The sequence below is a fragment of the Pseudoalteromonas sp. SWYJ118 genome, from assembly GCF_015864505.1.
Taxonomy (GTDB): Bacteria; Pseudomonadota; Gammaproteobacteria; order Enterobacterales; family Alteromonadaceae; genus Pseudoalteromonas; species Pseudoalteromonas arctica.
This window is the reverse complement of the sequence record NZ_JADYXC010000001.1, coordinates 403,701-519,043: the sequence shown is the minus strand read 5'-3', so window position 1 is coordinate 519,043 and position 115,343 is coordinate 403,701. Positions and strand designations below refer to the sequence as shown.

Annotated in this window: 97 protein-coding genes and 1 tRNA gene (1 of these 98 only partly in view); 23 read left to right on the top strand and 75 right to left on the bottom strand. The window is 40.4% G+C overall.

All coding sequences use genetic code 11. The features are described 5' to 3' along the window. The first annotated feature begins 212 nt into the window (after positions 1-212). A complete protein-coding gene (locus I6F48_RS02430) occupies positions 213-2,804 on the top strand; it encodes a TonB-dependent receptor (RefSeq protein WP_024608153.1) in 2,592 nt (863 codons plus the stop codon). Between the two features lie 59 nt (positions 2,805-2,863). Here the strand turns inward: I6F48_RS02430 and I6F48_RS02425 are convergent, their stop codons facing one another. Together I6F48_RS02425 and fadR are read right to left on the bottom strand one after the other, a co-directional pair. Next, positions 2,864-3,469, bottom strand: a complete 606-nt coding sequence (locus I6F48_RS02425; protein ID WP_007378637.1) for a peroxiredoxin — start codon at positions 3,467-3,469, stop codon at positions 2,864-2,866. A 364-nt stretch (positions 3,470-3,833) separates the two neighbouring features. After that, on the bottom strand, positions 3,834-4,547 hold the full coding sequence (fadR, locus tag I6F48_RS02420) for a fatty acid metabolism transcriptional regulator FadR (RefSeq protein WP_004335692.1): 714 nt from the start codon (positions 4,545-4,547) through the stop codon (positions 3,834-3,836). 543 nt (positions 4,548-5,090) lie between these two features. Between fadR and dsbB the strand changes: the two genes are divergently transcribed. Together dsbB and I6F48_RS02410 are read left to right on the top strand one after the other, a co-directional pair. Continuing rightward, positions 5,091-5,609: a disulfide bond formation protein DsbB gene (gene dsbB, locus I6F48_RS02415; RefSeq protein WP_165728713.1), complete on the top strand. Its 519-nt coding sequence runs from the start codon at positions 5,091-5,093 to the stop codon at positions 5,607-5,609. A gap of 1 nt (position 5,610) precedes the next feature. Then, positions 5,611-5,913, top strand: a complete 303-nt coding sequence (locus I6F48_RS02410; protein WP_165728712.1) for a DUF6170 family protein — start codon at positions 5,611-5,613, stop codon at positions 5,911-5,913. 24 nt (positions 5,914-5,937) lie between these two features. Here I6F48_RS02410 and I6F48_RS02405 read toward each other — a convergent pair whose 3' ends face one another. Then, a complete protein-coding gene (locus tag I6F48_RS02405; RefSeq protein WP_165728711.1) occupies positions 5,938-6,234 on the bottom strand; it encodes a ComEA family DNA-binding protein in 297 nt (98 codons plus the stop codon). 312 nt (positions 6,235-6,546) lie between these two features. Here I6F48_RS02405 and I6F48_RS02400 point away from each other — a divergent pair, with 312 nt between their 5' ends. Next, the gene (locus I6F48_RS02400; RefSeq protein ID WP_165728710.1) at positions 6,547-6,864 is read left to right on the top strand and encodes a YebG family protein; all 318 of its coding nucleotides are present in this window, start codon (positions 6,547-6,549) and stop codon (positions 6,862-6,864) included. Positions 6,865-7,138: 274 nt separating this feature from the next. On the opposite strand, the gene putP is transcribed toward I6F48_RS02400, so the two are convergent. Further along, positions 7,139-8,617 carry a sodium/proline symporter PutP gene (gene putP, locus I6F48_RS02395; protein ID WP_165728709.1) on the bottom strand — a complete coding sequence of 493 codons (1,479 nt, stop codon included), beginning with the start codon at positions 8,615-8,617 and terminating at the stop codon, positions 7,139-7,141. Positions 8,618-8,949: 332 nt separating this feature from the next. On the opposite strand from putP, the gene I6F48_RS02390 reads away from it, so the two are divergent. Beyond that, the gene (locus tag I6F48_RS02390) at positions 8,950-10,176 is read left to right on the top strand and encodes an EAL and HDOD domain-containing protein (RefSeq protein WP_007584100.1); all 1,227 of its coding nucleotides are present in this window, start codon (positions 8,950-8,952) and stop codon (positions 10,174-10,176) included. A gap of 262 nt (positions 10,177-10,438) precedes the next feature. Here the strand turns inward: I6F48_RS02390 and I6F48_RS02385 are convergent, their stop codons facing one another. From I6F48_RS02385 to ccmA, 10 genes are read right to left on the bottom strand one after another with little or no spacing between them, the layout of a single operon-like run. Continuing rightward, a complete protein-coding gene (locus tag I6F48_RS02385; protein ID WP_197118706.1) occupies positions 10,439-11,170 on the bottom strand; it encodes an MlaA family lipoprotein in 732 nt (243 codons plus the stop codon). A 9-nt stretch (positions 11,171-11,179) separates the two neighbouring features. Continuing rightward, on the bottom strand, positions 11,180-12,430 hold the full coding sequence (gene ccmI / locus I6F48_RS02380; protein ID WP_197118705.1) for a c-type cytochrome biogenesis protein CcmI: 1,251 nt from the start codon (positions 12,428-12,430) through the stop codon (positions 11,180-11,182). Beyond that, positions 12,431-12,892 (bottom strand): cytochrome c-type biogenesis protein, encoded by a 462-nt coding sequence (locus I6F48_RS02375; RefSeq protein WP_165739534.1) that lies wholly within the window; start codon positions 12,890-12,892, stop codon positions 12,431-12,433. It abuts the gene before it with no gap. Beyond that, positions 12,892-13,461 carry a redoxin family protein gene (locus tag I6F48_RS02370; RefSeq protein ID WP_165728706.1) on the bottom strand — a complete coding sequence of 190 codons (570 nt, stop codon included), beginning with the start codon at positions 13,459-13,461 and terminating at the stop codon, positions 12,892-12,894. The genes I6F48_RS02375 and I6F48_RS02370 overlap by 1 nt, the downstream gene beginning before the upstream one ends. Then, positions 13,458-15,428 (bottom strand): heme lyase CcmF/NrfE family subunit, encoded by a 1,971-nt coding sequence (locus I6F48_RS02365; protein ID WP_024592754.1) that lies wholly within the window; start codon positions 15,426-15,428, stop codon positions 13,458-13,460. The genes I6F48_RS02370 and I6F48_RS02365 overlap by 4 nt, the downstream gene beginning before the upstream one ends. A gap of 2 nt (positions 15,429-15,430) precedes the next feature. Further along, entirely contained in the window at positions 15,431-15,910 is a 480-nt protein-coding gene (gene ccmE, locus I6F48_RS02360) for a cytochrome c maturation protein CcmE (RefSeq protein WP_007585848.1), read from the bottom strand. Further along, complete coding sequence (gene ccmD, locus I6F48_RS02355) at positions 15,907-16,110, bottom strand: heme exporter protein CcmD (RefSeq protein ID WP_007585846.1); 204 nt, start codon at positions 16,108-16,110, stop codon at positions 15,907-15,909. Before ccmD ends, ccmE begins: the two co-directional genes overlap by 4 nt. 2 nt (positions 16,111-16,112) lie before the next feature. Continuing rightward, positions 16,113-16,850 (bottom strand): heme ABC transporter permease, encoded by a 738-nt coding sequence (locus tag I6F48_RS02350; RefSeq protein WP_007585844.1) that lies wholly within the window; start codon positions 16,848-16,850, stop codon positions 16,113-16,115. Continuing rightward, complete coding sequence (gene ccmB, locus I6F48_RS02345) at positions 16,850-17,536, bottom strand: heme exporter protein CcmB (RefSeq protein ID WP_024608159.1); 687 nt, start codon at positions 17,534-17,536, stop codon at positions 16,850-16,852. The genes I6F48_RS02350 and ccmB overlap by 1 nt, the downstream gene beginning before the upstream one ends. Continuing rightward, entirely contained in the window at positions 17,536-18,156 is a 621-nt protein-coding gene (gene ccmA / locus I6F48_RS02340; protein WP_165728705.1) for a cytochrome c biogenesis heme-transporting ATPase CcmA, read from the bottom strand. Before ccmA ends, ccmB begins: the two co-directional genes overlap by 1 nt. Before the next feature lie 113 nt (positions 18,157-18,269). Here ccmA and fliK point away from each other — a divergent pair, with 113 nt between their 5' ends. Further along, positions 18,270-20,723, top strand: a complete 2,454-nt coding sequence (gene fliK, locus I6F48_RS02335; RefSeq protein ID WP_197118704.1) for a flagellar hook-length control protein FliK — start codon at positions 18,270-18,272, stop codon at positions 20,721-20,723. 2 nt (positions 20,724-20,725) lie between these two features. Continuing rightward, positions 20,726-21,034, top strand: a complete 309-nt coding sequence (locus I6F48_RS02330; protein ID WP_024589934.1) for an EscU/YscU/HrcU family type III secretion system export apparatus switch protein — start codon at positions 20,726-20,728, stop codon at positions 21,032-21,034. Positions 21,035-21,065: 31 nt separating this feature from the next. Here I6F48_RS02330 and I6F48_RS02325 read toward each other — a convergent pair whose 3' ends face one another. From I6F48_RS02325 to I6F48_RS02175, 31 genes are all read right to left on the bottom strand, one after another. Further along, the gene (locus tag I6F48_RS02325; protein ID WP_024589935.1) at positions 21,066-21,467 is read right to left on the bottom strand and encodes a DUF2802 domain-containing protein; all 402 of its coding nucleotides are present in this window, start codon (positions 21,465-21,467) and stop codon (positions 21,066-21,068) included. A gap of 17 nt (positions 21,468-21,484) precedes the next feature. Continuing rightward, complete coding sequence (locus I6F48_RS02320; protein ID WP_002959294.1) at positions 21,485-21,982, bottom strand: chemotaxis protein CheW; 498 nt, start codon at positions 21,980-21,982, stop codon at positions 21,485-21,487. 24 nt (positions 21,983-22,006) lie between these two features. After that, positions 22,007-22,801, bottom strand: a complete 795-nt coding sequence (locus tag I6F48_RS02315; protein ID WP_007585828.1) for a chemotaxis protein CheW — start codon at positions 22,799-22,801, stop codon at positions 22,007-22,009. Positions 22,802-22,804: 3 nt separating this feature from the next. After that, a complete protein-coding gene (locus I6F48_RS02310; protein WP_007585827.1) occupies positions 22,805-23,575 on the bottom strand; it encodes a ParA family protein in 771 nt (256 codons plus the stop codon). 12 nt (positions 23,576-23,587) lie between these two features. Beyond that, positions 23,588-24,547, bottom strand: a complete 960-nt coding sequence (locus I6F48_RS02305; protein WP_007585826.1) for a flagellar motor protein MotB — start codon at positions 24,545-24,547, stop codon at positions 23,588-23,590. Between the two features lies 1 nt (position 24,548). Then, on the bottom strand, positions 24,549-25,313 hold the full coding sequence (locus tag I6F48_RS02300) for a flagellar motor protein (protein WP_165739544.1): 765 nt from the start codon (positions 25,311-25,313) through the stop codon (positions 24,549-24,551). Next, positions 25,306-26,472, bottom strand: a complete 1,167-nt coding sequence (locus tag I6F48_RS02295) for a protein-glutamate methylesterase/protein-glutamine glutaminase (protein WP_165721592.1) — start codon at positions 26,470-26,472, stop codon at positions 25,306-25,308. The genes I6F48_RS02300 and I6F48_RS02295 overlap by 8 nt, the downstream gene beginning before the upstream one ends. A 58-nt stretch (positions 26,473-26,530) precedes the next feature. After that, the gene (locus tag I6F48_RS02290; RefSeq protein WP_197118703.1) at positions 26,531-28,738 is read right to left on the bottom strand and encodes a chemotaxis protein CheA; all 2,208 of its coding nucleotides are present in this window, start codon (positions 28,736-28,738) and stop codon (positions 26,531-26,533) included. A gap of 15 nt (positions 28,739-28,753) precedes the next feature. After that, positions 28,754-29,527, bottom strand: coding sequence for a protein phosphatase CheZ (locus I6F48_RS02285; protein ID WP_007585814.1), 774 nt, complete (start codon positions 29,525-29,527; stop codon positions 28,754-28,756). 17 nt (positions 29,528-29,544) lie between these two features. Next, the gene (cheY, locus tag I6F48_RS02280) at positions 29,545-29,928 is read right to left on the bottom strand and encodes a chemotaxis response regulator CheY (RefSeq protein WP_008132609.1); all 384 of its coding nucleotides are present in this window, start codon (positions 29,926-29,928) and stop codon (positions 29,545-29,547) included. Between the two features lie 40 nt (positions 29,929-29,968). After that, complete coding sequence (locus I6F48_RS02275; protein WP_165728742.1) at positions 29,969-30,679, bottom strand: RNA polymerase sigma factor FliA; 711 nt, start codon at positions 30,677-30,679, stop codon at positions 29,969-29,971. Between the two features lie 26 nt (positions 30,680-30,705). Beyond that, positions 30,706-31,566 (bottom strand): MinD/ParA family ATP-binding protein, encoded by an 861-nt coding sequence (locus I6F48_RS02270; RefSeq protein ID WP_007585809.1) that lies wholly within the window; start codon positions 31,564-31,566, stop codon positions 30,706-30,708. Beyond that, on the bottom strand, positions 31,559-33,040 hold the full coding sequence (gene flhF / locus I6F48_RS02265; protein ID WP_007585808.1) for a flagellar biosynthesis protein FlhF: 1,482 nt from the start codon (positions 33,038-33,040) through the stop codon (positions 31,559-31,561). Before flhF ends, I6F48_RS02270 begins: the two co-directional genes overlap by 8 nt. A 21-nt stretch (positions 33,041-33,061) precedes the next feature. Continuing rightward, positions 33,062-35,173 carry a flagellar biosynthesis protein FlhA gene (gene flhA / locus I6F48_RS02260; RefSeq protein ID WP_010553901.1) on the bottom strand — a complete coding sequence of 704 codons (2,112 nt, stop codon included), beginning with the start codon at positions 35,171-35,173 and terminating at the stop codon, positions 33,062-33,064. A 72-nt stretch (positions 35,174-35,245) separates the two neighbouring features. Continuing rightward, the gene (gene flhB, locus I6F48_RS02255; protein ID WP_007585806.1) at positions 35,246-36,376 is read right to left on the bottom strand and encodes a flagellar biosynthesis protein FlhB; all 1,131 of its coding nucleotides are present in this window, start codon (positions 36,374-36,376) and stop codon (positions 35,246-35,248) included. Between the two features lie 9 nt (positions 36,377-36,385). After that, on the bottom strand, positions 36,386-37,165 hold the full coding sequence (gene fliR, locus I6F48_RS02250; RefSeq protein WP_007585805.1) for a flagellar biosynthetic protein FliR: 780 nt from the start codon (positions 37,163-37,165) through the stop codon (positions 36,386-36,388). Between the two features lie 2 nt (positions 37,166-37,167). After that, positions 37,168-37,437, bottom strand: coding sequence for a flagellar biosynthesis protein FliQ (gene fliQ / locus I6F48_RS02245; protein ID WP_002959325.1), 270 nt, complete (start codon positions 37,435-37,437; stop codon positions 37,168-37,170). Between the two features lie 40 nt (positions 37,438-37,477). Further along, positions 37,478-38,218: a flagellar type III secretion system pore protein FliP gene (fliP, locus tag I6F48_RS02240; protein ID WP_165725378.1), complete on the bottom strand. Its 741-nt coding sequence runs from the start codon at positions 38,216-38,218 to the stop codon at positions 37,478-37,480. Between the two features lie 4 nt (positions 38,219-38,222). Continuing rightward, positions 38,223-38,606 carry a flagellar biosynthetic protein FliO gene (gene fliO / locus I6F48_RS02235; protein ID WP_007377952.1) on the bottom strand — a complete coding sequence of 128 codons (384 nt, stop codon included), beginning with the start codon at positions 38,604-38,606 and terminating at the stop codon, positions 38,223-38,225. After that, positions 38,603-39,001 carry a flagellar motor switch protein FliN gene (gene fliN, locus I6F48_RS02230; protein WP_007585803.1) on the bottom strand — a complete coding sequence of 133 codons (399 nt, stop codon included), beginning with the start codon at positions 38,999-39,001 and terminating at the stop codon, positions 38,603-38,605. The genes fliO and fliN overlap by 4 nt, the downstream gene beginning before the upstream one ends. A gap of 20 nt (positions 39,002-39,021) precedes the next feature. Further along, positions 39,022-40,113: a flagellar motor switch protein FliM gene (gene fliM / locus I6F48_RS02225; RefSeq protein WP_007585802.1), complete on the bottom strand. Its 1,092-nt coding sequence runs from the start codon at positions 40,111-40,113 to the stop codon at positions 39,022-39,024. Positions 40,114-40,122: 9 nt separating this feature from the next. Then, entirely contained in the window at positions 40,123-40,653 is a 531-nt protein-coding gene (gene fliL, locus I6F48_RS02220) for a flagellar basal body-associated protein FliL (protein ID WP_007585800.1), read from the bottom strand. Between the two features lie 57 nt (positions 40,654-40,710). Beyond that, on the bottom strand, positions 40,711-42,783 hold the full coding sequence (locus I6F48_RS02215; protein WP_197118702.1) for a flagellar hook-length control protein FliK: 2,073 nt from the start codon (positions 42,781-42,783) through the stop codon (positions 40,711-40,713). Between the two features lie 89 nt (positions 42,784-42,872). Continuing rightward, a complete protein-coding gene (gene fliJ / locus I6F48_RS02210; protein ID WP_197118701.1) occupies positions 42,873-43,319 on the bottom strand; it encodes a flagellar export protein FliJ in 447 nt (148 codons plus the stop codon). Then, the gene (fliI, locus tag I6F48_RS02205; RefSeq protein WP_002959338.1) at positions 43,319-44,653 is read right to left on the bottom strand and encodes a flagellar protein export ATPase FliI; all 1,335 of its coding nucleotides are present in this window, start codon (positions 44,651-44,653) and stop codon (positions 43,319-43,321) included. Before fliI ends, fliJ begins: the two co-directional genes overlap by 1 nt. A gap of 18 nt (positions 44,654-44,671) precedes the next feature. Continuing rightward, positions 44,672-45,478 (bottom strand): flagellar assembly protein FliH, encoded by an 807-nt coding sequence (gene fliH, locus I6F48_RS02200; RefSeq protein ID WP_197118700.1) that lies wholly within the window; start codon positions 45,476-45,478, stop codon positions 44,672-44,674. A 3-nt stretch (positions 45,479-45,481) separates the two neighbouring features. Beyond that, positions 45,482-46,522 (bottom strand): flagellar motor switch protein FliG, encoded by a 1,041-nt coding sequence (fliG, locus tag I6F48_RS02195; protein WP_007581881.1) that lies wholly within the window; start codon positions 46,520-46,522, stop codon positions 45,482-45,484. Next, complete coding sequence (fliF, locus tag I6F48_RS02190; protein WP_007581880.1) at positions 46,515-48,230, bottom strand: flagellar basal-body MS-ring/collar protein FliF; 1,716 nt, start codon at positions 48,228-48,230, stop codon at positions 46,515-46,517. Before fliF ends, fliG begins: the two co-directional genes overlap by 8 nt. Before the next feature lie 20 nt (positions 48,231-48,250). Further along, the gene (fliE, locus tag I6F48_RS02185) at positions 48,251-48,583 is read right to left on the bottom strand and encodes a flagellar hook-basal body complex protein FliE (protein WP_007581879.1); all 333 of its coding nucleotides are present in this window, start codon (positions 48,581-48,583) and stop codon (positions 48,251-48,253) included. Between the two features lie 156 nt (positions 48,584-48,739). Further along, entirely contained in the window at positions 48,740-50,206 is a 1,467-nt protein-coding gene (locus I6F48_RS02180) for a sigma-54-dependent transcriptional regulator (protein ID WP_165740418.1), read from the bottom strand. Further along, positions 50,203-51,315, bottom strand: a complete 1,113-nt coding sequence (locus I6F48_RS02175) for a sensor histidine kinase (RefSeq protein ID WP_007581877.1) — start codon at positions 51,313-51,315, stop codon at positions 50,203-50,205. The genes I6F48_RS02180 and I6F48_RS02175 overlap by 4 nt, the downstream gene beginning before the upstream one ends. A 132-nt stretch (positions 51,316-51,447) precedes the next feature. On the opposite strand from I6F48_RS02175, the gene I6F48_RS02170 reads away from it, so the two are divergent. Further along, positions 51,448-52,044, top strand: a complete 597-nt coding sequence (locus I6F48_RS02170) for a DNA-3-methyladenine glycosylase I (RefSeq protein ID WP_165740417.1) — start codon at positions 51,448-51,450, stop codon at positions 52,042-52,044. A 285-nt stretch (positions 52,045-52,329) separates the two neighbouring features. On the opposite strand, the gene I6F48_RS02165 is transcribed toward I6F48_RS02170, so the two are convergent. Then, a complete protein-coding gene (locus I6F48_RS02165) occupies positions 52,330-53,766 on the bottom strand; it encodes a sigma-54 dependent transcriptional regulator (protein ID WP_165728693.1) in 1,437 nt (478 codons plus the stop codon). Positions 53,767-54,210: 444 nt separating this feature from the next. Between I6F48_RS02165 and fliS the strand changes: the two genes are divergently transcribed. Together fliS and I6F48_RS02155 are read left to right on the top strand one after the other, a co-directional pair. Continuing rightward, complete coding sequence (gene fliS / locus I6F48_RS02160) at positions 54,211-54,612, top strand: flagellar export chaperone FliS (RefSeq protein ID WP_101162758.1); 402 nt, start codon at positions 54,211-54,213, stop codon at positions 54,610-54,612. An 8-nt stretch (positions 54,613-54,620) separates the two neighbouring features. Beyond that, positions 54,621-54,920 (top strand): hypothetical protein, encoded by a 300-nt coding sequence (locus I6F48_RS02155; RefSeq protein WP_165742327.1) that lies wholly within the window; start codon positions 54,621-54,623, stop codon positions 54,918-54,920. Positions 54,921-55,064: 144 nt separating this feature from the next. Here the strand turns inward: I6F48_RS02155 and fliD are convergent, their stop codons facing one another. The 3 genes from fliD to I6F48_RS02140 form a co-directional block, all read right to left on the bottom strand. Beyond that, positions 55,065-56,495 (bottom strand): flagellar filament capping protein FliD, encoded by a 1,431-nt coding sequence (fliD, locus tag I6F48_RS02150; protein WP_197118699.1) that lies wholly within the window; start codon positions 56,493-56,495, stop codon positions 55,065-55,067. 60 nt (positions 56,496-56,555) lie between these two features. Further along, on the bottom strand, positions 56,556-56,975 hold the full coding sequence (locus I6F48_RS02145; protein WP_165741901.1) for a flagellar protein FlaG: 420 nt from the start codon (positions 56,973-56,975) through the stop codon (positions 56,556-56,558). 150 nt (positions 56,976-57,125) lie between these two features. Next, positions 57,126-57,521 (bottom strand): flagellin, encoded by a 396-nt coding sequence (locus I6F48_RS02140; RefSeq protein WP_197118698.1) that lies wholly within the window; start codon positions 57,519-57,521, stop codon positions 57,126-57,128. Between the two features lie 157 nt (positions 57,522-57,678). Here I6F48_RS02140 and I6F48_RS02135 point away from each other — a divergent pair, with 157 nt between their 5' ends. Continuing rightward, positions 57,679-57,891, top strand: a complete 213-nt coding sequence (locus I6F48_RS02135) for a hypothetical protein (RefSeq protein WP_197118697.1) — start codon at positions 57,679-57,681, stop codon at positions 57,889-57,891. Between the two features lie 136 nt (positions 57,892-58,027). Here the strand turns inward: I6F48_RS02135 and I6F48_RS02125 are convergent, their stop codons facing one another. The 16 genes from I6F48_RS02125 to I6F48_RS02050 form a co-directional block, all read right to left on the bottom strand. Then, entirely contained in the window at positions 58,028-58,615 is a 588-nt protein-coding gene (locus I6F48_RS02125) for a flagellin (protein WP_197118696.1), read from the bottom strand. A gap of 343 nt (positions 58,616-58,958) precedes the next feature. After that, positions 58,959-60,362: a flagellin N-terminal helical domain-containing protein gene (locus I6F48_RS21450; protein ID WP_197118695.1), complete on the bottom strand. Its 1,404-nt coding sequence runs from the start codon at positions 60,360-60,362 to the stop codon at positions 58,959-58,961. Positions 60,363-60,615: 253 nt separating this feature from the next. After that, positions 60,616-62,103, bottom strand: a complete 1,488-nt coding sequence (locus I6F48_RS02115; RefSeq protein ID WP_165740352.1) for a flagellin — start codon at positions 62,101-62,103, stop codon at positions 60,616-60,618. Between the two features lie 285 nt (positions 62,104-62,388). After that, positions 62,389-63,642 carry a flagellar hook-associated protein FlgL gene (flgL, locus tag I6F48_RS02110; protein ID WP_165740349.1) on the bottom strand — a complete coding sequence of 418 codons (1,254 nt, stop codon included), beginning with the start codon at positions 63,640-63,642 and terminating at the stop codon, positions 62,389-62,391. A 2-nt stretch (positions 63,643-63,644) separates the two neighbouring features. Beyond that, positions 63,645-65,648 carry a flagellar hook-associated protein FlgK gene (flgK, locus tag I6F48_RS02105; protein WP_165740347.1) on the bottom strand — a complete coding sequence of 668 codons (2,004 nt, stop codon included), beginning with the start codon at positions 65,646-65,648 and terminating at the stop codon, positions 63,645-63,647. A 1-nt stretch (position 65,649) separates the two neighbouring features. After that, positions 65,650-66,666: a flagellar assembly peptidoglycan hydrolase FlgJ gene (flgJ, locus tag I6F48_RS02100; protein WP_165740345.1), complete on the bottom strand. Its 1,017-nt coding sequence runs from the start codon at positions 66,664-66,666 to the stop codon at positions 65,650-65,652. A 158-nt stretch (positions 66,667-66,824) separates the two neighbouring features. After that, positions 66,825-67,919: a flagellar basal body P-ring protein FlgI gene (locus tag I6F48_RS02095; protein ID WP_024592771.1), complete on the bottom strand. Its 1,095-nt coding sequence runs from the start codon at positions 67,917-67,919 to the stop codon at positions 66,825-66,827. Between the two features lie 11 nt (positions 67,920-67,930). Continuing rightward, positions 67,931-68,614 carry a flagellar basal body L-ring protein FlgH gene (flgH, locus tag I6F48_RS02090; protein ID WP_010553251.1) on the bottom strand — a complete coding sequence of 228 codons (684 nt, stop codon included), beginning with the start codon at positions 68,612-68,614 and terminating at the stop codon, positions 67,931-67,933. Positions 68,615-68,630: 16 nt separating this feature from the next. Continuing rightward, on the bottom strand, positions 68,631-69,419 hold the full coding sequence (flgG, locus tag I6F48_RS02085) for a flagellar basal-body rod protein FlgG (protein WP_002959420.1): 789 nt from the start codon (positions 69,417-69,419) through the stop codon (positions 68,631-68,633). A gap of 21 nt (positions 69,420-69,440) precedes the next feature. Further along, complete coding sequence (locus I6F48_RS02080; protein ID WP_007581863.1) at positions 69,441-70,184, bottom strand: flagellar basal body rod protein FlgF; 744 nt, start codon at positions 70,182-70,184, stop codon at positions 69,441-69,443. Positions 70,185-70,341: 157 nt separating this feature from the next. Then, positions 70,342-71,709 carry a flagellar hook protein FlgE gene (flgE, locus tag I6F48_RS02075; protein ID WP_165740344.1) on the bottom strand — a complete coding sequence of 456 codons (1,368 nt, stop codon included), beginning with the start codon at positions 71,707-71,709 and terminating at the stop codon, positions 70,342-70,344. Between the two features lie 59 nt (positions 71,710-71,768). Further along, positions 71,769-72,449 carry a flagellar hook assembly protein FlgD gene (locus tag I6F48_RS02070; RefSeq protein WP_007581861.1) on the bottom strand — a complete coding sequence of 227 codons (681 nt, stop codon included), beginning with the start codon at positions 72,447-72,449 and terminating at the stop codon, positions 71,769-71,771. 13 nt (positions 72,450-72,462) lie between these two features. Next, positions 72,463-72,894 (bottom strand): flagellar basal body rod protein FlgC, encoded by a 432-nt coding sequence (flgC, locus tag I6F48_RS02065; protein ID WP_007581860.1) that lies wholly within the window; start codon positions 72,892-72,894, stop codon positions 72,463-72,465. Between the two features lie 5 nt (positions 72,895-72,899). Next, entirely contained in the window at positions 72,900-73,307 is a 408-nt protein-coding gene (gene flgB / locus I6F48_RS02060; RefSeq protein WP_002959431.1) for a flagellar basal body rod protein FlgB, read from the bottom strand. A 145-nt stretch (positions 73,308-73,452) separates the two neighbouring features. Then, entirely contained in the window at positions 73,453-74,283 is an 831-nt protein-coding gene (locus I6F48_RS02055) for a CheR family methyltransferase (RefSeq protein ID WP_007581859.1), read from the bottom strand. 20 nt (positions 74,284-74,303) lie between these two features. Next, positions 74,304-75,236, bottom strand: a complete 933-nt coding sequence (locus tag I6F48_RS02050; RefSeq protein ID WP_007581858.1) for a chemotaxis protein CheV — start codon at positions 75,234-75,236, stop codon at positions 74,304-74,306. Between the two features lie 140 nt (positions 75,237-75,376). Between I6F48_RS02050 and flgA the strand changes: the two genes are divergently transcribed. From flgA to flgN, 3 genes are all read left to right on the top strand, one after another. Then, positions 75,377-76,084, top strand: a complete 708-nt coding sequence (gene flgA, locus I6F48_RS02045) for a flagellar basal body P-ring formation chaperone FlgA (RefSeq protein WP_165729499.1) — start codon at positions 75,377-75,379, stop codon at positions 76,082-76,084. A gap of 76 nt (positions 76,085-76,160) precedes the next feature. Continuing rightward, the gene (gene flgM / locus I6F48_RS02040) at positions 76,161-76,481 is read left to right on the top strand and encodes a flagellar biosynthesis anti-sigma factor FlgM (RefSeq protein WP_007581856.1); all 321 of its coding nucleotides are present in this window, start codon (positions 76,161-76,163) and stop codon (positions 76,479-76,481) included. Beyond that, the gene (flgN, locus tag I6F48_RS02035; protein ID WP_024589967.1) at positions 76,474-76,905 is read left to right on the top strand and encodes a flagellar protein FlgN; all 432 of its coding nucleotides are present in this window, start codon (positions 76,474-76,476) and stop codon (positions 76,903-76,905) included. The genes flgM and flgN overlap by 8 nt, the downstream gene beginning before the upstream one ends. Before the next feature lie 147 nt (positions 76,906-77,052). On the opposite strand, the gene I6F48_RS02030 is transcribed toward flgN, so the two are convergent. Further along, the gene (locus I6F48_RS02030; RefSeq protein WP_197118694.1) at positions 77,053-96,144 is read right to left on the bottom strand and encodes an Ig-like domain-containing protein; all 19,092 of its coding nucleotides are present in this window, start codon (positions 96,142-96,144) and stop codon (positions 77,053-77,055) included. Between the two features lie 239 nt (positions 96,145-96,383). Here I6F48_RS02030 and I6F48_RS02025 point away from each other — a divergent pair, with 239 nt between their 5' ends. The 4 genes from I6F48_RS02025 to I6F48_RS02010 all read left to right on the top strand — a co-directional run bounded on the left by I6F48_RS02025 (position 96,384) and on the right by I6F48_RS02010 (position 102,912). Further along, complete coding sequence (locus tag I6F48_RS02025) at positions 96,384-98,360, top strand: TolC family outer membrane protein (RefSeq protein ID WP_165727530.1); 1,977 nt, start codon at positions 96,384-96,386, stop codon at positions 98,358-98,360. A gap of 384 nt (positions 98,361-98,744) precedes the next feature. Continuing rightward, positions 98,745-100,883, top strand: a complete 2,139-nt coding sequence (locus tag I6F48_RS02020) for a type I secretion system permease/ATPase (RefSeq protein WP_024593177.1) — start codon at positions 98,745-98,747, stop codon at positions 100,881-100,883. Then, entirely contained in the window at positions 100,880-102,301 is a 1,422-nt protein-coding gene (locus I6F48_RS02015) for an HlyD family type I secretion periplasmic adaptor subunit (RefSeq protein ID WP_165740753.1), read from the top strand. The genes I6F48_RS02020 and I6F48_RS02015 overlap by 4 nt, the downstream gene beginning before the upstream one ends. A 23-nt stretch (positions 102,302-102,324) precedes the next feature. Then, the gene (locus I6F48_RS02010) at positions 102,325-102,912 is read left to right on the top strand and encodes a response regulator transcription factor (protein ID WP_010553236.1); all 588 of its coding nucleotides are present in this window, start codon (positions 102,325-102,327) and stop codon (positions 102,910-102,912) included. Between the two features lie 22 nt (positions 102,913-102,934). Here I6F48_RS02010 and I6F48_RS02005 read toward each other — a convergent pair whose 3' ends face one another. The 3 genes from I6F48_RS02005 to I6F48_RS01995 form a co-directional block, all read right to left on the bottom strand. After that, on the bottom strand, positions 102,935-104,890 hold the full coding sequence (locus tag I6F48_RS02005; protein ID WP_197118693.1) for a bifunctional diguanylate cyclase/phosphodiesterase: 1,956 nt from the start codon (positions 104,888-104,890) through the stop codon (positions 102,935-102,937). Beyond that, the gene (locus tag I6F48_RS02000) at positions 104,890-105,597 is read right to left on the bottom strand and encodes a transglutaminase-like cysteine peptidase (RefSeq protein ID WP_197118692.1); all 708 of its coding nucleotides are present in this window, start codon (positions 105,595-105,597) and stop codon (positions 104,890-104,892) included. The genes I6F48_RS02005 and I6F48_RS02000 overlap by 1 nt, the downstream gene beginning before the upstream one ends. Before the next feature lie 147 nt (positions 105,598-105,744). After that, a complete protein-coding gene (locus I6F48_RS01995; protein ID WP_024593173.1) occupies positions 105,745-106,203 on the bottom strand; it encodes an LPP20 family lipoprotein in 459 nt (152 codons plus the stop codon). 140 nt (positions 106,204-106,343) lie between these two features. On the opposite strand from I6F48_RS01995, the gene I6F48_RS01990 reads away from it, so the two are divergent. Further along, a complete protein-coding gene (locus I6F48_RS01990; protein ID WP_165727535.1) occupies positions 106,344-107,537 on the top strand; it encodes a flagellar assembly protein FlgT in 1,194 nt (397 codons plus the stop codon). On the opposite strand, the gene I6F48_RS01985 is transcribed toward I6F48_RS01990, so the two are convergent. Next, a complete protein-coding gene (locus I6F48_RS01985) occupies positions 107,534-108,436 on the bottom strand; it encodes a LysR substrate-binding domain-containing protein (protein WP_197118691.1) in 903 nt (300 codons plus the stop codon). The two genes, I6F48_RS01990 and I6F48_RS01985, sit on opposite strands and share 4 nt — an antisense overlap. A 112-nt stretch (positions 108,437-108,548) precedes the next feature. Between I6F48_RS01985 and I6F48_RS01980 the strand changes: the two genes are divergently transcribed. The 4 genes from I6F48_RS01980 (at position 108,549) to I6F48_RS01965 (ending at position 112,596) form a co-directional block, all read left to right on the top strand. Further along, positions 108,549-109,277 (top strand): glutathione peroxidase, encoded by a 729-nt coding sequence (locus I6F48_RS01980; RefSeq protein ID WP_010553231.1) that lies wholly within the window; start codon positions 108,549-108,551, stop codon positions 109,275-109,277. A gap of 82 nt (positions 109,278-109,359) precedes the next feature. After that, complete coding sequence (locus I6F48_RS01975) at positions 109,360-110,808, top strand: dihydrolipoyl dehydrogenase (RefSeq protein WP_007583146.1); 1,449 nt, start codon at positions 109,360-109,362, stop codon at positions 110,806-110,808. 145 nt (positions 110,809-110,953) lie between these two features. Continuing rightward, entirely contained in the window at positions 110,954-111,886 is a 933-nt protein-coding gene (locus I6F48_RS01970; protein ID WP_165740789.1) for an exopolyphosphatase, read from the top strand. A 116-nt stretch (positions 111,887-112,002) separates the two neighbouring features. Continuing rightward, positions 112,003-112,596: a DUF4303 domain-containing protein gene (locus tag I6F48_RS01965; RefSeq protein WP_165727538.1), complete on the top strand. Its 594-nt coding sequence runs from the start codon at positions 112,003-112,005 to the stop codon at positions 112,594-112,596. A gap of 77 nt (positions 112,597-112,673) precedes the next feature. On the opposite strand, the gene I6F48_RS01960 is transcribed toward I6F48_RS01965, so the two are convergent. From I6F48_RS01960 to I6F48_RS01940, 5 genes are all read right to left on the bottom strand, one after another. Continuing rightward, a tRNA-Arg gene (locus I6F48_RS01960) sits at positions 112,674-112,748 on the bottom strand. Positions 112,749-112,820: 72 nt separating this feature from the next. Then, complete coding sequence (locus I6F48_RS01955) at positions 112,821-113,489, bottom strand: FlgO family outer membrane protein (RefSeq protein ID WP_197118690.1); 669 nt, start codon at positions 113,487-113,489, stop codon at positions 112,821-112,823. A 7-nt stretch (positions 113,490-113,496) separates the two neighbouring features. Further along, complete coding sequence (locus I6F48_RS01950; RefSeq protein WP_197118689.1) at positions 113,497-114,189, bottom strand: FlgO family outer membrane protein; 693 nt, start codon at positions 114,187-114,189, stop codon at positions 113,497-113,499. 13 nt (positions 114,190-114,202) lie between these two features. Beyond that, the gene (locus tag I6F48_RS01945) at positions 114,203-114,796 is read right to left on the bottom strand and encodes a FlgO family outer membrane protein (protein ID WP_197118688.1); all 594 of its coding nucleotides are present in this window, start codon (positions 114,794-114,796) and stop codon (positions 114,203-114,205) included. Between the two features lie 56 nt (positions 114,797-114,852). Continuing rightward, positions 114,853-115,343, bottom strand: the 3' portion of a protein-coding gene (locus tag I6F48_RS01940; RefSeq protein ID WP_197118687.1) for an SPOR domain-containing protein. It continues 139 nt past the right edge of the window; only the last 491 of its 630 coding nucleotides appear in the window; its start codon lies off the right edge, out of view; its stop codon occupies positions 114,853-114,855.

The following is a 115,343-nucleotide window of genomic DNA, read 5'->3' as shown; positions in this document are numbered from 1 at the left end:
TAGCTATATGACAATTATTAACCCTATGTCCTATTCACGCTTAGTTTCACCTAGAAAACAAAGTATAAATAAGGTCATAAAACCCACAAAAAAGCATTGAAACTAATACTTAAATCACAAATTAAGCCAATTGCTAACACTTAAGTTACATGATATTAATACCCGCGCTTGTTAAGCAAATAATTTTATAATATATCAACAAGGACTTAAGGATGAAGCAATCAACTGCATTTACACCAAGCATTATTGTGGGCGCAACACTCGCATTATCAGCAGGTTTTACAACAACAGCCTACGCAGCAGAAGAAGCTAAAAAAGTAGAGCGAATTCAGGTTACTGGTTCTCGTATTAAGCGAACTGATATTGAAGGGCCTTCTCCGGTACAATCAATCGGTAGAGCTGAAATCGAAAACATGGGTTACGATAATTTACAGCAACTTCTAGAAAGAATGCCTGTAGCAGGTAGCGGTACTTTCTCTACTCGTGGTAACAACCAAGATTCAACCGCTAACGGTTCAGCTGCAGTAAGCTTACGTGGCTTAGGAGCCGATGCAACACTGGTATTAATTAATGGTCGCCGTGTATCAATTAGTGCCTTTGCTGAAGGTATCACCAACTCATTTGTAGATATTAACAGTATTCCTGTTTCTGCTATTGAGCGTATCGACATACTAAAAGATGGCGCTTCAGCTATCTATGGCTCAGATGCAGTAGCGGGTGTAGTTAACGTTATCTTAAAGAAAGATATTGATGGTGTTGAGATTAACCTAGGCTATGGCGGTACGGATGGTCCAAATTATGAAGAAACAACAGCAAGCCTAGTTTGGGGTACAACAAGCGAAAAAAGTAGTGCATCTGTTATTATCGATTACTTTAAAAACACATCTCTTTCTTCTGATGAAATGGGCAGCCTTGGCACTGCAAACCAAGCACCTTATGGTGGTGAAGATTTCCGTTCATCTCGTGGTTTCCCAGGCTACTTTTATGTGGATGGCGTTAAAACAATCGACCCTGCCTGTCCTGCTGAAAATGCAACTTCAAGTGGTAGCTGTTTATTTGATTACGGCCCATATGGATATGTTGCCCCAGCATCTGAGCGTGTAGGCGCTATTTCACAATTTGAATACCGCTTTGATAACGGCATTACTGGCTTTTTAGAAATGGCTGTTCAGCATAACAGCTCTGTCGCTGCAGGTGCACCAACACCACTTGATGAAGATGCAGGCCTTACGGTACCCGCTAATCACCCAAACAATCCATTTGGTGAAGACATTCAAATTGGTCGTTACCGTACAGTAGATGCAGGCGCTCGCCAATGGGACATTGAGTCAGACACCTTACGCTTTGTTGCAGGGTTAAAAGGCGAAATAAACGATTGGAGCTGGGAGACAGCGGTACAAAAAGGTCGCAGTAAATCACTACAAACAGGCGATCGTACACAAGGCTGGGTACGCACCGATTTCTTACAACAAGAAATTGATGCCGGTAACTATAATCCATTCGGTGGCACATATAACGACCCAGCTGTAATTGACAGAATCACAACTAGCTTAGTGCGTCGCGGTGAGTCTCATATGACCTCTTTTGACGCTAACATTACAGGTGAAGCGTTTAGTTTTGGTGGCGAAGCTGTAATGATGGCCGCCGGTATTGAGTACCGTGAAGAAGATGTAAATGATATCCCTGATGATCAATTTCAACGTGGCTTAATATTTGGTACTGAATCAGTATCAGCTTCTGCTGATCGTGAACAATACGCTGCATATGTTGAGTTCTCAATCCCACTTGCTGAAAACCTCGAACTACAATTAGCCGGTCGTTACGATGATTATAGCGACTTTGGTACAACAACAAATCCAAAAATAGCTCTGCGCTGGGCACCGACTGATGAAGTAACGGTTCGTGGTTCTTGGGCGCAAGGCTTTAGAGCGCCTTCGTTAGCGCAAATAGGCTTAGGTCCATCACAAAAAAGCCAATTTTTTGTTGATACACAGCGCTGTGAACAAACAGGATTAGATTGCCAAGCACTTGATTACAACATTGAGTTCTCTGGTAACCCTGATTTACAAGCAGAAGAGTCAGAATCATGGAACGTGGGCGTTATCTGGGCACCAACAGCTGAGTTTGGTTTAAGTGTTGATGTATGGAGCATTACTCAAGATAATAAAATCGATGAAGAAGAATTTGGTCCTATTTATGCTGCAGAATGTGGTAACCAAAATAGTACCGTATGTGTTCGTTTAGCTCCTACAGGCGGAGCAAGCTTAGGCACAATACAAAAAATACACAGCACATTTAAAAATTTATCATCGCAAGAAGTGTCTGGTGTTGATGTTTCAGCAAACTATAACCACTCTCTTGATGACTTAGGTTTACTTAAATTTAATTTAGAGTGGGCATATCAAGATAAGTTTGAAAAAGATGGTCGTGATTACACGGGTGAATATGGCTACCCAGAGCATCGCTTTATTTTCTCAACCAACTGGGAAATTGGTGAGTTTAACACCAATGTAAATATCAGTTATGTAGGCGAATTTGAAGATACGCCTGATATCGACTTTGATGGCAATTTAGACTTTGATAGCAATACTTCACGTATGATTGACTCGCAAACGCTTGTTGATTTACAAACGTCGTACCGTATTACTGAATCAGCTAAAATATCTTTAGGTGTTAATAACTTATTTGATGAAGAGCCACCATTTGCAATTGGTGATGGCGATGGCGATTTATACGGTTATGCATCAGCTGTGCATAATCCTCGTGGCCGCTACTTGTACACTAAAGTAAGCTTTTCTTTCTAAATAAAAGACACAAAAAAACCGCCAATTGGCGGTTTTTTTATTTAAAACTAAGGGCTAAATTATAGCTCGCCTTCGTTTTCAGATAAGAACTTAGCAACGCCTTCAGGGCTTGCGTCCATACCTTTTTTACCTTCAGTCCAACCAGCAGGACATACTTCACCGTGTTCAGTGTGGAACGCTAGCGCGTCAACCATGCGAAGCATTTCGTCGATGTTACGACCTAGTGGTAAATCGTTCACTACTTGGTGACGTACATTGCCTTCTTCGTCGATTAAGAATGAACCACGAAATGCAACACCTGCTTCTGGATGCTCAACGTCATACGCTTTACAAATTTCGTGTTTAACATCTGCAACTAGTGCGTATTGAACTTTACCAATACCGCCGTCTGCAACAGCAGTGTTACGCCATGCGTTATGTGAGAATTGTGAATCGATAGAAACACCAATTACTTCTACGCCACGCTTTTGAAACTCTTCAAAACGCTTATCAAATGCAATAAGTTCAGAAGGACATACAAACGTGAAATCTAGTGGGTAAAAGAAGATAACTGCTTTTTTACCTTTAATTGTTTCATGAAGGTTATAGCTATCTACAATTTCACCGTTACCAAGAACAGCTGCAGCGGTAAAGTCTGGTGCCTGGCGGCCTACTAATACACCCATTTTATTCTCCAAATATTTTGAGTTTGTTTTCAATTGCTTTCGCAATGCTGGTACTTATATGGGCGCTAAAAATTAAAAACCAATAGCGAACACATATAATTAATTGGCATTCTAAAGTTATTCACTACAAAAGAACAATCGCATTTAACGATGTGAGCAATCGAAAATAACGAACACTTACAACTTGCACTAATCTGCTTGAATAATAGGTCTATTTTGAAGTGTAAATTGCGTTGTAATTAGATAGAACTTTTGACGTTACTGAAGAAAGCTTAATACATTAAATTGTTTAAAAATTCATATAATGCGGTATTAATTTTTACAGCTACAAAAAAACCTGCAAATGCAGGTTTCTCGTTTAAATTTAATCCATTATATCTGAGGGCATATCGCCTCGAATTTTTTGCCAAATCTCACCTGTTTGATGACCGTATTTACGCATCATCGAAATAGCACCATCGTGCTCTTTATTTTCTGCCAAGATTGTTAAATCTTTATAAAACTGACGAGCAAGTTCACGAGTTCCGGCATCAGAGAAGTAATGACAACCAATCTTTGAATAAAAGCCTCTAAAACCGTTGAGTATTAATACATAAATACGGTTATTACCCGCAACGGCTAATTCGTGATGAACTTTATAATCGTAGTCAGCAAATGCCTGCGCAGTGTCTTCTAGCTCATGACTTTGTGATAAAATTTCAATTACACGTTCAGGATTTAACTTAATTGCAGCACGTGTATAAATAGCACTGATATTAGTACGTGCAGATAAAAGCTGATCTGTCAGCTCTGGCATCTTGTCTTCATCTAAGCGCGCTAGTGTTTCAAGAATATTTAAGCCAGACGTCTCCCAAAAGTTATTTACTTTTGTTGGTTTACCATGCTGAATTGTTAACCAACCATCACGTGCTAAACGCTGTAATACTTCTCTCAAGGTCGTTCTTGTTACACCAATTAACTCTGAAAGTTCTCGCTCGGCAGGTAGAATTGAACCTGGAGGGAAATCGCCGTTCCAAATAGATTCAACTATATATTCTTCAGCAAATCCTGCTGGGCTTTTCGCTTTAAAAATTCTCATCCAGTTCCCACTCGAATTAATCAACACTCATCGTTTTACACGAATAACTGACTGATTGTACCAGACGAAGCATAACTAACAAGTAAAGTCAGATATATTAATAAGCAAATGAGTAGAAATTAAAGATTAATAAATAATAAAATTTAGGTTTTTCTAATATCGCTACAATGTATAAATATACAGAGCAATATTCATTGTAGGTACATTGTAATTATTGGTATTTTTATTTACACCATACTTAGCTGAATCAACTTAATACACATAAGTACATTAAAAAGGAACACCTATGCAACAGAGCGTTCTAACAGCAACTTTAAAGAAGTGATTAGGCAATGCACCAATGTTGTATAAGTAAGCGATATAACTTAGCTTATGTATCAATGGGAACTAAGTAGAGCGCCATGTAACCTCTGCTGAGGCTGTATTGAGTAGTCAATAATTTCATCTTATAAAAAGCGACTTCGGTAGCTTTTTTTTCCTTTTTGTTGCCGCATACATTATCCTAGGTCATAATCTAACATCTTATTTAAACGCGGAATTTTTATGAACTGGCTTGCGCAATTACCCACCCAACGTACCCCGTGGCTTTTATTTACAGCTATCGTTTTTTTACTTGAAGTGACCGCCCTTTTCTTTCAATACCAAATGGGATTGGCGCCTTGCATAATGTGCATATATCAACGTACCGCTGTACTGGGTTTATTAGGTGCAGGCATTGTAGGTTCGACTAAACCACAGAGCAAAGCAGTTCGTATATTAGCGTATGTAATTTGGGGTGTATCGAGTGTTTGGGGATACCTTATAGCTCGCGAGCATATTGATATGCAAACCACCACAGACCCTTTTGCATTTAGCTGTGAGTTTGAACCAAACTTCCCATCGTTTATGCCGTTACACGAATGGATACCTAGCTTTTTTCAGGCGACCGGGGATTGTGGAAATATAGATTGGCAGTTTATTGGTTTGAGCATGCCTGCTTGGATGGAAATTATATTTGCGCTATTCTCAATCACTTTGTTTGCTTTAGTGATTAGCCGCTTAATAACAAAAAAATCGATTTAATATGTTTACCTTTTTTTCAAGCCAATTAGATGATCTTAAACACTTAAAAGTGCGCAAGCGCCAGGACGTAATAGCACTTTCGTTAAGTATGTTATCGCCAACTGATAAAGTGTTACTACGTATTATTAAATTAATATTACTAAGTCCACTATTTTTAATATTCACGGTATTTAAAGGTTGGATATTAATCCCGTTTTTGATACTTGGTGGGCTTTGCTATCCGCTATTAACAACACCTATTGAAATTAACTTTGCTAAAAAGCACTTAAGCGATGCATTAAAACAATTTAATCAGGGCGCATAGCGCCCTGATTATTACTTAATAGCTTTAAAGTGAAATTTTCCCCTCTAATTTAGCTAATAGTTTTTTACCAATTCCTTTAACTTGCGATAAATCACTGACGCTTTTAAATTCACCGTTTTCTTCACGATAATCCACAATTGCCTGCGCTTTTTTCTTACCTATACCCGGTAGCTTAGCAAGCATATCTGCATCAGCATTATTTATACTAATTGTCTCAACTTGAGGCATTTGCTTGGTTACTTCCGATAGTTGTGCATATACGGTAGTTGCAGGTAGTAAGCATAATAAGCTTATGATGAGTAAATTTTTTAACGTTTTCATTAAACTTGCCCTTATTCTTCTTTTCTTAATTTTGAGTATTGCTCAGGAAATCAATAAATAAGGAACTGTAAAGTTCATCACTTAAAGTGTACCTAAGCGCATTATCACTATGATCCGAAATCCTGAAAATGCAGCTGGTACAACAAGTGATTGCTTAACTAAAGTAAAGTTACCGTTTTTTGTCAAATTTAAGACACCTAAAAATTAATACTTCGCGCTTGCAAATTTACGCCCAAACCATTACTGTACATAAAAACAGTAATCTAATGGTTTTTACAAACCACGGTGCCAAGCAATTTTGCAGGAGAAATCATGGCTGTTGTTGTTAAATATGTTGTAGAACGAAACGGAGTCGAGCGTATGACGTTTACTACCAAAAAAGAAGCTGATGCTTATGACAAGATGCTCGATATAGCAGAATCACTTGAGCTAATGCTAGAAAAGGTAGACGTACCGCTTAGTGAGCAACAAATTGAATCACTTGCTTTAGAAATAGCGAAAAGCAAAGATGACTTTATGACCATATTAAAGGGCGGCAAAGATCCAGTTGTTACCAAAGCGCCAGCAAAAAGTAAAAAGTCAGATAATGTTGCATCAATTGAAGATAGCAACGATAAAAAAGCAAGTTAATTCGTAGATTGCCCTTTCCTCGGACGGGACAAACTAAATAAAAAAGGGAGCAACTAAGTTGCTCCCTTTTTTATTATACCAATTCACTTAATTAAGTGATCTATTTTGAGGGTAAAAAAACGTGTTGATAGCTAGGCAAAAAATTCGATATTTAGTTGTTCTAAATGATAATTTTTTAACGCCAGTAGCGACACATTAGCCCCGCAAAATGATTAAGTATTATTGCGGATTGGTATTAATTACTACTCATTCAAAAATGAGTAGTAATTGCTATTTAAAGCTCTTTTTCTACTTCATCAAATAAAGCGGTAATGTTTTGCTCTGGCTCTTTTGTAGCTAAGCTAACAACAACAATTGCGATACTAGATAAAATAAAGCCAGGTACTATTTCGTACATAAAGCTACTTAAGCTTTCACCATTAATAGTAAACGGACCATAAACCCAAACAAGCACTGTAAACGCACCTACTAACATACCCGATAACGCACCGGCAAAATTCATACGTTTCCAGTAAAGGCTGAACAGTACCAATGGACCGAAAGCAGCACCAAAGCCTGCCCATGCATTACTTACTAGGTCTAAAATAGAGCTATCTCTGTCGTAAGCTAAGTAAATAGCAAACATAGCCACTACGGCAACGCTAATTCGACCAACAGTAACTAATTCAAAGTCGCTAGCATCTTTACGTAAAAATGTTTTATATAAATCTTCAGTCAATGAACTTGAGCTTACTAGCAATTGCGATGAGATAGTACTCATGATAGCAGCCAAAATTGCAGCGAGTAAAAAGCCAGCAATAAGTGGGTGGAACAATAACTCAGAAAGAATTAGGAAAATCGTTTCAGGATCTTCAACTACAATATTATTTTCATAAGTATAAGCAGCACCAAATATACCAGTACCAACAGCACCAAGGGCAGCAACAATCATCCATGTCATACCAATACGGCGAGCTTTAGGCATATCCTTAACACTACGTACCGACATAAAACGAACGATGATATGTGGTTGACCAAAATAACCTAAACCCCATGCCATTGCAGAAATAATACCCAATGCAGAGCCTGCTCCAATCCAGTTAAGCATATCTGGATTTACACTATGTAAAGTAGATTCTAGAGGTTGTTCAAGTAAAGAGTATGCAACAGTAGGCACTAGAATCAGTGCGATGAACATAATACAACCTTGCACGAAATCAGTTAAGCTAACCGCTAAAAAACCACCAAACAAAGTGTATAAAACAACGACACCCGTTGTAATGTATAAACCCACTTCATAACTTAAACCAAATGAGCTTTCAAACAATTTTCCGCCGGCTACAACACCAGATGACGTGTAAAGAGTAAAGAAGACTATAATCACAACAGCTGATACAACACGTAATAAGTTTGACTTATCATTGAAGCGATTTGAGAAGTAATCTGGGATTGTTATAGAGTCATTTGCTTTTTCAGTGTACACACGTAATCTAGGTGCAACTAACAGATAATTTAACCAAGCACCAATCACCAAACCAATTGCTATCCATGTACTACTAAAACCAGTAACAAACATCGCACCAGGTAGGCCCATTAAAATCCAGCCACTCATGTCAGATGCACCTGCAGATAGTGCAGCAACACTTGGTGATAGATTTCGTCCACCTAACATGTAACCTGATACATCGCCAGTAGATTGCTTATATGCATATAGTCCGATACCTAACATTACAACAAAATATAATGCTAGTGAAATAATCATTCCTGTTTCCAAATTAGCCTCCGCATAATTATTAATAACAGGCTCTTGATCCGAATATTGACTCTTAAAATATTATAATAAAGACACTATTAGGATAAAAACCATTCTCGCTGACTATATCATGCCTAACAATAAAATCTCCAACTTGTTGCTTCCAGCTGATACAAAAATACTCATGTTGAATAATTTTAAAGCGAATTGGTAAAATATAATGAATTAAATAGAAGAAACACCTTAATTTATAATGATAATTTATTAATCATGCAAATATACGTAATGCTATTTTGAATCTTTTGCCATATATTATTACAATACCCAATTACATCACTCTTACGGAACTGTTTATGTATTTTTACGCTGCACGTCAACCGATTTTAGATAGAGATAAAAAACTTATCGGTTATGAGCTTTTATTTCGTGATGGCGTTGATAACGTATTTCCCGATATAGATGGTGACGAAGCAACAACACGACTTATAGAGGGTAGTCAGTTTAATTTTGGTTTAGAAGATTTAACTGACAATAAACCTGCCTATATAAACTTCACCCTAGAAACACTATCAAAGGGTTACCCTACACTACTAGGTAAAGACACTATAGTTGTAGAAATACTTGAAACTATCCAGCCTGGTAAGCGTTTATTAGCTATCGTTAAAGATTTAAAAGATAAAGGTTACACTATTGCTCTTGATGACTATATTCATCAACCTGTATGGCGTCATTTTTACCCATTTATTGATATTATTAAAATAGACTTTTTAGCATCCGATATAGATACAATAAAAACGGTTCTAAACGATTTAAAACCGCACTCACATATTAAGTTACTTGCCGAAAAAGTAGAAACCTATGAAATTTACCAACAAGCTTTAGAGCTTGGGTTTGATTATTTCCAAGGATTTTTCTTCTCAAAACCTGAAATGGTACAAAGTAAGGCTCTACCACCTTCAGAAATGGCATTAGCTGAATTACTTTACGAAACATCAAGTGTTGATATGGATCTTAAGAAAATCACTGATGTGTTTGAACGTGATGTAAACCTATCTTATAAATTACTTAGGTATTCAAATTCTGCCGCATTTGCAAGACGCGCAGAAATAAGTACCATTAAGCAAGCTCTTATAGTGCTTGGCGCCAATGAAATTAAAAAGCTATTGTCACTACTGTTTGCAGCACAAGTATCAGCAGACAAACCTGTAGAGCTAATTAGGCTATCGCTTACGCGCGCTCGATTTGCTGAATTGCTCGCTATATCCCATGGGCAGTTTAAAGATACCGGCATGGCATTTTTAACCGGTATGATGTCGCTAATGGATGCTATTTTAGATGAGAGTATGGAAAGCGTAATGAAAAAGCTTCCACTTTCTAATGATATAAAAGCAGCGCTATTAAACGATGAAGGCTTGCTAGCAAAATATTTAAACTTAGTTAAATACTACGAACAAGCAAACTGGTCAGCTGCAAACGAGCTAACGAAAGAGCTAAATCTAGGTGAAAAAGTTCCCGATGCTTATCATGAAGCGCTAGCTTGGGTTAATGAACAAATGCAGTTAGTAGTGAACGAAAAATAAACTACCTGAACTCTGGTTAAGATATTTACTAATATATTAAATCATAATGATATTTAAATTTATTTTTCTCTAGCCAGAGATTTTCAGTGAAAACAAGGCGAACTTACGCGTCAATAGTTAGCCTATTGCAAGTAAATTCAACGTAGTTAGCGCTGAAAATAACTGCTCGAGATAGATTTATTATCCAGAGTTCAGGTTAAATATATAAACAGCAAATAAAAACGCCAGCATTTAGCTGGCGTTTTTATGAGTGGCTTTTCAATTATAAACTTTCTAAAAAGTCTTCATCAAAATCAGCTGGCTCTTCTTTTATTGGTGGGTTGCCATCGTACAGCTCATAAATCTGACGCTGGAAGTAAATATCTTTTACAAATAAGTACGGATCAAGTGAATCATTTAATAACCCTTCTTGTGGGATTAATGATGCACGCGCCTCAACTGCTTTTAAAACAAACACTAGAATAGTTTGTGGAGTCGTTAGCGCAACTTCAGGTAATACAAAGTTGTCGACTACATCACCGGTCAGGTTACGTGCTGTTGTAGGACCCATGCCAGGTAGCATTAAATAAGCACCATCACCCACGCCCCATACACCTAACGTTTGTCCAAAGTCTTCATCTACAATTTCAAGACCAAGTGAACTGGCTACATCAAAAATACCAAAAATACCAACCGTAGAGTTAACTAAAAAACGCGCTAAGCTCACACTTGCATTACCCGGTTTACCTTGCAAACCCGCATTAATTATATCGACAGGTGCTGTAATATTACCTGTAAAATTAACAATACCGTTTCTTACCGGTACAGGCGTTACTTCAACATAACCTACAGCAACTGGGCGCAATAAATAAGCATCCAGTACATCCATATTAAAGTCGTATAACGGACGATTAATACTTTGCAGCGGATCTCTGTCATCTACTTTGCTTTGTGGTACTTGAGCACACCCGGCTAGTATCAATAAACATAAAAAAGTAAAACTGTGTTTTAACATCTAACGTCCTTAAGGTATTAATGTATCAATTTGAAGTTGGTAGTCACTTACACTTTCACGCTTTAACGACTCTGAATGACCTTCTAGCTCACCAGAACTTGGCATAACCGAGTCATCTATAGAAATACGCGCCGAAATAATAATATTTTCTGCACTAGATAAGTTAAGCCCTGCAACCATTGCACTACTATCACTCAACTCAACTGTAATTGGAAATGAATAATTAGCGAGTTTAACAGCAGCTAATGGCATTGGCGAACCACTTGCTGCTTTTGCAAATATAAACAAGATACCGTCTTTTGGCTGTTTATCTATAAGCTCTTTTGCAATGTCGACTGTAACTGCAATAGCACCCGTTGTAGTAACTGGCATAACAGAGCCTTCCGTTTGCATTTGCTTCTCTATATCAGCGATACGCTCAGAGATCATGCTATAACGAGAATCATTTTTTTCCATACTCGCAAGTAAAACTTCAAATGCAGCTTTGGCTTGAGGCCAATCTTTACGTTCATAAGCAATGAGTGCTAATAACGAAATTGCATCTAAATTGGTAGGCTCAACTTTTAGTACTTTTGAGAGCATACCTGCCGCACGAGTCATATTAGCTTCGCTACCTTCTAGTAATAAAACTTGGCTATAACTAATAAGTACCTGCATATTATCAGGATTCATACGAAGTGCTTTATCAAATGACTGCTGCGCCATGTCAAATTCATTAAGCGACATAGCAACTCGTCCAAGTAGCATCCAAGCAACTTCATCATCACCTGAGCGGCTAAGCTTTGTACGAAGTGCCAATGCAAAAGCCTGCAGCTCATTTTGGCTAAGCGGCTCACCTTTTTGCATTACAGCACGCTCGCCGTAATCAGCTAAATTATCCATTGCATCATGCCAAGCCGAAATTTGCTGCTGACTACCCGTTAAACCATAAAAAACACCTGTTAGAGCAAGAACAAATGCGCCACCAGTTAAAGCAAAAATACGATTATTACCTTTGCTGTTTAGTGATTTTTCTGGTGATAACTCATTCAATAAACGGCGTTTTAATTCAATAATTGATTCTGCATGATTTACGGTATCAATACGCTGATTGTCTAAATCGGTTTGTAAATCAACTAAACGCTGCTCATAAATGTTAATTAACTCAGCATTGGCGTTATGAGTAATTGTTTGAACGCGCTCTTTTTTTAAAAAAGGCAACATCACAAACCCAAGAGCAACCAGTGTGAGTAAAGCAAAACACGCCCACATTAAAATCATTTAACTTTGCTCCTGACGTTTATTTTGTTCAATTAGCTTAGCTAACAACATTTCGTCGTCACTGCTCCACGTTTGTTTTACTGATGCTTTTCGCTGGCGAATAACAATAAAACCAAAGCCGACTATGACAATTAATACAGGTAATACCCAAAGTACTAAAGTCGCTGGTGTAACTGGTGGGTCGTAATGAACAAAATAGCCAAAGCGGTCAATCATGTAATCAATCACTTCGTCTTTGCTCTTACCTTCTTTAACCAATACGAGTACTTTATCGCGCAAGTCTTTAGCAACCACAGCGTCAGAGTCCGCAATGTTTTGATTTTGACACTTAGGACAGCGCAGCTCTTTAGTTAGCTCTTCAAACAATATTGCTTGTTTGTTGTTATCAAATTGATAGCGATCTTGCTCTGCAAACGCACAGATGCTTACAAAAAGGCTAAGCGTAAGTAGTAACCATTTCATTATTTAAGCTCCTGCATAATTGGCGCAAATTTAGCACGCCATACTCGCGGGTTTATATCGCCCGTGTGATGCAATAAAATAGTGCCGTTTTTATCGACTAAAAATGTTTCAGGCGCACCTGAAACACCTAAATCCAACGACAAAGTACGATGTAAATCTAAGATATTAAATTGATATGGGTCACCCGCACGTTGCAGCATATCGCTCACTTCACTGCGAAGTGATTGCATATCAAAAGGGCCATCAAAGTCAGCATCGTAACCTTGTACGTAATAAAGCCCAATAATTTTAACGCCTTGCTCACGTAACTTAGTTAAATAACCAAGTTCAACTAAACATGTTGGGCACCAAGTACCCCATACATTTAGTAAGTAAACTTCGCCTTTTAAAGACTCGTTGGTCCACGGCTTAATATCTTGCATTAAATCAGGTAGATTAAATGCTGGCATTTCTTGACCTAACCGACCCGTTTGAATTTCACGAGGATTAGCAAAAAGGCCTTGGTATAAAAATACACATACAAAAGCAAATACTAAAAGCGGCGCAATAGCTAAAATTTTACGGTTCATAAAACATTCTCCGATGCAGCTCTACGCGCTGTTTTAGCTGATGTGCGGTAGCGTTTATCAAATAAAATCATAAATCCAGCTAGGGAAATAAGCACACCACCAATCCACATCCAACGAACAAACGGTTTATGATAAATGCGAAGTGACCATGCACCTTGGCTCAACTGCTCACCTAACGCTAAGTATAAATCACGTGTAAAGCCTGCATCTATGGCCGCCTCGGTCATAAACTGCATACCAATATCATACTTACGTTTTTCGGCATGTAAGCGTGTTACTAGCTCATTGTTTTTAAGCACCGATACAACACCCGCATGACCACTGTAGTTCGGCCCGCGAATAGTTTTAACACCATCAAAACGGTATTCATACTCGTTAAGCTGAACTGTATCGCCTTGCTTCATCGATACGTCACGCTCAACTGAATACGCCGATGTAAGCGTTACACCTGCAATAACAAACGAAATACCAATATGCCCAAGCACCATAGCCCAGTAACTTACACCTAAGCGTTTTAAACCTTCTTTTAAGGTGCCATGCACTGCGGCTTTAGTGTAAATGTCGATCCCAGTTGATATTGCAATCCAAACCGCAAGCGTAGTGGCCAGTAGCGTAAGTGGTTTTACTAAATCGTAACTTGAAAACAACCAAGCACAGGTAATCACTACACTGGCTAATACGCCCATTAATATTTTGTTTTGTAAGAAAGCCCATTTATTTTGCTTCCAGCGTAAAAATGGTCCTATACCCATCAAAATAGCAAATGGTACTAAAATTATTGCAAACATCTTATTAAAAAATGGTTCGCCAATAGAAATACTGCCCAAGCCCATTTCTTTATGAACCATAGGTAATAACGTACCCAGCAATACGATTAATGTAGCAACTACTAAAAATATATTATTGAGCCATAACGCCACTTCGCGTGATACAAACTTGTATCGGCCTTCACTATGTACTTGCGATACACGCAGTGCATATAACGCTAAGCCACCACCTACAACGATGCCTAAAAAGGCGAGTATAAATAAGCCTCTATCAGGGTCTGTTGCAAAAGCATGCACCGATACAATAATACCCGAGCGCACAATAAAGGTGCCTAACAAGCTTAATGAAAATGCTGCGATAGCAAGTAGTACGGTCCACGATTTAAATACACCACGTTTTTCGGTTACGCTTAATGAGTGTAGTAATGCTGTAGCTACAAGCCATGGCATTAATGATGCGTTTTCGACTGGATCCCAAAACCACCAGCCGCCCCAGCCAAGCTCTGAATATGCCCACCAGCTACCAATTGTGATTCCTAGAGTTAAAAAGCCCCATGCAGTCATTGTCCACGGACGTGACCACTTAGCCCATGTGTTATCAAGCTTACCGGTTAACAACGCAGCAATAGCAAAAGAGAAAGCAACTGATAGCCCTACATAACCCATGTACAGTAATGGCGGGTGAATAATCATGCCCGGATCTTGAAGTAACGGATTTAAATCACGCCCTTCAACAGGGAAATAAGGGAGTAGGCGCTCAAACGGGCTTGAAAGTAGTAAGGTGTACATCATAAAACCTACACCTAAAAAACCAAGTACGCCCAATACGCGAGCACGTAGCACCCAAGGTAATGATTTAGAACGCGCAGCGACAACGGCAGTCCAACCAGCTTGCATTACTAACCACAGTAAAATAGCGCCTTCATGGCCGCCCCATGTAGAGGTGATTTTGTAATACCAAGGCAGTGTACTACTTGAATGATATGCCACATATGATACGGTAAAATCATCCGTTACACTGGCGTAAATAAGTGCTGCAAAAGAGATTAAAACAAAAGCGAATTGCCCAATTGCTAAAGAGGGAGCTGCACGCATTAATCGAAGATTACCGGTATGCGCGCCCCAAAGAGGAAAAATACACAGTAAAACGCTTAGCACCATGGCAAGCGTTAAAGAAAAATAACCAATTTCTGGGATCATAGCTAATTACCACTATCTAAGTTGTATTTTGGTTTTTCGTGCTTAATACCTTTAACTGCCTCTGCAACTTCTGCTGGCATATATTCTTCGTCATGCTTTGCAAGTACTTCAAATGCTTCAATAACATTAGGTTCGATTAATACGCCCTGCGCTACAATGCCTTGCCCCTCACGAAACAAGTCTGGCAATATGCCTTGATAACGCACGGTCACTAATGGACCTGTATCAATTAGCTTAAAGCTTACTTGTAAGCTCTGTTCATTACGCTCAACCGTGCCTGGTACAACCATGCCACCAATACGTAGCTTTTGGCCAATGAATGGTTTTTCTTTATTAGGCCCTTTGCCATCAATAAGTTCGCTTGGCGTATAAAAAAGATTAATATTTTCTTGAAGTGCATAAAGCACTAAACCAATTGATCCACCAATACCAAACAGTACGGCAATAATTACCAATAGGCGCTTTTTACGTCTTGGATTCATGAGGCTTGTTCCTGTTTAGCTTTTTTAATTCGCGCTTCACGTATTATTTGTTGCTCAACTGAAGCCATAATACGTTTAGTATCTCTTAAAGAGTTCACTAAAATACCAAGTAAAATAAGAGCGCATGTACCAAAAGAAAGCCAGATATAGAACCCATAGCCTCCCATTGCAATAAAATCAGAAAAAGAGTCAAACTGCATAATTACCCCTTATTTAACAACAAACGCACCCACGGTCGGTGCTTTTCGCGTTGCAAAATTTCATTTTTAAGACGAATTAAAGTTACTGTTCCTACAAAAGCAGCAAAGGCTAAAATATTAACCATAAGTGGCCAAAACATACTTGGGTCTATTGCTTTGGTGTCTAGTTTTGTAATGCTTGCGCCTTGGTGTAGCGTATTCCACCACTCAACTGAGTAATGAATAATAGGTAAGTTGATTACGCCCACAATAGCTAAAATAGAAGCCGCACGCCCTGCTGACTTCTTATCTTCAAATGCATGATAAAGCGAAAGCACGCCAAGATATAAAAATAATAAAATAAGTTCCGACGTTAAACGCGCATCCCATACCCACCAAGCACCCCACATAGGTTTACCCCATGCAGCGCCAGTAATAAGCGCTATAGCTGTAATACAAGCACCAACAGGCGCTATAGCAATAACGGCAAGTTCGGCATTTCGTAGTTGCCATACAAGTGCAACAACAGCTGCAATAGCCATTGATGAGTAAGCGCCCATAGATAAAATGGCGGAAGGAACATGAATAAAAATGATACGGTAGCTGTCTTTTTGTTGGTAATCGGCAGGTGCAAAACCAAGCCCCCATACCCATCCAACAATCATACTAACTACAGTAACTACGGCAAAATAAGGCAGTAACGTATTGCATAACTGGTATGCACGCTCTGCTTTAGCATAGGGATGTAACCACTTCCACATTAACTTACACTCACTTTTAAAGCTGACGATATGGCAATTGGTGCGCTAATAATAGCAATAAGTAACATTGCACCAAGGATGGCAAGCTGCCCACTATAATCCAGCGACATAGAGCTGGTATCGATAGCCGACGTTGCAAAAATCAAAACAGGAATATACAAAGGCAGTACGAGTAAACTCATCAAAATACCCCCTTTTTGTAATCCTACAGTAAGCCCTGCGCCTATTGCGCCAATAAAGCTCAATAGTGGAGTGCCTAATAATAATGTTAAAACAGTCGCTGTTAACGCCGTACTTTCTAGGTTTAACAACAATGCAAATAGCGGCGTCATTAATACAAGCGGTAAACCTGTTACCACCCAGTGAGCAGCCACTTTAGCAAGTACGGTTAACGATAACGGGTAAGACGATGCAATTAACTGCTCCAATGAGCCATCATTAAAATCATCTCTAAACAGTTTATCCAAGCCCAGCATGGTAGAAAGTAATGCGGCAACCCAAATAATTCCCGGTGCCATTCTCGCTAGTAAACCAGGCTCAGGCCCGATTGCTAACGGAAATAATGAAATTACAATTAAGAAGAACAAAATAGGATTTACAATTTCAGCGCGCTGGCGAAACGCAAGTTTTACATCTTTGGTAAATACCGCACTAAATAGCAACCAATAAGAATGTTGACGAGTCATTAGTGACGATACTCCAGTGTAACCGTTTGCAAGTTACTAAAATGGGTCGTTAAGTCTTGGTGAGTCGTTAATAAAATAGCACCACCGCTTTGTAAGTGTTCAGTAAATCGGTGCTGCAAAAAAGCAACACCGCTTTTATCAAGCGCGGTAAATGGCTCATCAAGTACCCATAATTTAGAATCACTTAACCAAAGCCTAACCAAAGCTACACGTCTTTGTTGTCCAGCAGATAACATTCTAACCGGTACATCTTCAAGTCCAACAAGGCCAAGTTGCGCTAAAATGGGATACAAGTCAGGCTGGTTTATGTAGCCATTAATTTGTAACCAATGACGAACATTTTCAACGGCACTAAGCTGAGTATTTACACCTGTTTTGTGGCCTATAAAGAGTAGTTCTCTGGCATACTCTTCGTAATACTTAGATATAGGCTGTTCTTGAAATAAAACAGCTCCTTCATCAGGCACAGAAAAGCCTGCGATAATACGCAATAGCGATGTTTTACCAGCCCCATTAGGGCCCGCTAATTGCATGATTTGACCGCTATTAAGGCTAAAATTAAGATCCGCAAACAAACAACGATCTTGCTTGATGCAGGTGACGGACTTAATGTGTAACAAGATGACGATTCTCTCTGCCAAAAATTAGGCGTTAGTCTACCATAATGATAGGGTAATACGAATATTGCTTTAAAATCGATTCACTTAAAATAGAGAAAACTTGATTTAAAATAATGAATACGCCAACGCAAATAACATTATCTAATTCATTGGTTATCAATCAATCGACGAACCCTCAAACCAATGAGTTATCGCAATTACCTAATGAGGTACTTGCGGCTAAAAACATTCAATTTTCGAAAGACTCGATTACGCTTGATGTATTTATTGATAAACATTGGCAGACATTAAGACTTGGCACTACAAGCGCACCTCAAAATTTACAAAAAATAGCCAGTGCTAACATACAACTTAATCCCGATGGCAAACAGCTCAACATCACGCCAAACACTACAACCCTTACTTTAAATCAACCAGTACAATTACAGCGTTTATTAAATTATGTAAGCACGGGCACTGAGGTACAAAGCCAACCAATGGATTTACAAGTGGTTATGTCCCCTACCCCAAAATTAGTAATTGATAAACTTAACGCCAGTATTGCCATAAATAAAGACGTAGCGCAGTTACTTTTAACCGAGCAGCCTTTAAAAGTAGTTGTTAGTACTACTAACAAAGGCGCACAGCTTAATGTTATTAATCGCTTTGCAGATACAATTCATACGCAACCACTTAGCCAAACTAAACTTACTAAATTACTCGTGGCCTTATTACCTAGTGCGCAACTTCAAGCAACACCTAAACTAGCTATTTTGACCCATCCTCAAAAGTCAGGTTCGTTTACAACGCCTATTACTAATCAACAAGTTAGTGAACTACCCAATACCCCCATTAAGGTAAATTTAATAAATCAGGCTGATAAATTACTTATTAAAACCGATACTAATAATATAAAAGTGACGCTTAATAACTCATTTTCTAAACCGTTTAACGAGTTACTTTTAGCTCAAAAAAGCAGTGTCCCTGAAATACCTTTTTCTGCGTCCACTATTAAAGCAAGCCCACTGCTTACACCTAATAGCCCAATAAAATCGTGGCTACAAAATAGCTTTAGTGATTTAAAAACGCGAATTAATGATGCAGTTAAATATTTTGAAAGTAAGCCCTTTGCAGCAGCAAATAAATCTGAGTTAATGCCGCCGTCTGCATCATCTGCGATACAAAGGCCGAGCTTAGTTATGCAATTAACAGTATCACCGTTGAATAGAGTGAATATTACCCAAAATGTAAGTACTGCGTTAAATAGTAATACGAGCAATACTTTACCAGAGCACTTTTCAAGACTTCCGCCACTTGTACAATTAACTCAGCAAATAAAAGGAAGTGTTAGTGTTTGGCAATCATCTACAAATATAACAACAGCTAACACGCCAACGCCAAATAATATTACTCAAAATGGAGTGGCGAGCGCTAAGCCAAGTAATTTAAACGCGAGTCAATTGAGTGCTCTGAATATTAGTACTAACAGTAAAGTTGATACGTTAATTAAGCCTACAAGTGAAATTGTTACTAAAGGGCAAATAACCTCTTCAGTGCAACCAGTAATAAACGGCAACAATCAAAACAGTGCAAACTCAGCCACGATTAAAAACATTCTCCCATTAGCAGAGCCGTTATCTAATATTGCCTCTCGTAGTCAAATGCTACAACCAATAGAAGCAAAGCTATTAAGCACATTATTAAAGCTTCCTGATACCACAATCCCTACGGATAGATTAGCTGGTAACAAACAGCTTTTAAGTAGTCAAATTACTGACATTACAAATAGAGCAACAAAAGACACGCCCGATTTAACTCGCTTAATTAACCAAGCATTTAATCGCATGGTCTCAAGTAATAATGTTAACCCTGCGACCATACAGCGTGAAGTATTAGCCACCTTACAACCATCTCAATTAACGGGTGATACACTACAAAGTAGCTTCACTAAAGGACTTGAACACGTTGCAGTGAGTATTTTAGCAGCCCCTATAATTAGCCAATCAGTAACACCGATAAGCTTTAATAACCAAACTGGCTTAGATGCACTTTTACAAGTACTCATACCTACTTTTAAAACAGGAAACGCGGGAGCAAAAATACTTGAGCAACTGCAGCAAGCTCAAGTTCAAGCATTGGCTAGCGAAATCGTACAAGTTAAAAACACACTTACCCAAGTAAGTGTTTCAACACCAAGTCAACAACCAGACACAAACCCGCTTGCACAATTTTTATTACCAATGAAATTGCCGCCTGAGGCCGCCCAAACAGAAATAACATTGGGGCAATATAAAAAGCCAAGCGCAGATAAATTAGAAGATAAAAATGTATGGTTTGTCAGGCTAAACTTTGATTATGCACAGATTGGGCAATTACAGATTACCGCTGAGTTAATGGATAAAGCACTCGATTGCCAGCTATTAGCCTCAAGCCAAGAAGTAAGCGCAATTGCTCACCCTCACTTAGATAATTTAAGATCCAAACTAGCTAAGCATGGTTTACAGGTTGGAGAGCTCAACTTAAAGCGAGGCGATGCAAATAATCAGGCATTTTATAAATCTCATGCAATTATTAATATTAAGGTTTAGTAATGAGTGATACACCTATTAATAAGTCAGCCATTGGGCTTTTATACGAAGCTGGCAACACCCCCACTGTAAGCGTAAAAGGGTTTGGTGAGTTAGCTGACGAAATAATTGCAGCGGCAAAATTAAAAGGAATTATGATCCACGAAGATGCAGCGCTTGCTAAAACGTTGTCGCATTTAAGCTTAGGGGAAGAAATCCCTAAAGAGCTTTATTATGTAATTGCAGAGCTTATTGCGTTTTCGTATGTATTAAGAGGTCAATTTCCGCCAGGCTGGCAAGACTTTCAAGGTAAGTTAAATATTAAAGCGTGAGATTATTTACACGCTTATAACTAAAAAGGCGCTAAGCGCCTTTTTGTTTATGTAGTGAAAATAGTAATTCGGCTTCTGCTCGCGGTAATTCGCATTCGCGTATCACCTCATCGAGGTCCGCACCTAACTCAACCATTTTTACTGCACGAGAGTAAATTTTAGCATCAGGGTCATCGTATTTTTGCGCAGCTTGTTGTTGTATTAAATCTTGATTTTGTTGCTCAACCTCAAGCACTCGCTTACCAATACTTAAAAGCCCTGTTCTAAGCTCTGAAATTTCACTTCGCAAAATATGAGTTTGCTCTGAGCTATCTTTAAGCTGCTGTAATACAGCATTAACTTCATTCACTTGTTTGTTTTTTAATGCAATTATTAGCGCAAGCGATATAAGTCCTACCGCTAACGCTGATATAGCTATACTAAGTAACAGCATAATTTATTTGGTAAAGCTTATATATCGCTTAACTCATCCCATTCATCATCGCTGAGTAACTTGTTTAAATCGACTAAAATCAGTAGCTCATTATCACGATTACAAACGCCTTGAATAAACTTAGCACTTTCTTCAGTACCAACATTTGGTGCACTATCGATCTCAGAGCTGCGTAAATAAACGACTTCAGATACGCTGTCGGCTAAAATGCCGATAACTTGCTCTTCAGCTTCAATAATTAATATACGAGAATTATCGGTTGCATCAGCAGCTAACAAACCAAAACGTGCACGAGTATCAATAACAGTTACAACGTTACCGCGTAAGTTAATAATACCAATAACGTAAGAAGGTGCACCTGGTACAGGGGCTATCTCTGTATAACGAAGTATTTCTTGTACTTGCATTACATTTACGCCGTAGGTTTCTTCCTCTAGCTTAAACGTAACCCACTGTAAAATTTCATCATTATTATCTGCGTTTTTATTTGCTGACAGTAATTTATCTTGATTCATGCTATTACCCCGTAATGGTCATTACTACTGACGGCTATCTAAGCCTTTCTCTAATAATATATTTAAATTATCTACATCTATTAAAGCACACATTTTTTCTTTTATAACACCAGCAAGCCATGGGCGCTTACTTTTATTTGTACGCCATTTTACATCTTCTTTACTCAATGTAATGTTATTTATCAACTTTTCAGCTAATAAGCCCCACTGGCTATCACCTAAGGTAATTAAATACTGATAATCTAAAGACGCCTCTAATTTATCATCATACTTTTCTGGCATTACCCAACGAGCAGTATCAACAACATTAAGCTTTTCTTCTCTGTTGAGCATAACGCCTTTAAACCACTTTGGCTTACCAAATAAATGATTTACTTCACCTAGTTGATGTATACCGCCTAATGCTTTTAATGGCACAGCCAATGTTAAACCAGCAACTTCAAAAAATAATGCCTGAAATTCACCATCAAAATAGTCAGATTGGCTAGTGGTTATAATCTGTGGTTCTGGTTCTTCTGTAATCGTACTTATCGGCTCTATTACTTCATCGTCAATGGCTTTATTAACTTTTTCGGCTTCAAAAATAGGTTCAACTATTGGCTTAATTTCAGAATTAAGTAAGTCTTGATCAAATATTTTTTCTGCCGCTTTTATCTGTTCTTTTGGTTTTAAATGAATATGTTCTTGCTGCGAGTCGTGTGGCATTTGCTCAAGTAATTTTGCGACTGGCTCAAGGTTATCTACAGGCTCGTCTTCACATAACAAAGCCCCTAGGTATTGTTTCATTACTTTTTCATTAGCAAATAATTGCTTACTCATTCATTAACCTTGTTCAATTAAATATTCTAGCAGTGCTTTATATGCGTATACACCACGCGAACGAGGACAATACTCTACAGGCACTTTTTGCGCAAAGCTTGCATCTCTAAATTTAGTATCTACCGGTATCACACCTGGCCAGACTTTATCACCATACGTACTTTGCAGTGTTTTATATGCTTCTAACGATGCTTTAGTACGTTTATCATACATAGTAGGGATTATAGTATATTGATAATCTTTCGCTTGAGAGGTTTGCATTAATTCCATAGTGCGCATCATTCTATCAAGCCCTTTCAGTGCTAAAAATTCCGTTTGCACTGGCACTAAAATTCGCTCACTTGCTGCAAGCGCATTAACCATTAACACTCCTAAAACTGGGGGGCAATCTAAAATGGCATAATCGTAATGTTCACTGATTTTTGCAAGCGCTTTTTTTAGTATTAATCCCATACCTGTTTTATTACCCATGCTTCTATCAAGCGTGGCTATCGCCATTGTTGCGGGTAAAATATCTAGGTTTTCAAGCGTTGATGGGCATAAAGCTTGAAGTATCTCTTCACTTTGCATGCTCGTGCCACGCGCAAAAATATCATATACGCTGACTTCCAAATCTTCTGAGTCAATGCCAAAGTAATAAGTGAGTGATGCATGAGGGTCTGTATCAATAAGCAACACACGCTTACCCTGCAAAGCTAAAATACCAGCAAGGCTCACTGCTGTTGTTGTTTTACCAACACCACCTTTTTGATTTGCGACAGTCCAAATCTTCACATTACATCCTAATTACTGTTCATTGCGCGTTGTTATGCGAATACCACCATGAGGCAAACGAATTATTTTTATTGTATCGTCATCTGAAGGGAGCTCAATTTCAGGCTCTTCCGCTACTGGCTTAACGGCTTGTTCATCACCTTTAATGTCTTGTATCGGTGGTAAACCATACTTAGAAAGTGCAATAACAACTTTACGATTTTCTGCTCGCCCTTGTTCTGTATCGTTACTTACAAAAGGTGAATATTGACCATAACCTTCTATCGCCATTCTGGCAGAATTAATACCTAATGCTTCCAGCTCTACTAAAATAGATGTTGCTCTAGCAACCGAGAGTTCCCAATTTGAGCGAAATATTTCATTGCGAATACTTTCATCATCAGTATAGCCACGCACCCTAATATAGTTATCTACTGGAGCAATAATATCTTTAACAATTTTGACGACTTGCTTTGCCCTAGAGTGTGCAACTGAGCTACCACTTGAAAATAACATACCTGAGCTTAGCTCTATAATCAGCCAATCTTGATTAAGCTCTAAACTGGCTTCTCCATCACGAATTTCATCAATAAGCGCTGACTGCAGCTTAGCAAGTAAGCTATCGAGTGGTTTTCCTAAATATTTTTGTTGTATGTTACTTGTATCACTTTGACCGTCGAGTAACTCTGGACCTTGTTCTTCTTTTAAAATACTTTCACCATAAAGAACTTCTTGTTCAGGTGTCACTCTATCAGTCAATATTCCATTACCATTGACGCCCTCACCTTGCTGGGAGTGCTGGCGGGCAGATTTATCAAAAACGTGTTCAAGGGAGTCTGACAATATTTGAAATTGTTCTTCTTTGTTAATCGCTATCGCATACAGCACCACAAAAAAAGCAAACATAATGGTCATGTAATCGGCATACGATACAAGCCAACGCTCTGTATGTTGACTTTTAGGAGCAGAGTGACGAAGTCGTCGGCGTAGCATGTTATTCGTCCACTAAATTAGGACGCTCTACACGGTAGGCTTCAAGCTTTAATTCTATATTTACTGGGCTTTCGCCAACGCTTATCGCAATCACACCTTCGGCAAGCATTTCATGGTAAAGCATTTTTTGCTCTACACGCTGTTTTAACTTATTTGCCATAGGTAAAAACAATAAATTAGCTAAACCAACACCATAAATGGTCGCGATAAATGCCGTTGCAACGCCTGCACCAAGCATTTGTGGATCGGTAATAAACGACATTGCCTGTATTAAACCAAGCACAGCACCTAAAATACCAATGGTAGGACTGTAGCCCCCCATCGCTTCATAAACACGTGCGGCTTCAAGCAAGCGATCGCGTTCTAGCAGTAAATCAATTTCAAGCGTGTCACGTATTTTTTGCTCTGAGCAGCCATCTACAAGCAAGCTTAAACCTTTTGCTGCATATGCATCTGGGTGAGCTAGCGCTTCGTTTTCAAGCGCTAAGTAACCTTCTTGACGTGCCTTATGAGACCATCGCTTAACTTGCTCTATTGCATCTTCAATATCATATTGTGGCGCAACAAAAACCCAAGAGCTCATATTTAGCATTTTTTTAAAGGTACTTGCTGATGTTTGTAACATAACAGCGCCAAGCGTGCCGCCTAATACAATAATAAGGGCAGGACCATTAAATAAAGCAGAAACAACGCCGCCTTCTAAAGAGTAACCTAGACCTATTGCACCCAGTGCTACAAATAGTCCAAATATTGAGAGTTTATCCACAACCTACCTCTCTCTTGATACGTGCTGCAACATCGCTTAATGCTAAGCTTTCACTCGAAAGCCCCGCATTAGCAATGGCTTGAGGCATTCCATAAACAACACAGCTTTTCTCATCCTGTGCCCAAATAGTTGCACCCGTTTGCTTTAACATTCTTGCACCGTCACGTCCATCAGCGCCCATGCCTGTTAAAACAATAGCAAGCACATCGCCTTGATACGTTTTTGCTGCACTGGCAAACGTTACATCTACACTCGGTTTATAACTTATTCTCTCGCTATGATCTTCAAATACGCGCAGTGTTCTATTTGCACCACGCCCTTCTACCATCATCTGCTGTCCGCCAGGCGCTAGATAAGCCGTTCCTGGTTGTAAGCGGTCACCTTGTTGCGCTTCTTTCACTTTTATTTGGCACAGACCATTTAAGCGTGCTGCGAAAGCAGGTGTAAAAGCCGCAGGCATATGCTGAATAAGTAAAATAGGGTGAGGGAAATTAGCTGGCAATTGAGTCAGTATAGTTTGTAGTGCAACAGGGCCACCTGTAGAAGTGCCAATAGCCACAAGCTGGTATTGCTTTCCACTTGCTCGCATTGAGGCAATATTTGAACCTGACGATGTTGTAGGGGCTGCTCTTTGAAAGCTTCTATCGGGTTGTTTTATCGAAGGTGTTAGTGTGTTTGTTCTTTGCGAAAGTGAGCTTGTTATCGGTTTAGTTGATATTACTGGCTTAGGTGGTGTTGCAGCTTTAAACGTTCGCGGTAAACGTCTTCGCCCTATATCTTTCACTTTATTTTGTAAAAGCTTTATAGCGTCTTCATTATTGCGAGCGATGTCTTCAAATTTTTTCGGTAAAAAATCCATTGCTCCAGCATCTAGCGCATCAAACGTTGCTGTTGCGCCATCACGTGTTAGTGATGAAAACATTAAGATCGGGGTTGGATTACTCGCCATTATCTCTTTAACTGCACTAATACCATCAAGCACAGGCATTTCGACATCCATAGTGATCATATCTGGACGTAGCTGAGCTGCTTTTTCAACAGCTTCTCTGCCATTCACAGCAAAGCCTATAACTTGTATGTCGCTATCTTGCTCAAGAATTTCGCTTACCCTGCGGCGAAAAAAGCTTGAATCATCAACAACTAAAACTTTAACGGCCATTTAGCTCTCTTATTAAATTTATGCGTAGGTATATATTAAATATATACCTACTTTATTATTAGCCTGCGTAATGTTTTAACATGTTTGGAACGTCTAAAATCAGTGCAATGCCACCATCCGAAGTTATTGTAGCACCTGCCATACCTGGTGTTCCTTGAAGTAACGCATCAAGCGGCTTAATCACTACTTCTTCTTGGCCAATTAATGAGTCAACAACAAAACCAATTTGCTGCGTACCAATTTGCACAATAACTACATGGCCTTTTGCTTTTCGCTGTGAACGATCTGAGCCTTTAACTAACCAGTGCTCGAGGTAGAATAACGGTATTGCCTTTTTACGCACAATAATTGTTAATTGCCCATCAACCACATTTGTTTTCGTTAAATCTAAGTTGAATATTTCACTAACACCTGCAAGTGGTAACGCAAATGTTTGTGCGCCAACAATTACCATTAAGGTCGGTAATATGGCTAAGGTAAGTGGTACTTTTATCTCTAAAATAGTACCTACACCTAACTCAGATTGAATACTTACAGAGCCGTTTAATTGGGTGATTTTAGTTTTCACCACATCCATTCCAACACCACGACCTGAAATGTCAGATATCTCTTCTTTTGTAGAAAAGCCAGGTGCAAAAATTAGGTTGTATGCTTCAGTGTCAGAAAGTCGACTCGCTTGATCGTGATCGAGCACGCCTTTACTAATTGCTATTTTTTTCAGTTTCTCAGCATCCATACCAGCGCCATCATCTTTAATGGTCAACAAAATATGGTCGCCTTCCTGAGACGCTGATAAAGTAACATTACCTGTTCTAGGCTTACCGGCAGCCTCACGAACAGCTGGCATTTCAATACCGTGGTCAACTGAGTTTCGAACTAAATGCACAAGCGGATCGGCTAGTGCTTCCACTAAGTTTTTATCTAAATCGGTTTCTTCACCTACAAGTTGTAAGTCAATGTCTTTGTTTAAGCTGCGTGCTAAATCGCGTACTACGCGAGGGAAACGACCAAATACCTTTTTAATTGGTTGCATTCGCGTTTGCATAACCGCGCCTTGAATATCAGCAGTCACTACATCTAAGTTAGAGATTGCTTTACCCATTGCTTCACTGTCTGAATTGGTCGCTAAACTAACCAAACGATTTCGCACAAGTACTAACTCACCAACCATATTCATAATTTGGTCAAGTCGTTTTGTATCTACGCGAACTGTCGTCTCTGCTGCTGGTGGCGCTGATTTTTTAGGCGTTGCTGGCGCTGCTTTAGCAACCGGTTTTTCTACCGGTTTAGAAGCGGGTGCTTTTACAGGTTCTGGTTTTTTTACAGGCACACTCGCTTTTGCAGCTGGTTTAGCTGGGATATTGGGCTGTTTCACAGCTGGAGTGCTTTCTATTGATTTAGGTGCAGTGCCTTTACCATGAAGTTCATCAAGAAGCGCTTCAAATTCATCATCACTAATTTCATCATCTGATGAATTAGCAGTATTTGACGCTGGTTTAGCTGGTTCTACAGGTGCTTTAACTACACTACTTTGGTCAGGTGCTTTACTCTCAACCTCACCAAAACTGCCAACTCCATGTAACTCGTCTAATAAGCTGTCAAATTCATCATCAGTAATATCACCATTAAAATCACTGCTACTTGCTACTGGCTTTTCAACTGCAGGACCTTGTCCTTTACCGTGTAGTTCATCAAGTAAGTTTTCAAATTCATCTTCAGTGATTTCGTTTATTTCAGCATCACTAACCGAAGGAGTTCCGCTAAACATTTCATCAAATGCAAATGGATCTTCCTCATCAGCTATTGGCGTATCAACTACTTCATCAAGAGGTTGTTCAACGTCAGTTTCTGAAGCGACTCCGTTAAGCTCGGCTTCTGTTGGAGGTAGGCCCAAAATATGGAGGGTTTGAAGTAACTCAGGATCTGCTGGTTCTGGCTTATCCCTATTTTGGATAGTCGCGAACATTTCATTAATGGTGTCGAGCGCTTGTAAAATAACATCCATTAACTCTGAATTGACCGTTCGCACGCCTTGACGTAGTAAATCAAATACGTTTTCAGCGCCGTGGCAAGCATCAACAAGTTCTGTCATAGCTAAAAAACCTGCACCACCTTTTACAGTGTGAAAGCCTCTAAATATGGCATTTAGTAACTCGGTATCTTCTGGATTATTTTCCAGTTCAACTAACTGTTCAGATAAAAGCTCTAGGATTTCTCCTGCCTCTACAAGAAAGTCTTGTAAAATATCTTCATCGACTTCAAACATGCAGTTACTCTCCTCTTAGAAGCCCAAACTTGATAAAAGATCATCGACTTCATCTTGATCAGATACAACATCATTACGCGATTCTTTATCAATAATAGGGCCTTCAGGACCTGCTAAAGTTTGTGTGGCAACTGGTTCTTTTATTTTTTGTTGTTCTACTTTATTCGCTGTGTTGTCACTGTCATCTTGTTCAGCAAACGCTGTTAAAAGATGAAGTAAGCTTTCTTCTACTTCTCTAACAAGTTCTATAACACGGCGAATAACTTGACCTGTTAAGTCTTGATAGTCTTGAGCCATTAGTACATTTGTCATTAAGCTTTGAAGCTCATCCGTTTTATGATGAGAGTTATTCATAAACTTATCGATACTATGGCAAAGTTGTTTAAACTCACCAAGCTCAATCTCCCGGCTCATTAAACGATCCCATGTCGGTTTGATATGAGATATTTCATCTGCAAGTTGCTGAGCTATAGGTAAACTAGCCTCAACAGCATCCATTGTTTTATTAGCCGCATTTTCTGTCATTTCTATAACATAATTAAGCCGCTTTTTAGCATCTGGAATCGCATCTGTCGTTATGTTAGTTAAGCGAGTATCAAGCTCAAAGCTTTTAAGTGCTTCGTGCAGTTGACGAGTCAACTTCCCAACTTCAGCAAATAATTTAGACTGCTCTTGCGAAGCTGTCTCTAAAATCAACTGATTAGCTTTATCTTGCTCATCGTTTTCTAAATAAATGACGAGTTGACGAGCTTGTTCTAACGTTATTTGAGGCGCAGCTGGTGCTGACATAAGCCTCTCCCCCATCATTAGCCTAAGCGTTCAAATACTTTTTCTAATTTAGTTTTTAATGTTCCAGCCGTAAATGGCTTAACAATATAACCATTAACGCCAGCTTGCGCTGCAGCTATTATTTGTTCTTTTTTAGCTTCTGCCGTTACCATCAATACAGGGATATGTTTTAACTTATCATCTGCACGAATTGCTCTTAAAAGGTCAATACCTTGCATTCCCGGCATATTCCAATCTGTAACCACAAAATCAAATACTTGATTTTGTAACATAGGCAAAGCTGTAGACCCGTCATCAGCTTCTTGAACATTAGTGAAACCTAAGTCACGTAATAGGTTTTTTATAATTCGTCTCATCGTTGAAAAATCATCAACTACAAGAATTTTCATGTTTTTATCCAAAACATCCCCCAGTGAGGTATTAACCTTAGTTTACTTACTACTAGTTTATCCAGTCATTGATTTTAGCTTTAAGCTTAATCATCGCCTGACCATGTATCTGACTTACACGCGATTCGCTTACATCGAGTATATGTCCTATTTCTTTTAAATTCATTTCATCGTTATAGTATAAAGAAAGTACCATTGCATCACGCTCTGGTAATGACTTTATTGCATTTAGCAAAGACTCATTAAACCGATCATTTTTAACATTATTAAAAGGTTTGTCTAGCGCTAAATCTTGGCCTACGGGAGTAATAACATCCTCATCTACACCAAGGTCTTCTATGCCTAATACTTTACTGGTATTAACATCATTTAAAATATGATGGTACTCATTGAGTGAAATTTCAAGTTTTTCAGCAACTTCTATATCTGTTGGTTCGCGATTCAAACTGCTTTCGAGCCCAGTAATTGCTTCTGCAACTTGTCGGCTTTTACGGTGTACTGAACGAGGAGCCCAATCACCACGGCGCATTTCATCAAGCATAGCCCCGCGAATACGAATACCGGCGAAGGTTTCAAAGCTTGCGCCTTTTGTTGCATCAAAGTTTTTTGAAGCTTCTATTAAACCTATCATTCCTGATTGAATTAAATCATCAAGCTGAACGCTAGGTGGTAATCGAGCAATTAGATGACATGCCACTTTTTTAACAAGTGATGCATGTTTCTCAACAATCACATTTAAGTTTTGTGTTGATTGATATCCCATAGCTCTATTCACCAATGTTGTCATAATTAGCCGTTTACTAGTTTCTCAATGAAAAACTCTAAATGCCCAGATGGTTGATTTGGTATTGGCCATTTAACTGCTTTTGTCGCCAGCGCTTTAAACGCGAGAGCGGCTGGCGAACTTGGAAAGAGCTCAACAATCACCTTTTGGCGACGTGTTGCTTTGCGCATATTTTCGTCATAAGGAACCGTTGCTACTAGCTCCATTGAAACATCTAAAAAGCGATCGGTAACTTTAGATAGTTTTGCAAACAATTCAGTGCCTTCACGCATACTGCGGACCATATTGGCAACAATTTTGAACTTATAAACACCGTGCTCGCGGCTTAATACTTTAATAAGTGCGTAAGCATCGGTTATTGATGTTGGTTCATCGCACACTACAACCATTACATCTTGTGCTGCTCGTGAGAAGCTTAGCACCATGTCTGAAATACCAGCGGCTGTATCTACAATTAAAATATCAAATTCGGTATTCAATTCGCTAAATGCACGAATTAGCCCGGCATGCTCAGATGGCGATAATTCAACCATACTTTGCGAGCCCGATGTAGCAGGTACAATTTTAATACCAGCAGGCCCTTCAACTAAAATCTCGTCAAGCTCACATTCACCTGACAAAACGTGTGATAAATTGCGCTCTACACGTAAACCAAGCATCACATCACAGTTTGCTAAACCTAGGTCAGCATCCAGCACTAATACTCTATTACCTTGTTGCCCTAGTGCAATAGCGGTATTTAGAGAAACATTTGTTTTCCCCACCCCACCTTTACCACCGGTTACAGCGATAACTTTTACGCCGTTGTTATTGTTTTGACTCATTTTGCGCAGGCCGCTTGCTTGATCTAATACTGTGTTAATCATACATCCCTACTGTACTTGGCGCCACTGCTTGGTGCCTTGAATGTTGTGCTTTTGTTCTTTTTAAATATAACTGCTCAGCCTTTTTCACTAGTTTTTCAGCATTTGCAACACGAATATCTTCTGGCACTCGTTGACCGTTAGTAAGATACCCTATTGGAAGGCGATTTTGAATCGCAATACTAATAATCTCACCCAAACTTAATGATTCATCTAACTTAGTGAAAATACAACCACTTAACTGTACTTTTTTAAAGTGACGTACTGTTTCTTGTAATACATTAATTTGTGCCGTCGCGCTTAGTACTAAGTAGCTGCGAATATCCACACGTTGGTTACGCATTAACGTGTTTAACTGCTCAGTTAAACGTAAATCTCGCTGACTCATACCTGCTGTATCAATTAATACTAGACGTTTATTTCGTAAATGATATAAAACTTCAGCTAATTCATTAGCATCTTTAACTTGCTTTACACCACAACCAATAATACGGCCGTAAGTAGCAAGCTGTTCATAAGCACCAATTCTGTATGTATCAGTGGTTATTAAGGCCACTTTATCAGCGCCATATTTTTGTGCGCCTAACGCTGCAAGCTTAGCAACTGTTGTTGTTTTACCAACACCTGTTGGACCCACTAACGCATATACACCACCTTGGCGAAGTATTTCATTATTGGTTGTTTGCATTTGATCTTCGACCATCGTTAACAACGCTTTCCAGCCTTGCTTACGAGATACATCATCAGGTACAAAACATGCCATTTGTTGCGCTACTTCTTTATCAATACCCATACCGACTAAGCGGTCAACCATGCAAGCGCGTGTTGGATCGCGACGCGCCATATCTTGCTGCATTAAGCCCGATACTTGATGCTCAAGCAATTGACGAATTGCGTTCATTTCTTCACGCATTGTTGTCATTTCTTCGCTTTCATTATTGGGTGTTTGTTGGCGAGCAGTTACTGGACTATCTAAATCATCAAAGTCGCTGTCTAAATCATCAAAACCTAAGCTATCCGCTTGAGTTTGTGGACGAACTGGCGCTGCATTTTCAGGAGCAAACATATTTTTAGTACGCTGTTCCATAACTGGTTCTTGATAGTTATCTGTAGTATCAATACCTGATTGTGAAAACATTGATGCAAGTTCAGGGGAGCGAGGACGCGGTGATTGGCGCTCTAATAAAGCTTGTAGGCTGTCAGCCACTTTTGCCTGCGGCTCTGGTTTGGCACGCTGAGGCTCTGGTTTTACAAAATTATGCATACTTTGCTGTGGAGCTTGAGCACGCGGCTCTGCAGTACGTTGTGGTTGCGCTGCTACTTTAGGGGCTGCTTTGTCATAATCAACTGCCGCTACAATTTCTACACCGTTAGCCAGCTTCTTATTTGACATAATAACCGCATCAACACCTAACTCATCTTTAACTTCTTTAAGTGCTGTGCGCATATCTTTAGCAAAAAAACGTTTAATTTTCATGATTCAACCCCTGTTAAAATCTTATTGTTGGCCTACAGAGCTAACAATCTTGATCTGTCTTTCGTCTGGTACCTCTTGATAAGACATCACTCTCAATCCTGGAATGGTGTACTTAACAAAACGAGATAACACAGTGCGTAACATTCCTGACGTTAGCAATATAGAAGGTTCACCGGCCATTTCTTGATTTTGATGCGCTTGTGTCAATGACACTTGAAGTCGCTCTGCAAGTCCAGGCTCAATACCGGCACCTTCATCGCCTGCATTTTGTAATGACTGATGCAACATCTGTTCCAACTCAGGTGCCAAGGTTATGACAGGGATTTCTGATGACATGCCCACCGCATCTTGAACAATTAACCTACGCAGAGAAATACGCACTGCAGCCGTTAATACATCAGGGTCTTGGCTACGCGGACCATACTCAACAAGGGTTTGAACAATTGAGCGCATATCGCGAATAGCTACACCTTCATTCAATAAATTTTGCAGTACTTTTACAATTGCAGTTAATGGCAGCACATCAGGTACTAGTCCTTCTACTAAGCGAGGATGGCTTTTAGCAAGCATATCAAGCAGGTTTTGAACTTCTTCATGCCCTAGTAGCAACGCCGCACTGTTAGTTAATAACTGGCTAATATGAGTGGCGACTACCGTGGCTGAATCTACAACGGTATAACCTAGTGATTGCGCTTCATCTTTTTGATCAGGCTTGATCCATACTGCATCAAGGCCAAACGCAGGATCTTTAGTTTCAACCCCTTTAATAGGACCAAATACTTGCCCTGGGTTAATCGCTAGCTCGTCGCCATGTTTAAGTTCGCTTTCACCGGTTGAAACACCCATTAGCGTTATTCTGTAAGCATTTGGATCAAGCTCTAAATTATCGCGAATATGAACAGGTGGTACTAAAAAACCAAGTTCTTGAGAAAGCTTTTTACGTACACCTTTAATACGATTAAGTAGCTCACCACCTTGAGATTGATCTACCAACGGAATTAATCTGTAACCTACTTCTAGGCCAATTACGTCAACCTGCTGAACATCATCCCAACCAAGTTCTTTTTGCTCTTGTTTATTGGCAATACCTGTTGCAGCGCTTCCGCCACTGGCGGCTTCTTCGGCTTCTGCTGCAGCGGCTTTTAACTTAGTTTGCTGTGTGTAGTAAGCTAAATAACCCAATAACGCACCTAAACTTAAAAAAGCAAAATGCGGCATACCAGGCACTAAACCCATGATGATCAAAATACCTGAAGCAATAAAGAGTGATTTTTCGTTACCTAGTTGTTTCTTAAATTGATCACCCATATTGAGCGACTCATTTTGACGTGTTACAACAATCGCGGTACCAATTGAAAGCAGTAAAGAAGGGAGTTGAGCAACTAAGCCATCACCAATGGTAAGTAATGTATATACTTCCATTGCGTTGCCAAAACTCAAATTATGTTGAATCATACCGACAAATAAACCACCAACAATATTGATGATTAATATAACAATACCTGCAATGGCATCGCCTTTTACAAATTTACTCGCACCATCCATTGAGCCGTAAAAATCGGCTTCGCGAGTTACTTCCTCGCGGCGGTCACGCGCTTGCTCAGCACTGATAAAACCAGCGTTTAAATCGGCGTCGATTGCCATTTGTTTACCCGGCATTGCATCAAGGGTGAAACGTGCAGATACCTCAGAAATACGCCCAGCACCTTTGGTAATTACCACAAAGTTAATAATAATAAGGATTAAAAATACGACCAAACCAACTGCGTAGTTACCACCAATAACAACTGAGCCAAACGCTTCAATTACTTTACCGGCAGAATCACCACCATTATGACCTTCAAGTAATACAACTCGAGTGCTGGCAACGTTAAGCGCTAAACGCATAATCGTAGCGATTAGTAATACAGAGGGGAATATACCAAACTCAACCGGCTTCATCGTGTAAACAGTCACGAGTAAAACCACTAATGCGAGGGCAATATTAAACGAGAAAAGGATATCGAGTAAAAATGGCGGTAACGGTAAGATCACCATTCCCAAGGCTGCAAGCACAAGCAAAGGAGTACCTACCCCTTTGGCATAGTCTTTTTTGTCTCTGTTAAGTTGTTGTAATACCGCTTTAAAACTCATAATTCTACAATTTCAAAAAATTGACACTACGTAGAATTAGCAATAACTATTCCAAGTTACTAAGTTAACGGTTTAATACTTGTAGGCATCGGGGATTGGGAGCTTGTTATTGAGCTTAGTTGGACGTTTACCGCGCCCTTTATTAAAGCGCTTAAGCTGAAATACATACGCTAAAACTTGCGCTACTGCAGTAAATAGCTGATCAGGTATTTGCTCTCCTACTTCAGCCGTATGATAAAGCGCTCGGGTCAACATAGGGGATTCTAAAATAGGTACTTCATTCCCTATTGCTACTTTTCTAATTTGCATCGCCATTTCATCGATACCCTTAGCAAGCACTATTGGCGCTCCTGCGCGCTCTGTATCGTATTTTAATGCTACTGAGTAGTGAGTTGGGTTGGTAACAATAACATCAGCGTCAGGGACATCTTGCATCATACGATTTTGCGACATTTGCCTTTGTGTTTGCCTAATACGCGCTTTTATTTGTGGGTCACCTTCAGAGTTTTTATACTCATCTTTAATCTCTTGCATTGTCATTTTAAGTTGTTTGTTATGGTTATAACTTTGAAATGGTGCATCAATAGCCGCAATAATAATTAAAGTGCATGAAAGGCCTAAAAACATCCAGCCTAAAATCTCTAAGGCATGGATAATATTACCTGGTGCACTTTCTAAACTTAAATGCAGTATTTCATCAAAATAGGTATTAATTAAAAATATAGCAAAACTTGCAACCAAACCAAATTTTAAAAGTGACTTTACAAGCTCAATAGCCGCTTGCGGGCCAAACATACGTTTAAAGCCTTTCATTGGCGACATTTTACTTGCTTTAGGTGCAGCGGCTTCCCAGCTAAAATTAAAACCACCTAATAACGTATTACCAATAAATGCAGCCAAAACTATAATTAATACAAACATAGCCATAGGAAACATTAAAGCGTCTGCAACCTCTCCCCATACGGCAAACATTTTAGTGGTATCAAAGGCTTCGTTGCGATTTAAGCTAAGGGTTCGGCCCATTACATTGTATAAACCTTTGCCAATTTCTGGCCCATACATCAAAAGCGATATAGCCGAAAAAATAAGTACAAACATGGTGCCTAGCTCTTTTGAGCGCGCTATTTGGCCTTTCTTTTTAGATTCTTCAAGTTTTTTGGATGTGGGTTCTTCTGTTTTTTCTTGTCCTGAGTCTTCAGACATGACTTTCTCCTAAGGTGAGCAACCAACTAAAGTACACATTAGCTCAACCATTTTTAACCATTGAAACTCAAACTGAGTAACAAAGTTACCTAGTGTCGCCCAAATAATAATAAGTCCCGCTACCAAGGTAAACGGAAAACCAATAGAGAAAATATTTAATTGCGGTGCTGCACGCGTCATAATACCAAACGACATATTAATAACGAGCATCGCGGTAAGCGGCGCAAGTGAGAGTACAAGTGCTGTAGTAAACATCCAGCCACCCCAGGTCACTATGTCCCAGTAATGATCTACAGACCACCATGTGCCATCAATGGGTAGCACTTGAAAACTATGCACCACCATTTGAATCATCATTAAATGACCGTTAAAAGCAAAAAATAATAGGGTGGCCAAAATAAGGAAAAACTGGCCCACAGCAGGCACACTCGCGCCATTAGAAGGGTCAATAACCGAAGCAAAACCTAAACCGGTTTGCATCGCGAGTATTTGCCCTGCTAACACAAAGGTATTTAATAAAAGTATAGATGCAAAACCAATAGCAACACCAATCAGCATTTGTTGAATAACGACTAAAATCATCTCAAACGAAAATAAATTAGTGAATGTAGCTGGCGGCAGAACAGGAACTACAACAAAAGTTACAACAACCGATAAACCCATTTTTATACGTGTAGGAACATTTTTAGCCCCCAAACCAGCCATAATCATAATCATTGAGCTAATGCGTACCAGCGGCAACAAAAAATCGCTCAACCATTGAATAACGACAGCAAAGGGGTATTCCACGTTTAACCTGCAATTTCAGGAATAAGTAATACTAGGCGAGTAAAAAAGTCCATTAGCTCTTGAGTAAGCCAATGCCCACCCACAATAAGCGCACTAATGGTAATTAATAAACGAGGTAAAAAGCTCAATGTTTGTTCATTGATAGACGTTGCGGCCTGAAACACAGCAACAACTAAACCAATAATTAAGCCTGGGACTACAATTGCAGACACCAGCTTAATAACTAAAAAAAGAGCGTCACTTAGGATATCAACAAAAATTTCCGGTTCCATGTTGTACTCCTATTGTTGGGTCATGTTAATGCTTTGCATACTAAGTCCCTAAACCAAAGCTTTTGGCTAGAGTCCCCATCACTAAGCTCCAACCGTCTACAAGTACAAATAACATAATTTTAAACGGTAAGGACACAATCATGGGTGAAAGCATCATCATACCCATCGCCATTAATACCGAGGCGACCACTAAATCAACAATTAAAAATGGGATAAAAAACATAAACCCTATTATAAATGCGGTTTGCAATTCGCTGGTTACAAAGGCAGGTATAAGCACTATTAACGGTGTATCTTGTGGCGAATCTAGCTGATCATAACCGGCAATTTTAGCAAACGTTTCTAAATCCTTTAAACGCACTTGTGAAAGCATAAAGGCTTTCATTGGCTCTTTAGCCAGCTCTAAAGCTTGTACTGAAGTAACCTGCTCATTTAAGTAAGGTTCTATAGCTCGCTCGTTTACCTGCTGATAAATAGGCGACATTATAAAAATACTTAGAAAAAGCGACATCCCTAATAACACTTGGTTCGACGGTGTTTGCTGCAAACCAATCGCTTGGCGCAAAATGGCGAGTACAACAATTATTCGTGTAAAGGAGGTCATCATAATTATGGCAGCCGGTATAAAACTCAGCGCCGTCATAATTGCTAAAACTTGTAACGTTACTGAGTAATCTTGTGTGCCATCAGCGTTTGTTGTAATAGTAAGCGCATCAATTCCTTCTGCGCTTACATTTGGTACAAACACCATGGCAAAAATAATAAGCAGCCACTTTGTCATAGGTTTAATTCTTTTTATTTTGGTTTGATTGCGGGTTTAAAAGTTTACCAAATCGTTTAGCTAATTCAGGTAGTTCTTTTTCACTTAATGGAGTTTCTAACTTGTGTAAGTAATTAATACTGTGGGGAGTTACACCAAGTAAATGCTGAGCATTATCTATCTCAACAACCATTAAACGCTCGCGAGAACCCAAAGGTAGACTTCTGACTACTTTAAATTCATCGCTGTTTGCTAAATTTGGATTAAGCTTTTTAACAAAAAATGCCAGCACAATAATTAGTACTAGCACCATTACAAGCGACAGCACCATAGAGAGTATATCTCCAGTAGGTGTTGCCACATCTGCTTTTGAAAAAACGGAACTCGTTAAAGCAACTAATAAGCTCATCGTAGTTTTTTGATCCGCTCTACTTGGCTTATCACGTCAGTTAAGCGAATACCAAACTTGTCGTTTACTACAACTACTTCACCATGGGCTATCAAAGTACCATTAACTAGCACGTCTAGCGGCTCGCCCGCAACACGGTCAAGCTCAACAACAGAGCCTTGGTTAAGTTGCAATAAGTTACGAATATTAATTTTAGAGCGTCCTACTTCCATTGAAATAGTAACGGGGATATCTAAAATAGTGTCGAGTTTTCGTTTTTCATCGCCACTCATTTCGTGTTTTGAATCACTTAACTCATCAAGCTCTGCAACATGTGCTTCGCTACTATCATCTGGAGCTTCGGCTTCTGCTAATGCTGCTGCCCATTCATCCATTGTGTCTTGATCATCGCTCATACTTTTAACCTTTTAATCAATTACCAGTCTAAGTCTACACCGTCAGAGAGGTGTAAATCATCTTCTAGTTCTGCTAATTCTGCATCTGAGTCAATTTTCTTGCCGCCTTTGGTAAATACATGCAGCTCAGATTTAACTGAATCAGGTCGTTTAATTTTTTCACTAATTTGAAGCGCAACATTATCGCGAGAGCGACCCATTTTGGCTCTAAATGTAGGTAGTTCTTCAACAAACACGGTTATATGCTCAGGCATTTCAACCGGAATAATATCACCGGCTTTGAGTTCCATAATTTGTTTTAAGGTTAAATCAACTTCAAGTAACTGAGTTGATATTTCAACCTCTACATCCATTATTTCATCGCGAAGCGCTTTGCTCCAACGTAAATCAGTATCTTCAGTATCAGACTGAACACCCGCATCTAACAGCTCTCGAATTGGCTCAAGCATTGAATACGGAAGTGCAATATGAAAATCGCCACCGCCACCATCGAGCTCAATATGAAAAGAACTAATAACCACAACCTCAGTTGGGCTTACAATATTAGCCATAGCTGGGTTTACTTCAGAATCGAGATATTCAAACGATACATCCATAACCGGTGCCCAAGCTTCTTTATAATCTTCAAAGATTATTTTAAGGAGCATTTGTACAATTCGGCGCTCTGTTGGCGTAAATTCTCGGCCTTCTATTTTTGCATGATAACGCCCGTCACCACCAAAAAAGTTATCTACCAAAATAAACACAAGTCGTGCTTCCATGGTAATCAGGCCAGTGCCTTTTAAAGGTCTAAAACGCACCATATTTAAACTGGTTGGAACAAATAAAGTATGAATATACTCGCCAAACTTAATCATTTGCACGCCGTTAATAGACACCTCTGCGGTGCGGCGCATCATGTTAAATAGGCTAATTCGCATATGACGAGCAAAGCGTTCATTAACAATTTCCAGCGTCGGCATACGACCACGCACGATCCGATCTTGCGAAGAAAAATCGTACTGAAGCGTACTTCCCCCGCCATCTTCACCTTCGTGTATATCTTCCTCTTCAACGTCATCAACGCCATGTAATAGCGCATCAATTTCGTCTTGGGATAATAAATCGCTCACGCTAACCCCTTATTGCATCACAAAGCCGGTAAACAATACCCGCTCAATTACTTTGCTGCCTTCAACATCCATTAAGGCTTTTTGTACCTTTTCAAGTGCAGAAAAACGAAGTGTTTCTTTACCAGAGCTCGTACTTAACTCATCAGCAGTTGTAGTAGAAAATACGCTTAGTAGCGTCCCTTCTATTAGTGGAATGTGTTTTTTGGCTGTTTCTTCATTTACTTCGCCACGTACTAATAACTGTACTTTAATTTGCACAATTCTGTCGCGACTTGAACCGGGAACGTTAAATACAAATGGGCGTGGCATTGACACATATAAAGCACTGCCTATTTCAGCTGAATCACCAACAGCAGCAGAAGGAGCATCTGCTGACATCGCAGTCTCTTCATCTAAGGTTTCAACTGGCGCATCCGAACCCGACATAAAAAAGTAACCTGCAGCACCGCCTACGATAAGTAGTACAGCTACTATGATTATTATTAGTTTCTTTTTGCTTTTACCGGTTTCTTCAATTTCTAAACTTGTTTCTTCAGCCATCATGATTCCTTTAATCGCAAAGGTACTTGCTTGTTTTAGTTATTATAATAGCAGCACTTAGGCATAGTAATCTATTGATGATGAAGTTTGTTGTCGAGAACTTTGTGCAGTGTTATTTGCTTGCTCGTCGTTTTCATCATTAACTGACTTATTATTAGCCATATTACCTTGGGGTCCACTCTCACTTTGCTCGGCAGTTTCACCACCTGATTGCCCATAAGAAATAGTACTTTCACCAAGCTCTAACCCTTGTTGCGCTAACATTTCACGTAAGCGCGGCATTGATTGTTCAAGTGCTTCTTTGGCTTGCTGGTTTTGTACTACAAAGTTTATATGTGCTTGTTCTGCATCGCTACGAATACGTATTTGCATACTGCCCATTTCAGGAGGATCTAGGCGAATTTCTGCTTCTTTGTTATTAATGCTCAGCATTGAGCTAACGCGCTCTTGCAGTAATTTAGCTGCATCACTTTTAACAATATTAATTGCCTGCATTACACCAGGATCAATACTTACTTGCTTAACTTGCGATGTACTTTGTAATTGTTGAGTTTGTACTATTTGGGTATCAAGTAAGCTCTGCTCATAACTTAATGAGTCGTATTGGCTTAATGTGCTCACTTGCTGAGTATTTAAAGCAGCTGTAATTTGCGTAAATATTTGTGCTACGCGTGCAGGTGTTTGTTCTGCAGTTATTTTCTTAAGGCCATCTTTTTGTAATTCTTCAAGTGATTTTAATAAATCATCACGCTTAGTTGAGGTTGTTACGGCTTTATTTAAATCAGCCTCTTCGTTTGTTGATGTCTTTAAGCTTAACTTTTGTGGATTATATACTGTGTTAGGAGTCTCTGACGCTACAAACGTTTTTGAGTCGGTCTTAGCGGTATCGGCAAGTCCTATTTCAATTGAAGCTTTTAATTCATTAACTGTTTGCTTAAGCACTGCCAATTGCTCGCCTTTAGGCTGCTCTGTTTTAATATAAGCGTTTAATTGCGTTAATAAGCTTTGTTTTTCAGTTGTATTAAGTGAATTGATTTCTGCGCTAAAAGAGTGTTTAGCTACGCTACCCTGTGCTTCTTCATTATCAGTAATAAATTGCGCAAGCATTTGCTTAAGATTTGAAGTGCTACTAGTTGCGTTACTGGTTGAATCAGTATTTTCTAATACCTTAATTTGCGCGTTAAGTTGTGAGCGCTGCTCAGGCGTTAAACTAGCAATAACATCATTAGCTTTAATTAAGCTCGTATCTTTAGTCATTAACGTATCTATTGCTGCATTATTATCAGCTTCAGTTGCGGCTGAAGAAGACTGAGTAACGCCCGCTTTGTCGGTGAGTGTTGGCAAAACTATATTATTTTCATCAGCAGACTTATTTTGTCCTATTTGCTCTCTAGAACTCATTGAGGTTGAGACAACTTCAGGTTTTTCTAATATAGGGCCAATGCTGTCATCGGACTTTTTATTTATAGAATTTAATGGCCCTTCACTAGCTTCAGCAACACCACTTTTACGATGCTTGCCTTCATTTAATGGTAACGAATTCAAAGATGGTGAGCTAAAGTTATCGCTTTTTGAATCAGTTAATTTAGCCGTTTTAGAGTCTACATTAGTGGCAATTGGATTTTGCACTACACTGGCTGTATTCGCTTCTTTAGCCGATACTTCATCACTTGTATTAGTGGATGCAATTACTTGTGTGCTTTGTAATTGTGTATTCTCTATTTTGGTATTCTCTGCTTGTGTAGCTTCTAGCTCTGCATTTTCTGATTCTAAACTGTTAGTTGCATCGAACGGCTTATTAACCGAAGTGCTCATTGCTTGTGCTGAATTAATTTGATCAAGGATCTCAGCAGACACAAAAGTAACTTCGTCCGTTGTTACTTCATCTCGCTTTACGATCAGATTTTCATTTTCTTCTGGCTGTTTATGCTTAGGAATGGCAATCGAATTTTCGGCATTAGGATTTTTATTGCCTTTTAGCAAAGGCTCCATAGAGTTATGCGCTTCGTTTAGTTGGCTTAAAAATTCATCGCCTAAATTTCCTTCGCCATTAGCTAAGCTATTGTCTTTAAAAGCTAACAAAGAGTCTTTTTCAGAAGAAACTAAAAACGAAATGTTATTCATCGCCATAAATCACCTAATACCATTACGGCAATATGCCACCGCATACCGCCAAAAGTTAAATTCCACTAAGTAACAAAGCAATTAACGTGCCTGAATTACAAAGCTTTACGGCGTTGAAAAAACTGATTAGCAGAAAATTCATCTAACATTTTTTGCTCATTTTTTGCCATTAACACATTTGCTTTGATCTTTTGATTTTCGATTAATTTGGCGACTGCTTTAGCTTTAATTTGCTGCTTAAGCCACAGCGTTTTACGTTGAGTAACAACTTGTTTAGCCGTATTTACGGTACTTGCTTGTTGACGAATTGCTTCTTCAATTTTAGCTATAAAGGCATGGTACTGCCCAAACCCGGCGCTGGATAAACCCGACTTACCTTTTAGGTGTAACTGCTGAGAGTATTCAAGTCTAAAATTATTTAAACCTTGTAGCTTTTGTTGATTCGATTGCAAGTTTTGATTAGCTTGTAAGTAACTCATGCGCAAATTTTCTTCTTTATCATTTTCAATTTTGAGCAATAAATCGAGTTTGTTTTTAGCCATTATGCTTGTCCTAGTAACTGAGCAAGACCTTGCAGACCATCATCGTAACTAATGACATCTCGCATACCTTGTTGTAAAAATGCATTTACTCTTGGCATCATGTTTATGGCTTGGTCGAGCATTTGATCGGTCCCTTTTTGATAAGCGCCTAACGTAATCATATCTTTGTTTTGTTGATACATTGAATACACTTGCTTAAGCACTCGGGCTTGTTGCATATGCGGCTCAGAAACAACTTGAGGCATAACACGCGAAATCGACTTTTCTATATCTATAGCGGGATAGTGTCCGCTGTCAGCTAAATCACGCGATAGTACAATGTGGCCATCTAATATCGCTCGCGCGGCATCAGCAATCGGGTCTTGCATATCATCGCCTTCACTTAACACCGTAAAAAAAGCCGTTATTGAGCCTTGCCCTTCACCACCATTACCAGCACGCTCCACCAGCGCAGGTAATTTAGCAAACACCGAAGGCGGGTAACCTTTTGTAGCGGGCGGCTCGCCTACAGCAAGTGCAATTTCACGTTGCGCCATTGCGTAACGCGTTACCGAATCAAGTAACAATAGTACGTTTAAGCCCTGATCTCTAAAATACTCAGCAATAGTTACTGCGCTCTCACAGCCTTTTAAGCGCATAAGCGGTGATGAATCAGCTGGCGCTGCGACAACAACTGAACGTTTACGCCCTTCTACACCGAGTATTTCTTCAATAAATTCTTTTACTTCGCGGCCACGCTCACCTACTAGGCCAACAACAATCACATCGGCTTCGCTACCACGGGTCATCATACCCAGTAATACAGATTTACCCACACCAGAGCCTGCAAACAAACCCATACGCTGGCCTTGCCCTACTGTAATTACCGAGTTAATAGCACGCACACCTACGTCCATAGGCTTAGTGATTGGTCTTCTTGAAAGCGGGTTTATAGTGTTTTGCGCAAACTTTAAATGATGCTCAGCATTTATTTTACCCAAACCATCTAGCGGTCGACCTAAGCCATCCACCACGCGCCCCAATAAGCTCATGCCTACAGGCAAACCTAAATTATTAACTTGGGGAATAACACGCGCACCAGGTAATACACCAGAGATGTGGTCGTTAGGCATTAAGTACAAAGTTTGATCGTTAAAACCGACTATTTCGGCATCTACAAAGCCGTTCATGGTTTCTATTTTACATTGGCTACCAACGGGCGCACGTAAACCTCTAGCCTCAAGGGTAAGGCCAACAACACGCGTTAAAATACCTGCCACAGCAGGCGCTGGGGTTTTAATATGTTGTTGATATTGAGATAAGCGTTCGCTTAAAGGTGCACGTTGAGTTGACATAACACGCCAATAAAGTAGTTAGATACCACTATTATGCAAAAAACTATCCAACGTTTCTTTGACACGTGTTTTAAGAGTCATATCAAGTGACGATTGCGCTGTTTTAACTTCACAGCCACCGCGATCAAGTGTCGGTTCTGCCATTAATTGCCAGTTATTATCAATAATGGTTTGTTCGCCGTAGCTCTCTTTTATGAGTTCTAAGTCTTCGGGGTTTAAATGGATTCGTACTTTTTCTTGCTCCGCATTAAGTGAATCAATACTTTGCTTTAACGTGTGTAAAATCACATCAGGCGATGTTTTTACCTCTTGATAAATAACAGCCTCGGCTAACATGCTAGCAAGTTGTACTAATTGCTTTTCAGCTTGTTCGTCCACTTTATCTAGCGGTGCAGTTAGCCCCTCTAAAATGGCTTTTAAACTTGTTAACTGCTCTTCAATTAATGGTTTTACATCTTCAAGGCCTTGTGTTTTACCTTGTTCTAAGCCTTCTTTGTAGCCAGCTTCTTTACCTTCGCCAACGCCTTTTTCAAAACCGTCTATGTAGCCTTGCTCATGACCTTGCTTAAGGCCTTCTTCGTACGCGTCTTGTCTAATGCGTTCAAGCTCAACCATGGTAAGCGCAGGAAGTTCTGGTTCTTGCGGCTCATCAACCGGCATTTCTTCAGCTAATTCTTTTTTATAAAGCTCACTAAGTGGAGTGCCATAAGCTGTAGAGCGATTACCAAAGCTGCTCTCATCTGGTGCTACATCTGGAATAGCCCAGTTTTTTAATAATTCATCTGCTTCATCAGCCCGAAGTGTGCGTCCTTTGAGTTTGCTCATGGTTTACAGGAACTCCTCGCCACCGCCGCCGCCGAGCTGAATTTCACCTGAGTCAGATAAACGACGCGCTGTTGATAAAATCTCTTTTTGCGCCGCTTCTACTTCGCTTATACGTACCGGTGCCATAGCTTCTAAATCATCAGCAAGCATTTCGGCTGCACGCTTAGACATATTGCCCAGTATTTTGTCTTTAAGCGCATCGTCGGTGCCCTTAATTGCTTTCATTAATACGTCTTGTTGTACTTCTCGTAGGATTGCTTGAATACCACGGTCTTCAACATCCATTAAGTTTTCAAACACAAACATAAGATCTTGAATCTGCTGCGACATCTCTTCGTCATGTTCACGAATAGAGTCCATTAACTGCCCTTCTACGTTGGTATCTAGGTAGTTCATAATATCTGCAGCTGCTTTTAAGCCACCCATTTTAGCGGCTTGTGCACCTGCTTGGCCGGCAAATTGTTTTTCCATAATTTCGTTTAGCTCTTGCAGTGCTGCCGGCTGAACTTCTTCAAGGTTTGCAATACGCATGGTTAAATCTAAGCGCACTTTTTCAGGGAACTGAGCAATAATCTCAGCAGACTGCTCTGGCTCTAAGTACGATAATACAATGGTTTGAATTTGTGGATGCTCATTACGAATAATGTTTGCTACCTGCTTAGAGTCCATCCATTTTAATGAATCCAAGCCTTTAGCGCCTGAGCCCATAACAATTTGGTCAATAAGGCTAGCGGCTTTGTCTTCACCAAGTGCTGCAGTAAGCGCTTTTTTAATAAAGTCTTCTGACTGAAAACCAATGGTACTAAAGCTTTGAATTTGTTCTATAAACAAGTTGTGTACAGCGCTAATCTTAGCTTGTGATAAGTCCTGTAACCCAGCCATAGCCATACCCACTTTTTGTACCTGTTTAGGTTCTAAGTGTTTAAGGATTTGCGCGGCATCTTCTTCTGATAAACTCAAAAGTAATATAGCGGCTTTATCTACCCCATCTAGCTTATCAACATCAAAGGCTGGCGGGAGTTGTTTTTGTTCTTGATCAGTCATCTTCTGTTAACCACGCTTTGACTACTTGTGATGATAGTTCTGGTTCGTTAGCTACAAGGGCACGAATTGCTTTAAGTAAATCTTCGTCGCCATGTAAATCCGGTAACTGCAGTGTACCATCACTTGAGAAACCAACCGAAGCAGAATCAAAGTCTTTATTTAGCATATCAAGTGTATTGTCGCCAATATCTACGCCTGAACTTAATGCATCTTCGTCGTATTCTTCTAGTGTATCGTCTGGGTAAATTAAGCGTTTAAGCATTGGTTTTACTACTGCCATTATCAATACAATGATAACTAAGGCGCCTAATACAAGGCGGGCTATTTTCATAAACCAGTCTTGTTCCCACAGTGGCACTTCTATTGCTAAATTTGTTTCTTCACGTACAAACGGCACTGTTACGACTTCAAGTGCATCACCACGTTGCATATCAAAACCTACACCACCTTGTAGTAAGCGACGAATATTTGACAATGCCTCTACCGAACGTGGAGTCATGGTTGTTTCACCGTTTTCTCCCACTTTAGCAATGTAGTCAACAGCAACTGATACGCTTATTCTACGTATTACACCACTTTGCTGGCGCTTATGAGAAATTGTAGTGTCGAGTTCATAATTACGCGTTGCTTCTTTGTGGCTGCGTGTTGGTGATGTAGCTGTGCCTGCACCACCTTGCCCCGCAACCTCAGGAATGTTCGAGTTTAACGGTGGCTGATTTGTAAGCGCACCTGGAATACCAACAGCTAGGCCGCCAATGTTATTTTCTTCAAATGTGGTTTCGCTTCTAACCGCTGGTAGGTCTGGGTTATAACGCTTTTGAGTTTCCTCAATCGAGCTAAAGTCCATACTCAAATCAACTTGAGCGGTATAGTTTGCAAGTCCAACAACCGGTATTAAAATACTGTCTATTTTTTCAAGGTACTCTTGTTCGCGCTTACGTTCTAAATCGTATTCTTTACGAGAGCGTGCTGCTAATGAGCTTTGCGAACCTGAATTTAGTAATCGACCATTTTGATCGGTAACAGTAACTCGCATAGGCTCTAAACCCTGTACTGCCGAGGCAATCATATCAACAACAGAGTCTACTTCTTCACGGTCGAGTGAGCGACCACGCTTAAGCGTTAATACAACAGTTGCTGATGGTTTTTTCTCTCTACGCGCAAATACGTTTTCTTTAGGAATAGCTAACAATACTTTGGCGCGAGTAATGTTGTTAAGTTCTTCAATGGTGCGGGCAAGTTGTTGCTCGCGGCCATGTTTTAGGCGTTCGCGCTCTAAGCGTTGGCTTACACCAAAGCCCATATCTTGCATAATTATATCAGAGCCCGACGCTGGCCCTTGCTCTAACCCTTCGCGGGTCATTAACAATTTAATATTTTGGTATTCGCTTTCATCAACCGATACAACATTACCATCTAGTTGATATTCAATTTGTTGCGCATCTAAAAAGTCGAGCGTTTGAATAAGCTCTTCAGTTTGCATTTTGCCTAACGGGCGCATATCTGGCTGACGAGCCCAAATAATAATAAAAATCGCGATAGCTAAACAAATAGCCAATGCTATAACCAATGTTACTTGGCGCAATACATCAACACCATTTAAAGCACTTAAGTAGCCTGACTTTTGTTCTTGTTGATCATCACCACCACTTTGGTCAATACCGCCACCAGCAAGTGCTAGGTCTGTAGATTGGTTAGATTGCGCCACAATAATTCTCCACTACCTAATTAAACAGGCATGTTCATGATTTCTTTATAAGCTTCAACAAGTTTATTACGAACCTGTACTGTAGCCTCAAAAGCAACTGACGATTTTTGAGAAGCAATCATCGCCTCAGCAAGCGATACACTTCGATCACCCATCTCAACTGCTGTTACTTTTTGAGCGGCATCTTGTTGTAATCCATGCACTGAATTTAGTGCATCACTTAGCATGTCGCCAAACTGGGAAGTAGAAGTAGGTTGAACTTGAGTCGGCAATTTATTTATTTGATTATTACGGCCGGCTTCTAAAGCCATTGATTGCATTTCTTGAAATACAGCACTGTTTTGAATTTTCATAATTTATCTCTGACACGCAGTGAACTCTTACAAGTAATAAAGCACAAAGCATGCCAAATAATTAATCATTAAAATACAATAGGTTAACTTTAATTTGTGTTAGTCAGAGTTTTGACAACCCTAAGTTCGTAGCGCAAACTTAGGGTTTATAGGAGGTTATGCAGGAAGTGAAATACCTAAATCGCGCATTTGCGCTAGTTTATAACGTAAAGTTCGTGGGCTTATGCCCAACGTTTCGGCAACGTCTTTACGCTTGCCTTGGCAACGTGCAAGGGTTTCTAAAATAATGCGATGCTCTTTGTCTTTAAGCTCATCTTTATAGCTACCGGTATCTGCCGCTAGTAAACCTTGCTTAGGCTCATCCTCTGCATGCGATTTTTCATCATAATATGCAGAGCTTAGCGTGCTTTTATCAACGCCTTTATCTGCGTGAGCTAATTCTGTTGGCGATACTGTTTGCGCTGGTGCCAATGATGGCTCCATAACAAAGTTATTAGATACTAAGTTTTCGATAAAAATAGCATGCTCGTTTATTGTATCGCCACTTCGCAATATAAGTGCACGCTGTATAACGTTATCAAGTTCGCGCACATTGCCAGGCCACGCATGAGCCAATAACTTTTGCTCAGCAGCTTTATCTAAATATGCCATGGGCTCTTTGCTTTTACTTATATGGCGCTCAATTAAATGCTTAGCCAATACAATAATATCGCCAGGGCGTTGGCACAACGGTCGCCACATTAGTGGAAAAACATTAAGCCTGTAATATAAATCTTCTCTAAACTGATTTTCAGACACGGCTTCTTTTAAATCACGATTACTGGTTGCCAAAATACGTACATCGAGCTGGATTGTTTTACGACCCCCTAAACGCTCTACTTCACGTTCTTGCAGTACGCGTAACAGCTTTGCTTGTAGCCCTAAGTCCATCTCAGTAATTTCATCAAGTAAAATAGTCCCGCCCTGTGCTTGCTCAAACTTACCCGGACATGCTTGAATCGCCCCCGTAAAAGCCCCTTTTTCATAACCAAATAAAGTGGCTTCGAGCATATTTTCAGGAATAGCCGCGCAGTTAATCGCCACAAATGGCTCATTACATCGGCTCGACTTATCATGAATATAACGAGCGAGTACTTCCTTACCTGAACCACTTGGGCCAAGTACCATTACACTTGCATCAGAGCGTGCTACTTTACTTGCAAGCTCCAATAATTGAATACTAGTTGGGTCGGCAACAATGGGGCCGTCGGTTTCTTTTGCTTTTTCAGGCAAATAACGACTCACCATATTTAACAGCACTTCAGGTGCAAATGGTTTAGCCATGTAGTCAATTGCACCTAGGCGCATGGCTTCTACCGCATCGTCAATTGTGGCGTACGCCGTCATCATCAATACAGGTAAATCAGGGTGGTTTAATTTAATACTGCGTAGTAAATCAAGGCCACTCATTGCGCCCATTTGCACGTCGCTTACAACAAGCGAAAATTGATCTTTTTTAAGCAGTAACATTGCTTGCTCAGCACTGTTAGCTGCAACACATTCAATACCCGATATTTCAAGGGTATCTATTAAGGCTTCACGAAGCCCAGCGTCATCTTCGACAACTAAAATAGTGTTACTCATAATGATCCCTCTAATTTAGATGTTGCCTTAATAGGCAGTAACAAGCTAAAGCAGGCACCACCCTGCGTATTATTGGTCACATCAACACGGCCTTGGTGCGCACTAGCCACCGAACTCACTACAGCAAGTCCTAAACCTGTGCCCTGACTTTTTGTAGTAAAAAATGGTTCAAAAATTTTATCGCTTTGGCTTAAATCAACACCTGGGCCATTGTCGCTCACACTAATACGAACCATATCTAAATCTTTTAAATCTCTTTGTGCGCTAATTTTTACTTTTGCACCGCCGCCAATAACTTGAATACTATTGTGCACAAGATTTTGAATAGCACTGGCCAATGCCGTTTTATTACCGACTATTTGTATATCTGGCTCTGGTAAGCTTACATCCAGCTCACTTTCATTAAGTGCGACCATCGCATCAGCGCCCGCTTTAACTTCTGTTAAAAGCTGCTGCATTGAAACTTGCTCAACAACTTGCTGATCGCCACTTTTAGCAAATAACAGCATGTCGTTTACTTGAGTTTCTAAATCTTTTAAACGCGACATTAACTTTGTTTGAAAGTTATCGCGAGATGCTTCGGGTAAGCGCTTAGACCCTAAATTAGCAGCGTACAGCATAGCGGCTGAGAGCGGCGTACGGACTTGATGCGCCAGTGACGCAACCATTTTACCCAGCGCGCTTAATCGCTGCATATGTGCAACACGTTTTTGTAAACGGCGAGTTTCGGTTAAATCCGTCATTAAAATAAGTTGCCCAGGCTCTGGTGCTAAAGCAGTAATATCAAGTTTTATTAGGCGCCCGTCTTTTAAAGACACTTCGTGACCATCATCTTGATGTGGCCTAAAAGAGCGCTGAATAACATTAAACCAGCGTTCGCCTTCAAGTGGCTCGCCAAGCATATCAATCGCTATTTGATTCGCTTTTGCAATCAACCCTTTGCCATCAAGTACAACCACGCCTGCTGGCATGGTATCAACCAAATGCGAAAGCCAACTTGCTTGCTTGCGCAGATCGCTTAATTCACCAATGTACTCCTCTTGAAGTAAACATGGGTTATACTGATTTGCAGAAAAAAACTGTGGTTTTAGCACGCTAGCAAGGGCCATAATCAAATCTCGAATTGATGTAGATACATGTCTAAATGCACGATTTATACCAAAATTTATTTACATACTTATCATTAAGTTACATCAATAATTTGAGCGACATAAAAATGACGCACGCAAAAAGGAATAATAATGAGTGAGCAAATAAAGTGCCGTTGCCCGTGGCTCGACACCACTAAACCCGACTACGTTATTTACCATGATGAAGAATGGGGCGTCCCCCTTTATGATGATACAAAGCTGTTTGAATTTATCACTCTTGAATCCGCGCAAGCCGGCTTAAGCTGGTACACAATTTTAAAAAAGCGCAGCGGTTACAAAAAAGCATTTGCTAATTTTGATGTAAAAAAAGTAGCCCAATTCACACAGGATGACATTGAGAGACTAATGCTTAATGAGGGTATTGTGCGCAATCGCTTAAAAATTGCGGCAACTGTTAACAACGCTAAACGCTTTATAGAAATACAAAAAGAATTTGGAAGTTTTAGTAACTACCAATGGCAGTTTGTGGGTAATAAACCGATTATAAGTAATTTAAATAACGTTGAGGACTACCCAGCAATTACAGAGGCATCAACTGCATTTGCGAAAGATTTAAAAAAACGGGGTTTTAAGTTTTTAGGACCAACCACGGTTTATGCCCATATGCAGGCCTGCGGTATGGTTAACGATCACAGTAATGATTGTTTTAGAAAAGAAGAAATTATTGAGGCTTTTAGTAGTAAGTGATTAAAAGCCATAAAAGTAATTTGTTCACAAAGAGGTTAAGAGACGCTGCGCTATAGAGAAGTAACGCGTAAGTTGGCTATGGTTTCTCATTTATCCTCGTTTTTCACGCGAGCAGTCTAGCGTCTACAACAAAAGTAAAAACCGTGTAGGTGCGAATTTACTTCGCGCTCTTGCTAATATTTTTTAAGTAAAGTGCGGTATAAAACCGCACCTACAAAACGAGGGGTTATTTATCTACTGTGTTTGGCCAATTTATAACTAAACACTGACAGCTGCTTTTAAACCTTAATCTCTTGAAAGATTATACTTTTTCATTTTCTCAACGAGTGTGGTTCTGCGAACACCCAATATCTCTGCAGCGCGAGCCACAACGTAATCATAGCGCTCTAACGCTTGGGTTATTAAGCTTATTTCGAGCTCGGCTAAATAATCTTTAAGTTCAATGCCATCATCAGGCAACAGCCCACTACCCGTTTGGCTAAACTCAGCATCTGGCTCAGTTTCGTAATCGCTAAAACCGGTGCTAAATATATCGTTAAAGGCGTCTTTTTCCATTAACTCTTCAGGGTATTCAGGCTCGTAGGCTTCAACTTCAATGTAACGATATTTATTAGGTAAATCGGGAATATCAACCACTTTCTCAGGAAACATAATAACCATTCGTTCCACTAAGTTAGCAAGCTCACGAATATTACCAGGCCAAGCATGTTCTTTTAAGCTCTCAACTGCGCGCTCGGTAAACTTAGCGGTAGAACCTGTTTGGTCGTTAACTCGGCGCATTAACTCCTTTAAAAGCAGCGGTATATCATCAGCACGTTCACTCAGCGATGGGTTTTCGATAGGAAATACATTTAAGCGGTAATATAAATCTTCCCTAAAACTGCCCTCTTCAATCATTGTTTCAAGATTACGATGCGTGGCCGCAATAACGCGTACATCAGCCTGAATGGCCTTTGTACCACCAACACGCTCGTAGCTGCGTTCTTGCAATACTCGCAGCAACTTAACTTGCATTTGCAGTGGCATATCGCCTATTTCATCTAAAAATAGCGTTCCACCTTGAGCTAGTTCAAACCGCCCTTTACGAGCCGATATAGCACCAGTGAACGCGCCTTTTTCGTGGCCAAATAGTTCACTTTCGAGCAGCTCAGCCGGTATAGCACCACAGTTAACTGGTACAAACGGTCCATTAATACGCTTTGAAAGCAAGTGTACATTACGGGCAACCACTTCTTTGCCTGTGCCTGATTCGCCTAAAATTAAAACATTAGCGTCGGTTTTTGCCACTTGTTCAATTAAAAAGCGAACATCTTTTACGGCCTCTGTTTCACCAACAAGTCCATCAAAAATTTTATGTGGTTTAGTATGCTTATGCTCGTTTGGCAGCATACGCTGATACTGCTGGCAATCGTGAAGTAACTGAGTTGTCACTTCGTGATTAAATGGCTCGCAAATAAGCCCCACCACATTAGCTATACTTAATAGTGGTTTTAGCGTTTCGCCAATTAATAAAAACGGTAATGTTGGATAGCGTTTAATTAAGCTTTCGTGGTCAAGTGATTGCAACGCTCCTAAAATAATCATGCATTCTTGCTGCTGATATTTTTTGCATTCTTGTTCAAAGCAGTCTTCGCTTAATAGTTCAGCAGCTTCACCAATAAAGCCAAGTGAAGCATTTAATCCTATTGCGCGGTTGTTATTATTATCTAAAATCAAGATCATATTTAGCGAGCCGTACTTTCACTAATTTGTATAATTAGTTAAATTGTAAGCCAGTTCAGCATGGATGCAAGTGATAGCGGCAGTTTTTTGACATAAACGCCAAAAAACAGACGGGTTAGTTAAGTCAATCATACTTAATGGTTAATCATTAAGTATGGGTTATAGTTTTAACTTAGTTATTACTTAGCCATTACCTAGCTATTACTTAACTGTAACTTAGCCCTAAAAATTAATTTACTCGGCAATAAAAATGCTATTGTTAGTAAATAAACTCAATTATAAATTTAAGTTGAAGTTACAAATGCCGATATATAGATAAGTGAAAATGCTTGGCATTAATATTGCTTTGTTTTTATAAAAGTATAAAAGCTTTATTAGATTTTTATATAAGTTTTTATATTAGCTTTCACATAATTTTATCGTTTTAAATTTTAGGATTTTCCCATGGCTCATGTCTCAGTAAAAAAATACAGTCAAGTTCGTGCTAGCAGCATTGCCGAAATGGCACCTTACGAACAAATAAACCTTATATTCAGTAATATTATTGGTCGTTTAGCTGCAACAAAGGGCTTTATTGAGCGCAAAGAAATAGCAAAAAAAGGTGAAAATATTTCAGCATGTATTTTGTTATTTGGTGCACTGCAAGATGCACTTAATTTAGAAGTAGAACAAGACCCTAGTATTTCTAACAATTTATTGGCACTTTACGATTACTGCCAACGTCGCTTAACGCAAGCTAACCTACATAACGATATTGAAGCAATTACTGAAGTATCAAGTATAGTTAAAGAAATTAAAGAAGGTTGGGATAATATCCCACTAGATCAACGCAACCCTGCGGTTTAATTTTAATTATGGATTCGCAAACACCAATAAGCCATGCTGAGCAGATACAAGCATTACTTAGTAACATTGAAGTGTTGGTAAATGATAATAATGCAGACGAAGCTCAGCCTCTTTTAGACACTTTAAATACTAAACTAAAGCAATGGTGCGAAAGCAGCGGCGGCCCAAGTGCAGAGCAATTAGAATTAATTCAGCTTCGTATCAACACTATTTTAGTAACAGCGAATGGTGCAAAAAACGAATCTTCTAAAGCTATTATTAAACATAAAAAGTCAGGAAAGGCGATAAAAGCTTATAAAGCCATCTAGTGAATAGGTTTAATAAACTACCTTTATTCAAACTAAATACATGGCTATATCTTACTATTTGAATCAAAGAGCAATACACAAAAAAAACCGCTAAGTTTAAACTTAGCGGTTTTTTATTAAATCTATAATATTCTTACTCAGCTATTAATTTGATTGCCTAACTACGCCTGGCATGTTCTCTAATTGAGCTTGGACATAGCTGCTGGTGTTATTAAGGCTCGCCACCAATAAATCCATCGCATTATATTGAGAATATAAACGAGCTGATAACGACTCCATTTTACTTGTTAAACTTTCTCTTTGATCATCTAAATCATCTAACTGATTTGTTTTACTATCAATTCTGTTTTGGATAATACCGTCAGAATCTGTATAAAAACTAACTAAATCATCAAACGACTGTGCAAAGCCATCATCATTACTACCAACAAAAAATTGCTGTACTAAACTAACATCGGATTTAATTTGATCATTCAATGTGTCACTATCCAAGCTAAGCACACCATACCGGTCAGTTGTTACTCCTAATTGTGAAAGTGATAACGAACTCCCTCCTACATTTACTGAATCTGTTATTGTATCTCGCAGTTTAGACATTACACCACGTAATAATGAGTCCCCAGCCATTACGCCAACGCCATCTTCACCTGACGCACCTAAGGTGTTACTAAGCTCTAACAACTCGTTGTAACTACTGATAAAACTATTTAAACCTGTTTTAATATTATTATTGTTCTCAGTAACTGATATGTCGCTTATGTCGTCATCGATGTCATGCAGTTTCTTAACATTAATGTCAACACCATCAATAACATTGCTAAACTCATTAGTATTACTTGATACAGTCAACGCACCATCAATTGTTATCTGTGCATTTTGTGCAGCGTTTACTTCAGTTAGATTAGTAGTATGGTTAGCTGGATCTGCATCTGATACGTCATAAGCTAATCGAGATAATCCGCCAGTATCAGTATTATTACCGTCATCGTCTTGTACGGAAATTGTAATTGCGTTGTCTTCACCGGTTTCTTTACTTGTAAGTACTAAATGCTGACCTGTATCACTCGTGACTATAGTGGCCACAACTGAATCATTACTATCATTGTCAGTAAAAGGGCCGTTATTAATTTGGTCTCGTAAATCTTCTAACGTGTTTGTAGCCGATAAAACCGTAGAAAAACTATTTGTGCCAGAGCCTATCGTGATTACACCCGCACCTATAGCCTCGTCTGCAGCAAACGCAGGGGAAGATAACTTATGAGCTTGTGCTAATGCGTCTACTTTTACGTTATAGCTTCCAGGCTGCGCGTTTTCATCTGCGCTAATAGAGATAAAGTCATCAGTACCTGATGTACTACGCTGCTGGTATTTATCACTATCCCCCAAAGCTTCCATTGAGGTTTGCACTTTTTCGAGCGCTGACTTAAGTGCGCCAACAGCTGAAATATCTGTTGTTAAATTAGCTTCTTTAGTATTTAAACGAGCTTCAGCAGGTGCTTGTTCAGCATTAACTAATGCATCAACAATATCTGATACGGCTAAACCTGAGCCTAAGCCATTAAACGAAATAGACATACTTCACCTCTTAAATACTCAAAAATAAACTAACTTATTATTAGTGATTGGAACTACTCACTAAACCGTTTGATCAATCAAAATACCTGCCGATTCAGATAATTTAGACACTAAACTTAACACTTCCTCAGAAGGATATTGTTTAATGACTTCACCACTGTTTTTATCAAGAACTTTAATTACATCGCGGCCTGAATCTTCATCAACTTTAAATTGTAAACTTCGGTTCATTTCGCCCATAAAGTCCTGCAATTGTTGCGCCATCTCTTCTAACTGTTCACGCTCTAAAGGCTGCTTTTCCGTAGGGTTTATATCGTATTGGTTTTTCTGTAATTGCTGTTGATTTTGTTTATCCACTTGATTTACATCATCAACAGCTCGTTCGGTTAAAGAGTGAACAACCTGTCCTACCTGCTTGTCATTTCCAGCGGTTAGATTAGATAACGTTGTAACCTCTGCATTTGAAGTAATTGTATTCATAACAGATTCCTATGTGTATTTAATTAAACCAACAATAGCTTAATTTTAGCCCTTGAACCATAAAAGGAGGTAGCTAAAGCCACCTCCTTTTATTGTAAAACTAATACTGACTTTATGTACTAGCTAACCATTAAGCTAACGCTTGACTTATTAACCTAATAAGCTAAGTGCTGTTTGTGGCAACTGATTTGCTTGCGACAAGATTGATGTACCTGCTTGTTGCAATATCTGGTTCTTCGTCATCTCAGCGGTTTCTGTTGCGAAGTCAGTATCTTGAATTCGACTACGTGATGCAGACACGTTCTCAGAAATATTCGCTAAGTTACTTATTGTATGGTCAAAACGGTTTTGAACCGCACCTAAGCTCGCTCGTTGTGAGTCGATGTTTGCAATCGCGTTATCGATAATTGCTAACGCATCTTGTGAGCCTTTCTGGCTTGTAATATCAACGTCAGCAACATCATTTAGCTTACTTGTTACATCAGTTACACCAGCGGCTAAAGACGCATCGCTTGCTTTAGCACTAAATGTTTCTGAGGAATTCAACTGAACAGCACCTGATACTCTAGTTGCACCAGCGGCTGTATTTAATGTTACGGCTGCACCAGCAGCCCCATTATAACCTTCTGGAGTAACATCAAGTTCAACTGATGGCGTACCAGCGCTGTCGGTTAAACCCGCAAATGTAATATCTGCACCGTTGTTGTTTGATACAGAAAGAGCACCATTTTCAATTGTTGCTGTAACACCATGCTCATCAGTTGCACTGTTAATAGCCTCAGCTAGTGCTTGCTCATCACCAGCTTTAGTGCCAGTACCAACAAATGATAGCTTTTCGCCATTAAGTTCAAAACTTACAGATTCATCTGCAGTAGCTAGCGCAGAAAGAGATAAGCCAGCTTCAGTTCTTGCTTGAGCTGTAACGCCTGTAGAACTCGTTACACTGTTAATCGCAGCAGCGGCATCTTCAGCACTCGCACCAGCAGCAATAGTAACTTGAGCATCATTACGTCCAGATATATCATATGTACCACCAGCAACAGCACTATTAGCTAAAGTTGCTGTGGCAGCTGCAGCTTGTCCAAAACCATCTGCTGCTGCTGATTGTAAATTAACTTGGTTAGAACCAATTTTCNTGCAGATACGTTCTCTGATATGTTCGCTAAGTTACTTATTGTGTGGTCAAAACGATTTTGAACCGCACCTAAGCTCGCTCGTTGTGAGTCGATGTTTGCAATCGCGTTATCAATAATTGCTAGCGCATCTTGCGAGCCCTTCTGGCTTGTAATATCAACGTCAGAAACATCATTTAGCTTACTTGTTACAGATGCAACCGCGGATAAAGTTGTATTTGCACTAGCTGCAGTAAATGTTTCTGAAGAGTTTAATTGAATTCCCCCTGTAATGTTTACAGCTACAGTTGTACCACTTACCAAATCAAAATCAGTATCATCTTTACCATCGTAACCTTGGGCTTTAACAGCTACTTCGGTAGCAACATTAGCACCTGCAGAATCTAAAGCACTAAAATTAGTAAGAGCAATATCCTCCCCTTCGTTATTAGATACTGTAAATACTCCATTATCGATTGAAGCAGTTACACCATGCTCATCGGTTGATGCATTAATTGCTTCAGCCATTGCTTGCTGATCACTGGTAACATTACCTGTTGTTGCGTAAGATACTTTTTCATCATTTAAAGAGAAACTTACAGTTCCATCGGCAGCGCCAGGAACTGATATTACTAACTCAGCTTCAGTTCTTGCCTGTGCTGTAACGCCTGTAGAAGATGAAAATTCATTGATAGATGCTGCACCAGCTTTAGCGCTAGAGCCTGCTGCAATATTAACAGTTGCACTATTTCGGCCATCAATTGTATAGGCAGCTGCTCCAACCGAATTTGCTGCACTAGCAGAACCAAAGCCAGTATTAGCCGCGCCTTGTAAATTAACTTGGTTAGAACCAATTTTCTCTGCCGCTACACTAGACAGNTGCAGATACGTTCTCTGATATGTTCGCTAAGTTACTTATTGTGTGGTCAAAACGATTTTGAACCGCACCTAAGCTCGCTCGTTGTGAGTCGATGTTTGCAATCGCGTTATCAATAATTGCTAACGCATCTTGTGAGCCTTTCTGGCTTGTAATATCAACATCAGCAACATCATTTAGCTTACTTGTTGTTTCTGTAACTACACTAGCTAGTGAATCATCAGACGCTTTCACACTGAATGTTTCTGGAGAGTTTAATTGAATACCGCCCGAAATTCGCGTTGAATCAGTCGCAGTACCTGCTACTCCACTTGTTAGTACAACAGGAACAGCTGTACCCGTTGCGCCATCATCTTCAACACCTGCATAAGACAGAGCTGTCACTGATAATGTACTCGCTACAGCAGCACCAGCGGCATCTGCTGTTGCATAGCCTTCTAACGTTATATCTGCACCCGTATTATTAGATACTGATAATATACCGTTTTCAATACTCGCTGTTACGCCATGTTCATCAGTTGCACCATTAATAGCTTCAGCCATTGCTTGCTGGTCGCCATCTGCATTACCTGTAGCTACGTATGAAACCTTCTCGTCGTTAAGCTCAAAACTAACCGTCTCGCCAGAAACTGTTGCAGCACCACCAACAACTACCGTGGCCTCTGTTCTAGCTTGCGCACTAACACCTGTAGAGCTCGTTACACTGTTAATTGCAGCAGCTGTATCTTCTGCGCTAGCGCCTGCAGCAATAGTAACTTTAGCGTCATTACGTCCAGAAATATCATACGTACCGCCTGCATTTGTACTTACCGCAGCGGTAGAAGCAGCAGCTGCTGTAGCAGTACCAAAACCTTCGTTAGCAGTACCACCTTGTAAATCCACTTGGTTAGACCCAATTTTTTCTGCCGCTACACTAGACAATGATACGTTAATTGTTTCGTTTGCATTTGAACCAATTTGGAATGATTTTGAACCGAAGCTGCCGTTCAATAATTGCTGACCACCAAACGAAGTCGTATCTGAAATACGTGTTAGCTCTGTTGATAAAGCTGATACTTCTTTTTGTAGCGCTTCACGGTCTTCTGATGAGTTTGAGCCATTCGCTGATTGTAGAGCTAATTCACGCATACGTTGTAAAATACTTGTAGACTCACTCATTGCGCCTTCAGCTGTTTGCGCCATTGAAATACCATCGTTTGCATTTCTTTGAGCTACGCCTAAACCATTTACTTGTGATGTTAAACGATTTGAAATTTGTAGGCCTGCCGCATCATCTTTTGCGCTGTTAATACGCATACCCGATGATAAACGCTCCATTGATGTCGCTAAATCAGAACCTGATTGAGATAGGTTACGTTGTGCGTTTAATGAAGATACATTTGTGTTTACTGAAATCATAAGAAAACTCCTGATTACTTTCGTAAAAGTACTGTTTTGATTTAACCAAGAGCCGTAACAAATTTATGTACAAGCCCCTTACTGATTAACTTAACGGCAGGAAGTAAAATACCTTTAGTTTTTATTTAATAAATTGTACAAAAGTAAGTTAAACGCATAATTCAAAATGGTTTAATAAAAAATCAAATAATAAAAAACAAAAAAAGCGCAATAAATTGCGCTTTTCTAATACAAAAAAATGCTGTTAGTTTAATTAACCGCCTAGTAAACTAATCGCGGCTTGTGGCACTTGGTTTGCTTGCGATAAGATTGACGTGCCCGCCTGTTGCAAGATTTGATTTTTAGTCATATGCGCAGTCTCTACTGCGAAGTCGGTATCTTGAATACGGCTGCGTGATGCAGATACATTTTCAGCAATATTAGCAAGGTTACTAATTGTATGACTAAAGCGGTTTTGTACCGCACCTAAACCTGCACGTTGAGAGTCAATATTAGCTATTGCGTTATCAATTACTGATAATGCATCCTGCGACCCTTTTTGGCTGGTAATATCAATATCCGCTGCATTTTCTAAAGCACTTGTTACTTTAGTATTAACAGCATCAACAAAAGTAGTACCTGTTGTGCTAAAGGTATCTGATGAATTTAATTGGATAGCTCCAGCTATTCTGCCTGAGTCAGTTCCGCCTGTTGCAATAGTAACTGTATCACCATCTGTGCCATCATAGCCTTGGGGGATAATACCTAAGGTAGAACCCGTGCCGCCAGTAAAACCAACAATTTCAATATCTGCACCACTATTATCTGAAACAGACAGCACACCATTATCAATAGTTGCTGTAACACCATGCTCATCTGTTCTACTGTTAATAGCTTCAGCCATTGCTTGTTCGTCACCTGTTGCAGTTCCTGTTGCTACAAATGACACTTTTTCGCCGTTCAACTCAAAACTGACAGACTCACCTGCTGTCGTTTGTGTGCCCGTAATATCTAAACGCGCTTCTGTTCTGGCTTGTGCTGAAACACCTGTAGCACCTGTTACCTGATTTATTAAATCAGCAGCCTCTTCAGCACTAGCGCCAGCTGGAATAGCTACAGTAGAGTCTTCTCTTCCAGAGATTGCTAAATTACCATATGCTATTGTACTTGCAGCAAGCGTACCGGTGCCCGTTTCATTTACTTGACCAAAACCATCGACAGTAGTTGCAGATTGCAGGTTAGTTTGATTTGCACCGATTTTTTCTGCTGCCACACTTGAAAGTGATACATTTATTGTTTCGTTAGCGTTAGCGCCAACCTGAAATGTTTTGCTACCGTAGCTGCCATCTAATAATTGTTGTCCACCAAATGAGGTGGTATCGGCTATACGTGTCAATTCAACCTGTAAAGCTGATACTTCTTTTTGCAGCGCTTCACGATCTTCTGGTGAATTAGATCCGTTTGCTGATTGAAGTGCAAGTTCACGCATTCTTTGTAAAATACTTGTTGATTCACTCATTGCACCTTCAGCTGTTTGCGCCATTGAAATACCATCATTAGCATTTCGTTGAGCAACTGCTAGGCCATTTATTTGCGATGTTAATCTGTTTGAAATTTGTAGACCTGCGGCATCATCTTTTGCGCTATTGATACGCATACCTGATGATAAACGCTCCATCGAAGTTGCTAAGCCTTCACCTGATTTAGTTAAGTTACGTTGTGCGTTTAGTGACGACACATTAGTATTTACTGTTAATGCCATTTTACCATCTCCTAGGTTTAAACAGAGTGTGGTTCAACACGATTTAACAGGAACCACTGTTCGATAATTTCTTATAATAAGAAAAGCATTTACTGTGCCAACTTTAATTTATTTATAACTCATTGTTTTTAATGGCAAATATACAGCTTGTTAAATTGTAAATAAAGAGTGAAGTTGTTTCGGTGGGAGTGACATTTTTTTGCCGCAATTTTGTAGATAGTTATTGCCGCTTTAAAGTAGGTAAAGCGGCAAGGTATTTCTGCTTATAATCTGCTTATAACTTGCTTATAAGTAATCGAATAACGAGAGGTTAGTTAAACGGCCAAAAGTTGCTTGCGATGCTTGCAGTGCCGTTTCTTGTTTGGTTAGTTCGCTAATAGCTTCTGCCATGTCTACTTCGACTAAATCAGAAAGGTTACTTTTGTTTTGAATATCTTGTGCAAGGTTAGAGTCGCTAACGCTATCAACTGCGTTCATACGCCCACCTAAACTTGCTTGGGTAAACACAACTTGTTCACTGGCATTTTGTAATTGCACTAAGCCATCGGCTAACACTTCTTGAAAATCATCACCTTCAAGTGTGCCATCATTTAAACCTGTAATAAGTGATTGTAATGTATTGAGTACGTTTTCTTTGCCTGGCTTTTCAAGGCTAAAATCAAGCTGCCCAGGTGCTGAACCTTCAAATTCAATCTTCATACCTGCAAAATCGATTGGCTCATCTGTAACCTCACCCGTTACTGCGGGGGTTAGTGCTGCGCCGTCTCGGTATATTTCGTAGGTTTGTGGATCAGTTGCTGTAGCACCTGGGCTTACTAATACACTATAAGTATTTGCTGTTGCTGAAGCTGTTGGGTCTGCGTTGTAATTTGCTTGATGAAATTTATCAAACTCAGCTTGGCCGTCAACATATACACTTGCCGCTGTAATAGAGCCTGAAACACTTGCCGTGTTAGATTCTACATTTAATCGCGCGTTAGTTTTTTCAAACGTATCAAAACCGTTATCACTCGCTTTAATCGATACACCTTCAGCTATAGTTATTTGGTGCTGGCCTTGGTCGCCATTATAGGTGTACTCACCCGCTGCAGAATCAAACTGATATGGCTGCGTACTGTCTTGGTATCCTGAAAATATGAATTTTCCGTCTTCTGATCGGGTGTTCATTAAGTTAGCTAACGTTTGTTGAATGCCGCTAAGTTCTGATGCAATCGATTTTAAATCGTCTTTAGTGTACGCACCATTACCAGCTTGAATAGTGAGTTCTTGCGCTTGTTGAATATTGGTATTTATACTTTGCAATATGGTTTCCTCTGTTTCGAGGCGTCCACTTAGCTGAGCAATATTTTTTGTATATTGCTCGTTTGTTTGTATTTTATTTGAATATAGCATTCCTTGCGAAATAGCAGCTGGCGCTTCTGAGGTAGTTAAATACTTTTCACCTGTAGTTACTCGCTCTTGAGCATTTGCAACACCTTGTTGGTTGTCGAGTATTTTATTTATGTTGTTTTGGTACATTAAATTATTTGATAAACGCATAATTACCTCGCCGCATTTAATAAGGTGTCAAAAATTTCTTGAGCTGCTGCTAAAACTTGTGCTGATGCTGAATATGATTGTTGAAAACGCAGTAAATTTGCGGCCTCTTCATCAAGGTTTACTCCAGATAGTGATTCATACCATGCCTCAGATTGCTGTGCTAGAGCGTCAAATGCAGCCCCACTTGTGATTGCTTGGCCAGTTATAACACCTATATCACTCACTAATCCTGAATAAGCTTGGTTGAACGTTTTATGGTTGTCGGCCGTTGCTGTTGTTTCTACGTTTAGACGGACTAATTCACCATTTTGTAAATCAGCTAATTTTAAACCATTTCGGTTATCATCAAAGCCGCCTTCGTTAAACTCAAGTGTAAAGGTGTCGCCTGTTGCAGGTGTGCCTTCTATATCAAAATCGAATCCGTAGGTATCAAATGGAGCACCCGCTTGCGATAACATTCCTTTTGCAGGAGGCGTAATAGTAAAAGTACTCGTTCCGCTATTATCAGTAATTTGATATTCATTAGCATTACCTGTTTTAACAAGCGTTATTTCACCGTTTGTTAAGCTTGGTGTTGAAGTAAATCCACCGGAGGTAACACTTGTTACTTCTCCCGCTGAAATAGTAGCGGTACCTATATTATTTAAATCATTAGCAGTACGAATAGGCGATGCTAGTGCTAAATCTTCTGCGCGCCCTGTTGCAAGTGTAATGCTTGAAGCAGCATCTGAATTAAGCTTTATTTGAAATTGATCACCCTCAACACCTGCCCCAGACACATTTACTTGAAGGCCAAATGATTCTCCGGTAGTAATAGTCGATGAATCAATAACACCTGTCGATATATCAGCAAGTGAAGGCTGCCCTAACGGATCGCCTTTGTTATCTATAGGCTGAATACTTACTTCATTAGCATTGCCTGTATAGGTAATAATAAAGTCACTGGCAGGGAGTTCACTGCCCTTACCTGGCTCTACCGTTGCAGTCATACCGGCAGTACCTGTGTTAGCTTGATACGCATAAGCGCCAACGGTAGGAATATTAAAAATATTACCCCCTAGCTGACCTGTTGCATCCATACCCAATTTGTTTTGTTCGTTAAATGCATCAGCTATCGCTAAGCCCATTTGACCAATTTGGTTTTGCGCAGGGACTAATATGTCATCTCTAAAAGCAAGTAAGCCGCCAATTTTTCCTTTAAGCTTACTTACATCAACTTCAAGCGGCACTGCTTTGCCACCATTAACGTCAAGCGTGAATTCTTTAAAATTAGGATCGGGGTCGCCTGTCATCGAAAATAAGTTAAATGCGCCATTTTGCATAACCACCGCTTCGCCTGTGCCCATAAAAACGAGTTTTTCGCCATTTGGACCATCAAGCGTTTCTATGTCTATTAGCTCTGATAAGTCGCGTATTGCTTTATCGCGTTCGTTATAGGTAGAGCTCGCATCTGCGGCGTTATTAGTGCCATTAACTGCTGCAATATTTTGATTTAGCGTGCTAATACTTTGAATTAGTGAGTTTGCTTCATCTGAAAATATTTCGAGCTGCTCGTTCACTACACTTTTTTGATCAAGCACGATGCCCGAAAGTCTATCCATTTGATCAATTAAGCTTTGCGCATCTGTCATTACTAATGAGCGGGCAACGGTAGATGACGGCTGATTAAGCGCTTCTTGCACGTTATTAAATAAAGAGTTAATTCCGGTCGAAAGGTTGTTCGACTCTTCAGAAAAAATAGTATCAACTCGATTAGCCTCAGTAATAAACTGATCGAAAAACGATTTATTAGAGGTGTCACGATTTAGCTGTGACTGAGCAAACTCGTTTAGTAATCGGTATGTTTCGCCTCGCCCTACTTGGTTATCAACCATAGTGGTAAATTCAGTACGCTCACGTACGTAGCCTACGGTATTTACATTGGCGATATTTTTACTTGTCGTTTGCAATAGCTCCGAGCTTGCTCTAACCCCAGAACTGGCAATGTTTAATAAATTAAACGACATGTTACTCTACTCCTTGGCGGATCACGTTTGCCGCAATGTCTTTTAGCTGACTGCTATTGAGTACTTTTTTTATTTTGCTGGCATAATTTGGATCGGTTGCATAACCTGCTTTTTGTAATGAATCTAAAAAGTCATTTGGTTTTGCTGTATTTTGTAATGCTTCTTTGTAGCGTGGGTTTTGCGTTAAAAAATCAACGAAGTCGTTCACGCTATCTTTAATTGAATCGTAGGCTCTAAAGCTGGCTTGTTTTTTAACGGGTGTGCCTTGTTCAAACTCAAGCGTTACTTTACTTGCTTTGTCACCTTCCCAGCTTTTATCTGACTTAATATTAAATAAGTTATTTGAGCTGCCACCGTCACTTTTATTAATAATGTGTTTACCCCAACCGGTTTCAAGTGCCGCTTGTGCGACCATTACCGCTGGGTTTAAACCAATTTTTTGCGCTGCAGTTTTAGCGTGTTCCCATACTGAACTTACAAACTCTTCTGCATTTTTAAATGTTGGGCTATCGGTTTTAGACTCTGCAGTATTAACCTTAGGCTCAGCAATATCGGCTTTAGTACTCTTAACGATAAGATCGGGTTGCTTATTTTTTTGCTCATGAGGAAGAGCTGATCCGACTTGCGTATCGCTGAAAATATCGTTGGTTGTTCTAAGCACCGAGCCTGGCATAAAGTTTTTAGACTCAGGCGATAACTGCTGAACAATTAAATCGGCAAGGCCTAACGAGCCATTTGATGAAAGCTCTGTAGAAAGTTGCTGATCGTGCATTTCTTCAAAAAACTTTACGCCACTTGAATTAAATGGACTGTCTTTATCTTCAAATGCTTCGTTAGCTTTGCGCATTCCTTTGAGCAACATTTGCGTAAAAATAGCTTCAAATTGTGCGGCCGCTTTTTTGAGCGCAGCTTTAGAGGCATCAGTTGATGCATCGCCACTCGTTAAGGCTTCTTTACGAAGTAAATCTAAGTTGCCTAAATCAAAAAAGTTTTGTTTATCGAGGTGATTAGTTTCCATCGGCTTTTTGACACAAAATGAATAATGCAGTTAAAAATGCAAAAATTGAGCCACTACCGATAAAACGAGGAAGATAAAAATAATAAACTTAAGTTGCTGTAAATAAAAAGCCCTATATCTAGGGCTTAAGTAATACGTTATTTATTGGCTTGGGTTATTTATATAACAACTAACTGTCCGTTAATTGCGCCGGCTTCTTTTAGTGCTTCTAAAATAGCCATTAAGTCACCAGGCGCTGCGCCTACTTCGTTAATTGCGCGAACTAAATCGTCAAGGCTTACACCTGGATTAAATACAAAGGCGCGCGAGTCGTCTTGATTTACATCAATAATACTTTGCTGTGTAACAACTGTATCACCGTTTGCTAGCGGGTTTGGTTGTGACACATTTTGTTGCTCTGCAATTGTTACTGTTAAGCCACCATGAGTTATAGCCGCAGGCTGAAGCTTAACGTTTTTGCCAATGACAATTGTACCGGTGCGCGAGTTAACTATAATTTTAGCGGCCATGTCAGCGGGCTTAAATTCTAAGTTTTCGAGTGTTGATAAATACGATACACGCTGAGATGCATCGCGTGGTGCTATAACACGAATAGAAACAGAATCAATTGCTTGTGCGCTATTTGGGCCAACTAAGTCATTAATTGTTTTTTCTAGGCGTTTTGCCGTTGTAAAGTCTGGGCGGTTTAGGTTGAAGGTAATGTAATCGCCTTGCATAAATGGGCTTTCTACAGTGCGTTCAACTGTTGCGCCATTTGGTATACGACCAACTGTAGGGGTGTTAATTACAACCTTACTACCATCAAGGCCTTGTGCACCTAAGCCACCGACAATTAAGCTACCTTGTGCAATAGCGTACACGTTACCGTCTACACCCTTTAAAAAAGTTTGTAGTAAAGTACCGCCACGTAAACTGCCTGCACTACCAATAGAAGAAACCGTAATATCTATTGTTTGCCCGGGCTTTCTAAATGCGGGTAACTCTGCATGCACAGCAACAGCGGCAACATTTTTAATTTTAGGACTTTGAGTTGAAGGCAGCGTAATACCAAAGCTGTTCAACATGCCTCTAAAACTTTGTTGTGTGTATGAGTTTTGCTCGCCAGTGCCTGGTAAACCAACCACTAAGCCATAACCAACTAATTGGTTAGAGCGTACGCCTTCAACCATAGACACATCTTTTATGCGCTCAGCACTGGCAGTAAACTGCCAACCTAATAACACAACTAAACATAAAGCTTTAAGGCTATTCATGTTGTTACCCTCTAAAATGGAAACAGCGAACTGCTAAAGAAACGTGTAAGCCAACCAGGACTTTGCGCTTCTTGCGTTTGCCCTTTACCTGAGTATTGAATACGTGCATTAGCAATGCGGTTTGATTCAACCGTATTATCGGCGCTTACGTCTTGAGGGCGTACTAGCCCTTCTAAACGAATAAACTCTTCACCGGTATTAAGCGTTAGCCATTTTTCGCCGCGAATAACTAAGTTACCATTAGGTAAAACGCGCATTACATTAACCGAAATATCGCCCACTAAGCTGTTTGATTGGTTTGATTTTGAATCGCCCGTAAACGACGAATCGCTACCAATGCCAAACTGAATACTATCGCCACCTATATTTACAGGTAGACCACCTAAGCCAATCACTGGGTCTAAGCTTGCGTCGGTTTCTTTGTCTGTTTCTGTTTTAGCGGCTTTTGTTGCTTGAGTAGACTCTTGCAATTTAACCGTAATTATATCGCCAGTACGTAGCGCTTTTTTATCAGAATATAAGTCGTTTGATGTATGAGTATTAAACAATGAACCTGTGGCTACCAGCGGCTCTAAAATAGGCTCGGGGTACATAGGTGCGTAGTAAGGGTCGTCCTGCACTACTTCACTATTTTGCGTAGACATACAGCCACTTAAAAATAATGTGCCCGCTGTAAATAAAATAATATTACGCATAATTCCCCCTACTCTATTAAAGCTGTTGATTGATATAACTCATCATTTCGTCAACGGCCGAAATTACTTTTGAGTTCATTTCGTAAATACGCTGAGTTTCAATTAGGTTTACGAGCTCTTCAGTTACATTTACGTTTGAAGTTTCGAGTGAGCCTTGAATAATGCTACCTAACCCTTCAACACCAGGATTACCTTGTACCGGCGCACCACTTACAGCGGTTTCGGTATAAAGGTTTTGACCAATTGGCTCAAGGCCCGACGGATTAATAAAATCACTAATAGTAAGCTGACCAATGACCACGTTATCGGCTTGGCCTGCAACACGTACAGATACTTCGCCGTCTTGCGAAACCGTAATTGATTGCGCGTCATCAGGTACATTCATTTCTGGCTGAATAACGTAACCTGCGCCCGATGTTACAATTCGTCCATCGCCATCGGTAGTAAACTGACCATTGCGCGAGTAAGCAATATTGCCATCTGGTTGCAGTACTTCAAAAAAACCTTCACCAGAAATCATCCAATCTAGTGAATTTTCGGTGGTCAACATGTTGCCTTGCGTAAACTCTTTTTGGTTAGCTACAACTTTAGCACCCGCACCTAACATTAAGCCCGATGGCATTTCGGTATCTTGCGATGAACGACCACCTGGTTGATTAATATTTTGATAAAGTAAATCTTCAAATATAGCGCGGCTTTTTTTGTAACCTACGGTACTCGCATTCGCTAAATTATTTGAGATAACCGATATATCGGTTTGTTGAGCGTCTAGCCCAGTTTTACTGATCCACAATGCTGGATTCATAATCGTGTCCTCATTTTAAAGTTAAACTATGCGTAATAACTGATCTTGACGCTCGTCAATTTCTTCAGCTGTTTTCATTAATTTCACTTGTAATTCAAATTGGCGCTGGTGGCTTATCATGTCGACCATTTCGTGAACTGGGTTCACATTCGACATTTCAAGCGAACCACTTAAAACTTTTACATTGGCAGAGGTATCTACTGTTACATTTGCTTTTGGTCTAAATAAACCATCGTTACCTTTTTCGAGCTGTGAGCTATTTGCTTCTACCACTCTAAGCGTGTCTATTTCTTCTAAAAAGTTAGCGGGGGCGCCTTGTGGTCGAACTTGAATAGCGCCATCTTGGCTAAACCCTATTTTTTCGACTGGGACGGGTAAAATAACAGGCCCCCCTTCGCCAATAACTTGACGACCATGGCTGGTTACGAGCATGCCTTGAGCAGTAACGTTTAACGTACCCACTTTTGTGTAAGCTTCATTGCCTGAGGCATCTTGCACAGCAAGCCATGCGTTATCGCTCATTGCGATATCTAAGTCTCGCCCGGTTTGAACAATGCCACCCGATACCATGTTTGAACCCGGACGCTCTTGCATTGAAAATACACGTGTAGGCAAACCTTCGCCAAACGCTTGCATAGAACGTGCTTGCGCAAAGTCGGCTTTAAAACCCGTTGTATTTGCATTTGCCAAATTATTGGCTTTTAAAGCAAGCCCTTGTAGGCTTTGCTTAGCGCCAGAGGCCGCAATGTAGACCATTTTGTCCATAGTATCGACTCACATAAAAAATCTCTGAACTTATAAATGCAAAATAGGTGCCAGATTAAATTTGACGCAACATTGAGAGGTATTTAGAAGGGTTTACAAAGAGGACTTATAAAAAAGGCTGCAAAAATGCAGCCTAATATATTTAATGGGGTTTAGCTTATCGAATCTGCAAAATACTTTGCTGAATAGTTGAGTTAACCTCAAGCGCACGTGAGTTTGCTTGGTAATTACGCTGTGCAGTAATTAAGTCTACGAGTTCATTAGTAAGGTTTGTATTTGATTGCTCAAGCGCTGATGAGTTAATTCCACCAAATGTACCCGAACCAGCTTCACCCGCTACAGGTTCACCTGAATCAATACTTTGCTTCCAGCTTGTATCACCCACTTGTGATAACCCTTGTGAATTTGGAAAACGTACCATAGCCACTTGGCCTAGGAATGTTGAGTCACCATTACTGTAAGAAGCGACAATTTTACCGTCTGTTCCTATATCAATTCCGGCTAAACGACCAACCGTTGAGCCATCTTGATCGAGTGCTTTTACTTCAAAACCACTTGAATACTGAGTTGGGATACGTCCTGCCGTGTTATTTTCATCGCGCCAGTTAAGCTCAATACCAGTACCTGGGAAAGTTGCACCATTGTCTAGTAATGTTGATAAACCAGCACCAGAACCCGCTGGTAGTAGTATTTCATCAAAAGTAGTTGTATTTGTATTTGCCACACCACCTGTTGTTGATGGTAAACCACTTGAGTTAAAACCAAGGGTGGTAAGTGGTGTATAAGGCGCGGTTTGTTCTCCACCAGTTGTGCCATCAACTACTTTGCCATCGAGTGTTGCGTATACTTCCCAACTGTTATCTGTACCACCTGCTGCGGCATCATCTTCTTTAGCAAAAAAGTATTGTAAAATATGTGGTTCACCTAATGAATCATATACCGTTGTTGACGTAGATGAGTTATAAGTACCACTAGACGTAGGGTCAAAATCTAGACCTGTTGGATCCGCCGTTGCATCTAAGTTAAACGACAAAAATACATTTTCTGTTGCGCGAGGTGAACCAGACGAATCAGGGATTTGAATTGGATCAGTTGTGCTCAAACTTACCGACGTTGTATCACCTGTAGATGAGTCAACAGGGAATGCTTGTAAAAAGTTACCTTTTGCGTCAACCATAAAGTTATCTTGGTTAAGCTTAAATGCACCCGCACGTGTATATGTTAAATCTTGCGAAGATAAATCGTCGGTCATCGCAAAATAACCTTCACCAGTGATTGCTAAATCAAGTGAGTTATTTGTAAATTGTAGTGAGCCTTGGTGAAACTGCTGCGCAACCATGGTTGTTTGCACACCGTCACCATTTTTAGTCTTACCAGAGCTAAACACTGATGAAGCGTAAACATCGGCAAACTCAGCGCGTGACTCTTTAAAACCTGTGGTATTAACGTTTGCAATATTATTTGCCGTTACGTCTAAATCTTTTTGCGCGGCAGCAAGGCCGGTTAATGCAATATTGAAGCTCATAATTCACCTCTAACCTGTTAGTCTGTGGCCTGCTAGCAGGCGAAAAATACTAAAATTTATTACGCGATTTCTGCTACATCTGTCAGCCTAACCGCACCTTCTTTAGTGTTAATAATAATGCCACTTGAGCCATTAATATTAACGCTTTCAATGTTCTTGAATGTAGCAATGGGCAAGCTTGAAAATTCGCCGTCAGTACTTCCTTCGGCGGTTACTGAGTATTCACCTTCAGGTAAACGCTCACCGGCTTCATTTTTGCCATCCCACGCAAAACGTACTGCACCTGCTGATTGAGAACCCATATCAATAGTTCTCACTAGCTGACCTGATGCATCTGTCACTTTAATTTTTAAGTTATCAACGGCTTCTTCTGCCACTGCAGAGCCTCTGGCATCACCCGTTTCATTTAAATCCAGGGTGTTTGACTCAAGTAAAGCTTGCTTGCCAACAAGTGTTGATGCTTGCAATGCTGAATTTGATGTCATAGATGACGCTAAGCTATCAAAATTTGAATTTAAATCGCTGATGCCTTGCGCCATTGTGAAACTAGTCATTTGCGCAATCATTTGATCGTTATCCGCAGGGTTACTGGGATCCTGAAACGATAATTGCTGAGTTAACAAAGAGAAAAAGTCTTCTTGTGTTAACGCATCACTCTCATTATCACTGGTCGCTACTTGCGATTCTTGCCAGCGTATAGAGTCTAAATAGGATGAAGATGTACTAATATCGTTACTCATAACCTACCCTCGGTTACCGCTGCCCTAGCAACAGTGTTTTACTTAGCATTTGCTTTGCTGCATCAGCAACTTGCACGTTTGTTTGGTAAGAACGAGAGGCAGAAATCATATTTGCCATCTCCTCTACAACATTGACGTTGGGTTTATAGATATAGCCATTTTCATCCGCACTTGGATGGTTTGGGTTATATTCAATTTGTAATGGTGCATTACTTTCAACAATGCCCAAAACTTTCACACCAACTGCGGAGCCCTGTTGGTTACTTACTGATGCTGAAGCCTTTGTTAGCTCAGCCGCAAATACAGGTTGGCGCGCTCGGTACGTTTTGTCTTGAGATGAACTAATGGTATTAGCATTAGAAATATTACTAGCTGTAGTATTTAAGCGAACGTTTTGTGCGCTCATACCCGAACCTGCAATATCGAAAACATTATATAAACTCATAATTTTTATCCTTGACTACCGAGAGCTTTATTCAGGCCTTTAAATTTGCCGCTTAAAAATTGCAAGCTGGCCTGATACTCCATAGCATTCTGTGTATACAAGTTTCGTTCCACTTGTATATCAACCGAGTTACCATCACCTGTATCTGATTGATTTGGCAAACGAAATGATTCTGAACTGCCCATACTATGAGTACCTCCACCAATGTGTTTATCATTAGTTCTTACCATAGTATTGCCGCTTTGCTGGGTTGACCTTGCCGCTTTTAATGCAGAGGCAAAATCAATATCTTTTGCTTTATAGCCAGGCGTATCAGCGTTAGCTATATTAGTTGCAATTAATTCAGCTCGCTGTGAACGGATCAACATGGCTTGCGGATGCACACCTAATGCTTTATCAAAACTGATAGCCATAACCTTCTCCAAAAAATTGACTTACCCATGAATAAAGCAAAAAATAAGCCATTAATATTAGGATGTGTTATATTTTTATAAGGCTATGTATCTAAATAGAAAAACGACGCTTGATGCGTCGTTTTAGGGAAATGAATTAACTTAATTATTTCTTTTGGTAAATGATACCGGGGTTGCATCTAACCATATCAAATTCAGTACTTAGGCCAGTTAGGGACTCTGACGCTCCTAAAAATAAGTACCCTTTTGGGTTTAATGCTTGTGCAAACTGGTTAATAATTTTAGCCTTTATTTCAGGCGCAAAGTAAATAAGTACATTACGACAAAAAATAATATCAAACTTGCCCATTAACGCGTAAGAATCAAGCAAATTCAGGTGCCTAAAACTAACTTGTTTTTTTATTGTATCGTTTACTTGTGCCATACCATTGCCGCTGTCTTTAAAAAACTTTTTACGACGCTCTGCAGATAACCCTCTGGCAAGTGCAAGCGCGTCATATTCTGCATTTTTACACATATCAAGCATGGTATTAGATATGTCGGTACCAATAATTTGTGCACCCATACGAAGCACACCAGGTTGCTTAGTATTAAATTCAGCTACTGACATAGCTATTGAATAGGGTTCTTGTCCTGATGAGCTGGCAGCAGACCAAATTTTTAAAGGCCTTCTTAAGTCTTTAAACTCAGGAAAAAGCTTATTTTGGAGCAACTCAAACGGGTATTGATCTCTAAACCACAACGTTTCGTTTGTGGTCATTGCATCAACCACTGCGGCTCTTAATTGCCGCTCGTGAGGCCCGAGAGTTTTACTAACCAACTCCGATAAAGATCCCACATTAAATCGAGTCATTAACGGAGCAAGTCGGCTTTTAACTAAATACTGTTTGTTTTCACCTAAAACAATGCCGCATTGCTGCTCTAAAAACGAACGAAACTGGTCGTATTCACTTTGCTGCAAATCTTTATTATTCAAGTTAGTAGCACCTATTTTTGTTAATCACAATGAACCCACTTTTTAACCGCTGTTGCTAATTCGTCTGGGTTAAATTTAGCAATAAAGTCATCTGCCCCGACTTTTTCAATCATAGCCTGGTTAAAAACACCACTCAAAGAGGTATGCAAAATAACATGCAAAGGTGCAAGTTTGGGATCTGCTTTTATTTCAGCTGTTAAGGTATAACCGTCCATTTCTGGCATTTCAACGTCTGAGATAAGTAACGCTACTCGCTCAGTAATATCGTTTTTACAATCAAGCTCTGCTATTTCTTTTAATCTTATAAGTGCTTCTTTACCATTTTTGGCAAGCTCTGTTTGCACGCCTAACGGCTCTAGGGCACGTTTAACTTGATTACGCGCAACAGCAGAGTCGTCTGCAATAAATACGATACGTTCGCCTAAATCTTTTTGAATATCGCCGCTTTGTGCAACTTCAGCACTTACTTCTGTGTTTACTGGGCAAATTTCGTTGAGAATTTTTTCTACATCGAGAATTTCGACTAATTCATTTTCGATTTCGGTCACTGCTGTTAAATATGAATAACGTCCGGCGCCTGATGGTGGTGGCATTATTTTTTCCCAATTCATATTTACAATACGTTCAACTCCGCCCACTAAAAACCCTTGCACAGAGCGATTGTATTCAGCAATGATTATAAAGCTGTCTTTAATGTTGTCGATTGGGCGCCCACCTACAGCCATTGATAAATCAATTACTGAAATAGTTTGACCACGAATATGTGCAACACCACGAATATACGGATTAGATTTTGGCATGCTTGTTAGTGGAGGGCATTGCAGCACTTCTCTCACTTTAAATACATTAATACCAAAACGCTGACGCCCTCTGAGCTTAAATAAAAGTAATTCTAGGCGGTTCTGCCCAACCAACTGTGTGCGTTGGTTTACTGAGTCTAAAATGCCTGCCATTCAAATCTCCTAAAGAAAACAAATAATACGGAACGATAATTGCTTTCTATTTATAAAGCTACATAACATCGCGGGTGCGTCTACTTTTTGACGCAAAATATTTATACCCTGTTTGAAACCATAAGCATAGTCGAAACATTATGAGTTTGTTAAAAAAAATCAGAAGATACAGTGTTTTTTATTTTGTTACTAGCTTGTGCTTTGTATTCCCTTTGCAAGCTAAAGTGTTTAGTAAAGATTTATTACAAGACATGGCCGTTGCTTATATAGCTAAGCAGATTGGTACATTGCAAAATACTAATACTCAATTAAGTGCACTGCCTTTAGATAGTCGCATTCCTGATCGTGTCTGTAATACTGAGCTTGAATTATCAACATCCGATGAGCCACCATTTAACCGCCAAGTAACCTTACAAGCTAAGTGCAATGATGCGCAAACGTGGGCTCAATACGTTCATGTAAGAGTTGTTGAAATGGCCCCAGTTGTTGTTGCCACCGCTAATTTATCCCGCGGTGAAGTAATAACTAAATCGCATTTAAGTATTGAAATGAAACCAACTCACTTTGTACGAATACAGTACTTAGATGACCCCACAATGCTAATAGGCAGCAGAAGTAAACGAAATATTAGAAGTGGTATGCCAGTATTACTAAACCAAATTTGTATGGTGTGTAAAGGTGACTCTGTTAATATTTACGCTAACCTTAGAGGCCTTAGAATTAAAACCACAGGTATTGCTTTAGAAGACGGTACTTTGGGCGAACAAATACAAATAAAAAACAAAAAATCAGGTAAAGTTTTAAATGCGCGAGTAGATGGTGTAGAGTCTGTTCAGGTGAATATTTAATTTAGATTTATACTAAAGTATCCTACGTATATGCCGATAACATGGCATAAGTTGGGTAATATACGGGTTTATTATTATGGTTAATCAAGTTAATGGCAGTAATCAACAAGCTAATGCGTTAACAAATGCAAAGCAACAACAAGTTGATTTAAAAAAAGATAACGCAAATACACAAGCGACGCAGACTCCTTCGCCTAAAGCAGCAAGTGACTCTGTAAGCTTAACGCCGCAAGCGCAGCAATTAAAAACGCTTCAAGATAAAGCACAGCAATCGTCTGGATTTGACAGCGATAAAGTTGCTGAGCTTAAAAAAGCAATAACCGAAGGTAAATATCAAGTGGACAGTGAAAAGCTTGCTAAAAACTTAGCTGATTTTGAGTTTAATGTGTATGGCTGATCATAATAGTTTAATTAGCGTAAAACTAAACCAACAAGTAAGTTGTTTAGATTCTTTGCATACGCTATTAAACGACGAGCTTACTGCTATTGCTTCACGACGTGGTGCTGGTTTAAAAGAAATTACCCAACAAAAAATGTCTTTTTTAACTAAGCTAAGCACTCTTGATAAAGAGCTAAGTAAGCTTATTGCCAGTAACGATACACAAAATCCTGAAATATCTGAGCTAATAAGCCAAGTTAAAACTCAACTTGCGCAATGCCAAAAACAAAATAATGTTAATGCTCATGCTGCCCGCCAAGCGCAACTTAGTGTTAAACAATTAAAAGAGATATTAATTGGCGCACCAACGTCAATGACCTACGATCAAGCCGGTAAATCTGTAAATACCGAGAGTAAATTGGTTCGTAATTTAAAAGCGTAAGCCCAAAATTTTACATTAAAAAAGCCTTATTGATATATCAATAAGGCTTTTTTAATGTCCTTTGTTCTTAAATTTCGTTATAAATAATATCCATTTGCTTAATAATGTAAGCCCCCTTAATAAATAATTAAGAGGGCTCTATTAATATTAAATATCCGTTTGATTATTACTACTTTCAATTAAGTGTTTAATCATCTCTTCCGATTGATTTTGCACATCAACCGCAGGTGCTGCTGCATCAATGCTTCCCCCACTTTGAGCTGGAGTATAAGCAATTGCAGAGCCTTCGTCCTCAACCAGTGTATTTAGCGCTATAAGCTGCTCTGCATCTTCGCTAATAATAACGTCATCAATATTAAGCGGTTCCGCCGAACTCATTTGGACCGTTTGCTCAGGTGTTGACAGACCACTCAAGTTACCTAAGTCAATTGTTTCAGTGCTTAATACGTTGCTGCTTGAAACTTCATTAGGAATTGTATCGCCTAGAGCCGACTCTTCGCTAAATGATGCAGGGATTGTATCGCCAGAAGCAGCGCTTGCTCCATTATCGTAAATATTGCCTGACTCTATAAATACATCATTTCCATTTTTAACTTGATAATTACCAGCTTCGTCCACAGTATAGAAATGCGTGTTTTCAAGACCTGTACCCAGTAAACCTAAAAGATTCAGATCTAAATTAGTAGAGTCCCAATTACCTTGAGCATCTACAACTGCATATGGCGCTGAAGTTAATGCTAAATCAATGCCTAAAACTAATGAGTCGAAAATATAGACCTTACTTCCCTCACCGCCATCAGATGTACCTTCGTAACCAACCAATATCCCTATACCCAATAAATTAAGTAAGTACTCAGGTTCTACTGTAAAGTTGATCGGTGTATTATCAATAACCAATCCAGATAAACTACCGCTTGATGTTGCGTTTCCAGAACTATCGGTCGCTACAGCTGTTACTGTATAAGCCCCATCAGCTAAGGTAGTATTAGCTGTTACGCTCCACTCACCAGATGCATCAGCAAATACTGTTTCAGTTGCCTCTGTAGCGCCACTAAAGATCACCGTTACTGACTCACCTGGAGCGGCTGTACCTGTTATAACTGGGTTTTGATCTGTAGTTAGTACCAATCCTGAATCAATTGTAATACCTGAGTCAATTGCGCTACTTGATGATTGCGTACCAGTATTACTTGCACCATCAACAATGCTTACATCAACGCTGTAGTTGCCCTCAGGAAGTACTTCTGCTGATGTCACACTCCACGTCCCATCAGCTCCAACTGTTGTTTGAACATTGTGAGTGGCACCAGCTGAATCAGTAAACATAACTATAACCGCTGCACCTGCAAAGCTTCCAGTAACTGACCCCGTAACAGTAGGCGTTGTATCTTGCCCTACCAATATTGGATCTATGACTACAGTTGGCGCTGTGTAGTCTGTGCTTGACACCATAGTATCGCTAGCAGAATTACCCGCTGTATCGCTTATTGATGCTGTTGCACTAAAGCTACCTTCACTAAGCGCGGTGGTAGCTGTTACTGACCATGTGCCACTTCCTGAAACTTGAGCGGTAATAGTTTGTGAATCATTATTAGCATCGGTAATAACAACACTCACATTTGTACCTGCTGGTGCATCACTTGTACCTGTAATTGTTGGTAACGGGTTATTAGTAACAGGTAACTGGTTAACTTCAACTGTTGGTGGTGTTAAATCAATAATGCCACCTAGGCTTGTAGAACTTGTAAGCCCTAAGTTTTCAACTGTAGCACTTACAGTAAAGGCACCTTCAGCTAATGGTGTTGTAGGTATTAGAGTCCATACACCTGCAATAGCTTGGGTGTTATATGTCGTTGCTGTACCGCTACTATCGGTAATAACTACCTGTACGTCACCTGCTAATATATCTGTGGTACCTGTAATTGTTGGCGTTGTATCGCTTGTATCTACAATTTGATTAATTAACAAACCTGGTAAGGTTGTACTAATAGTGCCCGTTTGCGTAACTGTTGCTATATTCCCAGCATCATCTGTACTTATTGCCTCAATTGTTAAGTCACCTTCAGCAAGTAAAGGAGTAACAATAAGCCATGTTCCGTCTCCTAATACCGAAGTGGTAACTACATATAATGTATCTGTAGAGTCAGTAATATTTACGGTAATTAAACTTCCTACCTCTTCATCGCTTGTCCCTTCAATAGTAGGTGTTAGCGTATTAAGTACACCAAACGCATCAATTCCTAGCGCTGGCGCTATAGTATCTATCGTTACTTGCTCAATGGCCGACTGCCCTGTATTACCTGCGGCGTCAGTTATACTTGCAGAAACAGTATATATACCATCTGATAAGCTAGTAGTTACTAAAGACCAATTGCCATCTCCATCAATTAAAGTATTAAATACGGTTTCGTTGCCATTACTACCAATAACAGTTACATCAATATTTGTGCCTTCCGCCTCTGGTGATGTACCTGAAAGCTCTAATATATCTGTATTGCTAATGCTCAGTGGTAAAATTCCAACCACTGGTACTAGCGTATCAACGACGAATTCAAGCGTATCGGTAACTACATTACCTGCATCATCAGTAATACTCACATTAGCAACGTGTTGCCCTTCAGATAATGCATCAACTTCAAGTGTAAATATTCCCAAAGCATCAACTGTAGTAGTTAGTACAGTGCCGCCATCTAGTTGTATTTCAACAACACCATTAATTAAATCACTGGTACCTTGGATTATTGGCGTTGAATCTGATGTTGTGCCAATAACCTGTAAGCCAAGTGTTGGCGATATTGTATCCACCACTGCGGTAAGTAGTTGCGTGGTAGTAATACCGACCTCACTTAACACGTCAACTGTTACACTAAATGTCCCCTCAGCTAATGATTGAGGAACCTGCACAGCCCACGTATTATCGGCTTGCACTATAGCCGTAAGCTCTTGTACTACATTTTCGCTATCTACCACTTTAACTAGCACTTCAGTGCCTGGTGCTTGGTCGGTCGTACCACTAATTATTGGTAAATCGCCCTCACCAGTAGCAAAGTCAACTACCGCATTTAGTACTGGGGTTGAAGCATCTACATCAGCAGTCGTAATAGTGGTGGTGTTACCCACATCATCGGTTGCCGAGGCTTCAATAACTGATAAGCCAATAACATTAACGGCTAGGCCTAATAGCTCCCAATCACCATTTGCATCTGTGGTTACATCGTATGTTAAATCGAGTAAATCACCTGCAAGCTCTAGAGTAACCGTAACGGTTTTACCTTCGCCCAAATCAGATGTACCAGATAAAGAAACCAACTGACCTAATAGGAACGAAGGCACAATTGTTAGCTCTGGTCCCACGGTATCAACCTCACCACCGGTTTTATTGTCGACCGAAGTATTGCCCGCAGCATCGCTAATAGTTGCACTAACACTGTAAACACCGTCAGCTAAAATATTATTAGCAGCCGCTTGCCAGTCTCCATTGCCATCGGTTTGAACGGTCATTTGATGAGAAACTCCAGCAGAATCAGTAAAGGTAACTATAACGTTTGTATTTGCTTCGTTAGATGTGCCTGTAATTAATGGAGTGCTATCTTGAGTCAGTATTAATGAACTTTGATTAATACTAATCTCAGGAGCAATTGTATCAATGGTTGCTGTATTTGTTGCGTCCCCGGTATTACCAGCGCTATCAGTAACAGAGACTTCAACTGAATAATCTCCTTGTGATAGAGAGCTAGTTGCCTCTACAGACCATACACCACCAGTTTGAACTGTTGTATTTACAGTATGCTTATTCCCTAGTGCATCGGTAAATACCACAGCAACTGCATCACCTACCATGGCACCTGTCACATTCCCTGAAATACTTGGAGTTAGATCGGTACTTCCAGCAATATCGTTAATGGTCACAACTGGCGCTGTTATGTCAACTTCCCCTGTAATACTTGTGTTTACAGGATTACCGGCAGTATCTGTTGTTGAAGCTAAAACCGTGTAAGTGCCCTCGCTCAACTCTGTACTTGCAGCGACTGACCATGTGCCATTTGCACCAACCGTAGCATTAACCGTTTGCTCTGCACCTAAGCTATCAGTAATTAAAATAATAACTAATGCGCCTTGCGGTGCGGTTGTTGTGCCTGAAATTGTAGGCGTTGTATCATTTAAAGTTACAAGCGGCGTAATACTAAGCGTTGGCGCGGTTAAATCGATAACACCGCTACCTGTTGTATTACTCGTTAAGCTTCCTTCAGTTACACTTGCCGAAACAGTAAACTCACCTTCAGGAAGAATAGTTGTCGCATCAACACTCCAAATCCCGCCTACTACCGTCGTAGTTACAGTATGTGAAACGTTATTAACGTCAGTTATAACGACTGTGATCACCGAGTTATCTATTGCACTACTTGTGCCTGATATTGCTGGTGTTTGATCGTTCGTATCAACAATTGTATTAATATTAATTGTAGGCGCATTGGTATTTAAAGTTGCGGTACTATTTGCAACTGATTCATTCCCTGCGGCATCAGTAACACTTGCAGAAACTGTAACTTCACCATCAGTCAGTACATCTGTAATATCTACAGTCCAAGCACCTCCTGCACCAACAACAGTTGTGTAAGTCTCGGTACTATCTCCATCGGTCACAGTTACTGTAATACTCGTGTTTTCAGGTTCATTGGATGTGCCTGAAATAGTTGGCGTGCTGTTATTAATTGTACCTAATGCATTTATAGTAATACTTGGTGCTTGAGTATCAACAAAACTCGAACCTGTATCAGAGCCTGTATTACCAGCATCATCGGTAATACTTACCTCTACATCATAATTGCCATCTGGCAAGCTTGGCGCTGTAACTTGCCAATCGCCGCTAGCATCAACTATTGCGGTTAAAGTATGTATGTCATTATTACTATCTGTAATGACTATATCGACCACCGTATTCTGTGGTTCAGTTGAAGTACCACTTACAATTGGTGTATTAGTGTTAAATACAGTTATATCATTAAGTACAATAACAGGTACTTGGGTATCAATTGTTAAATCAATAGTCGTGCTGCTGATATTATTAGCGTCATCGGTAATACTTACTTGCGCCGTATAATCACCATCAACAAGTGCTACGGGGACATCTACTTGCCAATTGCCATCAGTACCCACAGTTGCTGTTAGTGTTTGACCACCAATAATAATGCTTACATCTGCACCTATCTCATTACTTGTGCCTGAAATTGTAGGTGTTGTATCTATTGTCGCGTTAACTTCGTTCACAATTAATGTAGGATCAACACTGTCTATTTCACCTTGAGCCTGCTGCGTTGTTAAGTTACCAACACTGTCTCTAACCTCTGCAACAACGGTATATTGACCTTGCGCTAGCTCTGCAGGTACAGCAACAGACCAGTCGCCACCGGCTTGAACTGTCGCAGTAAACGCTTGGCTTTCTCCTTCACTATCAGTCACGGTTATATTAATTACAGTGCCTTGCCCCATATCGGTGGTGCCGCTAATTACTGGCGTACTGTCATTAGATAAAGCATCGACACTAACGGTTAATTCTGGTGCTACGTTATCAAAATCAAGTGTATTGATTGTTCTGACATTACCAGCTGCATCCGTTGCACTGGCAGTCACATAGGCAAGGTTTAGTAAAGGTACTGTTATGTTTGCAAGCCCCCACGTACCATCAGGATTTGTCGTTGCTGTATAAGTTGCACCAACTAATCCCCCAACTAGGTACTCTGTAATAGTGATTACAGAACCCCCTGGTAGATCAGAATCCCCCGAAAGAGAAACTAAATTACCTAATAAAAACGATGGAATAATTTCAAGATCCGGAGCGGTTATATCGACTTCGCCAGTGTCTGTACCCGTGCCTGTATTGCCTGCGGCATCGGTGATACTGGCGCTGACGCTGTAATTACCTTCCGCTAAATCGCCGCTTGGCGTTACACTCCAGTTACCACTTGCATCGGTTTGTACATCAATAGTTTGCACTGCATTCGCTGCATCGGTAAACGTAACCGTGATGGTGCTGTTAGGCGCATCACTGGTGCCAGTAACCGTCGGTGTGCTGTCGTTTGTTAATAATGGCGCATCTACACTCACACTTGGTGCTGTGGTATCAATGGTGCCGTTGCCGGTAATATTGGTGCTGTTACCTGCCACATCGCTGATGTTGGCGGTGATCGTGTACGGCCCTTCAGCCAGTGCAGTCGGTACTTCAACTGAGAAGTTGCCATCAGCATCCACAGTGGTGGTGAACGTTTGTGTATTGCCTTGATCGTCCACTACGGTGAAGTTAATAACCGTGCCTTCAACCGCATCGCTTGTGCCGCTGAGTGTCGGGGTGATGTCGCTACTTGAGCCTGGACTGGTAAGCACAAGTGTCGGTGCAATGGTATCTATTTCACCAGTGCCTGTGGCAGTGGTGTCGTTGGCTGCCACATCTTCAACATTCGCGCTAATGCTGTATGCGCCTTCTGCAAGTGCTACCGGTACAGGAATTGACCACGTACCATTAGCAAGCACGGTGGCGCTCATTGTTTGCGCTGCACCGGCACTGTCTGTCACAATAATAGTGACTTCACTGCCTTGTGGCGCATCGCTTGTACCCGAGATAGTCGGTGTCGTGTCATTGCTAACACCATTATCTGCAATAAGAAGGCTTGGTGCGGTTAAGTCAATCTCGCCTGTTTCGGTGGCGCTGCCGATATTACCTAGTCCATCATCTACTTCTGCGGTGACCGTGTATTCGCCTTCAGCTAACTCAACAGGCGCTGCAACGCTCCATAGGCCACCGGTGACCGTGATGGTCGTGGTGGTTTCAGCTCCTGCACTGTCTACAAACGTTAAGCTGATAGTGGTGCCATCGGCTGCATCACTTGTACCATTAATGGTTGGTGTGGTGTCGTTGGTATCAACCAAGGCATTAATGTTAATGCTCGGCGCGATGGTGTTGAGTGTCGCGGTTTCACTTAATGTGGTGGTGTTTCCGGCGTTATCGCTCACGCTGGCTTCAATAGTAAGCTCTCCATCAGCTAATGCTGTCGGCACATCTGCTGACCAACTGCCATCGGCTTGTACTGTCGCGGTGAACGTTTCGGTTGTGGTGCCGTCGCTTACGCTGATGTTTATCACTGTGCCCGCTGGCGCATTGCTGCTTCCGCTGATTGCTGGGGTGCTGTCGTTCGTAGCGCCCACGGTATCCAGTGTTAATGTCGGTGCTAAGGTATCAAGAGTGCCTGATTGAACTGCGCCACCTGTGTTGCCTGCATCATCGGTGATACTGGCTTGTACGGTGTAGCTGCCATCTGGTAATTCAGGGCTGGTTGCTTGCCAATTACCGCTGGCATCAACTGTGGCAGTGATTGGGTGCTCATCACCGTTACTGTCGGTAATAATAATGTTGATAACCGTGCCTTCAGGCTCTGTTGAGGTACCACTAACAACTGGGGTGCTGTCGTTACCTAGACCCAATGCGTCAACAGTGACGATTGGTGTAACCGTATCAACATTGCCACTGCTATTCGCTGTGCTCTCATTGCCTGCGGCATCGGTAATGCTCGCAACAACTGTGAAGTCACCTTGGGCAAGCGCGTTTGATACTTCAATAACCCAGTGGCCATCGCTGTCAACTATTGTATCAATGGTTTGCACAGCACCTGCGCTATCCGTGATAGTGAGTGTGACAGTGCTACCAATTTCATTACTGGTGCCCTGCAGCTCAGGTGTTAAATCGCTAACATCGCCTACGTTTTGAATGGTGAGTGTTGGCGCTTGCGTGTCGATGGTGGTGGTGTCACTCCCGGTGGTTTCGTTGCCGACACTGTCGCGCACACTTACTTCAATGGTCGTTTCACCTTCGCTTAGCGGTGTGGTTGGTGTGGCGCTCCAATCACCATTTGCATCCACAAGGGCGGTGATAGTTTGTGGGTTGCCTGCGCTATCAGTAACCACTATAGTCACTTGTGCCCCCTCGCCCGCATCACTTGTGCCGCTTATGATTGGCGTGTTGCTGTCGCTTTGTGCTGCAACATCAACAGTGAGTGTCGGCGGTGTATTATCAAAGTCATCTGAGCTAATTGTACGGGTATTACCTGCGGCATCGGTCGCTGTTGCGATCACTGAGCCTAAGTTCAGTAATGAGATATCAATACCAGTCAGTGACCAGTTACCATTGGCGTCAGTGGTTGTGGTGTAACTTACGCCCACACCGCCGCCAACAAGTTGCTCAGTAATAGTAATTTCACTGCCAGCCGGTAAATCAGATGTACCGTTTAATAACACCAATGAACCTAATAAGAAGGTAGGTGTAAATGCTAAGTCTGGCGGTGTTATATCGACTTCGCCACTGTCCGTGCCGGTGCCTGTGTTGCCTGCAGCATCGGTGATGCTGGCGCTGACGCTGTAATTACCTTCCGCTAAATCGCCGCTTGGCGTTGCACTCCAGTTACCACTTGCATCGGTTTGTACATCAATGCTTTGAGTGGCATTCGCTGCATCTGTAAACGTAACTGTGATAGTTCTATTAGGTGCATCACTGGTGCCAGTCACTGTGGGTGTGGTGTCATTGGTGAGTACTGGCGCATCCACGGTAATGCTTGGCGCGGTCGTGTCTATTGTGCCGTTACCTGTAATACCGGTGCTGTTACCTGCTGCATCGCTGATGCTGGCGGTGATCGTGTACGGCCCTTCTACCAAGGCAGTCGGTACTTCTATAGAGAAGTTGCCATCGGCATCCACAGTGGTCGTAAAGGTTTGTGTATTGCCTTGATCGTCCACCACGGTGAAGTTAATAACGGTGCCTTCAACGGCATCGCTTGTGCCGCTAAGTGTCGGGGTGATGTCGCTACTTGAGCCTGGACTGGTAAGTACAAGTGTCGGTGCAATGGTATCTATTTCACCAGTGCCTGTGGCAGTGGCTTCGTTGCCTGCGGCATCGCTCACACTGGCGCTCACTGTAAAGGTGCCTTCAGCCAGTACTTGCGTGGCTGCTACGCTCCATGTGCCATTAACCCCTAATGTGGTCGTTACGGTATGAGTAATATTATTACTATCGGTGATTTCAACGCTCACGGTGCTGCCTTGTGGCGCATTCGCTGTGCCAGTGATCGTAGGTGTTGTGTCATCAGTCACGGTTACATCATTTACGGCAATATTAGGAATGGTCGTATCCACTACACCATTTTCTGTTGCTGTACTTGTATTGCCGCTTCCATCTGTAACACTCGCTTCAACTTCATAACTGCCTTCAGCTAAGTCAACAGGGGCTTCAACACTCCAGATACCGTCTGTAACGGTTGTTTGTACCGTGTTTGTTATGTCATTACTGTCCGTGATACTGACGGTGATAATAGTGCCATTTGCTGCACTGCTGGTACCGCTCACATTCGGTGTTGTATCATTTGTGTCCATTAATGCATCGATATTAATACTCGGTGCGTTGGTATCTAATGTTGCGCCTTCACTTAACATGGTGGTGTTGCCTGCACTGTCGCTGACGCTTGCTTCGATAGTGAGTGGACCGTCAGTCAGTGCATTCGGTACATCTGCTGACCAACTGCCATCGGCTTGTACTGTCGCGGTGAACGTTTCTGTGTTATCTGCATCCCTGACGTTAATCGTTATAACCGTGCCTGCTGGCGCGTTTGATGTCCCGCTAATTGTTGGTGTGCTGTTATTCGTGGCGCCCACGGTATCCAGTGTTAATGTCGGTGCTAAGGTATCAAGAGTGCCTGATTGAACTGCGCCACCGGTGTTGCCTGCATCATCGGTGATACTGGCTTGTACGGTGTAGCTGCCATCTGGTAATTCAGGGCTGGTTGCTTGCCAATTACCGCTGGCATCAACTGTGGCAGTGATTGGGTGCTCATCACCGTTACTGTCGGTAATAATAATGTTGATAACCGTGCCTGCAGGCTCTGTTGAGGTACCACTAATCACTGGAGTGCTGTCGTTACCCAAACCCAGTGCATCAACGGTGACAACCGGTGTGATGGTGTCTACGTTACCACTGCTGCTCGCGGTGGTGTCGTTGCCTGCAGCATCAGTAATGCTGGCAACAACGCTAAACTCACCTTGGGCAAGCGCGTTTGATACTTCAATAACCCAGTGGCCATCGCTGTCAACTATTGTATCAATGGTTTGCACAGCACCTGCGCTATCCGTGATAGTGAGTGTGACAGTGCCACCAATTTCATTACTGGTGCCCTGCAGCTCAGGTGTTAAATCGCTAACATCGCCTACGTTTTGAATGGTGAGCGTTGGCGCTTGCGTGTCGATAGTCGTGGTGTCACTCACGGTGGTTTCATTGCCAACACTGTCGCGTACACTTACTTCAATGGTGCTTTGACCTTCACTTAATGGTGTCGCTGGTGTGGCGCTCCAATCACCGTTTGCATCCACAAGGGCGGTGATAGTTTGCGGGTTGCCTGCGCTGTCGGTCACTACAATAGTGACTTGCGCGCCTTCACCCGCATCGCTTGTGCCGCTAATAACCGGTGTATTGCTGTCGCTTTGTGCTGCAACATCAACAGTGAGTGTCGGCGGTGTATTATCAAAGTCATCTGAACTAATTGTACGGGTATTACCTGCGGCATCGGTCGCTGTTGCGATCACTGAGCCAACATCAAGTAAAGATACATCCAACCCGACTAATGACCAGTTGCCATCCGCATCCGTTGTAGTGGTATATGTTGCACCAATACCACCGTTAACAAGTTGCTCGGTAATAGTAATTTCACTGCCAATGGGCAAGTCAGACGTACCGCTTAGGGTAATTAATAAACCAAGTTCAAACGTTGGTGTAAAGGCAAGTGCTGGCGGGGTTACGTCTACTTCGCCACTGTCCGTGCCGGTGCCTGTGTTGCCTGCAGCATCAGTGATGCTGGCGCTGACGCTGTAGTCACCTTCAGCTAATGTACCTGTTGGTGTCGCACTCCAGTTACCATTAGCATCGGTTTGTACATCAATGCTTTGAGTGGCATTTTCTGCATCGATAAACGTAACGGTAATGGTGCTGTTAGGCGCATCACTGATGCCTGTCACTGTAGGCGTGCTGTCATTTGTTAATAATGGCGCATCTACACTCACACTTGGTGCTGTGGTATCAATGGTGTCATCGCTCGCAATATCGGTGCTGTTGCCTGCCGCATCGCTAATACTTGCTTCGATGCTGTATGGCCCTTCTGCCAGTGCAGTCGGTACTTCCACTGAGAAGTTGCCATCAGCATCCACAGTGGTGGTGAACGTTTGTGAGCTACCAAAATCATCCACTACGGTGAAGTTAATAACCGTGCCTTCAACCGCATCGCTTGTGCCGCTAAATGTCGGGGTGATGTCATTACTTGAACCAGGGCTGGTAAGTACAAGGGTCGGTGCAATTGTATCCACCTCTCCTGCGCCTGTGCCGTTGGCTTCGTTGCCAGCGGCATCGCTCACGCTTGCGCTTACGGTGAAGTTACCTTCTGCAAGGGCTGTCGTAACAGGGGCTGACCACGCGCCACTTCCGCCAACTGTCGCGGTAATGGTTTGCTGTGCACCGGCACTGTCTGTCACAATAATAGTGACTTCACTGCCTTGTGGCGCATCGCTTGTACCCGAGATGGTCGGTGTCGTGTCATTGCTAACACCATTGTCTACAATAACAAGGCTTGGTGCGGTTAAGTCAATCTCGCCTGTTTCGGTGGCGCTGCCGATATTACCTAGGCCATCGTCTACCTGTGCGGTAACAGTATATTCGCCTTCGACTAAATCAGTTGGTGCATCGATGCTCCATACACCACCCGTTACCGTCGTATCAACAGTCGTAATATTCCCTGCACTGTCTTCAAACGTTAAACTAATCGTGGTGCCATCTGCCGCATCGCTTGTACCATTAATGGTTGGGGTGGTGTCGTTGGTATCAACCAATGCATTAATACTAATGCTTGGGGCCGTGGTGTTGAGTGTTGCGGTTTCACTTAATGTAGTGGTATTACCGGCGTTATCACTAACGCTAGCTTCAATGGTGAGCTCACCATCGCTCAGTGCATTCGGTACATCCGCTGACCAGCTGCCATCAGCTTGTACTGTTGCGGTGAACGTTTCTGTATTATTTGCATCCGTGACGTTAATCGTTATAACCGTGCCTGCTGGCGCGTTCGATGTCCCGCTAATTGTTGGTGTGCTATTATTCGTGGCACCGACTGTGTCTAACGTCAATGTCGGCGCTAAGGTATCTAGGTTGCCTGTTTGTGTGGCGCCGCCGGTGTTGCCTGCATCATCGGTGATACTGGCTTGCACACTGTAGCTGCCCTCTGGTAATTCAGGGCTGATTGCTTGCCAGTTGCCGTTCGCATCGACTGTGGCTGTAATTGGTGTTTCATCGCCGTTACTGTCTGTGATAACAATATTCACAACGGTGCCTTCAGGCTCTGTTGAGGTACCACTAACAACTGGGGTGCTGTCGTTGCCTAAACCCAGTGCATCAACGGTGATAACGGGTGTAATAGTATCTACATTACCACTGCTGTTGGCAGTGGTGTCGTTGCCTGCAGCATCGGTAATACTCGCGGTTACAGTGAAGTCACCTTGCGCAAGCGCACTTGGAATTTCAATGTCCCAGTGACCATCACTTTCAACGGTGGTGGTAATGGTTTGCACAGCACCTTCGCTGTCGGTGATGGTGAGTGTAACGGTGCCACCAATTTCATTACTGGTGCCTTGCAATGTCGGTGTTAAGTCGTTTACATCGCCAACAGTTTGAATAGTTAATGTCGGTGCTTGCGTATCTAACGTAATTGTATCTGTAACTGTTGTCGTATTTCCTGCTTCATCAGATACACTCACTTCGATGGTGTTATCACCTTCATTTAAATCTGCTTGTGGAGTTACTTCCCAGTTACCATTTGTATCTACTGTGGTGGTAAGTGTTTGTTCAACCCCGTTTCCATCAGTAATAACAACCGTGATGCTGGTACCAACGTCTGCATCACTAGTGCCTGAAATGGTAGGTGTTGAGTCGTTAGTTACAGTATCAAAGTCAACGGTTAAACTAGGCCCTGATGTATCTATGTTGCCTGTAGCCGTATCTGAAGCACTATTTCCAGCAGCATCAGATACTTCAGCTTCTACAGAATAATCGCCCGAGGCCAACTCTTGAGAAAGTTCAACACTCCAATTACCTTCTACATCCGTTGTAGTGCTAAATGTGCGAACAACCCCTTGAGAATCAGTAACCGTTAAATTTATAACTGTGCCTGAAGCTACGTCTGTTGTGCTACCTGAAATAATTGGAGTAGTGTCATTACTAGTTTCTAGTTCATTAACTTGTATTGTTGGAGGCGTAATATCAATTACAGCATCAAGCTCTGCATTAGCCGTTCCACCACCTATGTCTGTTACTGTTGCACTAATTAAAATGGTGCCCTCAGCTAAATTTGCAGGCGGAGTAACACTCCAAAGACCGTTTTCATCAACAACTGTGGTTAAAGTAATTATTGCACCCGCTGAGTCAGTGATCTGAACTTCAACTTGAGAGCCAGCTTGTGCATTAAAAGTATCACCATTTATTTGAGGTGTTTGATCGTTAGTTTCGCCAATAATATCAATGGTAATGGTCAATGCGCTTGTATCAATTGTGCCTGAAGCACTTGCTGTGCCTTCATTACCAGCGCTATCACTAATACTTGCATCTACAGAGTAGCTTCCTTCAGCTAAAGCCGCGGATACTTCTGCAGTCCAACTTCCATCTGCAATTACTTCTGCTGTAATTATTTGTACTGCACCGTTAGCATCGGTCACTGTTAAAGTTACGGTTGAACCAGCTGGCTCACCGCTAACTGTGCCTGAAATAGTTGGTGTTGTATCACTCGTATCGCCTAGCGCATTAATAGTAACTATTGGCGCTGTGGTATCAACTTCTCCCGTTGTTGTGGCTGTGGTTTCATTACCCGCGGTATCAGTAACCGATACTTCAACAGTAAATTCGCCTTCACTTAATTCATTTGCTACATCAACACTAAAGGTGCCATCGGCTTGTACTTCAGTAGTAATTATTTGTGGATTACCTGCTTCATCAGTTACCGTAATAGTAACAACTGTGCCTTCTGGCTCACCTGTTGCGGTGCCTGAAATGGTTGGTGTGGTATCGTTAGTATCACCTATGGGGTCAATAGTAACTGTTGGCGCGGCAGTATCAACTTCTCCCGTTGTTGTGGCTGTGGTTTCATTACCTGCGGTGTCAGTAACGGATACCTCAACAGTAAACTCACCTTCACTTAATTCGTTTGGTACATCAACACTAAAGGTGCCATCGGCTTGTACTTCAGTGGTAATGATTTGTGGATTACCTGCTTCATCAGTTACCGTAATAGTAACAACTGTACCCTCTGGCTCACCCGTTGCAGTGCCTGAAATAGTTGGGGTGGTGTCGTTACTATCAGCCAGTGCATCTATCGTGATCACCGGTGCTGAAGTATCAACTTCTCCAGTCGTAGTTGCTGTGGTTTCATTACCTGCGGTATCGGTAACCGATACTTCAACAGTAAATTCGCCTTCACTTAATTCATTTGGTACATCCACACTAAAGGTGCCATCGGCTTGTACTTCAGTGGTGATTATTTGTGGATTACCTGCTTCATCAGTTACCGTAATTGTAACTAATGTGCCTTTTGGCTCACCCGTTGCGGTGCCTGAAATTGTTGGGGTGTTATTATTAGTATCACCTACAGGGTCAATAATCACTGATGGCGCGGCGGTATCAACTTCTCCTGTTGTTGTTGCTGTGGTTTCATTACCTGCGGTATCGGTAACCGATACCTCAACAGTAAATTCACCCTCACTTAATTCATTTGGCACATCAACACTAAAGGTACCATCGGCTTGCACTTCAGTGGTGATTATTTGTGAGTTACCTGCTTCATCCGTAACTATAATAGTAACAACCGTGCCTTCTGGCTCACCCGTTGCGGTGCCTGAAATAGTTGGGGTGGTGTCATTACTATCCGCCAGCGCATCTATCGTGATGACCGGTGCTAAAGTATCAACCTCGCCAGTCGTAGTTGCTGTTGTTTCATTACCTGAAGTGTCAGTAACGGATACCTCAACAGTAAATTCGCCTTCACTTAATTCATTTGGTACATCCACACTAAAGGTGCCATCGGCTTGTACTTCAGTAGTAATTATTTGTGGGTTACCTGCTTCATCAGTTACCGTAATAGTAACAGCTGTACCCTCTGGCTCGCCCGTTGCAGTGCCTGAAATAGTTGGGGTGGTGTCGTTAGTATCACCTACTGGGTCAATAATAACTGTTGGCGCGGCAGTATCAACTTCGCCCGTCGTTGTTGCTGTGGTTTCATTACCTGCGGTATCGGTAACCGATACCTCAACAATAAATTCGCCTTCGCTTAATTCATCTGGTACATCAACAGTGAAAGTGCCGTCAGCGAGTACTTCTGTGGTGATGGTTTGTGGGTTACCTGCTTCATCAGTCACGGTAATAGTAACAACGGTGCCCTCTGGCTCGCCCGTTGCGGTGCCTGAAATAGTTGGTGTTGTATCATTGCTATCCGCCAGTGCATCAATCGTAATATTTGGTGCGGTATTATCGATAGTTCCTTGTGCTGAGGTTTCACTTTGGTTACCTGCTTCATCGCTAACGATGGCATTAACGCTAAAGTCACCTTGAACTAACTCATTAATAGCATCAGCTGTCCAAGTACCATCAGCTAGCGTTTGTGTTGTAATTGTTTGTGTATTACCACCAGCGTCCGTCAATGTTAACGTAACCGTTGTTCCAGCTGGCACATTTTGTACGGAACCTGAAATTGTTGGAGTAGTATCGGCGCTATCTGGGATTGCATTAATTGCTATAATTGGAGCTGATAAATCAATTGTTCCAGTACCGGTATCGCTTGCTTCATTACCTGCAGCGTCTGTTACTGTTGCCGTAATTGTAAAGTCGCCTTCAGCAACAGCTTGAGTTGCACCTACTTGCCAAGTTCCATCTTCTGACACAACCGCCGTCAATGTTTGAGACTCACCATTTGCATCAGTAACTAAAACACTAACAAGGCTACCCGGAGCTACATCACTCGTTGTTCCGCTAAATGTAGGTGTTGTATCGTTTGAATCAGCAAAGTCATTTATTGCAACTAAAGGAGGGGTGGTATCAACTGTGCCTAATTGTGAATCTTGAGCTGCGTTACCCGCATTATCAGATACATTAGCTGTTACTGTAAAATCCCCCTCACTTAAAGCAGTTGGAATCTCAATACTCCAAGTACCATCAGCACTTATAGTAGTAACTAACTGTTGCTCAGCCCCTAGACTATCGGTAACAGTTAAAGTTACTTCACTGCCCGATGCTAATCCTTGGGTAGAGCCTGTAAGAGTAGGTGTTGTATCGTTTGTATCTGCAATATTGTTAATAGTCACGCTTGGTGCGGTTAAATCAACCGTACCTGTAACAGTTGCAGTACTGCTATTACCAGCAGTATCACTAACACTCGCTGTTACTGTGAAATCTCCTTCACTGAGATCTGCAATAATATCCGCTGTATATGTACCATCGGCATTTGTAAGTGTTGTGAGTGTTTGTTCATTGCCTTCACTGTCAGTTATTACTAATGTAACTTCGGTCCCTGCAGGTACATCAATTACAATACCGCTTACAGATGGGGTTACATCATTCGTATCCTCAATAGGATTAATCGTGATTGCAGGGTCGGTTAAATCAATCTCTCCAGTTTCACTTGCAGAAGCTGTATTACCTGCAGCATCAGTCACTGTTGCAATTACACTAAACGGACCTTCAACCAATTCATTACTTGCCTCAACTGACCAGCTTCCGTCAGCACCAGTAACTACTTGCACGGTTTCTGCTACGCCATCGCTTCCTGTAAATGTAACGGTTACTAATGCACCAGGCTCTACGTCTTGGGTAGAGCCGCTAACTGTTGGTGTTGTATCGTTAGTATCAATAATAAAATTAATGCTTACCGTTAAATCAACATTACCTACTGCACTTGCTTGCGCCTCATTACCCGAGTCATCTATAACAGCAGCAACTACGGTAAAGTCGCCCTCAGGTAGAGGGGTTGTTACTTGTGCAGTCCACGAACCATCAGCTTGCGTCACTGCAAGTAATGTAAACGTACTCCCATCGCTTGCCGTAATAGTTAAAGTAATGGTTGTACCTGCAGGCACATTACCGGTGTTACCACTTAAAAATGGAGTGGTATCGTTAGTATTAGCAATTGCATCGATTTGAATTGAAATAGGAGCAAACGTTATTTCGCCGTTTGTTTGCGCAGTAGCCTCATTACCTGCTGGATCGGTTACTGACGCAGTTGCTGTAAACTCACCACCTGGCAAGATTTCATTAGCATCAACACTCCATGTGCCATCTTCATTTAATAAAGTAGTTAAAGTTTGTACGCTACCGTTTATATCGGTTACTAATACTGTAATTACAGAGCCTGCTGGGGCGTCTTCTACCCTACCTACAAATGTTGGTGTAGTATCGTTAGTATCAGCAATTGCAGTAACGGTAATATCTGGATTTGTTAAATCAACAACACCTTGGTTATTTGCTTGGGCTTGATTACCTGCAGCATCGCTTACACTTGCATCAACCTCAAACTGCCCTTCAGCCAATGGCGTAGTTACGTCAATAGACCAATCACCATCAGCGTTAGTTTGGGTTAATAATGTTTGAGTTTGACCATTAAAATCGGTAATAACCACACTAATAATAGAGCCAGCAGGTACATCTTGCGCGTTACCTGTAATAGTTGGCGTGGTGTCTTGAGTATCGTTAATATTATTAATTTGTACCGTAGGCGCCGTTAAATCAACTACTCCTGAATCACTTGCTAATGCTAAGTTTCCTACACTGTCGCTTACTTGTGCATCAACAGTAAAATCACCTTCGGGTAAAGGAGTCCCAACTTCTACACTCCAGCTTCCATCGGCTTGAGTAACCGCAGTTAATGTTTGTATTTGTCCTGCACTATCTGTAACAGTAATTGTTACTTGCGTGCCTTCAGGAACACCATTTGTTGTTCCAACAAGTGGTGGTGTTGCGTTATTTGTTTCATCAGTTACATTTACTGTGATTACCGGAGCAGTTAAATCTACATTCGCTAAAGCTTGATCTACAGCTTGATTTCCAGCGGCATCAATCGCCACTGCGCTTACGTTAAACTCTCCTTCAGATAAAGGTGAGGTAGTAGTAATAACCCAATTTCCTAGCGCATCAACCTGAGTAACAATTGTTTGTACCGTACCTGCACTATCCGTTAACGTGACTGACACATTATCCCCAGTATTCAACCCAGATACAGTCCCTGTTATTGTCACTGTTTGCGAAGCAGAATCGGCAACAGGATCAATAGCAATAAGCGGAGGTGTTGTATCAATTTCTATAGAAATAGTGTCGTTTATAGGGTTGCCAACAGGATCTGTTGCTTCAACAACAACGGTCACAGGGCCATCCGCAACTGGAGTTGGTAGGGTTATTTCAAAGGTACCATCAGGGCCAATCACAACACTAACTACTTGAGAATTTCCATCAACATCAGTTACCGTCACATTAACCGTTTCGCCAATTAAGTTTTCACTCGTACCGGTAATTGTTGGTTGTGATGAATTAGTAACGCCCAGCTCATTAAGTGAAATAGAAGCCGAAGTTGCGTCAGGCACAATACCATCAGAGGTATCTCTTAAATTAAAAGCTTCAGTAGCGCTTTGATCAAAAGAAGAATCAAAAGTAACACTACTAGGATCAACACTTTCAGAAATTCGGGTTAACTGTACAAACGAACTACCTCCATCTGCACCAGCTGCATTACCGCCACCAGCGGCTGTTGCCTCTAAATTATCTAAAATGTCCCCATCACCCTCTAATGCATCTAAAAAATCTGTTACATCTGAATTAGCCGCCGTTGATGAGTCTTGTTCTGTACCTAAATCTAAGCTTGCGATTGCTTCATCTAAACTTTCATCAAAAACAGTTGTTTCGCTAGAGTCTCTTGCTTCTTTAGCTAATAGGTCTGGTGTTATTTTTACCTTTTGATTTGCGGGTATAGATAAGGTTTCACCTTGCACATCTATTTGTAACGACGACTTAATAGCAGTAACAACTAAATCACCTACGGTAATAATGTCACCAACGTTTAACGCTCTTATTGAGCCATCATCCAACACAACACCCGCCGAACCCTGAATATCAATAACTACAAGTTGATTTGCTTCCATTTAGGTACCCTCAAACTTTTTAAAATAACAATCTAATAAATTAAAGGTAGAACAAAAAAAGCACATAGATACTGGACTCAAGTACAGGTTTAGAAGAAAAATTCAAAAATAAAAAATCAACAAAAAAGTGGTAGAAATTTTTTTTCATGCTACCCGAAAAGATTACTTGCAAAATTAGCACTCCTTTACTAAATATTTAAAAGAGTATTTTCGGTCTTAACAGGATCTAAGAGGAAGAAATGATTATAAAAAACACTTTTAAAAAGCATCAAGGGACTATGTTAATCGGATTAGCGATTACAGCCGTAACTTTATCAAACTACGTGCATGCAAACGAACAATCAGCAATGCCACTTACATACGTCTCAAGTAAAGCGATTGAAAACAATCCTGAAGTACAAGAAGCATGGCATGCTTTTAAATCTTCTATTTATGGAGTGGATGCTGCCCGTTCAGGTTATTTACCAAGTGTTGATGTATCAGCAAGTGCAGGATATGAAAGAAGAAATTACGGTATTGAAGAAGAATATAACCGTAATACAGCCGAATTAAGCGTTACTCAAATGCTTTATGACGGTTTTAGAACATCTAATACAGTTGACCGTTTTAAACGTATTCAACTTATTAGGTACTTTGAGCTTATTTCTCAAACAGAACAAACAGCACTTGAAGCCTCGATTGCACTACTTGACGTACAAAAATTCAAAGAGTTAGTACAACTTGCAGAAGCTAATTTACAAGAGCACGAGTCTGTATACCAACAAATAGAGCAAAGCGTAGGCGCCGGTGTAGCGCGCGCAGCAGACCTAGAACAAATTAGTGGTCGTTTATCTCTAGCGCAATCTAATGTATTAACGGAGTACTCAAATTTACATGATGTAAGCGCTCGCTACCTAAGAGTTGTAGGTGAGCTACCTATGAACGATATAAAGCAAGCTGACCTTGATGAAAACAATATACCAATTTCGGTTAACCAAGCGCTAGACGTCGCCTACAAAAACAGCCCTTCATTTTATGCCTCTTTGTATAATATTGAAGCGCAAAAAGCGAACGCCAAAGCACAAAAAGCGGCCTTTCATCCTAACGTAGATTTATCTGCCCGCTACGGTAGCCAAGATAGAGATGAGCTTGGTCAAAATGAAACCAGAACAGAAGCGCGAGTCGGCATAGATATTAGTTATAACTTGTATAACGGTGGTCTTGATAGCGCTAATTTAGAACAAGCTTATCAAGATATAAACATTGCAAAATATCAACGAGATCAAGCCTGTATTGATATTCGTCAAAGTCTGCAAATTGCCTACTACAACGTCACTATACTAGAGCAAAAGTTGCCAGCGCTTAATCAACACCGCGAATCATCAACTAAAGTTAAAATTGCATATAAAGATCAATTTGATATAGGCCAACGAACTCTACTAGACGTACTTGATGCCGAAAACGAATCGTTCCAATCAACACGTTCATACATAGTTGCGCTATACGACCGCCAATCGGCTATTTTAACTATGCTAAAAGAAATGGGGAAATTATTGCCAGCACTTGACGTAATGTCAGGTAAATACCCTACATTAAAAGAGCTAACTGACGATCCTATTGTGCATAACGCACAAAATATTTGTCCGAGTTACGATGTAGCAACCACCTTTAGCCGCAAGGCATTTCTACAAAAAAAAGCGAAGCAAGATAATGCCTACATGAGTGTAACCGCTATGCCAAGGTACTTAGATATACCGTTGGAAACCGACACTACACAAAGTAGCTTTTTAGATGATGATGGTGACGGCGTACCAAACGAGCAAGACACTTGTCCGAGTACGCCGCTGTCAACTAATGTTGATTTATCTGGCTGTACAATTTATAGCGCATCAACCTCGAATATAGAGATTGGTATCCCTTTTTCTGCTGACTCAAGCGATGTAAGGTCTCAATATATTCAAGAAATTAGTCGGCTTGCAGATTTTTTAAAAGAAAACCCAAATAAGCAGGTTGAAATACAAGGTCATGCTTCTCTAGATGGAGATCGAACATATAACCGCAAACTATCTGAAAAACGTGCGTTTGCCGTTGCTGAAATTCTAATTAAACAATTCGATATAAAACCAAAACGTGTTAAATCGTTCGGGTACGGTATTGATCAACCTCGAGTAAACGAAATATCAGTAAGAGCAAATGCTGCGAATCGACGTATCGAAGCTGTAATTACTGATAGCTAAGTCAATTAACGTTATGTAAATAACTAGGGTCTGTTGATCTTTGCGGATTAAAATTTGTTCAAACTAGGGGCTGTTTAATCGCGGCGCGAGATTTGTAACCTAGTGGGCTAAGTAAAAACCGAGCAACAAAGAGTAAATAGCCCCTAGGAAGAACCCTTTGGGCAGCGCCTGTTTGGCATTAATGCTACGTTATCACCCATTTATGGGGAATAACCACACTGCATAGGCTCTGCCTTGCCTAAATACCAAACAGACTGCTGCAAATTTAACCTAAAAGATCAACAGACCCTAAACTCGGCTTGAAATATTTAAGCTAAATTTATTTCTCGAGTTTAGGTTTAGTAGTAACAACCGCATGCAGTTCTACATAACATTGGATGGTTTATGGAATTAAACGATGTACTTGATCACGGTGGCATACTCGTTGACTGCCTAGCAGTTTTATGTCGCCATCATGATAAAGAGTTTTCAAGAGAAGCACTATTAAATGGACTTCCTCTAACTGATGGAAATCTTACTCCATCAGGTTTTTCGCGCGCAGCTAAGCGCATTGGCTTTAAATCGAAAGTAGTTAATAAGCCACTACAAAAAATTAATACAGCACTGCTACCTGCCATCTTAATTTTAAAAGACAATCAAGCCTGTGTTATTAATTCTATTGATTACGATAAGCAGTTGGTGAGTGTAATTTACCCAGAGCTTACCGAATCAGTTATCGAACAAAGCATTGATGAATTAGCAGGCAACAGTGTTGGTTTAATTATTTATGCACAACCAGAATTTGCATTTGATGAGCGAACACCCGTACTTGAAAAACTATCAAAAGACGGATGGTTTTGGGGAGTAATTAAAGAGTGCCGCTCACTTTATAAAGACGTAATTATTTCAGCTATTGCGTTGGGCTTTTTGTCGGTTGCTATGCCTTTATTTGTAATGAACGTATATGACCGCGTAGTGCCTAACCATGCAACAGAAACCCTTTGGGTACTTGCTATTGGTATTTTGATAGCACTCACTGCTGACTTTGTTTTACGCTTAGTAAGAGGCTATTTTGTAGAGCTTGCTGCAAGCAGAATAGATGTAAAAGTATCGGCTGTAATTATGGAGCGGGTATTAGGTATGAAACTAAAAAACCGTCCATCATCAGCTGGCTCCTTTGCTAGCAATATTCAATCATTTGAAGCTGTACGTAACTTTTTTAGTTCCATAACGCTTGTCGCATTAGTCGACTTACCATTCGTAGTTTTATATTTAATTGTTATCGCCATTATTGGCGTACCTCTAAGTTTACCTATTATAGCGGGCGCACTTATATTATTAGCTTACGCTATAGCCGCACACCGCAAACTTGAAGCCCTTTCAGAGCAAACAATGAAAGCAAGCTCAATGCGAAATGCAGTATTAGTAGAAAGTTTAACCAATATTGAAGATGTAAAAAGCTTTCACTCAGAGTGTAAAACACAATCTGTATGGGAAAAGTCGACCATTTACATTGCGCAAGTAAACGCACAAAGCAGACTCGTTTCTAGCTCTATATCAAATACAGCATCGTGGATACAGCAATGTGTAGGCGTGATAATAATGATAATAGGCGTACACCTCGTTATTGAAGGTGAGCTAACTCAAGGCGGATTAATTGCAGCCTACTTATTATCATCTCGTGCTATGGGCCCTATTGGGCAGTCAGCCGCTGTTTTAGCTCAATATCATCATGCCGCAATAGCAATGCAATCACTAAATGAGATTATGGAAAAAGAGGTCGAGCGCCCACCTGGTAAGCATTGGTTAAGCCACCCTATTTTAAAGGGCGATATAGAATTTAAAGATGTATGCTTTAAATACTCTGACGAATCTCATAATGCACTCAACGGCGTTAGCTTTAAAATTAAAGCTGGTGAAAAAGTTGCAATTTTAGGACGTAATGGCTCAGGTAAAAGTACATTAGAAAAGCTTATCTTAGGGCTATATGAACCCTGTTCAGGAGCAATTTTGATGGACAATAACGATATACATCAAATTGACCCTGCAGAGCTTCGCCATAATATTGGTTATGTACCGCAAACCGTTGCCCTGTTTTATGGGACCTTAAAAGACAACCTTACGATAAGCGCTTGGCATGCCAAAGACGAGCAAATTATTGAAGCCTGTGAGCGAAGCCAATTATTTGATTTAATTAATTCGCACCCAGACGGGTTTGATCTACAAGTAGGCGAGCAAGGCCGCCAATTATCAGGAGGGCAACGCCAAGCTGTAGGTATGGCAAGAGCCATAATTAACGACCCACCAATACTATTACTAGATGAACCGACCTCATCGCTAGATCACAATAGTGAAAGTAAAATTATTAACAATTTAAAAAATTATTCTAAAGATAAAACCCTAATTGTAGTGACTCACCGCTCATCATTACTCGAGCTTGTTGACCGTATTATAGTTTTAGATAACGGAAAAGTAGTTGCTGATGGACCAAAACAAAAAGTAATTGCGGCGTTAAATAATAAAACCGTGGAGCAAGCCTCATGAGTGATAACAAAAAACCACTTGAACAACGCTCTTTTGAATCTGTTAGCAAAGCAATAGAAGCAAGAAAACAAGGTAAGCCATCCGTATTTAATAAACTATTTAAAGGATGGATTTCACCGCCAAATACTCAAGACTGGGTAGTCGATGCACAGTGGGAAAAAATGCAGCAGGAACCAGCAAGCGCTAGGTTACTACTTTATCTAATTTGTTTAACGTTTATATGCCTTATTGTGTGGTCTGGCTTTGCTAATTTGGATGAAGTTGCTCGTGGCGAGGGCCGTGTTATTCCCTCTAATAAATTACAGCTTATTCAATCTTATGACGGCGGTATGGTCGAAAAAATAAATGTCCGAGAAGGCCAAATAGTAAACGAGGGGGATGTACTCATTAAAATAGACCCTACCCGCTTTATTTCTAGCTTTAGAGAAAATCAATCCAAGGTTGAATCGTTAAGTGCAAAAGTTGCAAGACTCAGAGCTCTTACTCAAAAAAAAGAACTCATATTTAGCGAAGATGTTATAAAAAACGCACCTCAGGTGGTTCAACACGAACGCTCTCTTTATTTGAGTAACAGCCAAGAGTTGGAGCAACAGGTAAGTATTCACAAACGCCAACTAGAGCAGCGACACCAAGATTATATTGAAGCAAAAGCGGCACTTCAGCAGCATACCAGCGCGCTACGCTTAACAAACAGGGAGCTTAAAGTGACCCGCCCATTGTTACGCACCGGTGCTATTTCGGATATAGATATTATTCGTTTAGAGCGCCAAATAGTTGATTTAAACGGCGAGATAAACAGAACCAAAGCAGTTATAAATAGGAGTCTTTCGGCCATTAACGAAGCTAAAAATAAGGTAACCGAAGTTGAGCTCGTTATGATTAACCGCTGGAACAATGAACTCTCCGAAGCGCTACTGCGACTAGATTCAATTAAAGAAACTGAATCTGGCTTAGCCGATAAAGTAACTCAAACTGAAATACGCTCTCCTGTTAAAGGCACTGTACAACGATTATTAGTTAATACTGTTGGCGGTATTTTACAGCCAGGTAGTGATGTTATGGAAATTGTCCCGCTTGACGATCAACTTGTAGTAGAGGCAAAAATCCCGCCTAAAGACATTGCATTTTTACGCCCTGGGCAATCTGCAATGATAAAATTTAGTGCCTACGACTTTGCCGTATATGGTGGCCTTGAAGCCGAAGTATTACATATAAGTGCCGATACAATTACGGATGACCGCGAAAACACCTTTTATTTGGTGCAGCTAAAAACCACCAAAAATAATTTTTCAAAAGAGCTGACTATTATTCCAGGAATGACCACTCAAGTGGATATTATTACCGGTAAAAAAACCGTACTTGAGTATATTTTAAAACCGGTTCTTAGAGCTACATCGCAAGCAATGACAGAGCGTTAAAACATTTTATAAATGGAGAAGTAATGCGCCAAAGTATTTTTATTACACAGCCTGAATTTGAATCGAAACACTGGCATACAGCGTTTCCTGGTTGTTTGATATTCACAAAAGAACCACACAGAGTCACGGCATCAAGTATTATTTGGGTTTTGGCCGGCACACCTAATTGGCTTGAGCTTGTTAAAAAGTATTCTCAGCAACGTTTACTGGTTATAGTTATGACCAACGAACTAGAAATAAATCAACTAAGAAGTGCGCTTGAAGCAGGAGCTAGGGGGTACGTAGAAGCACTTGCTACTAAAGTAATTATTGAACAAGTACTTGAGACAATTTGTACCGGCGGAATATGGTTACCAGGGCAATTACTATCTAACTTAGTAGGAGCTTTATCAAATACACCGTTTAAATATGCGAGCACATGCGAGCTTGATGTACTCACAAAGCGAGAACGTCAAGTAGTTGATATTGTTGTAACAGGTGCAACTAATAAGCAAGCTGCAGAATCTTTAAATATTACAGAACGCACAATTAAAGAGCATATGAGCTCTATATTTAATAAGCTAAAAGTTCGCGACCGAATTCAATTAATGTTAGTTGTAAAAGGGCATTAACCGCACAGTTAATGCCTATTACTTACTCTTTAATAACCCCATCAAAACCTAAGTTAATAAGCGTATCTATATCATCTTGGCTTGTTACACCTTGAGCCACCACTTTAATGCCAATAGAATGCGCTAACGTGCACACTCCTCGCAGAAATGTTTGGTTATCTAGGCTGTAACTAATATTGTGTCCGTAAACGCTATCAACCTTAATCATTTCAAGACCAAATTCCTGAATTTTATTAATTTTAGTAAATTCAGGGCCCACACGTTTTAATGCTACCTTAGCGCCCATACATCGAGCCTGCTCACAAAAATCTTTAAATATCTCAATTTCGCTAACGGCAATACTTTCACGAATATCAAAACAAATTTTAGAGGCTAAATCAGGAAACGCCGAAAGGTACGTAAGAATCGAAGCAAGTGCAGCATCATCAAGTAGCGTCTGAGCAGATAATTCAACCGAAATCAGTTCACTTGGTGGCTCAATACTATAATGAGCCACCAACGCCTTAATTAAACCCCAATCTAAACGCGCTAATAACTTTAATCGGTTAGCCCACTGGTAGTAGTAACTAGCACGGTATACTTGCCCACCAAGCTTTAGGCTCAACCCTAATTGATTTTGCATTACCTGCCCTGTAAAGCTCGTTACTGGGTAAGTATTTATTTCTAAATTATTATTGTTGAGTGCCTCTTCTATGGCATTTTTCCAGCTAGTTGCATTATCAAACAGCTCACTTTCTTGCTTGATCTGAGCTACTTTTGCTTGTACATCAGATTGTTTACCCGATGATTTTAAAAGTTCATCCGCGCGCTTTAATACATCAAATCGCGTGTCGTCTTTTTGAATATAAGTACAGCTGTGAGGTATCGCTAGCTTAACGTTTTTATACTCTTCAACAAACGATTGATGCATCAATAAAATACGTTCACTGATTGCTTGAATATCATCAATATCACTAAATAAAACGGTAAAATCGCTGTGAGAAATACGTGCAATGTAATTTTCAGAAAAGTGTTCTTGATTGCTCTCTAAGAAGCTAACCAACATCTGTGAAAATCGACGTAGAAAGTTAACCATTTCTACTCGTCCCACTTCCTCACTTACGCGATCGAGGTTAACAACCCTAAATAAAAACAAGGCACCATGGGCATGATCTTTCGATTTTTGTAAGTGAGCCTCAAGCGTTGCACCAAAGTATTCTCTATTTGCTAAACCAGTTAGCTCATCGTGTTGCGATTTAAATCTAAGCTCTTCTAAACGTTTATTATCTTCTTTAATAATACGGCTAAAACGGGTAGATAATTGGTTCATAGACTGCACTAATCGTGCAAACTCAAAAGTGCGCGGAACGCTCGATTTAATAAAACGTTTTTCACCAAATGCATTAGCCTGATACACAACATCATCTAGTGGTTTTAATATCCTACTTAAAAAGTAAGCACTAACTATACAAGCAAAAAAAGCGACAATTAAAAAACTAAAAAATAGTTTAAGCGCACTTTCCCATAAGGCTTGCTCAGCATATTGACTATGACTTTCTATAAACAAAGTACCAAACTGCTGCCAACCATCATTTACTTGCCCAACCCCTGGCTGTACATTTAATCCATACATTGCTCTAAACCACTGCGGAGCCGTCGCTTTAAGCTCATCGGTAAACGTGCGTTTAACAATCACCTCACCATTAGGGTTTTGTAGTTCGATTCGCTTATAGTGACCGGTATCAAATGTGGCCGATACTAATAACTCAAGCTCAACGGGGTCTTTGTCTAATTGGCTGATCATTAACGCGAGTGAACTGGCGTTATCTACATTTTTTAAGTACAGCTGGGTCGAAAAATAACTTTTAGCCGAATTAGTGCTAATTAAAACACTACTTATAAAGCCTACAAAAATAACAATTAATAATGCAATCCACAGCTCTTGCCTGAGTGTTATTTTTCGTTTTTTAAGGTACTTAGATAAGGAAAATGATGCCATTACCACATAACTCCTTCTTTGGTTGTCTGCTCCAAAATTTTACGCCAGCGTGAAAGTCTTGCTGTTGGGCTGGCTACACTTTTGGTTGAATTATTAGCCCATAAACCTTGGCTGTTAAAGCTAAAAACAGGGCTTAAATCTACACGTTTTGCAGCAGGTAAAACCTTTGTTATTAAACTGTCTAAAATAAGTGGCTGAGCGTTTGGTGTAGCAAAATAACCTAACACCATATGTGCTTGCGTTTTGTTAGTGCCCGCAATTTTTGCTTTTACATAAATAAGACGTAACTTGTCGTCGCTCACCCCTAGGGCTCTCAAGCTTATATACTTTGCTATTGCGTAATCTTCACAATCACCTAAGCCTCTGCCTAACGTTTCTAAAGGGGTTGCCCAATAATCGCTTTGTTTCCATAGCAAAATATCAGTTTGATAGCGTAAATTACGCGCAAAAAAATCATTAACAATAAGAATTTGTTGTTGCTCTGGTTTGTTTTGAGTTTGTACCAACATACTTTGCCAGTTACGTGCAACAGCCGCTCGCGCAGGTCCATATTTTTGACCCATCAGCTCAATAAAGGTATTAAATTGAATAGTTAGTCGGCTTGCAAGCACACCACTAGAGAGTACAAAAAACAGTAATAGGTAGCGCAAATTGGCTTTGCACCATATAAATAATTTAGGATTTAAATAAGTTGGCTTAAACGCCATTTACAGAGCCACTGTTAATATAAGTGGCAATAAAATACATCTGTTGAGCACTACGCAATCTGCTTAAAAATTAATCCTAACAACAGCATAGCACTCAATATAAGAGGATGAGATATTTTGAATAACTTTTTTAATTAACTGGGCTATTTAGTAATAAGTTACTTTTTTAACTTCGCGTGGTTTTACTTCACCTATGTATAAATCGTGCACACGCTTCATATTAAGCTCAAGCTCGGTCACGTAAGTGTCATCTACTGCGTAAGTTTTAATTATTTGTGCACCTTTAATAAGCCCCTGCACTTTACTTTCTAGGTAATCGTCTTGAGCAATTGAACCTTCCACCGTTGTTCCTGCGGTAATTTTTTGCCCATATACTTGCTCAGTAAGCTCGCGATAAGCCTCAAGCTTAGAAGCCTTAATTGCCATAAGTTGCTTTTGCGACAGGTTAGCGCCTTTTTGCAAGCTAATAGGTGCATACCCTATCGCTTTTAAAACAGGGTAATTATTTGGCTCTACATATTTATATTCAACATGCTTATCAAAAACGCTGCTACAACCACCTAAGGTTAAACACCCAAGTGTAATAAGTAATGAAATTGCTCGCATAGCATTTAGCCCTTGTATAGTAATTAGCAGTACATATGCACGTTTAATGCCATTTATAGCATTACTAATAATTACCAAATAACATTGGTACAGTCCTTGCTCTACCTAGTTAATAGCTAACGTTTAATTGGAGTAAAAGTATGAAGTCGTTTTTATTATTGGCATTTGCAGGGTTAAGTGCAACGGCATTATTAACGTTCTCCCCTTTTACTAAAGCGCAGTGGTATGAATCAACAGGCCATGCGAACGTTCAAAATGGTGATACGAGCGCAGCTAAATCTGCCGCTATAAAAGATGCGATTACACAAGCGTTAGTGTTCTCTGGCGCACGGGTTAGCTCTGTACAAACCCTGGTAGATGGCGTGTTAATGCAAGATCAGCTAAAAATTAGCAGCCACGGCGAAATTCAAAAAATTGAACTAGTCAGCGAAAATAAATACGACAATAAATTTGCCGTTACATTACGACTCGATATTTTTTCTCAAACAGAGCAATGCCCACAAAATAGTTTTAATAAGTTTGTGGCCGTTACACAAAGCCAACTAGTGCATCGTGAACACGCCAAAATGGGTCAAATATTTGACGTAAGCAAAGCGATTAGCAAAAATATTTTTACTTCCCTGCAAAAATCAAAAATGAGCGCAGTACCTATTGCTTACTATAATAATGCAATAAGCGTTGATAAATACTTTTCGCAGCAGCACGACTATTCAAATGCCCAATTAGAAGAAATATCTTCGCGTAGTAATGCTCAATATGTCCTACTTAGCCAAATAACGAGCCTTTCAACGAGCGACAAACTCAATAACGATTATGCATTTTGGCAAGACGAGGCTTATGAGCGCAGTTACAACATTGAGTTTGCACTGTTTGATGGCACTACCTATGAGCAACTTTGGCAAAATAGTTACCATACTCAAGCAATTTGGCCATTTGAAAAAACAACCATAGTTGATGTTAATAGTGATAGGTTTTGGCAATCACCTTATGGGCAAAGCATAACCGATATCAACCAATCAGTAAGTTATGACATTCAAGCAGCCATGGCGTGTTTACCTACTCAAGGTAAAATAATGCATATGGAAAATAGCAAAATCGTTATTAACTTAGGTAAAGCTCATGGGTTAAAAAAAGGCCAAATGCTAAGCATTGCGCACCATAACTATTTAACCGACGCGGCAGGTAATGTTATGCCGCACACCATCACCACGCTTAATAAAATTCGCGTAGAGCAGCTTTATCAGCAAACTGCAGTAGCTGTCAGTATTGATGACAAACCACTACCTGGCGTGCAAATTAACGATGTTGTAGAAATAATCAGCCAAGATCTTTAATTAATCTTTTTAGTTAATTTAGCTTTTAAATTAGGGTGAGCCGATAACCACTCGCCCAATTGTTCTACACCAGATAAATGCGGATAATGCTTTCTGCATGCAAACACCACATTACGCTGCTGATTAGGGAATATAGGCAAGTAATCAATCCCTACACGGTCGGTACATGCCAACTTTGGTACAAATGTAATACCGTCATCCATAGCCACTAACGCTAATAATGTTTCTAAACTATTACCTTTATACTGGTTAGATACATCGACTCCCGCAGAAAAACAAAACTTTTGGGCTTGATCTTTAAAGCAATGGCCATCACTTAACATTAATAGGCTGCATCCTTGAAGATCGCTCAGCGCTACTTTTTTATGCTTAGACAGCGCGTTATCTTGTGATACCGCCACTAAAAAATCTTCTTTGTATAAAGCAACCGTATGGTAATTAATAAGCTCTGGCACATCGGCTAAAATAGCAAAGTCGAGTTCACCCTTGTTTAAAGCTTCTAAAATTGTTGCTGTTTGCATCTCAATAAACGAAAACTGGCTATCAATAAATGCCGCTTTCATCGATGTTAGTAACGCAGGCAACAAGTAAGGTGCAATGGTAGGAATAATACCAATAGTTAATTTACCTTGTAGAGGCTCGTTAGAAGTAGCAGCAAGTTCTTTGAGTATTTGCGTTTGCTCTAAAATAATCTCTATTTGCGTCAACAAACGTTCACCTTTTGCTGTTAAGGTAACTTGCTTGGTTGAGCGATCAAACAAAGTAACGCCAAGCTCATTTTCGAGTTTTTTTACTTGACCACTTAATGTAGGCTGGCTTACAAAACATGCATCGGCAGCTTTGCGAAAATGTTTATATTGCGCTATTGCTTTTACATATTCAAAATCTTTTAAGTTCATATTCAGCTCTACGTGATAGTTTATAACTATCAGTTTAATACAAACAAACGATTGGAACTATATTTAATTATTCACCATAATGGCTATCAACAAATCAAGAGGAACAAAAATTATGTTAAACAATATCGAAGGTCAAACAATCCCAAGTGTTACATTTGCAACTCGTCAAAATAACGATTGGAAATCAGTAACAACAGATGACATTTTTAAAGGTAAAACTGTTGTAGTGTTTTCACTACCAGGTGCATTCACACCAACATGTTCATCAACTCACTTACCACGTTACAACGAATTAGCAGGCGTACTTAAGCAAAACGGCGTTGACGAAATTGTATGTTTATCAGTAAACGATACCTTTGTAATGAACGCATGGGCTGAGCATCAAGAAGCGCAAAACATTACTTTATTACCAGACGGCAACGGCGAATTTACTGACGGCATGGGCATGTTAGTAGACAAGAACGACCTAGGCTTTGGTAAGCGCAGCTGGAGATACTCTATGCTTGTTAAAGATGGCGTGATTGACAAAATGTTTATCGAACCAGATTTACCAGGTGACCCGTTTGAAGTATCAGACGCAGACACAATGCTTGATTACATCAACCCTAAGCAAGCTAAACCAGAACCAGTAAGCATCTTTACTAAACCTGGCTGTCCTTTCTGTAAAAAAGCAAAAGAGCTTCTTGCAGAAAAAGGCTTCGCATATGAAGAGATTGTTATGGGTGCAGGCGCATCACTAACAAGTCTAAAAGCTGTATCTGGTCGTGACACTGTTCCACAAATATTCATTGGTGGTAAACACATCGGTGGTTCAGACGACTTAGAAAAATACTTTGCTTAATTAATAAGTAAATTAAATACCTAACGTTAGTAGGTAAAAAATAGGGGCTTTTATGCCCCTATTTATTAGAGGAAAAAATACTATGAAAGAATTGCAAACCGATGTTGTTGTTATAGGCGCAGGCACTGCTGGTTTAAGTGCTTATCGTAATGCTAAACAGTTCACACAAAATGTATTAATGATCGAATCAGGCCCATACGGCACCACATGTGCACGTGTTGGTTGTATGCCAAGCAAGTTATTGATTGCAGCCGCAGAAGCTGCACACGCAATTGAAATGGCTCCTGCATTTGGTGTTCATAGCTCAAAGCCAGTCATTGATGGCAAAGCAGTTATGGCACGCGTTAAAAGTGAACGAGATCGTTTTGCAGGATTCGTAGTAGAAGCCGTAGATGAATTACCAGATGGTGATAAAATTCGTGGTTACGCTAAATTTTTAGACACAAACCGCATACAAATAGACGACCACACAATTATTACAGCAAAACGCTTTGTAATTGCCACCGGTTCACGCCCTTCGTACCCTGGCGTATTTAATAACTTTGGCGACAAACTTATTATAAACGACGACGTATTTGATTGGGATGACCTACCAGAATCAGTCGCTGTATTTGGCCCTGGTGTAATAGGTCTTGAAATTGGCCAAGCACTTAGCCGACTAGGCGTAAATGTAAAACTATTTGGTGTAGGCGGCGCAATTGGCCCACTTACAGATCCAGTCGTAAAAGACTATGCAAATACTGTTTTTGCTGAAGAATTTTTTGTAGATACCGACTCAAACGTATCTGACATGATGCAAGTTGGCGACAAAGCACAGCTAACTTACACCGACAAACAAGGTGAAAAACACACCGAACAGTTTGACTACGTACTTGCAGCCACAGGCCGAGTACCTAACGTAGATAAACTAGGCCTTGAAAACACCGGCATTGAGCTTGATGAACGCGGCGTACCGCACGCAGACACGCACACAATGCAATGTGGTGAGTCAAACATATTTATAGCAGGCGATGCAAGTAACATGCTACCACTGCTACACGAAGCATCTGACCAAGGTGCTATTGCAGGTCAAAATGCAGGGCGCTTCCCAGATGTACGTATAGGTCTGCGCAGAGCTAAAATTGCAGCTGTATTTAGCGACCCACAAATAGCAATGGTAGGCGAAAGCTACAAGCAAATTACTGACCGATTAGGCCCATGCGGTTGTTTTGAAGTAGGCGAAGTCAGCTTTGAAAACCAAGGTCGTAGCCGAGTAATGCTTAAAAACAAAGGTCATATGCGAGTATACGCAGAGCAAGGTACAGGTTTATTTTTAGGTGCAGAATTTATTGGCCCACAAGCCGAACACATCGCTCACTTACTAGCATGGGCTGTACAAAACAAAATGACCGTACCAGAAATGCTTGATATGCCATTTTACCACCCAGTAATTGAAGAAGGGTTACGTACCGCCCTTCGCGACTTAAATGCCAAACTTAAATTTGGCCCAGACATTGTAAATTCATGTATGGAATGTGGCCCAGGCGCATAACCTATTTACTACACATACAAACTTGCTAAGTAAAAGCCAAAACTAACGTTTTGGCTTTTTTTTATAATTTTTTTAAGCTGATCTCTCAAAAAAAAATTTAACTGTTACACTTAATTGATAATTCAATTAAAAAGATGGAATAGCTATGCCCAATAATAAATTTAGACTAGTCACTCGCAGCGATTTTGATGGCTTAGTGTGTGCCGTATTGCTTAAAGACTTAGACCTAATTGACGATATTTTATTTGTTCATCCAAAAGACATGCAAGACGGCAAAATAGGCATTACCGAAAATGACATTACGACCAACCTCCCCTACGTTGCAGGCTGTCATATAGCATTTGATCATCACCTTAGCGAAACCGTTCGTAACTCAAGCGACATAAAAAATCATATTATTGACCCAGAAGCCCCATCAGCTGCTCGCGTAGTTTATGACTATTATGGCGGCGCTGAAAAACTTCCAAATATTTCTGTTGAAATGATGGACGCGGTAGATAAAGGCGATGCTGCTCAGTTTTCAAAAGACGAAATATTAAACCCAACCGATTGGGTATTAATGAACTTTATTATGGATGCGCGTACAGGACTTGGCCGTTTTCGCGAGTTTAAAATTTCAAATTACCAATTAATGATGAAACTGATTGATGCGTGTAAAGATCAGAGCATACAAGACATTCTAAAAATGGAAGATGTAGCCGAGCGTGTTGCTTTATATAACGAGCATAACGAAAAAGCAAAAGAGCAAATTTCTCAATGCGCTACCGTGCATAAAAACTTAGTGATCCTTGATTTAACCCAAGAAGAAACTATTTACGCCACAAATCGATTTGTTATTTATGCAATGTATCCCGACTGCAATATCTCGATTCATAAAATGTGGGGCCTTAAAAAGCAAAACGTAGTGTATGCCGTTGGTAAATCTATCACTAACCGCAGTTCGAACACCAATGTTGGCGAGCTGTGCTTAAAATATAATGGTGGTGGCCACTTAAATGCCGGTACTTGCCAAGTAGAAACAAGTAAGGCCGAAGCGGTACTGAGTGAGTTAATCAATACAATTACGAGTGATGGTTAATATTAACTTACAATAACCAGAGTAGTAGCTCTGGTTATTTTATTTTTTGCAGGGTGAGTTTTAATCACTCTCTTTTTCATATAAATTTCTGTAATCATAAAAGAAATAATGACCTCATGTTAGATACTAAAAACTTCGAAAAAACACTTTATCAAGATACCAAAAAAGCATTTAAAGACATCATTCAAAAATATGGTAACGATCTTTATGTAATGGGTTATTACCACACAGGTAGCTACTCATTACTGCCAATGTTTAATACTTTATCAGATTTAAAAGAAGTATTTGAAACAGAGTACAACAACGATGTAAGTAGCTTTTACATGGCTAAATGGAACCCTGAGGACTACCCGACGCTTGAATATTATTCAGAATACTTTGATGAAACAACGCTAGAATGCCAAAAACTAGAAAACAGCATTGATTTGTTTCAATCAGATATAGAGGCGATGGATAATTGGCACCAATGGCTTACAGCAATGGAAAAAGTACTTATGCAATTAGATGCAGAAGGATTATTTTCAAATGGTATTGAACGCGAAAAAATCACTTTAGCCATACTCGCCTATGATGAAGAAGAAAGCATTCAATTTAAAAGAATCAAACGACTTAATCCACCAGCCGTTCTAACGCAAATTCAAGCTGACTTTGAAGCAATGATTACAGAGCGTGAAAAATGTGAGCAAGAAGTGTTAAACGCCTTCAATTAAAAAGTGCAACACTACTACATATACGCTATACACAAAGTATAAGGGAGGGAGGTTAAAATATAACTCATTGATTTAATTGGTAGCCCCTGCAAGAATCGAACTTGCAACTGCCCCTTAGGAGGGGGCCGTTATATCCATTTAACTAAGAGGCCACAAACAAGCTGTGTGCTTAGAGGTGTGAATTATAACGGCATCTGGTTTTTTATATCAAGTGACAACTGAACTTAATTGCTTGATAAGTATATATCTTCTTTATTTAGTACATAAATTGGGATTAGTTTTCGACTACTCGCGACGATTTTTTTTGTATGCGCGTTAATTACACGTGTATTTACAACAACAGCATCACTGCGATAAATTAATGTACCCGCTAATACATGGCTCGCCATTTGATCTTCACTAAGCTTTTCAATATCGCGCGAAAAAGCAAAATCACCACGACTATTTACATCTATTGTTTGAGTGGTTTTAAAATCAACCACGCCATAACCAAACTTTTGTAACTGATGAATTAACGTTTCAGAAATTTGATTACCTAATTGATTACTTTTAGTAAGCGATGAATCAAGATCGACCAAGGTAGTAACGGCAATATTAATATTGGCGTCGGTATCACTTTCAAACTCAAGCGTATCAACCAAATCAAGTGCCATTTGCTCTACATAGTTAGCAAGTGTTTTATGGTGCTGAAGTGGTGTAAATTGATTGCCGTTAACATCATCTTGAGTTGATTGTTGCTCGGCTGTTTTAAGCATGCTTGCTAGGTCATAATTTACTTGTGTGGTTGAAGATGCATTCATTTCAGCACTTTCACTATTTTGAGTAAAGGCACAACCAGTTAAGTTAGCTAAAGCAAAAAAAACGATAAAGCGGTTAAATAATTTACTATACATAATTATCTCACTTGCTTGCTTGTTTTAACATTATGCCATCAGTGCGATAGCTACTATTAAGCGCATCAACAACCGACTGTGGAATAAACCCTTGTGCAGAACCGACTACGGCCTTACTTTCTAGCCCAACAATACGTGCATTGACAAGTACACCACCTTGATGGTTTACAAGCGTACCGGCTAGTACATATTTAAAGTTTTGATCTTGATTTAGCTCTAAATAGTCGCGACTAAATACAAAGTCGCCTGTTGGGGTAACACGCATATAATCAGTTGTTTTAAAGTCAATAACGGGTACACCAAAGCTGTGTAATTCATGCATGAAGCTTTCTGCAATTTGGTTCCCTAGTAAGCTACCATCATTGTAGTCTTCATCTAAAAAAACAAAACTAGAAACAGCTAACGGTGTTTGTTCACTTACGTACTGTAAGTTTTCAACCATGTCTTGCATTATGCCGCGCACATAATGGTTAATATTTTTGCGCATTGGCGGTGTTGCTTTTGTGTAGTTATCTTGTGGAGCCATTCCTGACTGAAATAAGTTATCGTCAGAAACAGGTGCTGCAACGTCGCGTTGGTTACTCACCAGTTGGTTGCTTTGCTCACTTTGTGGTGTTGCGATGTCTGTATTCATTGTGCCTAGTATTTGAGAGCAACCAAAGCCCAGTGGTAAGCATAATGTAATTAATAGGTTTTTCATTTTGTGCTCCAAATTAGTATTCGCTTCGGTATAAAAGTCCGTCACGCTGCTGAATTTTCTCATTGCCCCACATTACATTAATTGGGATCTCGGTACTTCCCGCAGAGAGCACCTGTTTATTTTCTATATTCACAAGCCGTGCATTAACTATGTATGCATGCTGCTGGCGAGTCACTGTTCCTGTGATAACTAAGTCAATATTTTGGCGATTACGTAATTTACTTAAATCGCGACTTAAAATACTGTCTGAGTTTTCTGATAAAGAGAGGTTATTCCCAAGTCTGTACTCAACGGTGTGATAACCTAGTTGAGTAAATTGTGTAAGCAGACTTTCTTGGATCTGCTGACTTAAGCCTGAGGCCTGCCCTATCACTAATTTTGTATCTAGTGCATCTGCATAAAAGAAGCTACTAACGCCAACACGTGCATTAGCATTTAATGCTCCGTTTAGGTGGTTAAGTTGCGACGTTAAATTAACTACATAGTCATTAACCGTAAAAGGAGCCATGGCTGCTTTAGGTGCATCTGTAGGCACACTTGGTTCTGGCGGCGGCACCAAGTTACAAGCAGCTAAATTTAAAAATAATAAAGGCAGTAAAAGGCGCATAATTGCCATCCTCTTCAAAACATACTGAGGATAAAGCAATTTGTATGCCGACTTAGCTATTGTGCGATAAAGGGCTGATCTACGTAATAACTAACTAAACAATTTATATTTTGGCTCTTTAATTTTTGACAGTCACCCATAGCGTTTTTTTTGTCTATGTATGCGCCTAGCTTTAAACGGTTATACATAACTCCTTTTACATTTATTGTTTCAACATTCATCACAAAGTTATCGCCTAGTAAGCTAGGAAGCTTTTTTTGTAGTTGCCTAAAAGCTAAAGAGAGTTGTTCTTTTTGCGTTGTTGAAAGCACTTGTAAAGCAAATTTAGGATCAACTGGTTTTTTTAATTGTAAATTGGAGCGATTAATTTTGTTGGTATGAACGATTTCTGCTTTTATTACTGGTGCGTTTTTCTGCTCATTTTCTTTTGCAATTGTATTGAGTTGCGATATTAGTAAGCTTAAGTCTTCTTCAATAAGTAATAAACGCGCAAGTTCTGGCTTCATATTTTGCCACTGCTGGGAGCTCATTTTTAGAGTTTCAAGTT

What these genes read in the sequence shown, in the direction of transcription:
- I6F48_RS02430 (WP_024608153.1), top strand. Translation starts at nt 213, where the DNA reads ATGAAGCAATCAACTGCATTTACACCAAGCATTATTGTGGGCGCAACA.
- I6F48_RS02425 (WP_007378637.1), bottom strand. Translation starts at nt 3,469, where the DNA reads ATGGGTGTATTAGTAGGCCGCCAGGCACCAGACTTTACCGCTGCAGCT.
- fadR (WP_004335692.1), bottom strand. Translation starts at nt 4,547, where the DNA reads ATGAGAATTTTTAAAGCGAAAAGCCCAGCAGGATTTGCTGAAGAATAT.
- dsbB (WP_165728713.1), top strand. Translation starts at nt 5,091, where the DNA reads ATGAACTGGCTTGCGCAATTACCCACCCAACGTACCCCGTGGCTTTTA.
- I6F48_RS02410 (WP_165728712.1), top strand. Translation starts at nt 5,611, where the DNA reads ATGTTTACCTTTTTTTCAAGCCAATTAGATGATCTTAAACACTTAAAA.
- I6F48_RS02405 (WP_165728711.1), bottom strand. Translation starts at nt 6,234, where the DNA reads ATGAAAACGTTAAAAAATTTACTCATCATAAGCTTATTATGCTTACTA.
- I6F48_RS02400 (WP_165728710.1), top strand. Translation starts at nt 6,547, where the DNA reads ATGGCTGTTGTTGTTAAATATGTTGTAGAACGAAACGGAGTCGAGCGT.
- I6F48_RS02390 (WP_007584100.1), top strand. Translation starts at nt 8,950, where the DNA reads ATGTATTTTTACGCTGCACGTCAACCGATTTTAGATAGAGATAAAAAA.
- I6F48_RS02385 (WP_197118706.1), bottom strand. Translation starts at nt 11,170, where the DNA reads ATGTTAAAACACAGTTTTACTTTTTTATGTTTATTGATACTAGCCGGG.
- ccmI (WP_197118705.1), bottom strand. Translation starts at nt 12,430, where the DNA reads ATGATTTTAATGTGGGCGTGTTTTGCTTTACTCACACTGGTTGCTCTT.
- I6F48_RS02375 (WP_165739534.1), bottom strand. Translation starts at nt 12,892, where the DNA reads ATGAAATGGTTACTACTTACGCTTAGCCTTTTTGTAAGCATCTGTGCG.
- I6F48_RS02370 (WP_165728706.1), bottom strand. Translation starts at nt 13,461, where the DNA reads ATGAACCGTAAAATTTTAGCTATTGCGCCGCTTTTAGTATTTGCTTTT.
- I6F48_RS02365 (WP_024592754.1), bottom strand. Translation starts at nt 15,428, where the DNA reads ATGATCCCAGAAATTGGTTATTTTTCTTTAACGCTTGCCATGGTGCTA.
- ccmE (WP_007585848.1), bottom strand. Translation starts at nt 15,910, where the DNA reads ATGAATCCAAGACGTAAAAAGCGCCTATTGGTAATTATTGCCGTACTG.
- ccmD (WP_007585846.1), bottom strand. Translation starts at nt 16,110, where the DNA reads ATGCAGTTTGACTCTTTTTCTGATTTTATTGCAATGGGAGGCTATGGG.
- I6F48_RS02350 (WP_007585844.1), bottom strand. Translation starts at nt 16,850, where the DNA reads ATGTGGAAGTGGTTACATCCCTATGCTAAAGCAGAGCGTGCATACCAG.
- ccmB (WP_024608159.1), bottom strand. Translation starts at nt 17,536, where the DNA reads ATGACTCGTCAACATTCTTATTGGTTGCTATTTAGTGCGGTATTTACC.
- fliK (WP_197118704.1), top strand. Translation starts at nt 18,270, where the DNA reads ATGAATACGCCAACGCAAATAACATTATCTAATTCATTGGTTATCAAT.
- I6F48_RS02330 (WP_024589934.1), top strand. Translation starts at nt 20,726, where the DNA reads ATGAGTGATACACCTATTAATAAGTCAGCCATTGGGCTTTTATACGAA.
- I6F48_RS02325 (WP_024589935.1), bottom strand. Translation starts at nt 21,467, where the DNA reads ATGCTGTTACTTAGTATAGCTATATCAGCGTTAGCGGTAGGACTTATA.
- I6F48_RS02320 (WP_002959294.1), bottom strand. Translation starts at nt 21,982, where the DNA reads ATGAATCAAGATAAATTACTGTCAGCAAATAAAAACGCAGATAATAAT.
- I6F48_RS02315 (WP_007585828.1), bottom strand. Translation starts at nt 22,801, where the DNA reads ATGAGTAAGCAATTATTTGCTAATGAAAAAGTAATGAAACAATACCTA.
- I6F48_RS02305 (WP_007585826.1), bottom strand. Translation starts at nt 24,547, where the DNA reads ATGCTACGCCGACGACTTCGTCACTCTGCTCCTAAAAGTCAACATACA.
- I6F48_RS02295 (WP_165721592.1), bottom strand. Translation starts at nt 26,472, where the DNA reads ATGGCCGTTAAAGTTTTAGTTGTTGATGATTCAAGCTTTTTTCGCCGC.
- I6F48_RS02290 (WP_197118703.1), bottom strand. Translation starts at nt 28,738, where the DNA reads ATGTTTGAAGTCGATGAAGATATTTTACAAGACTTTCTTGTAGAGGCA.
- I6F48_RS02285 (WP_007585814.1), bottom strand. Translation starts at nt 29,527, where the DNA reads ATGTCAGCACCAGCTGCGCCTCAAATAACGTTAGAACAAGCTCGTCAA.
- I6F48_RS02275 (WP_165728742.1), bottom strand. Translation starts at nt 30,679, where the DNA reads ATGGGATATCAATCAACACAAAACTTAAATGTGATTGTTGAGAAACAT.
- I6F48_RS02270 (WP_007585809.1), bottom strand. Translation starts at nt 31,566, where the DNA reads ATGATTAACACAGTATTAGATCAAGCAAGCGGCCTGCGCAAAATGAGT.
- flhF (WP_007585808.1), bottom strand. Translation starts at nt 33,040, where the DNA reads ATGAAAATTAAACGTTTTTTTGCTAAAGATATGCGCACAGCACTTAAA.
- flhA (WP_010553901.1), bottom strand. Translation starts at nt 35,173, where the DNA reads ATGAGTTTTAAAGCGGTATTACAACAACTTAACAGAGACAAAAAAGAC.
- flhB (WP_007585806.1), bottom strand. Translation starts at nt 36,376, where the DNA reads ATGTCTGAAGACTCAGGACAAGAAAAAACAGAAGAACCCACATCCAAA.
- fliQ (WP_002959325.1), bottom strand. Translation starts at nt 37,437, where the DNA reads ATGGAACCGGAAATTTTTGTTGATATCCTAAGTGACGCTCTTTTTTTA.
- fliP (WP_165725378.1), bottom strand. Translation starts at nt 38,218, where the DNA reads ATGACAAAGTGGCTGCTTATTATTTTTGCCATGGTGTTTGTACCAAAT.
- fliO (WP_007377952.1), bottom strand. Translation starts at nt 38,606, where the DNA reads ATGAGCTTATTAGTTGCTTTAACGAGTTCCGTTTTTTCAAAAGCAGAT.
- fliN (WP_007585803.1), bottom strand. Translation starts at nt 39,001, where the DNA reads ATGAGCGATGATCAAGACACAATGGATGAATGGGCAGCAGCATTAGCA.
- fliL (WP_007585800.1), bottom strand. Translation starts at nt 40,653, where the DNA reads ATGGCTGAAGAAACAAGTTTAGAAATTGAAGAAACCGGTAAAAGCAAA.
- I6F48_RS02215 (WP_197118702.1), bottom strand. Translation starts at nt 42,783, where the DNA reads ATGGCGATGAATAACATTTCGTTTTTAGTTTCTTCTGAAAAAGACTCT.
- fliJ (WP_197118701.1), bottom strand. Translation starts at nt 43,319, where the DNA reads ATGGCTAAAAACAAACTCGATTTATTGCTCAAAATTGAAAATGATAAA.
- fliI (WP_002959338.1), bottom strand. Translation starts at nt 44,653, where the DNA reads ATGTCAACTCAACGTGCACCTTTAAGCGAACGCTTATCTCAATATCAA.
- fliH (WP_197118700.1), bottom strand. Translation starts at nt 45,478, where the DNA reads ATGAGCAAACTCAAAGGACGCACACTTCGGGCTGATGAAGCAGATGAA.
- fliG (WP_007581881.1), bottom strand. Translation starts at nt 46,522, where the DNA reads ATGACTGATCAAGAACAAAAACAACTCCCGCCAGCCTTTGATGTTGAT.
- fliE (WP_007581879.1), bottom strand. Translation starts at nt 48,583, where the DNA reads ATGAAAATTCAAAACAGTGCTGTATTTCAAGAAATGCAATCAATGGCT.
- I6F48_RS02180 (WP_165740418.1), bottom strand. Translation starts at nt 50,206, where the DNA reads ATGAGTAACACTATTTTAGTTGTCGAAGATGACGCTGGGCTTCGTGAA.
- I6F48_RS02175 (WP_007581877.1), bottom strand. Translation starts at nt 51,315, where the DNA reads ATGGCCCTTGCTAGCGTGCTAAAACCACAGTTTTTTTCTGCAAATCAG.
- I6F48_RS02170 (WP_165740417.1), top strand. Translation starts at nt 51,448, where the DNA reads ATGAGTGAGCAAATAAAGTGCCGTTGCCCGTGGCTCGACACCACTAAA.
- I6F48_RS02165 (WP_165728693.1), bottom strand. Translation starts at nt 53,766, where the DNA reads ATGATCTTGATTTTAGATAATAATAACAACCGCGCAATAGGATTAAAT.
- fliS (WP_101162758.1), top strand. Translation starts at nt 54,211, where the DNA reads ATGGCTCATGTCTCAGTAAAAAAATACAGTCAAGTTCGTGCTAGCAGC.
- I6F48_RS02155 (WP_165742327.1), top strand. Translation starts at nt 54,621, where the DNA reads ATGGATTCGCAAACACCAATAAGCCATGCTGAGCAGATACAAGCATTA.
- fliD (WP_197118699.1), bottom strand. Translation starts at nt 56,495, where the DNA reads ATGTCTATTTCGTTTAATGGCTTAGGCTCAGGTTTAGCCGTATCAGAT.
- I6F48_RS02145 (WP_165741901.1), bottom strand. Translation starts at nt 56,975, where the DNA reads ATGAATACAATTACTTCAAATGCAGAGGTTACAACGTTATCTAATCTA.
- I6F48_RS02115 (WP_165740352.1), bottom strand. Translation starts at nt 62,103, where the DNA reads ATGGCATTAACAGTAAATACTAATGTGTCGTCACTAAACGCACAACGT.
- flgL (WP_165740349.1), bottom strand. Translation starts at nt 63,642, where the DNA reads ATGCGTTTATCAAATAATTTAATGTACCAAAACAACATAAATAAAATA.
- flgK (WP_165740347.1), bottom strand. Translation starts at nt 65,648, where the DNA reads ATGTCGTTTAATTTATTAAACATTGCCAGTTCTGGGGTTAGAGCAAGC.
- flgJ (WP_165740345.1), bottom strand. Translation starts at nt 66,666, where the DNA reads ATGGAAACTAATCACCTCGATAAACAAAACTTTTTTGATTTAGGCAAC.
- I6F48_RS02095 (WP_024592771.1), bottom strand. Translation starts at nt 67,919, where the DNA reads ATGAATAGCCTTAAAGCTTTATGTTTAGTTGTGTTATTAGGTTGGCAG.
- flgH (WP_010553251.1), bottom strand. Translation starts at nt 68,614, where the DNA reads ATGCGTAATATTATTTTATTTACAGCGGGCACATTATTTTTAAGTGGC.
- flgG (WP_002959420.1), bottom strand. Translation starts at nt 69,419, where the DNA reads ATGAATCCAGCATTGTGGATCAGTAAAACTGGGCTAGACGCTCAACAA.
- I6F48_RS02080 (WP_007581863.1), bottom strand. Translation starts at nt 70,184, where the DNA reads ATGGACAAAATGGTCTACATTGCGGCCTCTGGCGCTAAGCAAAGCCTA.
- flgE (WP_165740344.1), bottom strand. Translation starts at nt 71,709, where the DNA reads ATGAGCTTCAATATTGCATTAACCGGCCTTGCTGCCGCGCAAAAAGAT.
- I6F48_RS02070 (WP_007581861.1), bottom strand. Translation starts at nt 72,449, where the DNA reads ATGAGTAACGATATTAGTACATCTTCATCCTATTTAGACTCTATACGC.
- flgC (WP_007581860.1), bottom strand. Translation starts at nt 72,894, where the DNA reads ATGAGTTTATATAATGTTTTCGATATTGCAGGTTCGGGTATGAGCGCA.
- flgB (WP_002959431.1), bottom strand. Translation starts at nt 73,307, where the DNA reads ATGGCTATCAGTTTTGATAAAGCATTAGGTGTGCATCCGCAAGCCATG.
- I6F48_RS02050 (WP_007581858.1), bottom strand. Translation starts at nt 75,236, where the DNA reads ATGGCAGGCATTTTAGACTCAGTAAACCAACGCACACAGTTGGTTGGG.
- flgA (WP_165729499.1), top strand. Translation starts at nt 75,377, where the DNA reads ATGAGTTTGTTAAAAAAAATCAGAAGATACAGTGTTTTTTATTTTGTT.
- flgM (WP_007581856.1), top strand. Translation starts at nt 76,161, where the DNA reads ATGGTTAATCAAGTTAATGGCAGTAATCAACAAGCTAATGCGTTAACA.
- flgN (WP_024589967.1), top strand. Translation starts at nt 76,474, where the DNA reads ATGGCTGATCATAATAGTTTAATTAGCGTAAAACTAAACCAACAAGTA.
- I6F48_RS02030 (WP_197118694.1), bottom strand. Translation starts at nt 96,144, where the DNA reads ATGGAAGCAAATCAACTTGTAGTTATTGATATTCAGGGTTCGGCGGGT.
- I6F48_RS02025 (WP_165727530.1), top strand. Translation starts at nt 96,384, where the DNA reads ATGATTATAAAAAACACTTTTAAAAAGCATCAAGGGACTATGTTAATC.
- I6F48_RS02020 (WP_024593177.1), top strand. Translation starts at nt 98,745, where the DNA reads ATGGAATTAAACGATGTACTTGATCACGGTGGCATACTCGTTGACTGC.
- I6F48_RS02015 (WP_165740753.1), top strand. Translation starts at nt 100,880, where the DNA reads ATGAGTGATAACAAAAAACCACTTGAACAACGCTCTTTTGAATCTGTT.
- I6F48_RS02010 (WP_010553236.1), top strand. Translation starts at nt 102,325, where the DNA reads ATGCGCCAAAGTATTTTTATTACACAGCCTGAATTTGAATCGAAACAC.
- I6F48_RS02005 (WP_197118693.1), bottom strand. Translation starts at nt 104,890, where the DNA reads ATGGCATCATTTTCCTTATCTAAGTACCTTAAAAAACGAAAAATAACA.
- I6F48_RS02000 (WP_197118692.1), bottom strand. Translation starts at nt 105,597, where the DNA reads ATGGCGTTTAAGCCAACTTATTTAAATCCTAAATTATTTATATGGTGC.
- I6F48_RS01995 (WP_024593173.1), bottom strand. Translation starts at nt 106,203, where the DNA reads ATGCGAGCAATTTCATTACTTATTACACTTGGGTGTTTAACCTTAGGT.
- I6F48_RS01990 (WP_165727535.1), top strand. Translation starts at nt 106,344, where the DNA reads ATGAAGTCGTTTTTATTATTGGCATTTGCAGGGTTAAGTGCAACGGCA.
- I6F48_RS01985 (WP_197118691.1), bottom strand. Translation starts at nt 108,436, where the DNA reads ATGAACTTAAAAGATTTTGAATATGTAAAAGCAATAGCGCAATATAAA.
- I6F48_RS01980 (WP_010553231.1), top strand. Translation starts at nt 108,549, where the DNA reads ATGTTAAACAATATCGAAGGTCAAACAATCCCAAGTGTTACATTTGCA.
- I6F48_RS01975 (WP_007583146.1), top strand. Translation starts at nt 109,360, where the DNA reads ATGAAAGAATTGCAAACCGATGTTGTTGTTATAGGCGCAGGCACTGCT.
- I6F48_RS01970 (WP_165740789.1), top strand. Translation starts at nt 110,954, where the DNA reads ATGCCCAATAATAAATTTAGACTAGTCACTCGCAGCGATTTTGATGGC.
- I6F48_RS01965 (WP_165727538.1), top strand. Translation starts at nt 112,003, where the DNA reads ATGTTAGATACTAAAAACTTCGAAAAAACACTTTATCAAGATACCAAA.
- I6F48_RS01955 (WP_197118690.1), bottom strand. Translation starts at nt 113,489, where the DNA reads ATGTATAGTAAATTATTTAACCGCTTTATCGTTTTTTTTGCTTTAGCT.
- I6F48_RS01950 (WP_197118689.1), bottom strand. Translation starts at nt 114,189, where the DNA reads ATGAAAAACCTATTAATTACATTATGCTTACCACTGGGCTTTGGTTGC.
- I6F48_RS01945 (WP_197118688.1), bottom strand. Translation starts at nt 114,796, where the DNA reads ATGCGCCTTTTACTGCCTTTATTATTTTTAAATTTAGCTGCTTGTAAC.